Genomic DNA, 91830 nt, shown 5'->3' with positions numbered 1-91830 from the left:
TTATAGACCCCCATCCTCACAGACGTCAACAGACAATTTCAAAAAACCGACAAGATCGAACAACACCTTGAAAATAAACAACAAATTCAAACGGAAGTTATCAACAGGGCGGAATGCACAAAAGTACCCGCGCCAAAGTGCCCGGTTTCCGGGATTCTCGCAGCAATCGAAGCGAAATCGCCACCCGATGAAACCGAACCAGCATTTTCAAAACCGATGACGCACGATTTCTCGCCGGGCTGCGGGCTCGCCGGTGACCTCCCGTCCAGCCTCAACGCCACGCGAAATGCGGTTGCGTCTGCAATCGAGGACGATACTGTTCGGTGGCGGCAATCTCGATCTCCCGCCTCATGCAATCATCGGGCTAACGATCAAGAGCACAATGCATTGCCTCACGAACGATACGCACCGCCACGCTCGCTGAAAGGGTTCGCAAGATGATGAAGGGTTCCGACGTTCTGGTCGCGGCATTGGAGAACGAGGGGGTCGATTGCATCTTCGGCGTGCCCGGAGAAGAGAACCTGCATGTCGTGGAGTCGCTGCGCAAATCCCGCATCAAGCTCGTTTTGACCCGGCACGAACAGGCCGCCGCCTTCACGGCCGCGACGCATGGGCGCCTCACCGGCAAGCCGGGCGTCTGCATCGCCACACTCGGCCCCGGCGCCCTCAATTTTTCGACCGGCGCCGCCTATGCCAATCTCGGTGCCATGCCGATGATCCTGATCACGGGGCAGAAGCCGATCAAGACGGCGCGTCAGGCGCGCTTCCAGATCGTCGATGTCGTTGCCTCCATGCGGCCATTGACCAAGATGACGCGCCAGATCGTCAGCGTCGGCAGCATTCCCGCCGCCGTTCGCGATGCCTTTCGCGTGGCGATGGAAGAGCGGCCGGGCGCCGTGCATCTGGAACTGCCGGAGGACGTCGCCGGCGAGACCATCGAACAGGCGCCGATCATTCCCGTTCATCCGCTCGACCGGCCGGTGGCGCCGGCCGCAGCCATCGACCGGGCCGTCGAGATCATCCTTGCCGCCAGGCGGCCGCTGATCATGATCGGTGCGGCCGGCAGCCGCCCCCGGCTTGTCGACGCGCTATCGTCCTTCGTTCGTCGCATGCGCATCCCCTTCTTCAACACCCAGATGGGCAAGGGCGCGGTTAACGGCGGCTCCAACCTCTATGTCGGCACGGCCGCCCTTTCCGAGCGCGACTATGTGCATGACGCCATCGATCAGGCGGACCTGATCATTTCCGTCGGTCACGACACGGTCGAAAAGCCGCCCTTCCTGATGCGCAGCGAAGGCGGGCCGAAGGTCCTGCATATCGGCTACAGTTCGGCCAATGTCGAACAGGTCTACCACCCCGACGCGGAAGTGATCGGCGACATCGGCACGACGGTGACCGCACTTGCCGACCGGCTCGGCGGCAAGCTCGACCCCGAACCGCTGCTGCTCGGCCTGCGCCAGACCATCCTCGACAAGCTCAACGAAGGCGCCGAGGAGAACCGGTTTCCGATCACGCCGCAGCGCATCGTCCATGACGTGCGCAAGGTGATGCCGGAAGACAGCGTCGTCTGCCTCGATAACGGCATGTACAAGATCTGGTTTGCCCGGCACTACCGCACCCATGTCGCCAACACGCTGTTGCTCGACAATGCGCTGGCCACCATGGGCGCCGGCCTGCCCTCCGCCATGATGGCGGCGATGCTCTATCCCGAGCGCCGCGTCATGGCCGTCTGCGGAGACGGCGGCTTCATGATGAACTCCCAGGAGATGGAAACCGCCGTTCGCCTCGGGCTCAACCTCGTCGTCGTCATCCTGAACGACAGTGCCTATGGCATGATCCGCTGGAAGCAGGCCGTCGATGATTTCCCGGATTTCGGCCTGACATTCGGCAATCCGGATTTCGTGCGATACGCGCAAGCTTATGGCGCGAAGGGCTCGCGAGTCACGAGCGCGGACGCGCTGGTGCCGACCCTGGAAGCCGCCTTTACCGGCGGCGGCGTGCATCTTGTCGATGTGCCGGTCGACTATTCCGAAAACACGCGCGTGCTGGTCGACGAACTGCGGACGCGCTCGTAAGTCCGTTTTCGCCAGTTGAGCAAGAAGGGTCGCAGCCGTCACCTTCCATATCGGCGATCGGCTTGTGCGAAACGTCTAACAGGACGGCGTGACCACCATCTCACCATGGACCCATGTGTTGCCAATCGAGACGGCCCCACGACCGCGATTGCCAACAAGCCTTGCGCTGCCATCTTTTGGACTTATATTGCACTGCACTCGGCCCCGTTTTCTGGCCGGGTTTTTCACGGCTGCAAGCCGCCTTCACGCGATAAGCCTCGCTTTTTGCGCACAACCGAAGGATCACTTCATGACTGTTTCAATAAACAATCTTGATGCCTCCACCACCGCCGCTTCGGCCCATTTCGATATCGGCGACGCCGTCAGGCGCTCCCGCCAGGCCGTCGGCTACAGCGTCGACGAACTTGCGCTCACCTGCGGGCTGACCGACGCCGAAATCACCAACATCGAGCTTGGCGCCGACGCCGATCCCGGCAAACTCCAGCGGATTGCCGCCGCACTTCAGTTGCCCGTCACCACCTTCCTGCTCAGCTAGGCGCAGCGGTCGTCGCACTCGTACGAGATGCAATTCCGACACGGCGCCTTGCCTACAGCGCTGCGCGTCTATTTAGACGCGCAAAGGTCGCTGTAACACTTTGAGTTGCTGCCGTTCGGCCCCTCCCGGCACCGGGCGGGGATCCCGCAAACGCGACAATTCTCTTGGGGCCGGCGCCACTCAGCCGGTAAACTCCTGCGATAGAATCTCTTTCAATAGCGCAAGCGGCGTCGGCCGACTTGGCACGCTCTGGTGCAGGAAGACGATCCGGCGTTCATAGGCAGCAGCGTCAGGCACCTCGGTCAAGTGAAACCCTTCGCGTCGCAGGCCCTGCCAGGCCGGCACGACCGAGTTTCCCATGCCATTGGCAACGAGCATGGCGATAGTCTCCAGCGCATCCATGTCGCAACGAATGTCCGGATCAAGCCCGGCATCGGCGAGATACTGCTGGGAAAGCCGCCCACCCCACGATCCCGGATCGTAGCGGATGAACGGCGCCTGCCGGATCCGCTCGGGGATGCGGCCAGGACCCGTCGCATCCCTGCTGATGAAAACAAGCGGTTCGCGGCGAATGACATGTGCCGTCAATCCCTTCGGCAACGCGAATGGCGGCTCGACCAACACGGCCGCATCGAGCTCGCCTGAGAACAACTGTTCGTAGAGCTGCAACGACGAGCCGGGACAGAGCACCAGCTTCAGGCTCGGCGCCCGACGGGAGAGTTCGTCCAGAACCTCCGGGAAAATGCCCGTCAATGCTGTCGAGATCGCCCCGATTTTCAACTCAGCGGCAAGCCCGCCACCGGCAACGTCATATCTCAGGTTTTCGGCTTCCCGGATCAGCAGGCGCGCCCGCGGCAACAGCGAGAGGCAAGCCTCTGTCGGCTGGACCGAATGCGCGCCGCGGGCGAGCAGAACGCATCCAAGAGCGCGTTCGAGCGATTGAACGCGCTGGCTGATGGCGGCGGGCGTCAACTTCTCCCGTCGCGCAGCCGCCGCGATAGACCCCGTTTCCACTGTGGCAACCAGGCTTTGCAGGAAACGAATATCCAATATGAATCCTTATTCTCAGCGAAAGAATTACATAGTTTTTCTTAGCCTCTCAAGACGATATCCCTGTGTCAATCAAAGACATGGGGGTTACACATGAAGTCGCTTTTCCATCTCGCCTATCACGTTAGGGATCTCGACGACGCCCGCAGGTTTTACGGCGACGTGCTTGGCTGTGAGGAAGGACGCAGCACGGACACTTGGGTCGATTTCGATTTCTTCGGCCATCAGCTGTCGCTGCATCTCGGCGAGCCTTTCGAAGTCACGCGCACCGGCAAGGTCGGCAACCACCTCGTGCTGATGCCGCATCTGGGCGTGGTGCTGCGCCTTGCCGATTGGTTCGCGCTGGCCAAACGTCTCGAACAGAAAGGCGTGCGCTTCGATATCCCGCCGGTCGTGCGTTTCGAGGGCGAACCCGGCGAGCAGCGCACGATGTTCTTCCTCGATCCGAGCGGCAATCCCATCGAGGTCAAGGGGTTTGCCGATTTCGACAGCCTGTTTGCACGCTGACACAGGAGCCGGACGTCAGGAAGCCGATCGCTTTGGTGGTGAGATAGACAACCGGATAGGAGCGGTTCCCGGCGTCGTACTTCGGCGGCAGATAGACGGTATGTTCGACATCCTTGCCGAGAATTCTGCTGGGCATCTTTTGCCCTTCGAGCACCATACCCGCATCCGCCGCCCAGGAACTGACCAAGGAAACAACCACGAGCAAGCCGGCAAGAATGGTCGTTTTGAACGTCGAATTCCTCCTGTCTGCTTGCCTGGCAAATAGGAGGAGGGTCGTTGTCAAATACGCAGCCTCGCCTGAGAGCGAGGGGCATTTACCGCGCGCCACGAAAATGCCGATGCGAACCGCACTATCTTGCGTCGTGAAAGATGATGCCGACCGTGTGACGCAGGCCTGATCGAACACGGCTGACCCCGTGGCGAAGGTTGACACGATAATTGCCCTTCGTCCCCTGGACCGGCCGGTTGTGAACGGCAAAGGCCACGGCGTCGCCCTGGCGAAGGGGAACGACTTCGGCCCGGCTTTGCATGCGCGGACGCTGCTCCGTCAGCACGAATTCTCCGCCCGTGAAATCCTGTCCCGGTTCGGAAAGAAGGATCGCAACCTGGATCGGAAAGGCAAGATCGCCATAGAGATCCTGATGCAGGCAATTGAAATCTCCGGGCACATATTGCAGCAGCAACGGTGTCGGCCGGGTCTGGCCCGCATCGTGGCATTGCCGCAGGAACTCCGCGTGCTCGGTCGGGTACCATCCCTCGATTCCCATCCGGCCGTTCCATTCATTGGCAATTTCGGCAAGGCGGTGATAGAGCGCGGTGCGAAGACCGCCAAGCAGGCGCGGCAGCGGATATTTGAAGTACCGATATTCCCCCCTTCCAAAACCATGCCGGGCCATGTGGATATGGCTGCGGAAATGCTCTTCCTCCTGATAGAGCGCCGAAATCTGTCGGCACTCCTCCTCCGACAGAAGCTTTTCCATGACCGCGCAGCCGTAGCCGTTCAAATCGTCGAAAATCGCCGGCCAATCGTAAGCTGCGACACGCGTCGCTCCGGCTTGTCCCACGGGGTCTGGAAGTCCGATTGAAACACGTGGATCCATAGAATTGCCTCCTTGGCGATGAGTGTAGGCTTGCGATCAATGGTCCCTTAAAGGGCACCCCGGAAGGTGAGGTTGATGCGCATCCGGCCAAGGGTCTCGTGTTCGCCGTCCTTCAACTCGGTTACCCCGTGATAAAAGAAGCGCGAGGGCCCACCCCAGACCGCGACATCGCCGTGACGCAGCGCGTATTTGCGAACCGGGTCGGTGCGGTTCAGTCCGCCAAACTGGAATGTGGCGGGAAGGCCGAGCGAAACCGAGACGATGGGGTGCGAAAAATCGCGCTCGTCCTTGTCCTGGTGAAGCGAAAGCCGCGCGCCGGGTTCATACCGGTTGATCAGGCAGGCATCGGGTCTGAAATCCGGATAGCCTGCCTCCGTTGCCGCGGTGATCGCAAGATCGAGGAAGGACGACGGCAGCGCGGGCCATGGCTTGCCGGTCTCCGGGTCGAGCCTGTCATAGCGATACCCGTTCCGGTCCGTGACCCATCCGGCGGTCCCGCAATTGGTCATCGCGACGGACATCGTGTAGCCGCCCGGCGTCACCATATGCCGGAACGGCGCCTCAGCGATGATCGATCCCAGCGCCGGCAGGATCTGACCCTCGAGCGGCTGCGCGAAGCCGCGAAGCAGTATCGCCCCTTCGGCCATGCTCTCGCGCGACGGTTCGATGGCAAGCTTGGCGAAAAGGTCGCTCATAATGTCGATCCGGTGAGAAAACTGGCGATGTCGGGATGAATGACCGGACGGTAGCCCGCCCGAAGGGCATTGACGGTCGAGGGCGGCGTCAGCATCCCGTCGGCGGTGACGCCCGCTTCCGGCCCGAGGTAGCCCGCCTCGGTCCAGCGAAAACAGCGTCCGGATGCAATCGTGTAGGCCGAGTCGGATGCCACCACCATCGTTCCATCAGGCAGTTCGGCGAGCGGCGACGACAGCGGATGAATTCGCTTTCGTCCGCCCGAAAGTCTCTCGCTGTGGAGCACCGCATCAAGCTCGCGGGCCGAAGGCGACGCTCTGGCGCCGTCGGTCCAGGCGGCCCTGAAAGAAAGCGCGGCCTCCCGCCGGCAGAAGAAGCAGGGGCGGTGCCCCGCCGCCAGCGCCACGGCCTCGTCGAGAAAGAAAAGCTCGGTCCAGCTTCGGCCGGCCATGACGTCGCGTCGGCGATCGCCGTAATCGCAGGTGCAGATCAGCCACGCCTTGGACGTCCACCGCCTTCTCGACAGGGTTTTCGTCTCGGGGTCGTGGATGATGCCGCGGTTGCCGGTGAACAGACCGCGCTGCGCGATGGCGACAATGTCACCGAAGGGAGTGACGCGATTCTGAAGGGGGCGGCGGTCGATGTTCATGTCGGAAGAGTTCCCCGGATCGCGTTGCATCCGAAAACGAAGCCATTGAGCAACCGGACCACGCCGGAGCGCAACGCACCACGTGATCGTAGTGACGACTACCGCGCTAACGAGTGGCAGCATCAGACAAGCTTCGCCGAGAAGGCGGAGCTCCGCCACCCGTTTCCTGCGTGCGATGTGGCGCGCGGCCGAGCAGGCCTCGGTCACACGAATAGCCTCGGGACCATAAGCTCTCCGTCGAAGCCGGTCTCCACAGCAATCTTCGTCGACGACCTTCTCGACGGTCGTCCCGGTGAAGTGCATTTGCGGCCCATCGCCGCCGGCAGGGGGAACACGGTCAGCCCGGCGGAGTAACCTTCACCTCGAAAACCGGCTCAGCCGCGCGCGATCAGACGGACGCTGTGATCGTCCCTCAGCCCAACCAATTGCGAGGAGGGCGGCAGACTGTAGACATCGTGCTTTCCGAATTCCCTGGGATAGTAGTCGTAGCCCGGCGGCGGTTCCGGTGTTTCGCGCGTATCCACCGGGCTTTGGCCGGTCAGTTCGGTGACGGGGTCGAGGATGGCCCCGATCAGGCGCCGCGTATAGGGATGCTGCGGTTCGGTGAAAACGCGATCCCAGCTGCCGGTCTCGACGATCTGGCCGAAATACATCACCGCCACACGGTCGCTCATGTGTTCGACCACGCTCAGGTCATGGCTGATCATGATGTAGGACAGATCCAGCTGTCCCTTGAGCTCCAGCAGAAGGTTGATGATCTGGGCGCGGATGGAGACATCGAGCGCCGACACCGGCTCGTCCAGCACCACGACCTTTGGGTTGAGGATGAGTGCGCGGGCAATGCCGATGCGCTGGCGCTGGCCGCCGGAAAACTCATGCGGGAAGCGCTTGGCTTGCTCCGGCTTCAATCCGACCATCTGCATCATGTTTTCGATGCGGCGCGCGATCTCCTTGCGGTCGGAGACTCCATGCAGCCGGAGCGGCGCTGCCAGCGATGTATAGATCGTCTGGCGGGGATTGAGCGACGCGTAGGGGTCCTGGAACACCATCTGCGCCATGCCGGCGCGCTCGAGCCGGGACGGCCGCGCCTTGCCGGTGATCGATCGTCCCTCGAAAAAGATCTCGCCCTCGGTCGGCTCCTGAAGGCCGAGGATCGAAAGCGCAAGCGTCGACTTGCCGCAACCGGATTCGCCGACGATCGACAGGCACTCTCCCCGGTTCAGCGTCAGGCTCAGATCGTTCACCGCACGCAAAGTGCGCCTCGAGCGACCGAAGATGCCGTTGCGCACCGGGAAGTGCACGCTCAGATTATCGACCCTGACCAATGGTTCGTTCTTATCGCTCATGGTTGAAACACTTCACGAAGCCGTCATGGCTGAGGCCGGTTGGCGGTGGAATTTCGGCGGTACAGATGGACGTTGCCTTGTGGCAACGCGGCTGAAAGCGACAGCCCGGCGAAAAGCTGGCGATGGAGGGAACCGTGCCCTCGATTTCCTGCAGGCGCTTTCGCCCCTCCTGCCGGCGCGAACCCAGGTGCGGCAGCGATCTGAGCAGACCGTCGGTGTAGGGATGGGCCGGATCGAGGAACAGGTCGGCGACCGGCCGCTCCTCGACCAGGCGCCCGGCATACATGATGCCCACCCTGTTGCACATGTTGGCAATCACGCCCAGATCGTGACTGATCATCAGGACGGACGTGCCACGCGCGGCGCAAAGCTCCTTGACGAGTTTGAGGATCTCGGCCTGCACCGTGACATCGAGCGCCGTGGTCGGCTCGTCGGCGATCAGCAGGTCCGGATTGCAGGCGAGCGCGATGGCGATCATCACCCGCTGCCGCATGCCGCCGGACATTTGGTGCGGATAGTTCCTCACCCGCTCTTCCGGCGCCGGAACCTGCACGTTGCCAAGTGCCTCGATCGCCAGCTTTTCGGCTTCCTTCCAGGTCGCGCCCTTGTGCAGGACAAACATCTCGGCGATCTGGCGGCCGACCGGAGACAAGGGGTTGAGCGCGGTCATCGGCTCCTGGAAGATCATGGCGATGCGCTCGCCCCGAAGCCGACGCAGGTCGCGCTTCGAAAGTTCTCGCAGGTCCCGGCCGTCGAACTGCAACGAACCGCCGGTAACGGCGAGCGGTTTACGCAACAGGCCGATGACCGAAAGCGCGGTAATGCTCTTGCCGCAGCCCGATTCACCCACCAGACCATAGGCTTCGCCGCGCCTGATCGAGAAGGACACGTTGTCGACGACGTTGTGGCTCGCCTTGCCCGATACGATATCGAGGCGGAGGTCCCTGACATCCAGCAAATTGTCCGTCATAGCTGCCGTGCCCTCATATGCGGGTCCAACCAGTCGCGCAGGCCGTCGCCGAAAAGATTAAGCCCGAGAACCGTGACGAAGATCGCCAGGCCCGGAAAGATCGCCGCCCACGGGGCAATGACGATGAGCTCACGCGCATCCGTCAGCATGTTTCCCCAGCTCGGGAATGGCGGCTTGATGCCGAGGCCAAGATAGGAAAGTGCTGCCTCCGCAAGGATCGCATCGCCCATGCCCAGCGTTCCGATCACCAGGATCGGGCCGATCATGTTGGGCAGGATCTGCGTGATCATGATGCGGATATCGCCATAGCCGAGCGTCTTGGCCGCCTGCACATAGCCTTGCTTCTTCAAGGACAGCGCCGAGCTTCGGGCGATGCGACAGGTCCATGACCAGTTGGTGAGCCCGAGCGCGATCAAGAGGCTGACGAGGCCGGGGCCGAGGATCGCCATGATGGCGAGCGCGAAGATCAGGCTCGGGATCGCCAACATCAGGTTGGTGAGCCCGGTGACGAAATCGTCCCACCAGCCGCCGAAATAGCCGGCCGAAATGCCGAGTGCCAGGCCGATCAGCGTATTGATCACCTGCGAGCCGATACCGACGGCAAGCGAGATGCGAGCGCCATAGAGAATGCGGCTGAGGACGTCGCGCCCTTGCGCATCGGTTCCGAACCAGAACTGCGCGTCCGGCGGCAGTTCCGCATTCATCAGGTCGGCGTCGAGCACCGGATCGGTCGGCGCTATCAAGGGTGCCAGCAGCGCCGCGGCGATGATGACGATACAGATGACGCCACCGATGAGGAGATTGAGCCGTATTCTCATGGATCTATCCGTGGCTGATGCGCGGATCGATGACCGCGTAAAGAATATCGACGATGGTGTTGATGAGCAGGAACCAGAGAACGATGACGAGGATCGCACCCTGAACCACGGGAATGTCGCGCAGACTGACGCTGTCGACCAGCAGAGACCCCAGGCCCGGCCACGAGAACAGCTTCTCGACGACGACCGCCTGCCCCATCATCGAGCCGAACTGCAGGCCGATGGTGGTGATGATCAGCACCAGCACGTTGCGCACGACATGCCATGTGACGAGGCGAAAGCCGTTCATGCCCTTGGCGCGGGCGGTCCGGATGAAATCGGCGTTCATCACGTCGAGCACCGCGGCGCGCGTCGTGCGCGCCAACAGCGCCATCGGCGCAATGCCGAGCGTCAAGGCCGGCAGGATGAGGTTGATCGGTCCGCCTTCACCGTAGCCGAAGCTCGGCAGCCAGCCGAGTGTCAGCGCAAACAGATACATGCCAAGTAGTCCGAGCCAGAACTGCGGCAGCGACAGGCCCGAGATCGCGCCGATCATGGTCAGCGTGTCGATGACGCTGCCCGGCTTCAACGCGGCGATGAAGCCGAGTGGCACCCCGACGAACATCGCGATCGCCATCGCCGCGAACGCCAGCTTCAAGGTCGGCCACATGCGCTCGCCGATCAGATGGACCACCGGCTGGCGGCTGCGGAACGAGGTTCCGAGATCGAACCTGGCGAGATCGGACAGATACGCGCCGAACCGCACGTAAAGCGGTTGGTCGAGGCCGAACTCCCGCGTCATCTTCTCGACGATCTTCGGGTCGCCGCCGCCCTTGCCATTGGCCGTCAGGCTGGTGGCGATGCTGCCCGGCACGACGCTGAAGATCACAAAGATCAACAGCGATATCGCGATGACAGTCGGGATCACCTGCAAAATGCGGCGCACGACGAACTGAAGCATTCATTTCCCCCTCGTCGCCCATCAACGGATGCGCCGGCGATAGCCCCCCGCACCCGCCAATGACCGATAACACCAGTCTGGCCCGATCATTCCGGCGGACCGTCACATCGTAAGTCTTGCCTTACGTTGGCGACAGCAATGCACGCCAGATACCAACGGAAAAGCCCCGACATCGCACGGGCGACGCCGGGGCGCTTTCATCAACGTCCGGCTGGAACCGTTTCGTCCACCCAGAGCTTCTCATAGGACTGGATCGCCAGTTCGGCAGAGTTCGGCTGCAACCCGTGCAGCCAGGGCTGGTAGGCCATCACCGCCTTGTTGTAGTTGAAGAACCAGACCGGTGCTTCTTCCTGAACAAGGTTGTTTGCCTTGCGCAGCAAGTCGTTCTTTTCCTCGTCGGTCTTGGCGACCTTGGCCGCTTCGAACAGCTTGTCGAAATCGGCATTGGCGAACTTCTGGTAGTTGCACGCCGCCTGGGACGTCTTGGAGTAGAAGCACTGCATCGCCGTCAATGCATCAGGGCCGCTTTCCGAGGACCACATGAACGACTGGAAATCGCCAGCCGGCACGACTTCCGAGAGCACCGAAGCCTCGACCGGCTTTGCCTTTACGCGGATGCCGACCTTTTCCAGCATCGGGATGATCGCCTCGACGATCGTCAGGCCCCAGCTCTCATTCTGCGTCGCCGTCAGTTCGACATCGAAGCCGTCGGCATAGCCGGCCTCGATGAGCAGTGCCTTCGCCTTTTCCGGATCGTAGGCATAGGGCTGGGCGTCCTGGTCATAGGCCGGCGACGACGTCGGCAGCCAGCCGCTCGCCCGGTAGGCCTTGTCCTTCGCCAGCCGCTTGATGATCAGGTCGGCGTTGATCGCATAGTTGAACGCCTGGCGAACGCGCTTGTCCTTGAACGGCTCGAAATCGAGATTGAAGCCGACATAGCGCGTATAGACTTCGGCGACCTCGAGCAGCCCCTTGGACAGCTCCGGATCGGCCTGATAGGCGACGTACTGCGACGGCCCGAGGACGGAGACGTCGACCTCCTTGTTGCGGAACGCAACGTCACGCGCCGAGGCATCGCCCATGATCAGGATGTTGATCTTGTCGGCGTAGGGCTTGTCCTTCTCGTAGTACTTCTCCCATTTCTCGACCGTCAGGCGCGAGCCGGGCACATACTCGGCAAACTTGTAGGGCCCGAGGCCGATCGGATGGCTCTGGAAGCTTTCCTTGTCGGCTTCGCCGGCGGGATAGATCGCCGTGTTGTTGCGCATGAACAGGAAGGCCGGATCAACTGGATCCGTCAGCGTCACTTCCAGCGTGAAATCGTCGACCTTCTTCAGGCCCGAAATCGCCTCGGCCTTGCCGGCCATGTAGTCGGCGCCGCCCTTGATGTTGGCGATGTAGCGCGAGGGTGGATAGGCCTTGGCCGGATCGGCCATGCGGGTGAAGCTCGAGACGATGTCGTCGGCCGTCATCTGCTTGCCGTTGTGGAAATAGGCGTCCTGGCGCAGCTTATAGGTATAGACCAGCTTGTCGGCGGAGATGCCGACATCGGTCGCAAGCGCCAGCACCGGCACGTTCTTGTCCGCGTCCCAGTCATAAAGGGTGCGGTGGATCGCCTTGGCGTAGAATTCGTCCTGCGTCTGCGGCGACGCCTGGATGTCGAGCGTCGAGAAGCTGTCGCCATAGGGCGCCACGAAGTTGACCGTTCCGCCCGCCCGCGGCGTATCGGCCGCCTGGACAGACGCTACGCCCGCCAGCAGCGCTGCCGTCAATGTCGAAAGCAATGCTATTTTCTTCATCATTCCGGTATTCCTCCCCACTTGTTGTTCTGCGTATGGATGAACAAGATCGCGATCTCATCCGACCTCCCGGATCGGCTGAGATGCATGAAGCCGCCCTTGCTGCTCCCTTTCGCCTTCGTCAGGCGTTCTGTCGCTCGAAGACCACCTCGCCGCCCCGGATTGCCAGGGTGCAGCGCGTACCGTTGAGGATGTCTTCGGGGCTGGCCGTCAGCATGTTCCTGGAGAACACGGCGATGTCGGCAAGCTGCCCAGGGACCAGCCGTCCCTTGACCATTTCGAGCTTCTGCGAGAACGCGCCGTATTCGGTGTAGACCTGCAGAGCCTCCTCGATGGAGACCCGCTCGCGAGCATCCATCACGGTGCCCTTGGCTGTCTTGCGCGTCAGCATGCTGTAGATGTTGGGGAACGGATTGGGATGACAGACCGGCGCATCGCTGCCGGTCGCGGGCCTCAGCCCCAGATCCTTCCAGGTCTTCAAGGGATAGCTCGACAGCGCCCGCTCTTCGCCAAGCACCGAGACATAGGCATCGCCGAAATCGTAGATGAACACCTGTTGCGGACACGGATATATGCCCGCCTTCACCATGCGCCGGTGCTGCGCGTCACTGGAAAAACCGCAATGCTCGATCCGATGGCGGCGGTCCGCGTCCGGGATCGCCTCGAGCGCCTTCTCGTAGGCCGTGATCAACTGGTCGATCGCTGCGTCGCCGATGGCATGGCAGGCCAGTTGATAGCCCTTGGCATGCGCGTCGAGCACGAGAGATTCGAGTTCCGAATCCGAGAGAATCTGAACGCCGGTGTTGTCGCCGCCGAGATAGGGGCTGCTCATCCAGGCGGTGCGGCCGCCGGCCGATCCGTCGAGGAAGATCTTGACGGCGCCGACTTTCAGCATGTCGTCGCCGACACCGGAAACAAGGCCCGCCTCGTAGCTCTGCGGCACGATCGAAACCTTGGGGTCGCCGAGAAGAACCAGCCAGGTGCGCACCGGCAGCCTGTTGCTGAGCTTCGCCAGATTGTAGGCCTTGATCTCGTCAAAGCCTGCGACCTGACCGACTGCCGCATCCATGATGCTGGTGATACCGTAGGACAGGAGAAGATTGCCGGCGCTCTCGATCGCATCGATCATGTCGTCGGTCGAAGCTTTCGGGATTGCCGCGCGGACCAGGCCTTGCGCATTTTCTGCGACCAGACCCGTCAGGGCGCCGGAGGCCTGTTCGATCAGACCGCCTTCCGGCACGGCCGTGTTCTCGTCGACGCCGGCAAGACGGAATGCCTCTGAATTGAAGATCGATACATGCCCGCAGGCGCGCACCACCATGACGGGGTGGTGCGGCGCGACCGCATCGAGTTCGGCGCGAAGCGGATGGCGGCCGGTATCGAGCTTGGTCTGGTCGTAACCGCGCGCCCGGATCCAGGTGCCGGGGGGCGTGCTTTCGGCCTGATGCTTGATTGCAGCCAGCAGGCTTTCGAGGGTCGGTGCTGCCTGCGGCGTCGCGTCGACCCAATTCAACGTCAGGCCGACCGAAATCAGGTGGAGATGTGCGTCGTTGAGACCAGGCGTGGCGAACTGCCCTTGAAGGTCGAGAAGCTCAGTGCCGTCGCCGCGATAGGCCTCCATTTCCTGTCTCGTGCCTGTCGCCAGGATTTTGCCCTGCCAGATCGCCAGGGCCTCGACGACGCCCTCGGCTAGACCGCACCAGATCACGCCGTTGTGCACGATCATGTCGGCGTGAAAACACTGTCCCGCTGGCATCTAAGGCTCCTCCCCTTCGGCCGTCACTGCAATACAGAGCCACGCTTGGTTGCACGCGCGGCCCTCCGCACAGCCCGTGTCTCCCGCCCCCCAGTAGCGCGCCGAAACTGGATCGTTATCCGTCCCGGTGCAGCGCTCTCATGGGCCACAAGTTGTGCAGTTGGGGATGCTAGAGAAAAGGAAAGCGGCTCGCCAATGCATAGAATTTCAAGCGCTATGAAATTATTGCATAACAGCTCTGGGTAGATCGGTCGCCAGACTTGCAGGACCTGCACGACTGCGCCGCACCGGCGATACACTTCCCTATCGAGAACTTAAGAACGGCGCGTGGCGCGCGGACAGCGGCGCTACTGCATAATTCCTTAAATCGGAATCGATTTAAGGAGAAAATTATGCAGCAAGTTAAGAGCGTTACAGCGTCCTTTGCGCGTCATATTTGACGCACGGCGCTGTAGGGCGGGAAGCGTCCAGAGTGTCAGGCTGCCCGCCAATGCGACACCACGCCTATGCCGAACGACAGCGGCGCGCGTCAAAGATGACGCGCGCCGCGGTAACCCACTTCAGTGGCGATTACGAGCGCTTTTGCAACGTCGCATAGACAACGTTACGGTTCGCTCCGAACGTCACGTGCGATTCGAAATTGGAGCCGTCGACACTTTCGTTGACGATGCTCCACATGTCCGACTGCGAGCGCAGCAGCAGCGCCCAGTTCATGAAGGTCTCCATATAGCCGTCGACGCCGATGTCCGTTGCGAAATTGGCGAAGAGGAAGACGCCGTTGGGCTTCAGCATCTGCAGGCAGCGGCGTGTGAGCTTCACCGCCACGTTGTGGGGCAGGTAGTCGTAAAGCCCTGCCGCGTAGACGAAGTCGAACTTGCCGAGCTTGTGCGCCCGGGTGAGAATCCCACGGACGGAGCCGTCGATCGCCTCGACCCTGGTTCCCCGAAAATCCCTGGTGATGGATCCGACACTGAGCGGGTCCTGGTCGAGCGCGACCCAGCGCTTTATGCGCCCTTCCTGCAGAGCAACCGAACGGTTTGCCTCGCGCAGATGCCCGGCGGCAATCGTCAGGATTTCCGCCTCCCCACCGCGCGTGGCCGCGATCTCATCGACATGCTGCGTCAGCAGATCCCGGCGCTCCCGCACGGCAACCGACGACGAGGCGTCCTTGGTATAGTCATAGAGAGCCTTGCCCATTGGCGACGCCTTGGCGATCTCACCGGCAACGCTGGGGTGGCCGTAGATGAAGTCGAGCAATTGGGCGTCGCCGGAGTAACCCCGCGGTTTTTCGAAGGACCAGCGGGTAAAAGGGTCCTGGAGGAAGAATTCCGACACCGGATGCTTTTGTGCAATCGGAATCAGTTCCTGCCAAACGCTCGGATGAAACTTTGCGCGCGTCTCGTGAAGTGCTGCCGCCAATCGATGTATTATCTTCCTGGGGTCCAGTTGCTGGGCAAATTGCTGCTGTGCAATTTGGAGAATCAGCGCGAGTTCGGCTTTTCCTGTTGCAAACTGCTCGTCATAAAACTCACTTCTTGACGAAGCGAACTCGGTTGCGATTGATTGGGGAGTAATAAGACTTTCGCCATCGAACACGATTTGAAGCTGGCTCACGCAAAACCCATCCGTTAATGCTCTGTTAACAATATGGGTAAGAATGCGCGAACTGCGTCTCGAATTGCAAGTTTTTGTAGAGTATATGGTAAATACTGGCGGACAGTATCCATTTGGATACACCCCTGCACCGGCCGTCAGTCTCGGCTAATTTATCAAAATTTAATAGGCGTCTTCTACGATGTCGTTGACGCCTGCCTGTCCTTGTTGTGGTACCCAGTGAATGGCAAGCGTGGAGCGTCTGAAGCAACGTCCAGAGATGGAAAAACGAGACCAGATTTCCGTTGAGCGCGACGCAACTCCCTGGACCGGTGCATGAAGCAAACCCTGGCCGACGTCGTTGAGATAGATTTGCACAAGCAGCCACTCAGACCGCTGCCGGCGGAGCTGCGCGTACTCTATCGCCAGGAAGGCGAAACGACACGCAGGGAAGCGACGAGAAAAGGGCTGTGGATCGCCGTTGCGGTCTATCTCCTGTTTTCGATTACCGACCTGTTGCTGATCTCCGATGTCGCACGCTACACGATCGCCTCGCGCTTTGTCGTAGGCGCGGTTGCGCTTGCCGTCCTGGAAATCCAGGTCCACTTCAACGTTAAGACGGACTGGCTGGACAGGACCTGTTCCGGCGCGCTTGTTTTCGGCTATCTCGGCTGGCTCATTCCGGCAATGATGACCGCGCACACGCAGAACATGTCCTACTACATGATCTTCGGTGCCATCTTCATGATGGGCGCCAACCTGTTCTTCATCTTCCAGTTCCGCCTTTCGGTGATCTCGTCGAGCATCATCCTTGGCGCCTTTTTCCTCGATCTCTTATATTTCTCGCCGCAGAACCCCTCCTACCAGCTGGCCTTCGGCACCTTTTTCGTCTCCTGTTTCGTCTTCACCTCCTACGTCAACTGGAAGCTCAACCGCGAACGTTACAAGGTCTTCCTCAATGCGTTCGAGGCAAGGGTGCAACAGCGGGAGGCGACCGAGCGCGGCAAGGCGCTGCTCAGGCTCTCCAACACCGATTCCCTGACCGGTCTCGACAATCGCCGAGCCGTGGACCAGAAGCTCAGGGAATACTGGGGCGACTGGCAAAAGTTCGGCGACAGCTTCGCAGCGATCCTGATCGACGTCGACTTCTTCAAGAAATACAACGACTGCTATGGTCACCAGGAAGGCGACCGTTGCCTCATTCTCGTGGCCAACACGCTGAAGGAATCGATCGAGCAACTCGACGCGTCCATCGGCCGCTACGGCGGCGAAGAATTCATCATCCTCGCGCGTATGGACACGCGCGAGGAAGCAGCCGATCTCGCCGACGCCATTTGCCGCACGGTGCAGCGCCTCGAACTGGTGCACGGACAGCGGCGCGACGGCACGTCCATCGTCACGGTCAGTGTCGGCGCCGCCTTCACCAGACATCAGACGGGCTCCAAGCTCGAGCGGATCATCCACGAGGCCGACCGGGCGCTTTACGCTGCGAAGGCGAGCGGCCGCAACTGCGCCAGGGTCTTCGACCCGAACGACCCGCAGACCAGCGACGAGAGCGAGAACATCGCCGCGCTCTTGAAGATCGCGACCGATCAGGATCTCGTCTCCCTCGTCTACCAGCCGATCAAGAATGTCGCGACGGGCCGCGTCGAGGCCGTCGAAGCGCTGATGCGGCTGAAAATGCTGGATGGGACCGCGGTTCCCCCGAGCCTTTTCATCCCCATTGCCGAGCGCACCGGCGCCATCATCGACCTGGGGCGCTGGGCAATCCGCACGGTCTGCCGCGAGCTTCTCGCAAACGATCATGTGCCTGTCGTCAGCGTCAATGTCTCGCCTATCCAGCTGAAGACGCCGGGCTTTGCCACATCCGTTGCCGCTATCCTTGGCGAGACGGGAGTGGCCGGCGGCCGGCTCGCCTTCGAAATTACCGAGGGCCTCGAGATGGAGATGCACTCGGACGTGCTGCGCTGCATCAGCGACCTCGAAACGCTGGGCATTCGGATTTGGCTCGACGATTTCGGGACGGGCTTTGCCGGCCTTTCCTGGCTCCGTCTGATCGATTTCGATACGGTCAAGATCGACCGCTCGTTCCTTCACGATTGCGGCACGCCAAAGGGCAAGGCAATGCTGAAGGATATCATCGGGCTGGTCAGGAACCGCGGCCACAAGATCCTGGTGGAAGGTGTCGAAACCGAGGAACAAATGGCGCTGATGCGGGCGTTCCGCATCGACCATGTTCAAGGCTTCCATGTCGGCCGCCCCGCTTCCGCTGCGAACTATCGCAAAAGCGCGGATACTGAACTGCGCCCGACCAACCTCGTCAGACCGGCATAAAAACGCAAGCGCCAGTCCTCACCAACGAACGCCCGTCTTGCGCGTCCTCATTGGCGCAAGTGCTCTACCGCTAGCCCCGGGGCCCTTCTCCCAGCCGCCGCAGTGTCATAGGTCACCTGCTACCGAGCCCGGCGCTATGGCCAGGCGGCGTAACTGGTGTTGAGATCGCTTCTTTTCGCCACCGCGCCAGCCCGGTGCGCCCGCGGCGATATTCCGGTCAGCCGTTTGAAGAAGCGGCTGAAATAGGCCGCATCGCTGAAGCCGAGGCTTTCGGCGACTTCTGCGACCTGCAGGCCGGAATTGTCGAGCAGTATCACCGCCTCGGTCATCAGCCTTGCATGGATGAGTTCCATCGGCGTGCGGCCGGTGGCCCGACGGACGGCGGTGTTGAGCCGATCTGCGGTCACCCCGAGCAGATGCGCATATTCCGCGAGCGCCCAATGGTCGCGCAGGTGGAGTTCCACCAGATGAACAAAACCGCGCACGATCGCCCGCGGCGAGGGCTGCGGCCGATTGTGGCCGGTACCCGCCAGCCGCCAGATGGCAATCAGGGTCAAGGCCAGGTGATGGCGGATTACCTCCTGCGCCCCCGCTTCGTTGGCCCTCAGTTCCTGTTCGATTGCCTGCAGACCCGCCGCAAGCTGCCTGGCCGCGACCAGCGGAATGCGCGCACCGAGGATCGGCCTGGCGATCGCTTCACGAACCTGCGCAAAAACTGCCCCCATCGGCATCGCCGAACCCAGCACGACATCGGGAATGGCGAGCGATGCCCCTTCCGCTCCTGCATCAAAGATGACGGCACCGGTCTCGCCTGCGGGTGCCCAGACGATCGCCGGCCCCTGCAGCGGCACGTCGTAGCGACCCAGGCGGATATGGCCGCCGCCGGAAAGGAGCAGGAAGATACGGTTGCGCGTGCCGCGAAAGGTCCATTCCGACGGCGAGAGCGCGGCGCGAAAGAACCGCGCCTCCGTGGGCCCGGGCGGACGTGCGGAACCGCCTGTTGTGGCGGTCGTCGCGTTGTTGGTCGAACCCGGCAATGTGTCGCTCCCGTTTCCGTGAAAAGTACAAGTATCTCTTGTAAAAGTCTATTCCGTCTAGGACGGGCGACAGCTAGCGTGATGATGTCGAAATCGGCGAGCCTGGAAGTGGAGGAGAACAAGCCTTCAGGCGCGGCGCGACGCAACGGCCCGCAGCTTAAGGGCCACATGGGAGGAAAATCATGAAAACCTTTCGACGCAGGCAGGTCCTGCGAACGACGGCGCTTGCCGCGATCATGCTGGCTGCCGGTATCGCAAACCCTGCCAGTGCGCAGGACAGGAAATCCGTAAAGATCGGCTACGCAATCTCCAAGACCGGCCCCAATGCCGGCGGTGCGGGCATCACCACATTGCCGAACTACCAGCTCTGGATCAAAGACGTGAACGACGCCGGCGGCCTCGAACTGCCCGACGGCAGCAAGCTGCCGATCGAAGTCGTCGAATATGACGATCGTTCTTCCTCGGAAGAAGTGGTGCGCGCCGTCGAGCGCCTGGCGACGCAGGACGAGGTGGATTTCATGCTGGTGCCGTGGGGAACCGGCTTCAACCTGGCGGTCGCACCGCTGTTTGACCGTTACGGCTATCCGCAGCTCGCCGTGTCTGCCGTTACCGACAAAGCGCCGCAGTTCGTCCAACGCTGGAAGAAGAGCTTCTGGATGCTCGGCGGCGGTCACGACTATGCCAAGGCGCTGGCGGCAATCCTGGCCGAAGCCGGCAAAACCGGCGCGATCAACAACAGGGTCGCCATGGTTTCCGTTGCCGACGGCTTTGGCATCGATCTGGTAACGGCAGCGCGTCCGGCTTTCGAGGAGACGGGCATCGAGGTGGTCTACGACAAGACCTATCCGGTCGGGACCTCGGATTTCTCGCCAATGATCAACGAAGCGAAGGCAAGTGGCGCCGACACTTTCGTTGCCTTCTCCTACCCCCCGGACACGTTTGCCTTGACCCAGCAGGCCCAGGTCGCAAGCTTCAATCCCAAGGTTCTCTATCTCGGCGTCGGCACCGGTTTTCCCGCCTACGGCAAGAACAACGGCGAAAACGCCACGGGGATCATGAGCCTTGGTGGCATCGACCCGAACAACCAGGCGAATACCGACTACCGCAAGCGCCACGAAGCCGTCACCGGCACCGCTCCCGATTACTGGGGCAGCGTCATCACCTATGCCAGCCTGCAGATGCTGCAGGAGGCAATCAAGCGCAAGGGTCTCGATCGCGAAGCCGTTTCGGCCGAACTCGCAAGCGGCACCTTCCAGACGGTGGTCGGCGAAACCAGGTTCGAGGACAACCAGTTGCGGACGCTTTGGTGGACCGGCCAATGGCAGAACGGCACGTTCGTCGGCGTTGCGCCGGGTGATCGGGCCGGCGTCAGCAAGGTCGTCCTGCCGCGGCCGGAGTGGAAGCAGAACTGACCCAGGCGAACGTCTCGCGCACCCGTCCCTCTCCCTGTCTCAACGGAGAGAGGGACGAAGCCGCCGCGCCGAGAGTTCGCCAACAGTGGTCACGAAGCGGAAAAATTGAAGTGCAGCCCTTCATCGCAGGAGAAGGGCGGCAGGAAGGCGTGGCGCCCAAGGCGCGCATGCCCCTGATAACGCATGAAGGAGGAGGCCGATGCTCGTCACGGCCCTGTTGTCCGGGCTTGTGCTCGGAGGAACTTACGCGCTGGTCGCCATGGGACTGACATTGCAGTACGGCATCGCGCGCATCATGAATCTGGCCTATGGCGAAGTGGTGATCGCCGCGGCCTTTCTGGCCTATACGCTGTTCACCGCCTGGGGCATCAGCCCGGTTGCCGGCCTGTTGATCGCAGCCCCCGCCGGCTTCGCGCTCGGCTATGTCATCTACGGCGTGATGATGCGTCCGCTGGTTGCCCGCGCTTGGGACAAGGCGAGCCTTGAGATCGATTCCATCCTTGCAACCTTCGGCCTCCTCTTCGTCATCCAAGGCGTTCTGCTGGTGGTTTTCGGTGCCAATTTCACCAGCTACAGCTATCTCAATGTCGCAGTGAACGTCCTCGGCACCACGCTTGCCGCCAACCGATTGCTTGCCTTCGTCCTGGCCGCAGTCTTTGCCGGCGGGCTGTATCTGCTCCTGACCCGCACCCTGTGGGGCACGGCACTTCGTGCGGTTTCGGTCGCACCCGGCTCGGCGCCGCTGGTCGGCATCGATGTCGATCGCGCGGCGCGCATGGCCTTTGCGCTCGGCGGCGCGCTGGCGGCGGCCGGTGGGGTGGTCATCTCGATGTACCAAACCTTCACCGCGACATCCGGCGTCGTCTTCACCATGAAGGCGCTGATCGTCGTCATCATGGGCGGCGTCGGCAATATCCTCGGCGCCTTGTCGGCAGGCCTGATCCTGGGCGTGGTCGAGACCTTCGTCGCCACCTACCTCGACCCTGGCCTCACACTCGCTGCAACCTATGCCATCTTTCTCGTCGTGCTGCTCTGGCGGCCGTCCGGACTGTTCGGGAGGATTGCCCGATGAACCGCGACATCGTTTTTGCCACCGCCGGCTTCGTCGCGGTCGTAGCAGCGCTCGCCAGCGTGCCCGTTTTTGCCGGGCCCTACGGTGTGACGCTGATGATCGGCCTGCTCGGCTATGTCACGCTCGCCTCCGCCTGGTCGCTGTTTTCCGGCCCGACGCGATATGTGTCGCTGGCAACCGTCGCCTTCTTCGGCCTCGGCGCCTATACCGTTGCCGTCTTCGGCGAGAGCCTGAGCTATCCCTTGCTGCTCGTCGTCGCCGGACTGATCGGCCTCGGGCTGGCAGTCGTCGTCGGCCTTGCGACGTTGCGGCTTGCCGGCGTCTACTTCGTGATCTTCACCTTCGGCCTTGCCGAGCTCGTACGCCAGCTCGTCACCTGGTACGAGGTCAACATGACCGGGACGCTCGGCCGCTACATTTTCCTGCCGGTCACGCCGGAAGGCATCTACTGGCAGCTGCTGGCGCTTGCGGCCCTCACCTTCGTGATCGCCTGGGCGATCGGCCGCAGCCGCATCGGCCTGGCTTTGAAGGTGATCGGCGACGACGAGGTGGTGGCGAGCCATTGCGGCATCGACATCGCCAGGGTCAAGCTCGCGCTCTTTGCCGTCAGTTCGGTGATCATCACCCTTGTCGGCGCGATCCAGGCGCCGCGCTGGACCTATGTCGAACCGTCGATCGCCTTCAACCCGACCATTTCCTTCCTGACGCTGATCATGGCGCTGCTCGGCGGAGCAAACCGGCTCTATGGGCCGATGCTCGGTGCCGTGCCGCTGTTCCTGCTGTTCGAATGGCTGTCGGCGAATTTCCCGAACCACTATTCGATCATCCTCGGCCTCTTGTTCATCGCCATCGTCTTCGTTCTGCCCCGCGGCGTGCTCGCCTTTGTCGAGGAACATTGGACGCGCCTGCGCGGCAACGACACGCGAGCCGGGAAAGGAGCTGCCGAATGAGCGAACTGCTGACGGTCTCCAATCTCACCAAACGCTTCGGCGGCCTGACCGCCGTCAACGACGTATCGTTCTCGCTGGCGCCGGGAGAAATTGTCGGGCTGCTCGGACCGAACGGGTCGGGCAAGACCACTGTGCTCAATATGGTTTCGGGCTATCTGGCCCCAAGCGGCGGCACGATCGCTCTGCGGAGGCAGGTCGTTTCCGGGCTGGCGCCCAACCGCATCGCGCTCAAGGGTGTCGCCAGAACCTTCCAGCTGGTGCGCGGCCTGCCGTCTCTCACCGTTGCTGAAAACGTCATCGCCGCGCTTGCCTTTGGCAAACGCCCGCTTTGGGGATCGGCCGCGGCCACCGAGGCGCTCGCCTGCCTCGCACAGGTCGGGCTTGCGCACAAGGCGCAGCAGAGCGCCAAGGACCTGACCTACATCGATCAGAAGCGAATGGAGCTAGCCCGGGCGCTTGCCGCGGAACCGGAACTGCTGCTGCTCGACGAGTGGCTGGCGGGTCTCAACCCAACTGAGCTTTTGACGGGAATAGACCTGATCCGTAGCCTTCGCAGCCGCGGCATCACCATTCTTCTGGTCGAACACGTGATGGATGCCATCCGCGCGCTCTGCGACCGCTGCATCGTCATGAACGCCGGACGCAAGATCGCCGACGCACCAACGGCGGAGGCACTTTGCGACCCGGAGGTGGTCAGGGCCTATCTGGGAGATGGTCATGCTTGAAGTCAGCAATCTCTCGCTCCACTACGGCCGTCACATCGCCCTGCACCAGCTTTCGCTCAAGGTCGGCAAGGGTGAGACCGTCGTTATTCTCGGCGCCAACGGTGCCGGCAAATCCTCGCTGCTGAAATCGATCGCCGGCCTGACCAAGCCGGACGCCGGCGCACTGATATCCTTCGACAAGCGCGTCATCACCGGGACACCCGCGCATGACGTTCTGGAAGCGGGCATCGCGCTGGTGCCAGAGGGCCGCGGCGTTTTCGGCGATCTGACGGTGGAAGAAAACCTTGCCCTCGGCGCCTATGCCAAGCGCGCCCGACAGGGCGCCAGGGACCGGCAGGATTTCGTCTACAGCCTGTTTTCGAAGCTGCGCGATCGGCGAAGCCAATATGTCAACACCATGTCCGGCGGCGAGCAGCAGATGGTTGCGATCGGTCGGGCGCTGATGTCGAAGCCCGATCTTCTCATGCTGGACGAACCGAGCCTCGGTCTTGCACCGGTCGTCGTCGGTGAGCTGTTCGCCAGTCTTGCCCGCATCAAGGCGGCCGGCCTGGCGCTGCTGATCGTCGAGCAGAACGTGAAAATGACGCTTTCGATTGCTGATCGCGGCTATCTCGCAGAAGCCGGCCGCATTACCGGTGAAGGCACCGCACAGGCATTGATGAGCGACGCTGCCGTGCAGCGCGCCTTCCTCGGCGCCGCCAACTGAACAGACAAGGAGAAATCATGAGCATGCTTGGATTGAAGATCAACAATGCCGAGGTCGAAGCGGCGGATGGCCGCGTCTTCGAACGGCTGAACCCGATTTCCGGCGAGGTGGCGTCGACCGTGGCGGCCGCGACCGTCGATGACGCGCGACAGGCTGTCAATGCTGCGGCAAGGGCCTTCCCGGCCTGGGCGGCGACCGGCCCCGGCCAGCGGCGCAAGCTGCTGCTGGCGGCCGCCGACCGCCTACAGGCAAAGGCGCCCGAGTTCGTCGCCGCGATGGCTTCCGAAACCGGAGCGACCGCCGGCTGGGCGATGTTCAATGTCGCGCTTGCCGCCGACATGCTGCGCGAGGCGGCATCGCTGACCACCCAGATCGCCGGCGAAGTGATCCCGTCGAACCGGCCGGGGAGCCTCGCGATGGCGATCCGGCAACCGGCAGGCGTCGTACTGTCGATCGCCCCCTGGAACGCGCCCGTCATTCTCGGCGTGCGCTCGCTGGCAACCCCGCTTGCCTGCGGCAACACCGTCGTCATGAAGACCTCTGAAATCTGCCCGCGTACCCACCGTTTGATTGTTGACGCGCTGCACGAGGCGGGCCTGCCGGAAGGCGTGCTCAATGCCGTGTCGAACGCGCCGGAAGACGCCGGCGAGATCGTCGAGGCCTTGATCGCCCATCCGGCCGTGCGGCGCGTCAACTTCACCGGTTCGACCCGTGTCGGCCGGATCATCGCCGAAAGTGCCGGCCGCCACCTCAAGCCCGCCTTGCTCGAGCTCGGCGGCAAGGCACCCTTCGTCGTGCTCGACGATGCCGATCTCGAACAGGCTGTCGCCGCCGCCGCCTTCGGCGCGTACATGAACCAGGGCCAGATCTGCATGTCGACCGAGCGCATCGTCGTCGACGAGACGATCGCCGACCGCTTCGTCGAGGCGCTGGCCGCCAAGGTGAAGACGTTGAAGGCCGGTGACCCGCGCAAGGGCGACACGCCGCTCGGCTCGGTCGTCGATGCCCATGCCGCCCAGCGGATCGACGCGCTGGTGCGCGATGCCGTTGCCAAGGGCGCGACACTGGCAGCCGGCGGCGGCATCGACGGCACGATCGTCGACGCCACGCTGCTCGACCGGGTGACGTCAGCGATGCGGATCTACGGCGAGGAAAGCTTCGGACCGGTCGTTTCGGTCGTTCGGGTCGGCTCCATCGACGAAGCGGTGCGCGTCGCCAACGACACGGAGTATGGTCTTTCCTCCGCCGTCTTCGGCAAGGACATCAATCGGGCGATGGCCGTTGCCCGTCGGATCGAATCCGGCATTTGCCACATCAACGGCCCGACGGTTCACGACGAGGCGCAGATGCCCTTCGGTGGCGTCAAGGAGTCCGGCTATGGCCGCTTCGGCGGCAAGGCCGGCATCGCCGAGTTCACTGAACTTCGCTGGATCACCATTCAGGACGGCCCGATCCATTATCCGATCTAGTAACCGTCGATCGAAACGGCAATCAGGGCGGCGGGGAGCCGGCTTGATCACCGTGACCGAAAGATTGGCCGACATCGAGGAGCAAGCAAGCTTGGCGGCACTGGAAAACAAGACCTGCATCATCACAGGCGGCGGCGGCAGTCTAGGATTGGCGGCGGCGAAGCTGTTTCTTGACGAAGGCGCCAATGTGGCACTTGTCGATCTCGCCATGCCGGCGCTGGAGAAAGCCGCCGAGACCCTGCCGAGCGATCGCGTGCTGCTCATCGAAGCCGACGTTTCGCGGGCGGCCGATGCCAAACGCTATGTCGAACGGACAGCGGAGCGCTTCGGTCCGATCGACGTGCTGTTTTCCAATGCCGGCAATTTCGGCATCGTCGCACCGATCGATATCTATCCCGAGGATGTCTTTGACACGGTACAGGCTGTGCATGTCAAAGGCGCCTTTCTCGCCGCCAAACATGTGGTTCCCCGCATGCGCGATGGCGGCTCCATCATCATCACCTCGTCGGTCGCCGGCCTGCGCGGCGACCCCGGTGTCTATGCCTATATCACCGCCAAACACGCGCAGATCGGGCTGATGCGGTGCCTTGCCAAGGAACTGGCCCTGCGCCGGATCCGTGTCAACACTGTCCATCCCGGGCCGATCGACAACGGCTTTCAGCTGGCCGTCGAACAGGGCCTCGGTGCAGCCATCGGCACTGACGGCACGGATTTCTTCAACCGGATGATCCCACTCGGTCGGCACGGCACGCCTGATGAGATCGCCCGCTCCGTCCTTTACCTCGCCAGCGACCAGTCGAGCTTCGTGACCGGCACGACGCTGATGGTCGATGGCGGCATGAGCGCCTGAAGCGAGGAAGCGAAAATGAACCATCGCAACGAAGCGCCCCAGCTGAGCGAAACGATGACCGCTGGCGGCGCGCTGCTGGCGCGTCTGAAGGCCGTCGGTGTCGACTATATCTTTGCCAATTCCGGCACCGACTTCCCGCCTGTTATCGAGGGCCTTGCCGAGGCGGAGGCAAAAGGCATCCCGCTTCCGCAAGCGATCGTCATTCCGCACGAGAGCGCAGCCATGGCAATGGCTCACGGCTACTATCTTGCGACCGGCCGCCCGCAGGCCGTCATGGCGCACACCAATGTCGGTCTTGCCAATTGCGCCATCGGCGCAATCAACGCCGCAACCGAGCATATCCCGGTGCTGCTTTTTTCCGGCAAGACCCCGGTCAGCGAACGCGGCCATCTTGGCTCGCGCACCGTGCCGATCGGCTGGGGCCAGGAGATGCGCGACCAGGCGGCACTGGTGCGCGAAGCGGTGAAATGGGACGACGAACTGCGCTTTGCCGAACACGTGCCGCAGATGGTCGACCGGGCGCATGCGATCGCCACCTCCACGCCGCGCGGTCCTGTCTATATGAGCCTGCCGCGCGAGGTGCTGTGCGGGCCCTGCCCAACCGAAGGTCTGGCCGATCCGCCGTCGATGCGGCCGGCCGTGCATAGCCCGGAACCGGCAACGATCGCGCAAGCCGCCTTGCTGCTTGCCCGGGCGCGCAATCCGGTGATTTTCGCGCAACGCGGCGCCGGCTCTCAGGTCGGCTTCGAGGCGCTCTCCAGACTTGCCTCCGAATGGGCGATCCCGGTCTGCCAATATTGGGCGGTTCAGCTCGCCATCGCCACCGACCATCCGATGGCGGCACCCGCCGATCCGCGGCCTCTGCTCGAGAATGCGGACGTCATCCTCGTCATCGACGCCCTGGCTCCCTGGTCGCCGGACATTCACGAGTTGAAACCCGGATGCAAGGTCATCCAGCTCGGGCAGGATCCGCTCTTCCAGCGGTTTCCGGTGCGCTATTTCCGCTCCGACGTGACCATCGCCTGCGATATCGAGGCCGGTCTGCTGGCGCTCGCAGACGCTCTCGCCGCGCAGGAGAAACCAGCCGGGCTTGAGGCGCGACGAGCCGCAATCGCGGCAGCAAGCGTGGCGTCAAGAACCGCCATTGAGGCAAAGGCCGCGGCCGGCGCCGGAGACGCTATGACCAAGGAGTGGGTCAGCCTCACCTTGTCCCGGGCGCTTTTTGGCCGCAAGGCGACAGTGCTGTCCGAGCTCGGTTGCCCGCTTGTCCCCATGCGTCTTAACAATGCCCGGGCCTGGTATCAGGAACCGCATTCGGGCGGCCTCGGCTGGTCATTTCCCGCCGCCCTCGGCATGCAGCTTGCCGAGCCGGATCGGCTGGTGGTCGCTACGATGGGCGACGGCTCCTACATCTTCTCGAACCCGGCCGCCTGCCACCAGATCGCCGAGGCGCTCGGCCTGCCGATCCTGATCGTCATCGTCAACAACGCCGAGTGGGGTGCGGTCAGGCAGTCGGTTCTCGGCGTCTATCCCGACGGCTATGCCGCAAAGGCCAACCGCATGCCGCTGACCTCGCTTGTCCCTGTTCCCGACTTTGCCAAGATCGCCGCGGCGAGCAACGCCTACGCCGAAACGGTCTGGCGTGGCGAGGAACTGCAGGCCGCGCTTGAGCGCGCCATCCACCACATCGAGACCAACCGCGGCGCTGCGCTCCTGAACGTGCACGTGCGCGCCTGACCCTGGCCCAAGAACGGAGGAAACGATGCCTGAGCTTGCAACGACCGAATTCTGGAAGGACCTGAAGCCGATCACCAAGGTGTTCCAGCCGGACGCGCTGCCCGAGGTCTATCTCAAGAACGCCGCAACCGATGACGAGCGCTTCTATGTGCCCTTCACCGAAACGGTCTCCTCACGTCCACTGTGGATTTCCCCGACACAGAACAAATGGTGCGACATTCTGATGGCGAAGAAGGCCGGGCTGGTGAACCGGCATTATCACCCGCATGAGGTCTTCGCCTACACCATCTCGGGAAAATGGGGTTATCTGGAACACGACTGGACCGCGACCGCCGGCGATTTCGTCTACGAGACGCCCGGCGAGGGGCATACGCTGGTTGCCTATGAACACGAGCAGCCGATGAAGGTGTTCTTCCAGGTCAAAGGGCCATTGATCTGGCTGGACGAACAGGGCGAGCCGGACGGCTTCTTCGACGTGCACAACTATATCGCGCTCTGTCGCGATCACTACGAGAGGATCGGCCTCGGCCGCGATTACGTCGACCGGCTGTTTCGCTGAAACCGACGGCAGACGCCGCCGTGCTCAAAACAGCGATTGCTGGGCGGGTTCCGGCGGTCCGAGACGCACGCCTTCGAGTTCCAGCATGCGGATCTTCGATGTCGAGCCGCCTGGAGCCGAAAAGCCGCCGACCTTGCCGCCGGCGGCCAGCACCCGGTGGCAGGGAATGATCAGCGCCACCGGGTTCTTCGCCATGGCCTGACCGACATCCCGCGCGGCCTCGGGGCCGACGCCGAGTTCCTTTGCCAAGGCGCCATAGGTGGTGGTTTGCCCCCATCCGAGCCTGCGGGCAGCGGCATAGATCTGTCTGAAGAACGGATCCTGCCCTTCGAGATCAAGCTTGATATCGGAGAAATCGACCTGTTCACCGCTGAAGTAGCGTTGAACCGCGGCAACCGCATCGGCAATCTCCGGCGTCGGCGTGCCCGGTTCGCCGGCAACAAGCCGACGCAGCAGCAGCCGTTCGGTGTCCTGCGCCTTTTTGGTCGGCAGTTGAAAGCGCGTGATGCCGACGGCGTTCCAGGCGATGCCGCAGAAGCCGGCAGCGGTCTCGAAGATAAGATAGTTTTGAACTGTCTGCGCCATCGCACCGCCCTCGCATTTTCACATGATCATGAAAATCGTGCGGAACGCGGGCGAATTCAACCCGTTTCCTGCGCCCAAGCGCTGCCACCAAGAGATTGTCTGCCCGCCGGATCGGCCCAGCGTCGGCCTCCGCCAGCGGGCGAAGAGACTGTTTCGCTGTGAGCAGTGCAGGGTTGGCGCTACTGGCCTTCTATCGTCTTCGCCCAGTTTGCGGCGCGCTCAGCGGACTCGATCAGCACCGCCTTCGGCGCTTTGTACCATTCGTTCTCCGGCAGGCCACGACGGTTGCGCACGAAAGCGATCGCTGTGTCCAGCGTCGGGAACTCGGCTGGCAAGGTCAGGTGCAAAAACAGCGACACGACGATGACCGAACGCGAGCGGCCGCCGCGGCAGTTGATGAGAATGTTGCCCATCTCCCGGCGCGGATAGGACGGCTTTTCCGGCAGTACCTGTTCCAATGCCGCGCGCAGGATATAGTGCGCCGCCAGCATCTGCGTGTCGGGATTGCCGCCGCCATCGATTAGCCCAATCTTGTAATAGCGGATCTCGCCCGGACCATAGACGCTGCCCTCGTGATCGGACACCAGTTGCGCCTGCCGTACGAAATTGAAGTCGAGATTGACGGCGCAGTTGACGACAGTGGTGATGCCATTCTGTCGGAGAAGATCGAGGTCGCTCGTCCCCTCCTTGCCGGCGATATAGATATCGACGCCATAGAGCGGGTGCTGTTCGTAAACGAGGCTGAGCTTGGCAAGTTCGGCCGATGCTTGGCCCTTCGTCTCGGTTTCCTGGCTTATGTCCAACATTTTCTCCCCGCTGTCGTTTCAGCTTGCCGACACGGCAATGCGTGTGGCCGAGATCGCCCGCACCACGCGCTGCAATGTCGGATAGTTTCCGCCCGCGCCGGTGGCGATATAGCCGGGGCACATGAAATCGGGCGCGTCTGCGGGCACCTTGCCGAGCGTCAGGGGACCGTAACGGCCGTCGGCATTCTTCAGGATCAAGGTCGCGGCCGCCACATCCATTTCGACGATCTTGCCGGTACTGTCATAGACGTTGATCGGCTTTTCCTTCTTTGCCGCCGCAATCAGCGCATCAAGATCGAAGTCGTCGGCCGCATGGGCAGGCGCAGAAAACAGGCCGGCCGCAAGCGCGACCGCCGTCATCGTCATTCCATGCCGTATGTTGGTTGCTGCCTTCATCTCTTCCCCTCCCAAGGAAGCCGTGTTCGGCTTTCCGAACTTCGATCGTTCTAATTTACGTGGGCGCAACGGCAGGCTGCCTGCGACCGCCCAGACAATGGGGCGGTCGCGCAATGCACTGCGTTCCATGTCGGCATCCGCCGGACCGAGCCATCACTTCTGGTAGTTCACACGCCAGAAGTCCTGCCAGGTTTCCCGCGCGTCCCAATCGTCGAGGCTCGTTTCCATCTGGTAGGGCAGAACCTGATCGAGAACCTTGCCGATGCCGGAGGGTTCGTCGGCCGGAAGCGCGACGTCGCTATTGGTCGACATCTTGCCGTCGGCCGCCTGCGGCGCGATGCCTTCGGCCGTCATGACGTAATGGATGAAGAGTTTTGCCGCGTTCGGGCTGTTGGTGCCCTTGGTGATCAGGCCGACGCCTGGATACATCCAGCCGAGCCATGGCTTCAGGTCCTTGCAGAGCCCGAGCTTCATGCCCTTCTCCGCATTGTCGCGGAATTTTGCCGAGCTCATCAGCCCCATGAATGGCTGCGACTGGCCGGGCGCACCGACGGCGTCGGCCGCGGCTGCATCGGCATCGGTCAAGAGCGGTGCGTTGGCTGCAAGCACCTTCACCCAGGCCGCCGTCGCGCTGCCGTCGTCCAGTTCCAGTTCCTTGCCGTGGAGCTCCTTGTAGGCGGCAGCGACCTTGTCATCGCCGTGTTTTGCCATCTGGTTGAACCAGTCGACATAGGACGCCTTACCGAGCGGGTCCTGCATGGCGATCTTGCCCTTCCACTCAGGACCGGTCAGCTGCCAGATATTGCTGACCGGGCACTTGTCGAAAATCTCGGTGTTGTAGGCCCAGACGTTGGCGCTGGTCACGACGGTCAGAGGATTCTGGTACTGCTCCGGGATTTTCGCGGCAAGATCCGGCGGCAGCCAGCTCTCGGCAAAACCCTGCGGAATGAGCTGGGCCATGGCCGCCGGCGCATCGCTGATGATCGAAACGTCGCCCTGGACGTTGTTGGCGCGCGCCTCGCGGATGATCATTTCCAGCTGCGCCGTCGCCTTGACCTTCGACCCCTCGGCGGCGACGCCATATTTCGCCGAAAACGCCTTGGCCATCTCGACGATCTTGCCGGTGCTGTCATAGACGGTGATCGGCGGCTCCTTCTTGGCCGCCTCGACCAGGGCGTTCAGGTCGAAGGCGTCCCCAGCCATGGCCTGCCCGGCCAAGAGGCCGGCAAAGGCCGTGGTCCACAATAGGCAGCGCCTTTTATTGTCTGCCGTTCCATTCTTCCGAAAATGCATCGACTGCTCCTCCTCAGTAAGCGGTGTTCGTCTTTCGGTTGATGTGATCAGTATTGTCGTCAGTTCAGCTTCGTGCTGCGCAGCAGCTTGTCGGCCTCGGCAATGCGCTGGCCGTCCTTGTCGAAGACATGCAGCGCCTCCGGCGGTGCGCAGAAACGGACCTTTTCTCCGAGCTCCAGACGGGGCAGCGCGTGCGTCGTCAGGAACAGCGTGTGGTTGTCACTCTTCAACTCCAGGATCCAGCTGCCGCCGGTCGGCAGGATGCCGGTGACGACCATCTTGCCGCTGAAGCTGCCCGGCGGAACGTCCTCCTTCCGCGTGGCGTAGCTGAGCGCCTCCGGGCGGATACCGACGGAGCCGATACCGAGCAGGCCAGGGTAGCGGTTCGAGAGGTAAGCTTCCGCCTCCTTGGCAACATCCGATTTGGCCTTCTTGTCGAAGGACAGGATGTTGATCGGCGGGCTGCCGACGAATTCGGCGACGAAGCGGTTGGCCGGACGATCATAGATGTCGTTCGGCGTGCCCATCTGCTGCAGCGTGCCTTCGTTCATCACCGCAATGGTGGTCGCCAGCGTCATGGCCTCCCACTGGTCGTGGGTGACGAAGACGATCGTCGTCTTGAATTCCTTGTGCAGCCGTTTGAGTTCGGCACGCATTTCCAGACGCAGCCGGGCGTCGAGGTTCGACAGCGGCTCGTCGAGCAGCAGCACGCCCGGATTGACCGCAAGCATGCGGGCGAGTGCGACGCGTTGCTGCTGGCCGCCGGAAAGCTGCGACGGATAGCGGTCGCGGTATTTGGCGATGTCGAGCGCCTGCATGACCTTTTCGACGCGGGCCTCGCGCTCGGCCTTCGGCAGCTTGCGCAGCCGCAGGCCGAAGTCGGTGTTGCGCTCGATGGTCAGATGCGGCCAGAGCGCGTAGCTCTGGAACACGAGACCCATTTCGCGCTTCTCCGGCGGCACGAAGACCCCGTCGAAGATCGAATCGACCACCCGGTCGCCGATGCGGATTTCGCCGGCCGACAGGTTTTCCAGGCCCGCGATCATGCGCAATGTCGTCGTCTTGCCGCAGCCCGAGGGCCCGAGCAGGCACATGAACTCGCCGTCGCGAATTTCCAGATCAAGGTTGGAGACGGCATTGGCGGAGTTGACGCCGTAATTCTTCTGGGCGCCGCGCAGATTGATAGTGGGCATCAGCTTCCGAGTCCTTCTGCAAGATTGGTCTTGGTCAGCTTCTGGGCTGCCAGTGTTCCGAGATAGGCGATCGCCGCGATGATCAGCACGACCGCGTTTGCCGCCTGGGTGTAGTGGTAGTCGACGAGCCGCAGCGAATAGGTCGTGAGCACGTCGGTGCTGGGCACGGCGAGGATGACAAACAGGCTGAGGCCCTTGATGCCCGAGATGAACGGCAGCAGCACACCGGTGACGAGCGAGCCTTTCTGGATCGGGATGACGATCGACATCATGCGGCGGAACCAGCCGGCACCGGCGATCTGGGCCGCCTCTTCCGGATCCTTGCCAAGCTGGGTCATCGCCGAGATCCCGGCCCGCGAGGCATAAGGCATCTGGTCCGCCATCAGCGCCAGCGCCAGGATGGTGACGGTGCCGTAGAGCGCCGGCATCGGGCCTCTGGGAACCGCAAAGAGCGAGAGATAGGCAGCCGCAAAGGCGATCCCCGGCACCAGATAGGGCAGGAACGTCACCTGGCGCAGATAGACCGACAGGACCCGGACCGGCGTGCGGATGACGACATAACCGACAAGCAGGCCGAGAATGCCCGAGGCCAGCGAAGCGAGGCCGACGATCATCAGCGTATTCTTCGCCGCAGCCCAGAGATCGGGGCTCAGGAGCACGCCGGTCTGCAGCGCCACGGTATGAAGGTCCTGGCCGATCCAGTAGTCGAGCGTGAAGTTGTCGAGCGTGAACTGTGCCGGCAGCTTCATGACCGTCGACAGGAACAGGGTCAAAAGCGGCAGGCCGACGCTGAGCATGAAGATGGTCGCGGCAAAACCCGTGGCCGGAAGCCTCAGCTTGCCGAGCCGGCTTTGCCGGTTCATCGAGCCCTTGGAGCCGATGGTGACGAAGCGGCGCGCTTCGCGCACCAGACGCGCATCGATCATCAGGGTGATGATGCCGATCAGCATGATGGAGGCGGCAACGACGCCGGCGACGCCGGTCTGCCGGGAGGCGATACTGCGGAAGAGCGAGGTCGAAAGCACCTCGAACTTGACCGGCAGGCCGAGAACATACGGCACACCGAACTCGCCCAAGCATTTTGCGAAGATCAGGATCATCGAAGACATCAGCGCCGGACGCATCAAGGGCAGGATGATCTGCATTGCCACCTGGTAGCGCTTGGCGCCAAGGATGCGGGCGGAATCTTCCAGCTGGGAATCGAAGCGTCGGAGCGCCGAGCCGAACAGCAGGATGACGAAAGGCGCGTAGTGGAGGGCGAGAATGATGGTGATCGGAAAGCGGCCATAGGCAACCCAGTCCGGTGGCGCCCAGCCCAGAGCCTCGAACCAGCCGGGCTGGCCGCCGACCGTGCGGTTCTTGGACAGCGTGGTCCAGGCGAGCGCAAAGGTCCAGGCGGGCAGCATGTAAGGCACGATCAGGGCGGTCGCGAACCAGCGCCGCCCGAACATGTCGGTGCGGCTGATCAGCCAGGCGAGAATGGTTCCGATCAAAAGCGACAACAGGATCGCACCGACGGCAACCGACAGCGTGTTGAACAGTGGCCGCCAGAAGAGATCGACGGAGACGGGGGACATGAACGTCCGGTCGAGATAGTACAGCGTCAGGTCACCGAAATCCTTGCCGAGCCGGCGCTCATGTCCAAATTGCACGCGCACGGAATCGAGCACGATGGAGATGATCGGCACGACGATCAGATAGGTGAAGAGCAGCGCGGTGAGCACCCCGATCAATGTCGTCGGCTCCCGGGAGGCGACCTTCAACCGATACCGCCAAACCTGCCAGGACGAAGGCACAGCGGCCCCACCGCTCGCCGCCCGCGGCGCCTTCGCTGAATCACTTAGAAAAGCCATGCTCTGTCCCCTTGAGATCTCGCCTCGCAATACGATCCGGCGATGCGCCGGGCGCCTCGCGGCCGAGCCAACATGCGAACGGGGAGGTCAGGGAAAGCCGCGCGGGCAGCCGCCCCTGCTCCATGTCGAGCAAGGCAACCTGCCGCGAGAACGCGATACGCCGTCATCGATCCAATCCTCCCTGTTCGCGACTGACCCCGATCAACGATCCTGTCCGGATCGGATCGGGTCCGACAGCAGCCAGCCACTCCTCAGAGGCCGGCGCCATCATCACGAACATAGGCGGAACAAAAATTCCATTTCTGAGCCGCCCATGGAACGCATGATCCATTGAGAGGGCAGACTTGTCAATAAAAAAATGCACACGTGCGCAGTGATATATCTTATTGATTTCACGTTATATTTTTTCGTCACAGCGAGACTTGTTTCGAACACGTGATCATAGCCACGCGACTGGTCGACGAAGACGCGCCAGCCGCATACGGAACGGCGAACCAAACAGCCGAATTTCCGGCGGCCGCGCAGCGCTCACGCGACACCGCCAGCCGAGGCAAACGACACTTTTTCGTTGGAATGAACCGGCTTTTGTGGCCCAGATAGCCGCGAGCTGATTCTTGAGGGAAACCATGGCACGAGGGTTCGTCACGGCCGAGGAAGTCGCAAAGCGCGCGGGTGTTTCGCGCTCGGCCGTCTCGCGGACGTTCACGCCGGGCGCCAGCGTCTCGCAGTCGGTCCGGCGCAAGGTGCTGAAGGCTGCGCGCGAGCTCGGGTACCGGGTCAACCGGCTGGCTCAGGGATTGAACAACGACCGTTCGAACCTGATCGGCGTCGTCGGTACCAACCTCAGTGCACCGTTCATTTCCAAGCAGCTTGATCTGCTCAGCATCGGCCTGCTCCGGCGCGGGCTTCAGTGCCTGCTGTTGAACGCCGCGGATGCCCGCAAGGATATCGCGCCGCTGATCGAGTTGCTGTTCGAGTTCCGCGCCCAGGCGATCGTCGTGCTTTCCGGCGAGCCGCCGTCCTCGATCGTCGACGAATGTATCGCCAACGGCGTGCGGCTGATCCTGGTCAATCAACGGCTCGACCGCACCGATACCAACATGGTGCTGAGCGACGATTCACGCGGTGCCGATCTGGCCGCGCTCCGGTTGATCGCCGCCAAGTGCAGCAAGGTTGCGGTCGTCTCCAGCGGCAGCCAGACGCCGGCCCAGGTTCGGCGAGCGACGGCGTTCACGCAAAGGATGCAGACCGCCGGCATCGAGGTGGTCGCCTGGTCGGACGGGCCGACGAGCTACGAAAGCGGCTATCAGGCCGGGTGCGATCTCTTGAGGGACAAGAGGATTGACGGTGCCTTCTGCGTCACCGACCTGTTGGCGCTCGGCTTTCTCGACGCCGCCCGCATCGAGATGCAACGCCGCGTGCCGCAGGACGTGTCCATCGTCGGTTTCGACGATATTCCGCAGGCGGGTTGGAAGAGCTACGAGCTCACCACCATCGAGCAATCCTTGTCGGCGCTGACCGCCAACGTCCTGGCGGCGCTCGAAACCGACGAGCCCGCGACCCGGCTGCAAGTGGTGCCCGTGTCGATGATCGAGCGCAAGACGGTGCGTTAACCCTTCCTCCGGGCGGCGCTCTCGAAATCAGCCGACCTGCCGGATGTGACTTTCGATCAGCAGACCGCCGTCGTCGAGGATCGGGTGCGCAACCGACGCGATATGGGCGTTCATGCGCTTGAGGTCACGCAGCATATCGAGGTGCAGCGAACTCGTTTCGATGCTTTCCGCCCGGCCATCGCGCAGCCGCTGCAGGTGCCGTTCGGCCAATTGCCGTTCGAGGCGGCGCACGTCTTCCTTCACCTCCACCAGCCGCCGGGCCAAAGCCGCATCGCGGGTCGCAAACACCGTCTGCGCCATGCGCAGATTGTCGAGCGTGATCGCAAACAGCCGCGTCAGTTCCTCGTGGCCATCCCTCGAAAACGTCAGACCCAGCGCGATCTTCTTTGCCAGTTCGGCAAGCAGGTCCTTCTCGATGATGTCGCCGATATGTTCGAGATTGATGGCGTCCCGAGCGATACGATCCAGGCGGTCATCGCGGTTCCGACATTCGCATCCAAAAGCACGATCTGCGCCATGCCCGGCGCAACGAGATTGCGCTCCGTGAAGGATGCGATCATCAGCGCCGTCGCGGTCGAGCTCTGCAGCGCGATAGTTGCGACCAGACCGGCGAGAAAGGATCGCACACCATCGCGCGTGCCGGCGGCCAACCCCGTCTTCAGCCTGGCGCCAAAGGCACGCTGCACGCCGTTCTTGACCTCCGTCAGCCCGAACAGCAGCAGCGCCACGGCGCCGAAGAGGTTGATGCTGACGATGGTCGATTCCATGGACTCAACTCCGCTCGGACGATCCGTTTTGGCCTAATGCGGCTGACGGCAGCGCTTTACTGCCTACCGCGCCGCAGCTCCTCGCGGAAGAGTTGCTGGAACGCAGCGTATTTCTCGAAGCCCAGGTCGTTGATCAGCCGCATGACCGTGGTGGTCGAAACACCGGCCCGCTCAGCCACTTCCCGTGCGCTGGCGAAGGCGACGTCGTAGGGATGCGACAGGGTGAACTTGGCGACTTCGAGCCGCCCGCCTTTCAGCCCGCGGGCCCGAAGGCGAAACGCCTCCTTCAACTCCGGAACGCTCGATGGCGGCTTCGCCCCCCGACCGGATACGACAAACGACTGCTGATCCATGGTCAAACAACCTCCTTCGCTTCTGGCTGCAAGGTGATCTCGATCTGCCGCGCACCGTTTTCAGCTCGATCGAGGAAAGCGGCAAACGCGCCAAGGAAGATCGACAGAAAACTGGCGACAGAGCCGTTCCATCCCTCCTCCGGTTCCCGGCCGAACCGGTCGGAAAGGGCGCGGTAAAGCCGCAGCCGCTCTTGCGATATGGCCGGCAACGCCAGGAAGCCGGCCTGGCGCAGGCAGTACCAGTCGGCGATGACATCGATCATGCCGCAAGCCGCGACCTGTTCCGCTGTCATTCCAGAAGATTTTGCAAGCGCGTGCAACGCCGGCGTTACTGCCGCAGCGCCAAGGAACTCCACGCAGACATCGGCAAGCGTGGCGGCTGAGACGCGGCTCACGACATCCTGCGGCCACTCCTTTGGAAAATAGCGATGGTAAACCAAAGCCAGCTTATGAGCCCGCAGGAAGGCGCCATAATCCACAGCATCAAAGGCGACGTCGCCTGCTTCACCGAGCCGTTCCGTCTCGCGGCGATAGGCCTGCGGCAGGCGCGGATCCACCGCCGTCGCCGACAGCTCCACGGTATTGACGACTATGCCGCCGGTCGCCGGCTGGATGACCTTGAAGGCCGGTGGATAGGCGACCAGCGACGGCACTGCGACATTGGTGAGCTGGCGCTCGCCGCGACCCCGCCGCGTCACGCCCTCGACATGAAGGTGGCCGCTGAAGTGCACGCTCAGCCCGGCGCCAAGCAAGGCGTCGGTCACGGCTTGGCGGGGCGTGCGCCGGGCGACATTGGTTTCGCCGAAAAGCACGCGCTCGGCCCCGGTCGCGCCGTCGAACGGATCGAGCGCCGGGTAATGGGAGAAGGCGAGCACAGTCTTGCCCAGCGCTTTTGCCCGGGCGCAGACGTCCGTGATCCAGGAAACGATGAAGGGTTTCAGACGCAGCATGGCATTCCAGCCGGCGGCGGTGCTGTCGACGAAGGCCGCTTCTTCGCCGTTTATGAATGTGCCGTCCCGCGGCTCGAACACGTTGGCGTCGATCATCAGCAGCCAGATGCCCGGCTCCGGCTCCACCAGATAGGAGGCATCCATCAACGAGTACCGGTTGCTTCCATCCGGCGAGTCGACCTCGTAGCGCCGGCTTTCGATATCGTCGGACAGGCCGAACGGCGTCTCCCAATGGAGATATTCGGGCTTGCGAAAATAGCCATAGGCGGCCATCGAGTCGAGGCCGGCCGGATATCCCTCGCAATACATGCGTGGGGTGACGATTGCGCCCTCAGCAGTCGATGCCGGATCGCTCGTTACCCAGACGCCGGCGCCATCCTGATCCAGGAATTCCTTGGTGTGGTGGCGTCCCCTCGGGCCGAAAATATCGTGATTGCCAGGCAGGGCGTAAAACGCGGTTCCGTGTTGGTTCGCGTGCCGGTCAAGGATGCGGCGCAGGCTTGCGGTCGTCTGTCGCTGGCCGTCATCCGTGTAATCACCGAGCAGGACGACGTGCCGGATGCCGCGATCTCTGACCTCGTCCAATGCCACTGAAAGTGCCCTGGCGCTTTCGTTGAAAACGCGGGTCGACTGACGTGTTTCCGCCCAGCTGCGAACCATCATCCGCGGACCGTCAATGGTCATGCCAGGGAAATCGAAGTCGCCTTCAAGATCGTGGAAATGCGCATCGGCGATGACGGCGATGCTGGGTTGGCTGCGCTTCAACATCAGCCCTGCCCGGATGTCTTGCCGGCGATCATGTCGATCCATCCCGACGCCCGGCGCGCCGCCTCGTAAAGCATCGGCTTGGGCGTTTCGAACCATTCGTCCGGACGCAATTCGCGATACTCGCGGATATGGGTAACGGCAGCATCGAGCGTCGGGAACAGCTCCGGCTGCTGCTTGTGCAGGAACAGCGCCACCAGCGAGACCGATCGGCTGCGTCCGCCGCGGCAGTTGACCAGCACATTGCCGCCATCGGCAAAGGGATAGGTTTCGCGCTTCGGCATTGCTTGGCGCAACGCGCCGTCGAGGATGTAATAGGCGCCGAGCATCATCGTGTCCGGGCTGCCTTCGCCGTCGATCAACCCGAGCTTGTAGTAGCGGATATCGGCGTAGCCGCTCGGCCGCAGGTCGCCGGGATCGTCGTCGGCGGTCCCACGCACCCAGTTGATGTCAAGATTGATCGCGCAGTTGACGACGATCGAGATGCCGTGTCGCTTGAGCAAATCAAGATCGCATGCGCCGTCGCTGCCGCCGATATAGAGATTGGATTTGTGCGGACCCAGGCCCTTGGCGATCAGACTGATCGCCGGGCGCGCATATACCGGTGCGTCCATGCCGTTTCCCTTTCCAGATCGGGCGGCGCCGAAAGGCATGCCCATGATTCTCAGTCTCCGCGTCTTTTGGCGCAACCGTTCAGGCGAGCCGCAGTTCGGCAACTGGCCCATCTGCCGACGCGATCGGTATCAGCGATGCCCGGCTTACTCCACCGGCGATGCCTGGTGCGGACGCCAGAACCGGTCCACCACCGCGAAGGCTACCGATCTCCATAAAGGGACAAACGTCGCCGCCGGCCTCGGCAACGAGCAGCAATCCGGCCACGCAGTCCCAGGAGTTCATATGCAGTTCGACATAGGCATCCGAACGGCCGTCGGCGACATAGGCAAGCGCCAGCGCGCCCGAGCCCGCCCTGCGAACATTGGTGCCGAGCGCCAGCAGATCGCGGATGGTTTCGAGATAAATCTCGTTCGACACGCGACCGGACCAGCCCATTTCCACCGACGCCGTTTCGAACGCGGTGGTGGCGGAAACGGCGATCGGTTGACCATTGCGGGTCGCGCCCGCGCCGCGCTCAGCGAAATAGAGCTCGTCCAGCGCGGGGTTGTAGATGGCGCCGATCTCCGTCCGACCGTTCTCGATATAGGCGATCGAGATGCAGAAGTGCGGAATGCTGCGGGCGAAATTGGCCGTACCGTCTACGGGATCGACCACCCAGAGACGATTGCTGATCGAGCCGCCGCCCTCCTCGCCAAAGAAGGCGTCGTCAGGAAAGTGGTCGGCGATCGCCTTGCGGATATGCGCCTCGGAGGCGGCATCCGTTTCGGTCAGAAAGTCCTGCGGACCCTTCATCGAATAGCCGCGCGTCGCGCTGTTTTCAAAGCCGCGGAGCACAAGCGCTCCGGCCGACAGGATGACGTCCCGGCAGAGCTTTGCCCGACCCTCAAGATCGTTCGAATAGAGTGGTCGTTCGAGGTTCATTCGGGCATGACTCCTTTGCACACGCGAGCATATTTGCACGCGCGTTCATTGGTGACAAGTCCCCGTTTTGCGCTGGGCCGAGCAACGAACGCCTCGCTCGCGGCCAATGACCAGCGTTGGGCGCACACACCTCATGCTGGCGATATCGCCCCCGCCTTACATCACCTTGCTCGTGCGTCAGGGCGCAGGCCGGGCTGAACGTCGAAGCATCTTCCGGTACCCCCTGGGCACTTGTCTTCAAACGTGAGTTTACAAAAGTATTATTATATGATTTTTTGAGCCCGCTGCGAGGAGAGCAGCTTTCTTTGGGAGGAAATCATGAAATTCGCCAAAGCACTCGCGAGTGCAACGATCCTTGCTGCCTGCACGTTTGGCAGCGCATCTGCCGCAGATCTCGTTGTCGGTTTTTCGCAGATCGGCTCGGAGTCCGGCTGGCGGGCTGCGGAGACGACGCTGACGAAGCAGCAGGCCGAGGAGCGCGGCATCGATCTGAAATTCGCCGATGCCCAGCAGAAGCAGGAAAACCAGATCAAGGCACTGCGCTCGTTCATTGCCCAGGGCGTGAACGCCATCCTGCTTGCCCCCGTCGTCGCCACCGGTTGGGACGAGGTCCTACAGGAAGCCAAGGACGCCGAGATCCCCGTCATCCTGCTCGACCGGACCGTCGATGCTTCCGACGACCTTTACATGACTGCTGTCACTTCGGACCTCGTGCATGAGGGCAGCGTCGCCGGCAAGTGGCTTGCCGACACGGTTGCCGGTAAGCCGTGCAACGTCGTCGAACTCCAGGGCACAACAGGTTCTTCGCCGGCCATCGACCGCAAGAAGGGCTTCGAACAGGCCCTTTCCGGCCACGACAACCTCAAGATCGTCCGCAGCCAGACCGGCGACTTCACCCGCACCAAGGGCAAGGAAGTCATGGAAAGCTTCCTCAAGGCAGAGGACGGCGGCAAGAACATCTGCGCGCTCTACGCCCACAACGACGACATGGCCGTCGGCGCCATCCAGGCGATCAAGGAAGCCGGCCTGAAGCCGGGCAGTGACATCCTCGTTGTTTCGATCGATGCCGTCCCGGATATCTTCGAGGCGATGGCCGCAGGCGAAGCCAACGCGACCGTCGAACTGACGCCGAACATGGCCGGCCCCGCCTTCGACGCGCTTGCCGCGTTCCAGAAAGACGGAACCAAGCCGCCGAAGTGGATCCAGACGGAATCGAAGCTCTACACCCAGGCCGACGATCCGAAGAAGGTCTACGAAGCGAAAAAGGGCCTGGGCTACTGATCCCAAACATGACCGGCGCCTGTGCAGGACGCTTGCCCCGCATGTCTGCCTGAACCGAGTGAAGTCCAGGGAGAAAATCATGCGGCAGCTTTCAAGCACTGTGGCGCCGGTTGCCCGCCGACTTGCCGCATTCGGCCGCTGGGCCGAGTGCGAGGCACGTGTTGCGGCACACTGAAGCAATGTGGCGCGCCCGACCGGGCGCCCCACGTTCCACTCAGGGAGGGATCATGCAGACCGTTGGCGACAACCTGCTTTCAGCGACCCGGATCGACAAGGTCTTTCCCGGCGCAAAGGCGCTGGACAAGGTCGACTTTCATTTGCGCCGGGGTGAAGTCCATGCGCTTCTCGGCGAAAACGGCGCTGGCAAGTCGACGCTGGTCAAATGCCTCACCGGCGCCTACCGGCGCGACGGCGGCATGATCCTGCTCGACGGCGTCGAGGTCGATCCGCGCGACACGTTCAATGCGCAGAAGCTCGGCATCGGCACCGTCTATCAGGAGGTCAACCTGCTGCCCAACCTGACGGTGGCGGAAAACCTCTTTCTCGGACGCCAGCCACGCCGGTTCGGTTTCGTCGATGTCCGCGCCATGAACCATCAGGCGCGCGCGCTACTTGAAAACTACGAGCTCGATCTCGACGTCACCCGCGCACTCGACAGCTACTCCGTCGCCATCCACCAGGTCGTGGCGATCGCCCGTGCGGTCGATCTCTCCGGCAAGGTTCTGATCCTCGATGAGCCGACCGCAAGTCTCGACGCCCATGAGGTCGAGATGCTGTTTCGCATCGTCCGGCGGCTGAAGGCCCGCGGCCTCGGCATTGTCTTCATCACCCACTTCCTCGAACAGGTGTACGAGATTTCCGACCGCATCACCGTGCTTCGCAATGGTCAACTGGTCGGCACCCGCGACACGGCGACGCTCGAACGGCGCGATCTGATCTCGATGATGATCGGCCGCGAGCTTGCGGCGGAGATCCACTCTGCGCGCAAGGAGCCGGATGTCACCGGGCCGGTTCGTTATCGCTTCAAAGATTATGGCCGCAAGGGCCACATCTCTCCCTTCGACCTCGACGTCAGGGCCGGAGAGGTTGTCGGCATTGCCGGTCTTCTCGGCTCCGGCCGCACGGAGACGGCCGAGATCCTCTTCGGTGCGCATCGCGCCGACAGCGGCACGGCCGAATTGGGCGGCAAGGCCGTCCAGCTATCGTCGCCGCGCCGGGCGATCGTACACCGGTTCGGCTTCTGCCCCGAGGACCGCAAGACCGCGGGCATCGTCGGCGATCTCTCGGTGCGCGAAAACATCGTGTTGGCACTCCAGGCTCGACGCGGCTGGACCCGTCCGATCTCCCGCACCGAGCAGAACCGCCTGGCGGACCACTATATCCGGGCGCTCGACATTCGCACGGTCGATCGCGAAAAGCCGATCAGGCTGCTTTCCGGCGGCAACCAGCAGAAGGCCATTCTCGCCCGCTGGCTGGCGACGGAGCCCGAATTCCTGATCCTCGACGAGCCGACACGCGGCATCGATGTCGGCGCGCATGCCGAGATCGTCCGGCTGATCGAGGGCCTGCGCGAGAAGGGCATGTCGCTGATGGTCATATCGTCGGAAATTGAAGAGCTTGTCGCCTACAGCACGCGCATCGTCGTGCTTCGCGACCGACAGCATGTGGCCTCACTCGAAGGCGAGCGGATCACGGCGGACCAGATCATCGAAGCCATCGCATCGGCGAACGAACGGGGAGCGGCATGACAGCAATATTAAGGAGCTATGCGCTCAGGCTCCTGCCGCAGCTCATCGCGCTGGCAGCAATTCTCCTGATGGTATCCTTCGTGTTCCCGGGTTTCTTCCGCCTCGAAATCCAGAACGGCCGCCTCTATGGCAGCCTCATCGATATCTTCAACCGCGGCGCCCCGGTGGTTCTTCTCGCCATCGGCATGACTGTCGTCATCGCCACCAAGGGCATCGACCTTTCCGTCGGCGCCGTGATGGCGATCTGCGGCGCAGTCGCCGCCTCGTCGATCACGTCGGGCCACTCGCTGGCGATGACGCTTCTGATCACGCTCGGCACCGGCATTCTCTGCGGTCTTTGGAACGGCTTCCTGGTTGCCGTGCTCGATATCCAGCCGATCATCGCGACGCTGGTGCTAATGGTTGCCGGGCGCGGCATCGCCCAACTCGTCACCGAAGGCGCGATCCTCACCTTCAACGATCCCGGATTGATCTTCCTTGGCAGCGGCTCGTTTGCATGGTTGCCCCTGCCCGTGCTCATCTGGCTGGCCTTCGGCATCCTGGTGGCGCTGATCGTGCGCAAGACCGCGCTCGGCATGCTGATCGAGGCGATCGGCGTCAACCGCCAGGCAAGCACGCTATCCGGCGTATTGACCCCGGTGCTGCTGATCGCGGCCTATATGCTGTCGGGCCTTTGTGCCGCGATTGCCGGCATCATCGCAGCCGCCGACATCAAGGGCGCCGACGCCAACAATGCCGGGCTCTGGCTCGAACTCGACGCCATCCTCGCCGTGGTCATCGGCGGCACCTCGCTTCTCGGCGGCCGCTTCAGCATCGCCGCCTCCGTCCTCGGCGCGATCATCATCCAGTCGATCAATACCGGCATCCTGCTTTCCGGCTTCCCGCCGGAATTTAACCTGATCATCAAGGCGGCGATCATCGTCTTCATTCTCGTGCTGCAGTCACCGCCGGCGCGCAACGCCTTGACCTTTGTCGCGCTCCTGCGCGCCAGCAGAAAACCGACGGAGCGGCAAGCGCGATGAAACCCAAATACCTGCCGCTGACCGCCACCATCGTCATCTTCGTGCTGAGCTATGCGCTTTGCGTGGCGCAATATCCCAACATCCTGTCGACGCGGGTGATCGGCAACCTGCTGACCGACAACGCCTTCCTCGGCATCGCCGCCGTCGGCATGACCTTCGTGATCCTCTCCGGTGGCATCGACCTGTCGATCGGCTCGGTCATCGCCTTCACCGGCGTGTTCCTGGCCGTCGTGCTGGAGAATGCTGCCATTCATCCGCTCGTCGCCTTTGCGGTGGCCCTTCTCATCGCGACGCTTTTCGGTGCGGTGATGGGCGCCATCATCCACTACCTGGAGATGCCAGCCTTCATCGTCACGCTCGCCGGCATGTTTCTGGCGCGCGGCATGGCCTTCGTGCTGTCGATCGATTCCATCGCGATCAAGCATCCGTTCTACGGCACATTGAAGGGGCTCTACTACAAGCTTCCCGGCGGTGGCCGGATCACGCTCATCGGAGGGCTGATGCTGCTCGTCTTTGGCATCGGCATCCTCATTGCCCATCGCACCCGCTTCGGCACCGACGTCTATGCCCTTGGCGGCGGCACTGCCACCGCCAAGCTGATGGGTGTCCCGGTCGGCCGCACCACCATCATGATCTACGCGTTGTCGGGCCTGCTCGCCGGGCTTTCCGGTATCGTATTCTCGCTCTACACCTCGGCCGGATATTCGCTTGCGGCCGTCGGCGTCGAGCTCGATGCGATAACGGCAGTGGTGATCGGGGGCACGCTTCTGACCGGCGGCTCCGGCTTTGTGGCCGGAACCTTCATCGGCATCCTCATCCAGGGATTGATCCAGACCTACATCACTTTCGATGGCTCGCTCTCCAGCTGGTGGACGAAAATCCTGATCGGCCTGCTACTGTTCGCCTTCATCCTGATGCAGAAGGGCATCGTCTACGTGTCGCGCAGCGAACGGCGACATGCGTAGAGCATTTCCAGGAAAAGTGCGAAGCGGCTTTCCGTCAGGAAATGCGGTAAAAACAAAGAGATAGAGCGTTTTTGCGATCCCGTTTAAGCCGGAAGCGCTCAAGGAAAAGGCCCAGTTGCACCTCATGCTGCCAGGAACCTTCGCAAAGCAACCGGTGAAACGCTCGAGCCATGGCCATGTTGTGGACGAGCTCGGGCGCGCCGTGATCGGCGGCGAGTTCGCAGCCGGCGATATTCTGCCTGGTGACGTCGAGCTGGCGGCACGTTTCAAGGTGTCGCGCACCGTGCTGCGGGAGGCGATGAAGACGCTCGCGGCCAAGGGCCTGGTCTTCCCGCGTGCACGCATCGGGACGCGGGTGATGCCGCGGGCGTATTGGAACCTGTTCGACAGCGACGTGCTCTCCTGGCATTTCAGCGTCGGCGTCGACGAGGACTTTCTGAACCATCTGAGCGAGATCAGGCTGGCGCTCGAACCCTCTGCGGCAGCACTGGCCGCCGAGCGCGCCACTGATGCCGACATTGCCCAGATGATGCGGCTCGCCGTTGCCATGGGCCATGAAGACCACAGCGCCGAAACACTGGCCCATGCCGACCTCGAATTCCACCTGCACCTGCTCGAGGCGTCGCTGAACCCGTTCATGCGCACGGTCGGCAGTCTGATCGAAGCGGCGCTCATCGGCGTCTTCAAGCTCACCAACCCGACCGCCGACCGGAGCGAAATCGACCGCGTCGCCGTGACCCATATCCGCATCGTCGAGGAAATTCGCCGCGGTGACGCCGACGGCGCGCGGCATGCGATGCAAGACGTGATCCGGGCCGGCCAGCAGCGGCTGATGTCGGACCTGACGATGCGAAGAGCCAGGCCGTCATAGCGGATTGGAAATTTCCTGCAGCCGATGTGGGACGCGCGTCGAAACACCGGCTCGGCGCCCATGCCCCCACTGCTAATCGTCGCAACCGCCATTTGCGAAACCTTTAAGATTCTGGCGCATAACGTGCTGCAGAATCCAGGAGTTGACGGTGGAAGCGCTACATACCCCGACGATCATGATCAGCTCATTCGCGACGCTGGTGGTTTTCGCAGTTTACTTCGCGCTCGCCTCACGCCAGGAGCGCAACAGCCTGGAACTGCGGCTGTGGTCCTGTGCATTTCTGGTTGCGGCCCTCGGATTTACCCTGCTGGCACTCAGAGGTCCTGGCTATTCCTTCATCCCGGTGTCGCTCGGCAACGCTTTAGCGGTCCTGGGCTTGGCGCTCATCTGGCTTGGCTTGCGTGCCTTCGACAATCAGCCGCTCAAGATCGCGTCCGCACTGGCCGGACCCGTGTTGTGGCTGTTGGTCACCGGCTTTTCCGACACTGTCCAGAACAGTGTCACCAGCAGGATCGTGCTGTTTTCGGCGCTGATCTTCGTCTATTCGGCGATGATCGCGGTCGAGATTTTCCGGTCCGACAATTTCCGCAAGCTTCCAAGCTCCTACATCGTCGCCTTTCTCTTCGCGACGCATGGGCTGTTCTACCTCGCGCGCATTCCGTTGATCTTCGTCTGGCCGCTTTTCGGCAACACGGCTTCGGGCGCGGAGCAGCCGCTGTGGTATCAGGTCCTGACCTTCGAACTGTTCATTCACAGCCTTGCGGGCGGGTTCTCGTTCTTCGCGCTGATCAAGGAAAGAACGCAATACAGATACAAGCTGGCGTCGGAAACCGACGCTCTCACCGGTGTGCAGAACCGGCGCGCCTTCATGTCGAAGCTCGACGACTACATGGCGACGGCGCCGGGCGAAGGCGCTTTGATGTACATGGACATCGACCACTTCAAGGCGATCAACGATCGCCATGGCCACGCCGTCGGCGACAGGGTGCTCATCGAGTTCGCCGCTGTCGTCTCGCAGGCGATAGATGGCCAGGCCTTCCTGGCGCGCATGGGCGGCGAAGAATTCGCTGCCTGCTTCCCCGGGGTTGGCCGGTCGCAGGCTGCCGCAATTGCCGAGGATATCCGCAGCGCCTTCGAGCAGGCGCTGGTCAGGGCCGGCAATGCCACGCTTTCGGCGACTGTCAGCATCGGCGTGGCCTTTATCGGCAGGCAACAGGAGGCAAGCGAGCTCCTGTCTTGCGCCGACCGAGCGCTCTACGCGGCAAAGGCCGCAGGGCGAAACGCGGTCTGGATCGCCGGCAAGGACGGCGCTCCCCAGTTCGCATCGGGGCTGGCGACCCAATCAAACGAGAGAGCGCCTTCCCCGGGGAGGACCGAGAGAAGTCCGATGGCGAACTGCGCCTAAGCCTTCTGCATCAAGGCAATGGTGCGATCGAGGGCGGCTCCGCCTGTCATCAAGGCGTTCGGCATCGACCCCGTGCATTTCGGCGTGGTGGTGATCCTCAACGCAGGCATCGGCCTCAACACGCCACCGGTCGGCACCGTACTCTTTGTCGGCTGCGCCGTCGGCGGGATCTCGATCCGCGAGGCGATGCGCACCATCTGGCCGTTCTTCGGCGCAAGCATCGCCGTGTTGATGCTCGTCACTTACATCCCCGGCCTATCCCTCTGGCTGCCGAGCCTGTTCCGGTAGCCGGCGGCTCTCACACGGACAAAGTCACGGATAAGCCCGAGCCGTCGAGCTCGCGCTGATCCACAATTCGACCGTATTGCCCCGGCATCGCACCAGCGGCACTGGCAGGGAGGCGATTCGCGTGGCTCGGCGATCGGACGATAGACGTTTCACATCGCTCGAAGCGCGCATCGACGCCGCCGCGCACCGGCTGCTCGACCGGCTTCCCGACGGCGGCTTGCCTGGCGGCCTGACGGAGTTGCTGGTCTTCGGCATCAAGCAGGCCTTCGCATGCCTTTTCGGCGGCGCCATGCTGGCGCTCATGATCGCCACCAAACTGTTCTGGCCGGACGAGATCGGCCTTGCCCGTTACGATTTCCTTTTCCTGGCTGCACTCGGCATCCAGCTTCTTATGCTGATCTGCAAGCTCGAGACCATTGCCGAAGCCAAGGTTATCCTGATCTTCCATATCGCCGGCACTTTGATGGAGATCTTCAAGACGTCCGTCGGCTCGTGGATCTACCCGGAGCCCTCCTTCTTTCGCATCGGCGGCGTGCCGCTTTTTTCAGGGTTCATGTATGCGGCCGTCGGTTCCTATCTGGCGCGCGTGACCCGCATTCTCGAGTTGCATTACACCCACTATCCGCCGCGCTCTGCGACGGTGCTACTGGCTCTCGCCATCTATGCCAATTTCTTTACGCACCACTTCGTCTTCGACCTGCGCTATCTGCTGTTTGCCATCATCGCCGTCCTGTTCTGGCGCACGACCGTGCACTATCGCGTCTTCCGGTTCCGCCACCGCATGCCGCTGCTGGTCGGTTTCCTGCTCATCGCCCTGTTCATCTGGTTTGCCGAAAACATCGGAACCTGGTCCCGCGCCTGGATCTATCCCTCGCAGCACGCCGGCTGGACACCGGTATCGCTGCATAAACTGGGCGCCTGGTATCTGTTGATGATCCTGTCCTTCGTGCTGGTCACGCTCGTCCACCGACCGCGACCGCTGTCGGCGGTGCATCAGCCGGTGATATCAGCGCAAAAATCCGTAGAGGAAGCTGCGGCGGTCGTCATTTCAGCACCGCCCTGAGCCGAGGCACGGCGAAATCGACGAAGGCCCTGAGTTTCATCGGCACGTGGCCCTGCGGCAGATAGACCAATTGGACCGGCAGCGCTGGATGCTCGAAAGGTTCCAGCAGCGGCACGAGCAGGCCGTCTTTAACCGCGCGCGCCGCCTGGTAAGACAGGACACGCGTCAGGCCGAGGCCAGCTACCGCCGCGTCGACGGCAGCCTCGGCAGTATTGACGGCAAGGCGTGAGCGGATCGGCGCGGCGATCTCGCCCTTCCCGTCGGCAAAGCTCCAGCTACGGTTCGACATCAAGCCTTCGAAGGTGATGCAATCATGGTCGGCAAGGTCGTGCGGATGGCCGGGCTCGCCATGGCGGGCGACATAGCCCGGGCTCGCATAGACGACGCGCCGTATCGTGCCAAGCTTGGTGGCGATCAGATTGCTGTCGGGCAGGTTGCCGATCCTGAGCGCGACGTCGATGTGATCGTCGATGAGGTTGACGAGCCGATCGCCAAGCGACAGGCGCATGTTGACCTCAGGGTTGGCTTTCAGAAAATCGACGACGATGGGCAGGACGTGCAACCGCCCGAAGACGATCGGCGCCGTCATCGTCAGATCACCCTTTACCGTGCTGTATTCGCCGGCCGCCACCCGCTCCGCCTCGTCGACCCGAGCGAGAATTTCCCGCGCCGCCTCGACATAGGATCGCCCCGCCTCCGTCAGCTGGATCCTGCGGTTCGTCCGGGTGAGCAATTGCGCGCCGAGGTGGGCTTCAAGCTCCGATACCTTGCGGCTGACCGTTGCCAGCGGCATGCGCAGCCGCCGCGACGCAGCAGACAGGCTTCCGCCCTCCACGACACCGAGCAGCACCGTCATTGCATCCAGCCGATCCATCTGCCTTCCAATATTCGAGAGTCCATATATCAGGAATACACTCTACAGCCAAAATCTGGAAGGGCATAGATTGCTGGCCAAGGCAGTTCATTCAGAACCGTCCGAAACCGCGCCACGTACTGCGATGATCCGGTTTCGCTACCAAGAGGAAAATTGCAATGAAACTCTACCGCCATCCGCTTTCAGGTCACTCGCACCGCGCACAACTCTTCCTGGCTCTGCTTGGCGTGCCGCACGAACTGGTCGATGTCGACCTCATGGCAAGGGCGCACAAGGCGCCCGATTTCCTCAAGCTCAATTCCTTCGGGCAGGTTCCGGTTCTCGACGACGACGGTACGATTGTCACCGATTCCAACGCCATCCTCGTCTATCTCGCCAAGAAGCTGGGCCGCACCGACTGGCTGCCGGAAGACGCCGTCGGCGCGGCGAAGGCGCAGAAATGGCTTTCGGTCGCCGCCGGCGAAATCGCCTATGGCCCGGCCGCCGCACGGCTCGTGACCGTCTTCGGCGCAGGTCTTCGACCCGATGAGGTGATCGCGAGAGCGCATCGGATCCTGGAGCTGATCGAGGCCGAGCTTGCCGACCGCGACTTCCTGCTGGGCAGTCGGCCGACCGTCGCCGACATCGCCCTCTACAGCTATGTCTCCAGTGCGCCCGAAGGCAATGTCGACCTCAGCGGCTACGCCAACGTCAGGGGCTGGCTCGGGCGCATCGAGGCCTTACCGGGATTCGTCGGCTTCCAGAAAACGGCTGCAGGCCTTGCTGCCTGATTGCCCTTGCCAGGGCGAATTGCTTCGCCCTGGCCTTTCCCGTCAAAAAGGAGGCAACCGATGCCGGACACGATCGAACCGACCCGCGCCGCGTCACCATGGCATGAGGGCGAACTCGCCATTCAACACAGCCTCGGCGTCGTCGACCGCATGGACGCGCCCGGCCGCAATTTCGTTCGCACCTTCATGCCCGAACAACATCAACAGTTCTATCCGCTGCTGCCCTTCATCGTGCTTGGAACCGTCGATCCCGCCGGCGATGTCTGGGCCAGCCTGCGGGCGGGCGAACCGGGTTTCATGCAGGCACCCGACGCCCATGCTCTCGATGTTCAATTGCCACGCGACCGGCACGATCCCGCCGATATCGGCATGGAGGACGGCGCCGCCATCGCCATGCTCGGCATCCAGCTGGAAACCCGGCGGCGGAACCGATTGAACGGCACGATCCGACGGATGGGCGACGATCGCTTTGCCGTCACCGTCGGCCAGAGCTTCGGCAACTGTCCGCAATATATTCAGCTCCGGGATTTTTCATTCGTGCGCCAACCGAACGCTCCGCCGGAAACGCGCCCCATTCACCTCAACGGTCTCGATGCGCGCGCGAAGGAGATCATAGCCAACGCCGACACCTTCTTCGTCGCCTCCTATGTCGACCGCGACAACGGCGAGCGGCAGGTGGACGTCTCGCATCGCGGCGGCAGGACCGGCTTCGTTCGCATCGGTGAGGATGGCGTGCTGACGATCCCAGATTTCGCCGGCAACCTGTTTTTCAACACGCTTGGCAATTTCATGCTCAACCCCAAGGCGGGCCTGCTCTTCGTCGATTTTACGACCGGAGACATGCTGCAAATGACGGGCGAGGCCGAAGTCGTGCTCGCCTCGCCGGAAATCGACGCCTTCCAGGGCGCCGAACGCCTCTGGCGCTTTCGGCCTCGGCAGGTGGTCTACCGGCCGGACGGCTCGCCACTTCGCTGGTCGTTCGGCGAGGCTGGCCGGTCACCCAATTCGCTGATGACGGGCGATTGGCAGCAGACGGAGGATCGCCTGCGCGCCGCAGCGCGCGCCGGAGAATGGCGGCCGTTTCGGGTCATACGCACGCAGGCGGAAAGCACGACCATCCGCTCGCTCCACCTTGAGCCGGCGGACGATGCGGGATTGGTACCATTTCGCGCCGGCCAGCATCTGTCGCTCCGCATCAATTCGGAAGGCAAGCCGGTCGTTCGCAGCTACACGCTTTCGGCCGCCCCCTCCGACGGTGCCTACCGGATCAGCGTCAAGCGTGACGGCGCCGGCTCGTCGTTCCTCCACGGCCTCGTGCCCGGCGATGTCATCGAGGCTCGCGCACCCGCCGGCAGCTTCGTCATCGACGCGACGGAGCGGCGACCCGCAGTGCTGCTTGCCGCCGGCGTCGGCATCACTCCGATGATCGCGATGGTGCGCGACATCCTCTATGAGGGGCTGCGCAAACGGCGAATCCGCCCGACATGGCTGTTCCAATCGGCCCGTAGTCTCGATGAGCGCGCCTTCGACCAGGAGATCGCCTCCCTCGTCGATACCGGCCAAGGCAAAATCCACCTGACGCGCGTGCTCAGCCAGACGGATGGAGCCCGCATTGGCGAGGACTACGACGCCGCCGGCCGCATCGACATCCCGCTGCTGCAATCCATCCTGCCCTTCGGCGACTACGATTTCTATCTCTGTGGCCCGCGGGCTTTCATGCAGTCGCTCTATGACGGGCTGCGTGCGCTGAACGTCGCCGACGCCCGCATCCACGCGGAGACATTCGGCCTGTCTTCGTTGACCCGCAGCCTCGATGCCGGATTGCAGGTATCGTCGAAGCCACAGGCCAGCACGCCGGTCCGCGTCATTTTTGCCGCCTCCGGGAAGGAAGCCCGTTGGCAACCGGGCCAAGGCACATTGCTCGACCTGGCCGAGGCCCGTGGTCTTTCGCCGGAATATGGCTGCCGCAACGGCAGTTGCGGCAGTTGCAGCACGCGGGTTCTCGAAGGCGAAGTCGTCTATCCCCAGCAGCCGTCCTTCGAGGTCAGGCAAGGCGAGGCCCTGATCTGCTGCGCCGTGCCGGCCGAGGATGATGGGCGAAGGCTGCAGTTGGCCGTCTAGGCCCGCTGCATCAATCGCCCGACGACGCGTCAGGACCCTCGCGGCAAGGTGGTGACGGCGCTGAGCCCGCTGCAATATCAAAAGCAACTCCGGCTGCAGGAGGCGCGTCGGCTGATCCTTGGCCAGGCAATCGACGCGGCCACCGCGGGACATCACGTCGGCTACGACAGTCCTTCGCAGTTTTCGCGCGAATACGCCCGCCTTTTCGGTGCGCCGCCGCTGCGCGACATTGCCCGGCTGCGGGCTGCACCATCCTATCTGCTCGAGACCTGAACCGTGGCAGGCCCTGGAACCGCACAGAGCCTTGAGGGATTGCTTGTTCTCATGCCGGACTCGGCTATTGATAATGCGTGAGGCTAAGCCAGCCGCAAAACCACCGGCAGCTCCAGCGCGGGACAAGCAATGAACGACCAACAGATCCGCGACATCATCCTGTGGCTGTCCGAAGAAGGCCTGAAGGGCCTGGGGGAGTCCGAGATGCTCGCCGGCTTTTGCGAGCGTTGCCTGGCGGCGGGCATGGACATTGCCCGGGCGCAAGGACTGATCGACACGCTGCATCCGGAATTCGAGGGACGGGCGTTCCAATGGAACAGCGAAGGTGATGTGACGCCGGAGGTCGTGCAGTATTCCTCGACCACGGGAGGAGAAGCGCAGGCGAACTGGCATCGCTCGATCTTCTACCACATGCTGACGGCGCGCGAACCGGAGCGGCGCGTGCGCCTGGCCGATGAACCTTCGGTGCCATACCAGGTGCTCGACCGCCTCAAGGAAGAAGGCCATACCGACTGCCTCAACATGATCCACCATTTCACCGACCGGGGCCGCGTCGGCGAAATGGACTGTTTCTATTCCTATTGGACCACACGTCGGCAAAGCGGCTTTGCCGACGAGGATATCGCCGCGCTTCGCATTCTTCTGCCGACCCTTGCCCTTGCGGTGAAGACCACGTCCTGCGTCCGGATCATCGGCACGCTTGCCGACGTCTATCTCGGCGCCGATGCCGGCCGTCGTGTGGTCGAAGGCAGTATCGTGCGCGGAGAGGCCGAGCGGATCGAAACCGTGATGTGGTTTTCGGACCTGCGCAACTACACCCGGATCTCCGACACGGCCGCCCCGGAGGACATCATCCCCTTCCTCAACGACTATTCGGGGACGGTGATTTCGGCCATTCACGATCACGGCGGCAGCGTCCTCAAACTGATCGGCGACGGCGTGCTTGCGATCTTCAACGCCGACGAGCCGATGACCGCCTGCGCCAACGCGATCGCCGCCGAGCGGCAATTGCGGCGCATGCTGGTAGTGCTGAATGCTCGTCGCGAAGAAGAGGGAAAGCCGACCACCGATGTTTATCTCGGCCTGCATATCGGCGAGGTCTTCTACGGCAATATCGGCAGCCAGAACCGCCTCGATTTCACCGTCGTCGGCCCGGCGGTCAACGAGGTCAGCCGCATCGCCTCGATGTGCCGCTCGGTCGAACGGCAGGTGATCATGTCGGCGGATTTCGTTGAGGCCTGCCCGCCTCAGCTTCAGGCAGACGCTGTGTCGCTGGGGCGCTTTGCCCTGCGCGGGATCGCCCGGGCCAAGGAACTGTTCACCTGGGATCCCGAACTGCCGGCGGATTGAAGATCCGCTAGCGAATGTTGCCCGAAGCGAACACGCCGGCCAGCCAGTCGATGAAGACGCGGACGCGCGGTGAAAGCTGGCGGTTGCGCGGATAGAGCAGAAAAACCGGCGTCGGCGTCGGACGGCAGCTTTCAAGCACTTCGACCAGCGTACCCGCATGCAGGTCCCTCTCGACATGGTATCGCGGCACCTGAATGAGCCCGAGCCCCAGCCTTGCGGCGGCAACGAAGCTTTCGGCGGCGTTGACCGCGACCGTCACCGGCAGCGCGACATGTTCGACCTTGTCCCCGACCTGGAATTCGAGCGGCATCGGAACGCCGGTCGTCGACGAGCGGAAGCCGACCATGCGGTGTCCTTCCAGGCTGTCGAAGCTTTTGGGCCTGCCGTGGCAGGCGATGTAGGCGGGCGACGCGCAGGTAACCTCGTCCAGCATCGTCATGCGTCGCCCGACCATGTCGCTGTCCTGCGGTTCGCCGACCCGAAGCACACAATCGATGCCTTCCCGGACGAGATCGACCAGACGGTCGCCCTCGCTCATGTAGAGCTCGATCTCCGGGTAGGCTGCAAGAAAGGCGGGCACGCTCGGCAGCACGAAGTGCCGCGCCAGCGTTCCATGCACGTCGATGCGCAGCAGGCCCTTGGGCCTGGCGCCGGCAAAGGCGCCCTCGGCATCCTCGATGTCGTCGAGAATGGAGATGCAGCGCTGGTGGTAGGCAGCACCGTCCAGCGTCGGGCTGACATGGCGCGTCGTGCGCTGCAGCAGGCGAACGCCCAGCCGCGCCTCCAGTTGCTTGACGGCGTCGGTCACCGTCGAGCGCGGCAGGCCGAGATCCTCCGCGGCCTGAGTGAAACTGCGCCTTTCGACAACGCGCGAGAACACGCGCATGGCATCGAACCTGTCCATTTGTTCGCACTATCCGGATTATGTTGCCGAATTATGCATGATTATCCGGAATGTGAAAGGCGTCATCTTCTCCTCGCCAACGAAGCCGAGCCGCTTCACAACGAAGGAGAAAGACCATGCAACAACACACCGACAGGGTCGCGATCGTTACTGGCGCCTCGCGCGGTATCGGCGCGGCGATTGCCGAACGCCTGGCGGCCGACGGCTTCACCGTCGTCATCAACTATGCCGGCGACGCCGCTTCCGCCGAAAAACTGGCACGCAGGATCGAGGAAAAGGGCGCCCGCGCCCTGACCGCCAGGGCCGACGTTGCTAATCCGGATGCGGTCAAGCACATGTTCGACGCCACCGAGGCGGCCCTCGGCGGCATCGACGTGCTCATCAACAATGCCGGCATCCTGAAGACGGTGGCGCTCGCCGAAACCAGCGACGAAGAGTTCGACCGTCACTTCGCCATCAACGCCAAGGGCACCTTCAACACCCTGCGCGAAGCCGCAAAGCGCATGCGCAGTGGCGGCCGGATCGTCAACTTCTCCTCAACAACACTCGCTCTCAACCTGCCGGGCTACGCCGTCTACAACGCCACAAAAGCCGCTGTCGAAGCTCTGACGCATGTTCTTGCCAAGGAGCTGCGCGGCCGCGACATCACCGTCAACGCCGTGGCGCCGGGCCCGATCGCGACCGATCTGTTCCTGTCGGGCAAGAGCGAGGAGCTTGTCGCCCAGTTTGCCAAGATGCCGCCGCTTGAGCGGCTCGGTCAGCCGGACGACATTGCCGGTGTCGTGGCCTTCCTTGCCGGCCCCGATGCCGGCTGGATCAACGGCCAGGTCCTGCGCGCCAACGGCGGCGTTGCCTGACATTCCCGCCCATCCCATCACCGAATGATGTGGGGGCGAGTTGCCGAATTACTGGCTTACCGCGCCAGCGGAAAGCCGGGACTGGTGGCGCTGCCAAAGCTCGGCCTGGACCTCGGCCTGGAACGCCATGACCTGCTCCCGCATTTCGGCTTCGGAGCAGCCGATCGCAAGCAATTCGTCGGCAAGCAGCCGGCATTCGCGCCGCCAGTATTGCACGGCGTCATCGCCATGAAGATCTTCGAGTTCGGCGGCGCAGAAGCGAACGGTGCTCAGTCTTCTTGCCATCGGAAACGGGACGACGTCACGTCCGCCAAACACCGTTGCTTCATCTGATCGATCGCCTGCCATTGCTTCATTCGCTCCCCTGGTGATTCCCTCTTCTACGGAGCTTATGGTTAACGTTTTCTTCCTTCCGCCCCGCGTCATGCCTCATCCGGGAACCACACGCCCGGGTTGGTGCGCCTGGTGGCAGCATCGATGCGCTTTTTCGGTCGCATATCTGTTGGCTTCCGGGTAGAAACATGACATTTGAACTCAAATTTTACGGCCGTACTCAAGCGGCTGCCCATGTGAGTGCGGTTGTCATGTTGAAGCGCTTCTTCGCGTTCTACCGGCCCTATCGCGGCCTCTTCATTCTCGATTTCACCTGCGCGGTGCTGTCCGGGCTGCTGGAACTCGGCTTCCCGGTCGCGGTCAAGCTGTTCGTCGACCAGTTGCTTCCGAGCCAGGAATGGACGCTGATCCTGCTGGCCTCCGTCGGTCTTCTCGTCGTCTATCTCGTCAATACCGGCCTGATGGCGACGGTCACCTATTGGGGACACATGCTCGGCATCAACATCGAGACCGACATGCGGCGCATGGCTTTCGACCATTTGCAGAAGCTTTCCTTCAGCTTCTTCGACAACCAGAAGACCGGCCATCTCGTCGGCCGCCTGACGAAGGACCTGGAAGAGATCGGCGAAGTCGCGCATCACGGCCCCGAGGATCTGTTCATCGCGATCATGACCTTCATCGGCGCCTTGCTGCTGATGCTGACGGTGCATTGGCAGTTGGCGCTGATCACGGCGGCCGTGGTGCCGGTCACCGCCTGGGTCACCAGCCGCTATGGCGGCCGGATGGCCAACAACTTCCGCAACCTTTATGGCCGCGTCGGCGACTTCAATGCCCGCATTGAGGAGAACGTCGGCGGCATCCGCGTGGTCCAGGCCTTCGCCAACGAAGAACATGAGCGCAGCCTGTTCGAGACCGACAACCAGAATTACCGCCAAACGAAGCTCGAGGCCTACCGCATCATGGCCGCCAGCACATCGCTCAGCTACATGAGCATGCGGCTGACGCAATTGATCGTGATGATCACCGGCAGCTATTTCGTATTGACGGGACAACTGAGCAATGGCGGCTTCATCGGCTTCCTGCTGCTGGTCGGCGTTTTCTTCCGTCCGGTCGAGAAGATCAACTCGGTCATCGAGACCTATCCCAAGGGCATCGCCGGCTTCAAACGCTTCATCGAACTGATGGAAACCGAACCTGATATCGAGGATCGTCCGGGCGCGATCGACGTGAAAGGCCTGCGCGGCGACATCAGCTATCGCAACGTCTCCTTCGGCTACAGCTCGGACAAGCCGACCATCGCCAACATCGACCTGACGATCAAGGCCGGAGAGACGGTGGCCTTCGTCGGTCCTTCGGGCGCCGGCAAGACGACGATCTGCTCGCTGCTGCCGCGCTTCTATGAGGTCGCGGAAGGCAGCATCACGGTCGACGGCATCGACATCCGCGACATCAAGCTTGCCTCGCTTCGCGGACAGATCGGCATCGTGCAGCAGGATGTCTTCCTGTTTGCGGGCACGATCCGCGACAACATCGCCTATGGACGCTTAGGCGCAAGCGAAGCCGACATTCTCGATGCTGCCCGGCGGGCCAAGCTCGAAGGCATGATCGCGACGCTTCCCGACGGCATGGACACGATCATCGGCGAGCGCGGCGTCAAGCTTTCCGGCGGCCAGAAACAGCGGCTGGCGATCGCCCGGATGTTCCTGAAGAACCCCTCGGTCCTGATCCTCGACGAAGCCACATCGGCGCTCGACACGGAGACCGAAAAGGCGATCCAGCAATCGCTTGCCGAGCTTTCGGAGGGTCGAACCACATTGGTCATCGCCCATCGCCTGGCGACGATCCGCGATGCAGACCGCATCATCGTCGTCGACACCAACGGCATCAGCGAACAAGGGCCGCACGACACACTGCTGGCCGCCAAGGGCACCTATAGCCGGCTTTATCACGCCCAGGCCGGATTGCGTTGAGGCAAAGCGGAGCGCGGTTGCAACTGCCGGGACGGAGCGGTACGTACGAAACCGATCCGCCCGCCCGGGCGGCTGGTTTCCTCCCGACCGACTGGCATTGCACGATATGAACACTCTGGATCTCCCCGCCCTCGAACGAGCCGTCCTCGCCTTGCCGCAGCACTACAAGGGGCCGGGCGGCGTCGTGGGTGTCGTCAGGGATGGCGAGGTCATCCTCAGGCACGTCTGGGGCTATGCCGATCTCGCCGCACGCAAGCCGATGACAACAGGCACGCTGCTGCCGATCTGCTCGATCAGCAAACACTTCACCTGCGCGGTGCTGCTCGACACGGTTGGCGATCCGGCCAGGCTCGATAGCGCGCTCGATGCCTACCTGCCGCTCATCGAAGGCAAGCGCCCTGGAGTTGCGCATCTCTGCCACAACCAGTCGGGCCTGCGCGACTACTGGGCCTTGACCGTGCTGCAGGGGGCCATGGCCGATGGCGTCTTTCGCCGCGAGGACGCCCGGCCGCTGCTTTCGCGCGCACGCTCGACCCATTTCGAGCCTGGCACGCGCTATTCCTATTCGAACGGCAACTTCCGTATCCTGGCCGACCTCGTCGAAGACCATACCGGCAGGTCGCTTGCCGAACTCTACGATCGCTGCGCTTTCGATCCGGCCGGCATGACAACGGCCGCCCTCACTCCCGATACCAGCGTCTCGCCGAACGGCGTGGTCGGATACGAGGGTAACGAGACGACGGGTTATTTCGAGGCGGCGAACCGGATCTATTGGGCGGGTGACGCCGGTATTTCGGCAACGCTCGACGACATGCTGGCTTGGGAATGCTTCATCGATCGGACGCGCGACGACGAAGGCGGCCTCTACCGCAGGCTCTCCGCACCGCAGTCCTATACGGATGGGCGGGCAGCACCTTACGGCTTCGGCCTTGCCCACGAAAAGATCGGCGACGTGGCGATCACCGGCCACGGCGGCGCCTTGCGCGGCTTTCGCAGCCGCCGCCTTCACGCCGCAAGCGAACGCCTCTCGATCGTCGTGATGTTCAACCACGAGGCCGACGCCCATGCCGCCGCAACGGCCCTGATGAAGGGCGCGCTCGGTCACCAGGATGTCGAGAGGGCAGCCGGCGACTGGGATGGCCAGCAATTCGGCACCTATCTCGAACCGGAGACCGGCCTTGCGCTGTCGACCCGCCCCTTGGGAACGGGACGGCTAGAGCTGCGCTTTGCGACCGCAGGAGAACCTCTGCAGATCGCAGCGGACGGTGTCGCGCGTTCCGGCGCGGTCTCGCTGACGGTGAGCGGCACCGGCCTGCAGATGGAACGGGAGCGCGAGAACCTTGTGACGACGGCCGAAAGGGTCGCCGGCAAGGCAAAGCCGGATATTGCCGGGCGCTACCGCTCCGCAGAACTCGACGCTGACATCGAGATCGTTTCGACCAATGGCATCTTCTTTGCCGGCTGCGCCGGCATGCTCGGCAAGGGCGCGATGCATGCGATGCTGCCGTTTGCCGACGATGTCTGGTTGCTCAGCTGCAAGCGCTCGATGGACGCGCCGGCGCCGGGGGACTGGACCGTGCGGATCCACCGCGACGACAGAGGCACGATCTCCGGCCTGACGATCGGCTGCTGGCTTGCTCGGCAAATCGACTATATCAAAATCGGCTGAACCACGGTTCCGAGACGCCGCACGACGCGCGCCGGCAGCCGGAGATAGACGGAGACGACCCGAAGTGAGGCAGACGCGGCCGACAGCAGGACGAGGCGAAGGCTCTGGCCGCATGACCGGCGAGGTCGGCAAACGCGTGACCATTGCCCGCGCACTTTCCAAACTCGGTTACTGCTCGCGAACGCAGGCGGAAAAGCTTGTGCTCGCGGGCCGGGTCAGCATCGGCGGCCGCAAGACCACCGATCTCGCCCAATGGGTCGATATCGAAAAGGACCGCATCGCCGTCGACGGCAAGGCCGTTCAGGCGGAGGACAAGATCTACCTGATGCTCAACAAGCCGCGTGGCCTGGTGACGACAAGGCGCGATCCGGAGGGGCGCCCGACCGTCTTTGATTGCCTGGGCGACAGCGACGCGCAATTCCTCTCCCCAGTCGGCCGGCTGGACAAGGCGAGCGAGGGCCTGCTGCTCTTTACCAACGACACGGTGCTTGCCCAGCGGCTGCTCGATCCCGAAACCCATCTCGGCAAGGTCTACCACGTGCAGGTCGCGGGCGAGATCGGCGACAGCCAGCTTGCTGCAATGGTCGAGGGTGTCGACGAGGGCGGCGAGCACTTGCGCGCCGCGCGTGCCGAACAGCTAAGAGGCGGCGGGAAAAACAGCTGGATCGAGGTCGAGTTGCATGAAGGGCGCAATCGCCAGATCCGCCGGATGCTCGATGTCCTCGGCTTCGAGGTCTTGCGGCTCGTGCGCGTCTCGATCGGCGACATCGCGCTTGGCAAGCTTGCGAAAGGCGCAACGCGCCCGCTGACAGTGGACGAAGTGCAGTATCTTCGGCAGCGTACGGGACAATCGTAGCCACTGAGCATCCAGTCGGAGGCCGCGCCGCCGAAGCCAGTCTGAAGCGCAGCGCTTGCAATGGGTGGAAATCCACCCATCAGGCGAGCCCCTTGTTTCCAAATCCACCCAAATTCAGACAATCGGCAGCAGAAATGCGCGGCGGTGCGCAGCTAACCCGTTGTCTGTGCTAAGATTGCGTTTGCAAATGGGTCAACCAGAATCGGCGTGGGAGGAGCCTTGCCGGCTGGTCGATATTTCATCCGGGAGGAAAAGATGAAAACCCTGAATGCGCTTCTTGGCGCCGTTGCCGCGCTGTCCCTGTTTGCCGCTTCCGCCAATGCGCAGACCTATCCCGAGCGTTCGATCACCATGGTCGTTCCGTTCTCGGCCGGCGGCCCGACGGATACCGTCGCGCGCCTCGTCGCCGAATCCATGTCGAAGGACCTCGGCCAGCAGATCATCGTCGAAAACGTTGGCGGCGCCGGCGGCACGTTGGGTGCCGGCCGCGTCGCCCAGGCCGATCCGGACGGCTATACCGTCTTGCTCCACCACATCGGCATGGCGACCAGCGCCACGCTCTACCGCAAGCTCGCCTACGACACGCTGAACGCCTTCGAATATGTCGGCCTCGTCACCGAGGTGCCGATGACGATCGTCGCGCGAAAGGATCTCGAGCCGACCGATCTCAAGGGCCTCGTCGAGTACGCCAAGGCGAACAAGGACACGGTCACGGTCGCCAATGCCGGTATCGGCGCTGCGTCGCACCTCTGCGGCATGATGTTCATGAGCGCCATCGAAACGCCGCTGACCACTGTTCCCTACAAGGGTACCGGCCCGGCGATGACCGACCTGCTCGGCGGCCAGGTCGACATCATGTGCGACCAGACCACCAACACCGCCAAGCAGATCCAGGGCGGCACCATCAAGGCCTATGCCGTTACCTCGCCCGAGCGTCTCAAGGTCTTCCCGGATCTGCCGACGACGGCGGAAGCCGGGCTTCCCAATCTGCAGGTTGGCATCTGGCACGGCGTATACGCGCCGAAGGGCACGCCGACCGAAGTGACCGAACGCCTGTCGAAGTCGCTGCAGGTGGCGCTGAAGGACCCGAACGTCGTCGCCCGCTTCGGCGAACTCGGCACCGAGCCGTCGAGCGAAGCCGATGCCACCCCGGCAGCGCTGAAGGCGAAGCTTGAGGGCGAAATCACCCGCTGGAAGCCGGTGATCGAAGCTGCCGGCCAGTACGCCGACTAACACGAGACACCCGCCCGCCACGATCCTTCACCCCAAGGGACCTGGATCGTGGCGGGTTTGTCGCCTGAGACATCGCATCCGGGAGGGCCGGAGGGCATTCGCGCCGGCAGTCGGCTTCGGTCACACTTCAAGGTGTCATGCCGTCGTCCGCCGCCGCACTACGTCACTGGCAACTGGCAGTCCGAGCTTGAGTTTGGCCTTTCGCGGCTGGTGCTCAGCGCAAAAACCAAATGGGGACACGATGAAATCAATCTCCTTCGACACCACCAATGCGCTCTGTGGCGGCATCCTGACAGCCGTCGGGCTGTTTTTTGCCTGGCAGGCTTTCAGTCTCGAGCTCGGCACCGCGTTCCGCATGGGTCCGGGCTACTTCCCGCTGGTGCTAGCGACCATCCTGACGCTTCTCGGTATCGTGATCCTCGTTCAGTCGACACGGGTTAAGGGAGAGCCGATGGGAGCGATCGCGGTGCGCGGCATGCTGTTCATCCTGCCGGCGCCGATCTTTTTCGGCCTGACGGTGCGCGGTCTTGGCTTCGTCCCATCGTTGTTCTTCACCGCGCTAATTGCCTGCTTTGCTTCCGGCCGCATGAAACCGCTGACCGCCATCGCGCTGTCGCTGGCGCTCACTGCTTTTTCCGTCGCGGTCTTCAGCTACGGCCTCGGCTTGCCCTTCCAGCGCTTCGGCCCCTGGACCCAGTTCTAGGAGACGGATGATGGATCTTTTCAGCAATCTTGCACTCGGCTTCACCACGGCCGCATCGCCCGAAAACCTGCTCTTCTGCCTGATCGGTGTTCTGCTCGGCACGCTGATCGGCGTTCTTCCCGGCATCGGCGCGACGGCGACCATCGCCATGCTGCTGCCGATCACCTTTCAGCTCGAGCCGGTATCCTCGCTGATCATGCTCGCCGGCATCTATTACGGCGCGCAATACGGTGGCTCGACCACGGCGATCCTCATCAATATGCCGGGCGAATCTTCGTCCGCCGTGACGGCGATCGACGGCTACCAGATGGCGCGCAAGGGCCGCGCCGGTGCGGCGCTGGCAATCGCGGCCCTCGGCTCGTTCTTCGCCGGCACGGTCTCGACCTTCCTCGTTGCGGTCTTCGCCCCGCCCCTGACCGAGATCGCGCTGAAGTTCGGTGCGGCGGAATATTTCTCGCTGATGATCGTCGGCCTGGTGTCGTCGATCGCGCTGGCGCACGGATCGATCGTCAAGGCCTTGGCGATGGTGGCGCTCGGGCTGCTACTCGGCCTCGTCGGTACCGACATCTACACCGGCACGCCGCGCTTCACGCTGGGGATACGTGAGTACGCCGACGGTCTGAATTTCGTCGCTCTGGCGGTCGGCGTCTTCGGCATCGCCGAAATTCTCCGCAACCTCGAAAACGAACGCACACGCGAGGTTCTGATGGCCAGGGTAACCGACCTGATGCCGACGCGCGACGACTTCAAGCGCATGGTCGGGCCGGTTCTGCGCGGCACGGCGATCGGCTCGGCCCTCGGCATTCTGCCCGGCGGCGGTGCGATCCTTGCGGCATTTGCCTCCTATACCGTCGAAAAGCGCGTCTCCGACCGGCCCGAAGAATTCGGCCATGGCGCCATCGCTGGTGTCGCCGGCCCGGAAAGCGCCAACAATGCCGGCGCCCAGACCTCGTTCATCCCGCTGTTGACGCTCGGCATTCCGGCAAACCCTGTCATGGCGCTGATGATCGGCGCGATGATCATCCAGGGCATCGTGCCCGGGCCCAACGTTGCGGCAGAACAACCGGCTCTCTTCTGGGGCATCATCGCCTCGATGTGGATCGGCAACCTGATGCTGGTGGTGCTGAACCTGCCTCTGATCGGGCTGTGGGTGCGGCTGTTGAAGATCCCCTACTACGTGCTCTTCCCGATCATCATGGCGTTCTGCTCGATCGGCGTCTACAGCGTCAACTCCAACGTCTACGACCTCTATGCCGTCGCCTTCTTCGGCCTCGTCGGCTACCTCTTGTTGAAGCTGCGCTGCGAGCCCGCCCCGCTCCTGCTCGGCTTCGTGCTCGGTCCGTTGCTGGAAGAAAACCTGCGGCGGGCGATGATCCTGTCGCGCGGCGATCCGACCACCTTCGTCACCCGCCCGATCAGCGCGATCCTGCTGTTGATCGCAGCCATGGTGCTGGTGGTGGTTTTCCTGCCGAGCGTCAAGGCCAAGCGCGAGCAGGTCTTCGTCGAGGAAGACTGATCGACAGGATGCGGCATTCTGCCCCTGCGCGGTTTGCCACATTGAGGTTTGTCAATAACGTCGCCTATCCCTGAGCCAGCAGATTGGCATAGGGATAGGCAAACCGGATGAAGCCTCGCGCGAGGATCAGAATGCATAAGGTCATGCGTTTGTTTTGCGCTTTGGCCGTGCTGCTTCTCGGCTTTGCGCACCAGGCGCCTGCAGCGGCAGCAGCCCTGTCGGCGACAGAACGCGCGCAGTTCGCACTGCCTGATGGTTCCTTGCCCGATCTCTGCCTGCCCGGGGCCGGTGGCGACGACAGCAGCGGCAAACCACTCTCGCACAGCCATTTCTGCGGCGCCTGCCGCATCTTCTGGGTCGTCCTGCCGACGCCGACCGATGCGGCGCACACGATCGTCCGCAAGACCAAAATGGTGCTGCCGCCGGGGCAGCCGATTGCATCCGCTCGATCGCAGCTCCCGCCCAATGCCAGCCCGCGCGGTCCGCCAGAGCCAAGGTTCCAAGCCTGAGCCCCTCGTCACATCCGATCGTGACTGAACGCTGATGCCTGATCTCCGGCGCGTCGCTGCGCGACCATCCCGACGAGATCGCAATACGGATCGCCCATTATGCCCGATACGATCACCTTCGCGGAAACAACGCTTCCGCCCCCGCCGCCGGCCGTTTTTTCGACTGCAAAACTCGCCCCCAACCGGCAGCGTCTCGTTGGAGAGCATGCCACTTTGCTCTTCCAGGGAGGGCGAAATCGCCATCTCTACCGCGTCGTCGACGGCTGTGTCGCGCTGTCGCAATTGCTCGACGACGGGCGCCGACAGATCACCGACGTGCTCGGCCCCGGGCGCCTCTTTGGTTTCACCCATGACGGCCGCAATATCGCCACCGCCGAAACACTGACATTCGCCCGGATAGAGACCCTCGCCGGCAGCCAAGTCGAAGACGGTGGCCACGAACCGAGCGTCGCCGCCGAACTCAAGGCAACGCTGCACCGGATGCAGGCGCACGCAACGCTGCTCGGCCGCAAGACTGCGACGGAGAAGGTTGCAACGGCACTCATCGATCTTGCCGACCAGTTCGCCTGGCGCGGTCGCGCCACCAGCACGACCAGGTTCAGCTTCAACCTCTATCTCTCGCGCGCCGATCTTGCGGATTGGCTGGGCCTGACGGTCGAGACCGTCAGCCGCTGTCTCAATCGTTTCAAGCGCGACGGCCTGATCGACTTCAACCACCCGAAGACGGTGCGCATTCTCGACGAACATCAATTGCGGGCATTGGCAGGGTTGATGCGCAGAGACTGACCCTCACCCAAGGCGGTTACTCCCAACAGATCACGGCGGGCTTCGCGCCCGGCCCGAAGAAAGGCTTGAAAACAATGATTGCGAAAATGGTCTATCACGTGCCGGTGTTCGGCTGGATGCTCAAGGAAGCGGCTGAGGGCTCGGGCACCGCCAAGGTGCTGTTCCTCATCAACTGCATGCTGATCTGGCTGCTGGCGATCATTGCCTTCGGCTATCCCGCCATCATCATCCCGGCGCTTGCCCTGGTGCCGACGGTCTTCGTTCTCCTGATCCTGATCACCACGGGCTAGCCGCTTTCGATCGCACCGGTCGCTCAGAAATCGAGAGCGGCATTGTCGACGACTTCCTTCATGACGAAGAACGTTCTGGTCTGACGGACGCCCGGCAGCGCGATCAGCTGCGTGCCGTGGATGCGGTTGAAGTCGGCCATGTCGCCAACGCGAATTTTCAGGAAGTAGTCGAAGTCACCGGCGACGAGATGGCAGTCGAGGATGAACTTCAGCTTCTCTACCGCTTTTTCGAAGTCGCGAAAACTCTCCGGAGTCGATCGGTCGAGAACGACGCCGACCATGACCAGGGCGCCGCGATCGACCTTCTGCGGCGCAACGAGCGCGCGGACGTTGGTGATATAGCCTTCCTCGAACAGCCTCTGCGTCCGGCGGTGGCAGGTCGCGGCGCTGACATCCACCATTTGCGCCAATTCCGCATTGGTCAGCCGGCCGTTCTTCTGCAGCAGACGCAGCATCTTGAGATCGATACGATCCAGTTCGCCATGCATGAAAGGATCTTCCTTATTTGTCGATAAATCTGCACGTAATCTACTATCGGATAAGACTTGTACGGAGAAACACAAAATCCCGACGCAACATTAGAGAGCACCTTTCACATGATGGGTGGTAGCGTTTCCTGACTTTCAAGACGGAAGGAGGCAACAACATGCTGGAAAAATTCGAACGCTACCCGCTGACCTTCGGGCCGACGCATATCGAGAAACTCAACCGGCTCTCGGGCCATCTGGGCGGTAAGGTCGAGATCTACGCCAAGAGGGACGATTGCAATTCCGGCCTCGCCTTCGGCGGCAACAAGCTGCGCAAGCTGGAGTATATCATTCCGGACGCGCTCCGCTCCGGCGCCGACACGCTGGTGTCCATCGGCGGCGTTCAATCGAACCATACGCGCATGATCGCCGCCGTTGCCGCCAAGATCGGCTTCAAGTGCCGGCTCGTGCAGGAGAGCTGGGTCCCGCACGAGGATGCCGTCTACGACCGCGTCGGCAACATCATGCTCAGCCGCATCATGGGGGCCGACGTCCAGATGGTCGATGAGGGCTTCGACATCGGCATCCGCCACAGCTGGGAAGCGGCGATCGAAGACGTCAAGGCGCATGGCGGCAAGCCCTACGCCATCCCCGCCGGCGCCTCCTCGGCTATGTCGGCTTTGCCGAGGAGGTGCGGGCGCAGGAGGAAGAGCTCGGCTTCAAGTTCGATTATATCGTCGTCTGCACGGTCACCGGTTCGACCCATGCCGGCATGCTGGTCGGCTTTGCCAGGGATGGACGCCAGCGGCAGGTCATCGGCATCGACGCCTCGTTCACACCGGCGCAAACGAAAGCACAGGTTCTCGACATCGCCCGCAGAACGGCCGAGCTCGTCGAACTCGGCACCGAGCTTACCGATGAGGACGTGGTGCTGCTCGAAGATTATGCCTATCCCGTCTATGGCGTGCCCTCCGACGAGACCAAGGCGGCGATCCGCCTTTGCGCCCGCCTCGAGGGCATGATCACCGACCCCGTCTATGAGGGCAAGTCGATGCAGGGCCTGATCGACCTCGTTCGCAAGGGCTATTTCCCCGAGGGATCAAAGGTTCTCTACGCCCATCTTGGCGGTGCCCCGGCGCTCAACGGCTACGGCTACACCTTCCGCAACGGCTGATATTGCCTGCCGCCGTGCGTCGAAAGGGGCCACGACCGAATGTCCGGCCGTGGCCAAAACCTTGTATGCGCCCGCGACGCGACGGCGCCTGCAGTTTGCTTGCGGTCTCAACCGAGAGCGAGATCGACAGCAGCAAGCGCATGCAGCTCAGTGGTATCGAAAACCGGAACCGGGCTGTCGGCCTGGGAAATCAGCAGCATGATCTCGGTGCAGCCCATGATGATCGCCTGCGCGCCCCGCTCCACCAGCCGCTGAATGACCTGCCGATAGGCGTCGCGCGACGCAGCCTCGACACGGCCGACCACCAGCTCCTTGTAGATGATGTCGTGAACGGTTTTCCGGTCCTCGTCGCCGGGCACCAGAACGTCCAGCCCGTGCCGTTCGATCAGCCGCCCCTTGTAGAAATCCTGTTCCATGGTGAAGGCCGTGCCCAGCAGGCCGACACGGCTGAGGCCGAGCGCCTTGATCTTCTCCGCCGTCGGGTCGGCGATATGCAAGAGCGGAATGGCAACCGCCGCCGATACCGCGTCGGCCATCCGGTGCATGGTGTTGGTGCAGATCACCAGGAAATCTGCGCCGCCGGCTTCAAGGCGCCGGGCCGCGGCGGTCATTTCGCATGTCAGCGCCGACCAGTCGCCAATATGCTGCAGCCGCTCGATCTCGCCGAAATCCATCGACCACATCAGGCTCTTGGCCGAGTGCACGCCGCCCAGGCGCGCCCGGACTTCCTGATTGACGATACGGTAATACTGGGCAGAGCTTTCCCAGCTCATGCCGCCGATAAGTCCCATGACCTTCAATGCGTTTGTCCCTCCCGATTGCGTGCACCCTCTACGTGGCGTGCTCAAATCTCTGCCACATTCCCAGGCATGCACCAAGCGGCAGCGACGGGATTTCAGCGCGGATCGTGTGACAGAGCGGACGCTCGCAGCATCATCGTATTCCCCAACTTTTTGCGGCAATGAATGAACCAAAGCCGACACGAGGCGTTTGCCTATCAGTGCAACCACAACGTCAGGAGCACTCGCGGATGGAGCGACGCCGCCATAAAAGCACGCAAACGTTGTTCTTGACGCCGTGTTTCGAAGATCAAGAAATTCCTGCAAGGAGAAAAAATGCGGCTCTTCCAGTGCGGCGCCTGTGGCCAGACAATTCACTTTGAAAACCGGAGTTGCATGCGTTGCGGGGCCACCCTGGGGTTCGATCCCGGCGATCTGTCGATGCGAGCCCTAGTGCCGCTCGACAACGGGCTCTGGCAGATCCATGGCGACGGAACACGGACCTTTCGTTTCTGCGACAACGCCGCCATCGATGTCTGCCATTGGCTGGTGCCGGCCAATCAGCCCGATCGATACTGCGCCGCCTGCCGCCACAACACCATCGTGCCGACGACCGACGCCGTCGGCCTTGCACGCTGGCGCAGAATAGGCCTGGCGCAGCGCCACCTGTTCTATTCGCTGCTACGTTGGCGATTGCCGCATCCCACCCGAAAGCAGGATCAGGAAGGCGGGCTGGCGTTCGAATTCCTCGCCGACGCCGTCGACGGCTACGGCAACATCATTCCCGCCCGAACCGGTCACGAGAATGGATTGATCAGCCTGCGTGCTTCCGAGGCGGAGGACGTGGTGCGCGAAAGCGTGCGTGTTTCGATGAACGAACCCTACCGCTCCTTGCTCGGGCATTTTCGCCATGAGGTCGGTCACTTCTATTGGGAGAGGCTCGTCGACGACGAAGCAACACGGGCCGAGGCGCGCACGCTGTTCGGCGATGAAACGCAGGACTATGCGGCGGCACTGGAGCGCCACTACCAACAGGGCCCTCCCGACGACTGGCAGGAGCGATTCATCAGCCCCTATGCGAGTGCCCATCCGTCAGAAGATTTCGCCGAGTGTTGGGCCCATCTCTTCCACATCGTCGACGCGCTGGAGACCGGGCGCGCCTTCGGCATGAATCTCGACCCGATCGGGCATGGTTCGCTCGAAGCCGAGATCGCCTTCGATCCCTACCGTGCAGCGAGCGCAGAAGTAATCGTCGCGGCGTGGGTGCCGCTCAGCGTCGCTCTCAACGCCATCCAGCGGTCGATGGGCCAGCCCGACAGTTATCCCTTCGTCCTATCGCAGCCGGTTGTCGAAAAGCTCGACTTCATCAATCGGCTGATCCTCGGTGCAGCAACCTCAAGCCGTTGAGAACAACGGGGTCTGGGGTCAGGACGCAAGCGGAACAAAATCGCATTGTGCCGCGTTGCCCTGCGTTAGCAAGCGCTAGCGGAGGGAATTATGAGCCGCGCAGAAGCATTGGCGGCAGCGCTGGCGGGAGCAGCAGGGTCGCAGACGATTGAATCCAGGGCGATTCTCGACAGCCTTCCCATCGCGATCTACACCACGGATGCAGCCGGGGTCGTCACCTATTTCAATCGCGCCGCGGCGGAATTGGCGGGGCGCGAGCCGCGGCTCAATGCCGACCGCTGGTGCGTCTGCTGGCGCCTGCATCGTCCGGACGGAACGCGGTTGCCGTCCGGACGATGCCCGATGGCCGATGCGCTGAGAGAAAAGCGCGCCATCCGCGGCGAGGAACTGATCGTCGCGCGACCCGATGGCACTATGGTGCCGGTGCTTCCCTACCCGACGCCGATCTTCGATGCCGAAGGCGAGATGATCGGCGCCGTCAACGTCCTCATCGACATCGGCAAGCGCAAGGCAGCGGAACAGGAACTGCGCGCCAAGACCAACCGTATTCAGGCGCTCGATCGCATCGCCAGGCTTCTGTCCAGCGACCTCAATGTCGAGCATATCGTGCAAACTGTGACCGACAGCGCCACCGAACTCACTGGCGCGAAATTCGGGGCGTTTTTCTACAACGTCCTCGACGAGACCGGAGAGCATTTCCAGCTCTTCACCCTGTCCGGGGCTCCGCGGGAAGCCTTCGAGATATTCGGCCTGCCCCGCAACACGGCCGTGTTCGCGCCGACCTTCAAGGGTGAACGGGTCGTGCGCAGCGACGATATCCGCAAGGACCCGCTTTACGGGCTGAGCGAGCCGCATTTCGGCATGCCACAAGGGCATTTGCCCGTTGTCAGCTACCTCGCCGTTCCGGTGATCGCCCGCTCCGGGGCGGTGCTCGGCGGCCTGTTCTTCGGCCATGACGCACCGAGTGTCTTTACCCGCGATTCCGAGGACACCGCAGTTGCCATTGCCGCTCATGCGGCAATGGCGATCGACAACGCCCGACTGCTGGCCGACAGCCAAAGACAATCCGAGTGCCGTCGCATTGCCGAGCTGTCGGCACGTCACCTCGCATCAATCGTCGAATCCTCCGACGACGCGATCGTCAGCAAGGATCTGAACGGCATTGTCACCAGTTGGAACAGGGGCGCCGAGGCGCTGTTCGGCTATAGCGTGCAGGAGATGGTGGGAACGCCGATCATGCGCCTGATCCCGAAAGGGCATGAGGATGAGGAGAGGCAAATCTTCGACCGGGTCCGCAGGGGCGAACGCGTCGATCACTATGAAACCAGGCGGCAACGCAAGGACGGCACATTCGTCGACATATCGCTGACGATATCGCCGATCATGGATGACGATGGGCGCATCGTCGGCGCGTCGAAGATTGCCCGCGATATCAGCGAACGCAAGGCATCCGAAGTGGCACTCGCCGAGCGCTTGCGCGAGCAGGCTTCGCTTTATCAATTTACCGAACGAGTACACCGCGCACGGTCGATCGCCGCCGTCTATGAAGCTGCGCTCGACGCCATTCAATCGGCGCTGCGCTGCAGCCGGGCATCGATCCTGCTCATCGACGAGACCGGTACCATGCATTTTGTCGCCTCCCGCGGGCTTTCGGAAAGCTACCGTCTCGCCGTCGATGGACATTCGCCATGGGGCGCTGAGGCACAGGACCCCAATCCGATTTTCATCGAAGATCTCGAGCTGGCCGACATCCCGGACAACCTGCGCGCAGCCGTTCGAACCGAAGGCATCGGCGCCCTCGGTTTCATTCCGCTGGTTGCGGTCGGCCGACTGATCGGCAAGTTCATGACGTACTATGACACGGCGCACCACTTCGCCGATTCCGAAATCGATCTCGCCCTGACCATCGCACGCCAGTTGAGCTTCAGCGTGCAGCGCATCCGGTCAGAAGAGGCAAGACGGCGAGCCGAAGATCTGCTGCGGCACAACGCGGCAAAGGAGCGCGCCAGGGCGACGGAGGTGCTTGCGCTCATGGAAGCGGTGCCTGCGCCCATATGGATTGCCAGGACCGCGGATTGCCGGGTCATCAGCGGCAATAGAAGTTCTTTCGAACTGCTGCGGCTTCCGCCCGACAGCAATCCGTCGCTCTCGGCACCGGCAAGCGAAAGGCCTGTGCACTTCAAGGTCTATTCGCAGGGCAGTTTGCTGTCGCCGGACGAATTGCCGGTCCAGCGCGCTGCCCGCGGTGAAGAGGTCCGAAACTTCGAACAGGAGATCCGCTTTGATGACGGCACGTCCCGGCATCTCCTCGGCAATGCCACCCCGCTGATCGATGCTTTGGGGATTCCGCAAGGCGCTGTCGCCGCATTCGTCGACATCACCGAGCGCAAGGAGACCGAACAGGCAATGCGCGACGGCGAACAGCGGCTGCAGATGGCGCTCGAAGCCGGCCGGATGGGGGCATGGGAATGGAACTTCGACACCGGCAAGGTGACCTGGTCGCCGGGCCTGGAAGCCCTTCACGGACTGGAACCGGGTACCTTCGGCGGCACGCTGCATGACTTCAAGGCCGACATCCATCCGGATGACCTCGCCATGGTCGAGCTAGAAATCCAGACCGCCGTCGACACGCAGGAGGACTACCACACATCCTATCGCATCTGCCACCCCGACGGTTCCATTCGCTGGCTGGAAGCGTTCGGGCGTTTTCTGCCGAGAGCAGGTTCGTCGTCGCAGCGTCTGGCCGGTGTCTGCATGGACATCACCGAACGAAAGGACGCCGAGGCTCAACGCAATCTGCTGGTCGCCGAACTCAGCCACCGCGTCAAGAACACGCTGGCGACGGTCACCTCAATTGCCCGCCAGTCCTTCGCCATGACCCCCGACCGCAAGGAGGCCGAGCAATCTTTCCATGCCCGTATCCAGGCACTGGCGCAGACGCATACCCGGCTTGCGGAGGCGACCTGGGCCGGGGTTTCCTTGGAAACGATCCTTTGCGACGAGCTGGCACCCTACAAGAACGAGAATGCCGGCAATGTCTCCTTCGGCGGCCCAGCGATCATGCTGTCGCCAAGGCACGCGCTTGCCCTTGGCATGGCCGCCCACGAGCTTGCAACCAACGCGGCGAAACATGGCGCGCTTTCGGTGGAGGGCGGGCATGTGGACGTCAGCTGGAGCCTGGACCCCGCCAACAAGGCGCTTCATATCGATTGGTGCGAAACCGGGGGACCCGCCGTCGCGTCGCCTTCGAGAAACGGGTTTGGCCGGCTGCTGCTCGAACGCGTCGTCGGCTCGGACCTCGGCGGCGAAGTCGAACTGGATTTTGCCAAGAGCGGTTTGAGGTACACGATCAACATGCCCTACTCCGCAGGTGCTGAACGATGAATGGCGGACAACGCAGCGTCTTTGTTGTCGAGGACGAGTATCTGCTGGCGATCCAGATCCAGGATGATCTGTTGGCCGCCGGCTTCGCGGTCATCGGTCCATTCACCAGCCTGCGCAGTTCGATCGCGGCGGCAAAACGGGAGACCCCTCAGGCGGCGACACTCGATGTCAATCTCAACGGAGAGTTCGTCTACCCCGTAGCGGACGAGTTCCTCGCCCGAGGCGTTCCGGTACTGTTGCTGACCGGTTACGCCGCGTCCGACCTTCCCGAGCAGTATCGCAGCCTTCCCCGCCTCGCCAAGCCGTTCAACAGTCGAGACCTCATCCGCACCGTCGAGGCCCTGCTGACCGGCAAGTGACGATGGTGCGGCTCAGGCCCCCGGGGGCCTGCCGTTCATTCAGGCGCTGCACAAGATCGATTTTGCCGAAGATATCGTGATCGCTCTCGAAAATAAGCTCGCGATTCGCGAAGCGAATGGCGGAGACCGGTCGAACCGAGCGATACTGCATAATTCCTTAAATCGGAATCGATTTAAGGAATTATGCAGTAAGTTCAAAGTGCTACAGCGTCCTTTGCGCGTCATGTTTGACGCGCGGCGCTGTAGCGACCCTCTGACGGAGCCACCATCGCTGGCCGACGGGGGTTAGGCGTATCCGCAGCGGCAGGCGCTTCACTCCTTGCGCGATGCCAGGATCTTGTCGATGCGCATGCCGTCCATGTCTATGATTTCAAAGCGCCAGTCCTGGAAGTCGAAGGTTTCGCCAACGTGCGGAAGATGGCCGAGGATCTGCAGCGCGAAGCCGGCAATGGTGTGGAAGTCGCCCTCCGGCCTGTGATAAATGCCGAGCCGCTCGAAGGCGTCGTGCGCCGACATCAGCCCTTCGATCAGCAAAGAGCCGTCCGAACGGGTGACGATATCCGGCTCGTTCGCCTCCGTATCCGGCAAGTCGCCGGCGATCGCCTCGAGGAGATCGGTCTGGGTGATGATGCCTTCGAGGCTGCCATATTCATCGACGATGATCGCCAGGCGAACGGGCGCGGTCTTGAACGTTTCGAGGACGCGGAAGACGCGCGCCGATTCATGCAGCACAAGCGGCTCGCGCATCGCCTTCATCGGATCGAGCGTATGGCCGTCGAGCAACTGATCGAGCAGATCCTTCTTCAGCACCATGCCCAAGGGATAGTCGATGCCGCCGCGGCCGATCAGGAGCTGCTCGTGGTGGCAATCCCTAATGGTGCGCAGGATTTCCTCCCGCGTGTCGTCGGCATCGATCCAGTCGATTTCCATGCGCGGCGTCATGAAGTCGGAAATCCGCCGGTCGCCGATGTTGAAGATCCGCTCGACCAGTTCCTGCTGTGCAACATCGAGTAGACCCGCCTCCTGGCTTTCGGCGACAAGCAGCTTCAGTTCGGTGGGCGAATGCAACGACGCCTCGCCGGTACCTGGACGCAGGCCGACCAGTCGAAGAACGAGATTGCCGAGGCCGTTGAGCGCCAGAATGGCCGGACGCAACAGAAACAGGAAAAATGCGAGCGGGCGCACGACAGCAAGGGCCGTGCCCTCGCTGCGTTGGAGCGCCAGGCTCTTCGGTGCCAGTTCTCCGAGCACGATGTGGAGCGCGGTGATGATGATGAAGGAAATCGCGACTGCAATCGCATGCGAGCCGAACGACGCCCATGCCATCGGCAGGCCGCTCAAGAGCGGCTCGATCAGATGCGCCAGAGCCGGCTCACCCACCCAGCCGAGCGCCAACGACGATATGGTGATGCCGAGCTGAGTGGCAGCCAGGTTGGCATCGAGATTGTCGACGGCATGCTGGAGCGCGCTGGCGTTCGTTCGCCCCCGCGCCACTAACTCGGTCACGCGGCTGCGCCGAACGGAAACCAGGGAGAATTCAGCCGCAACAAAAAAGCCGTTGGCGGCAACAAGCAGAAATACAGCCAGTATCCCGAGATAGTCGAAAATACTGCCATCCGAACCGGACATGATCTCCCTTCGGGCGCGTCGCGCCTCGCGCTGTTGCTATTGCGATCAGCCTAACATGCTCTGGCCGCGCAAGTCAGACGGGATGCAGCCGATCTTCGTAACTCCGCCTGCATCCCGCAATGCGCCCGGACGACCCTGTCGACCGGGCCGTCACTTGGTGCTAGTTGCCGCCTTCGATGTTCTTGAGCGCCTCCAGATCGGCATGCGACACGAACTCGCATGCAAGCAAGGTCTTGCCCGGTATGGCCTCGCTTTCGCGCGCAACGATCGACACGATCCCCATTTCCGTCGCAGGCTGTTCGGCGTCCGGCAATACGCGCGCATAGCCCTTGGTGGACGTGCCGAGAATGCTGCTTTTTTCCCGCTCCAACTGGTAGCGGGCCGCGAGTTCGTCCGCCCGCGTGCCTTCGATCAGGACGCCGACGGAGCTGCCGGCAAAGATAACCTCGTTGGTCTTAAAGCCATCGCGCCCTATGTCGGAGGGCAGCTTGTAGACATAGGCCGTCAGCAACGACGTGTCGGGTTTCGTAAGCTTCTCGGCAGCGTCATAGAGCTCGGTTGCCGATTGCATCGTGTAGGGCGGGTTGCAGAGAGCACCATCATAAAATGCCGCTACGTCGTCGGATGCAAGGGCCGCAGCTGGGCTTGAAACGGCCAGGACGGCAAGGGCACGCAGAAAAACTCTTGAGAACAAAATCATGACTCCAATTGACCGTTACCAGGGCCGTTCCCTGTCCGGCTTATCGCCGATCGGCAGTTGCAGGCATGATCCAATACAGGCAAGGATTCAACGTCCTGTCATCCAAGATCACAACATTCCCGAACTTTGCAGGCTTCGATCCCACGGGTCAAACCGTCGCAGCAAATGAAGACGCTGCCACCGAAGCCTCCGGGTCGAGGCTCAGCCCTGACTGGCGCCTTGCCGATAACGCGACAAGCCCGCCCGCCGGACAGACATATCGCACAGAACCGATGACGCGACCTTGCTCCCGCGCGACATCGTTCTAACTTGCCAAGGATCGTCTACCCGCGCCTCCGCGATCAGCGGTCTCTGCCCGGCGGCCGGCGAACGTGTAGGATTGAGCGAGCAAAGTGTTTTACGCGGGAGGACACATGACATCTCTTGAACCCCGTCTGACGGAACTTGCCCATGGGGGTGGGTGCGGCTGCAAGCTCGCGCCCTCGGTTCTGCAGCGGCTTCTCGCCAGTCAACCGGCCATGACGCCCTTCTCCCAACTGCTCGTCGGCAACGACACGGCCGACGACGCGGCCGTCTGGCAGGTTGACGACAATACCTGCATCATCGCCACTACCGATTTTTTCATGCCCGTGGTGGATGACCCGCACGATTTCGGGCGCATCGCCGCCACGAACGCGATTTCGGACATCTACGCCATGGGCGGTACCCCTATCCTGGCGCTTGCGATCCTCGGCATGCCGATCAGCAAGCTTTCCCCCGAGACCATCGGCAAGATCCTCGAAGGGGGCGCGTCGATCTGCGCGCAGGCCGGCATCCCCGTCGCCGGCGGGCATTCGATCGATTCGGTCGAACCCATCTACGGCCTTGCCGTCATCGGCATCTGTCGCCCGGAACAGGTGCGGCGCAATGGCGGCGCGAAGCCGGGGGACGCCTTGATCCTCACCAAGGGTATTGGGGTCGGCATCTATTCCTCCGCCTTCAAGAAGAAGGCCCTGCCGCAGGCGTGCTATGAGGAGATGATCGCCTCGACGACCCTTCTCAACCGGATCGGCTCCGAGCTTGCCGCCGATCCGCATGTGCATGCGCTGACGGATGTCACCGGCTTCGGCATCCTCGGTCATGGGCTCGAAATGGCCCGCGCGTCCGATTTGACAGTGTCTCTTTCCCTCGCAGGCATTCCTTTCCTGTCGCAGGCAGAGGCGCTTGCCCGTCAAGGCTTCATCACCGGCGCCTCAGAGCGCAACTGGGCGAGCTACGGAGGCGAAGTCAGGTTGCCCGACGGTCCGCCGGATTGGCAGCGTCTTCTGCTTGCGGACCCGCAAACATCAGGGGGACTTCTGGTTGCCTGCGACGCCGCCAGCGCAGACAGCCTGGTCAAGACGATCCAAGGCGCAGGCTATCCGCTCGCCGCCATCGTCGGCCACACGCGGTCCGGCCCTGTGCAAGTGGAGGTTCGCGCCTGAGAGAAAAGCGAGGGATGGAACAACGGGCCGCAGCATCCCGTTGGTAGAGCAACCTTGAAGGAGAATACCAGCGCAATCGCACGGTGGTGTCAGCGCAAGTGGCACCGGAGCGGTCGATCAGGACAGCAGTCAAGACGGGAGATCAGTGCGGCTTGATCTCCTCGATCGACAGCCGCAATCCGTCGGCATTGAAGAACTCCCCCTCACGGATCAGCGATCGATCCTCGTTGAGATTGCGAACAAGGGAAGCCAGCCGGCCCTTGGCGACATGGTCTTCGACGAGCCCTTCCGGGCCGGCGCGGTAAAACACGACACCGGACCAGTGCACGCCGGCGCCGGCGAGAAGCGCGATCATGTCCTGCCATCGGGTATCGTCGCCGACGACATGAAGATAGGCGGAGCGCAGAAGGTCGACCCGGGTCTCGCCGACCGCCAGCAGGACGAACAGCATGGTGAAGGCGCCCGCCTCGCCATAGGCGGAAACGATCCAGTCATCGAAGTCGGTATTGCATGGCGCATGTGCCATCAACGATCTCCCGATGGCGGAAGAGAATGGGAGTCGAACCCACCCAAGACAGCCTCGCTGCCCCACCCGGATTTGAAGTCCGGACGCCCCACCGGGGACGAATCTCTTCCTTGCTTCACCTCGGGCGTGGCTCCGCCATAAAGGTCGAGCCTATGGGGATTGACGCGCCTGATATCACCGCGCCGGAGCGTCACTCCCTGGCGATCGAAGAACTCCAGGATCCCGATCGCCACCTTTCTACCGCTGTTCACGCGATCCCGAAAGAGACCGGCTGCAAATTCGCCCCGTTCGGTCTTCGCTGCGATATCTCTTATGATTTCAACCATTTCCGCGGTGGAGGAACGAATGAAGAAATGATCGCGCCTGATCTCGTCGACACGCCCGAGCCTTGCGCACAGCTTCAGCACGCGCCGGATCTCCTGCTCGTCGACGCCAAGCACGTCGGCAAGGTCGCGCACGCGCGGCGGGCGAAAGCGCTCCTCGCTTTCGAGATGCTGCAAGATACATACAAACAACGCCTCTTCACCCTCGCTCAGACGAACCTCATGACCCGGCAGGCGAACGAAGGCTCCCTCGAGCACAAGGCGCCCGGCGGCCTGTTCCTGCCTGAGCACGACAAGAAAAGCGGACATCGGCAATCGCGACGTGACCTGCAGGCGCAGGCGCTCACGTCCGATCCCCTGCAGGTCAGGATTTTCGACATGGAAGTCGGCGAGAAACCGCCCGACGTCCTTCGTCAAGTCGTCCCATCGCGCCCTGGACAGGGCATGGCGCACATGCCCCCCCTCGATCACGACGGCGCGGCAAAGGTCGATTGCCTCGCGCAGTTCTTCCTCCGATACCGACCGGTCGCGCGCGAAGGCGTCAAGATCGACGACATGGGGCGGCGTATGCAGATGCGCAGAAAGCGCCGGACTCGTTTCCGCGGCGCCTGCCGCATCGAGATAGGCAATCCGCTCGGGTGCCCGACGCTTGCGCAGCGGCGCACGCAGATCGAGAAGCCGCCCGCCGCCGATGGTGCGCCGGGCCGAAACGTCGCGCAGGATGTATCGATCACCGACCGCGGCAGCGAGCGGCCGATCGAGGACGAGCTGGACCTTCGCCCGCTCTCCGGGACCTACGGGGTTTTGGAGCGGCACGATGCGGACCCCGACTTCGGCACTACCATGGTGCAGGCGTGCGGAAAACCATTCCCCGACCGGCTTCGGCTCGCCCTTGAGCACAAACAGCTCCGCATCGATGCGGGCGGTCGGCGCATGCAGATAGGGGTCGAGCACCACGTCGCCGCGGCCGACCTTGTCCTTGGAGATGCCGTCGCCTGCGAGATTGAGCGCGCAGCGCTGACCGGCGACCCCGCGCTCCGACCGCTGGTCCTGGGCATGGATCGAGCGCACGCGGGCTTCCTGCCCGGATGGCGAAATCATCACGTTGTCGCCAACCGCAACCGAACCGGAAAGAACCGTTCCGGTGACCACCGTTCCAGCGCCCGAAAGAATGAAACTGCGATCGACCGTGAGCCGGAACCGGCCCGCCGCTCTCTCTTTCACCGTGGCGCGTTCGGCCTCGGCCAGGCGGTCTCTCAACTCGGCGATACCAAGGCCCGTGGCGGCGGACACGGGAAGGATCTCGGCGGTGCGAAGGCTCGTTGCGGAAAGCATATCGCCGATCTCCGCACCGAGGCTTTGCAACCGCTCCGCATCAGCAAGATCGGCCTTAGTGATCGCGACCAATCCCCTTTCGACGCCGAGCAGATCGAGGATGGCCAGATGCTCGAGGGTTTGCGGCTTGATGCCGTCATCCGCCGCGACGACGAGAAGGGCGTAGTCGATGCCGCCGGCACCGGCGAGCATCGTATGGATAAAGCGCTCATGGCCCGGGACATCGACGAATCCGGTAACCGCTTCGGCAAATTTCGCATAGGCAAAGCCGAGATCGATGGTGATGCCGCGCGCCTTCTCCTCCTTGAGGCGATCGGTGTCGATGCCGGTCAGGGCTTTCACCAGGCTGGTCTTGCCGTGGTCGATATGGCCGGCGGTTCCGACGATCATGGCCGCTCCTCCCCAAGAGGCTGGAGGGCGCGTCCCTCGGCCAGGCTTATCTCGACGGGCGACAGGTTTTCGCGAACCGGCCCGATGAAAGGTTGCGCCAGGGCACTGCCTCCAGTGGTCGCGCGGATCAGCCAGGCGAGCGCTGCGACACCGTCGCGGGCCGTGCCGGCCCCCAGATGACAGGCGGCGCCAAGCATCGCCTGCGCATCGGCATCGCCCGCCATGGCACCCCTGCGCCACCAGTGGACGGCCTTTTCAGGGTTGCGCTCGACGCCCGAAGCGTTGTGATAGAGCATGCCGAGCCGGGTCATCGAGGAAGCGATGCCGGCCTCAGCGGCACGCTCGGCCCAGCGGCGCGCCTCGGCCGGATCGGGCGTCATGATTTCGCCTTCCAGCAGCATCCAGCTCAGCATGTCCTGCGCCGGCGCGTCGCCCTTTTCGGCAGCGCGGCGATAGTAGTCGGCGGCAATACCATAGTCGCCGTCCGCGCCATCGACGCCCCGCATGTGAAAGGCCGCATAGTTGCGTTCGCCAACGGGATCGCCCGCGTCCGCTGCCAGTCGCAGCCACGTCCGCGCCAGCTCCCGGTCCTGCGGTACGCCGAGCCCCTCGGCAAAACAGGCGCCGATATTGTTCTGTGCCCGCGCGACACCCGATCGCGCCAACGGCTCCCATAGGCGCAGCGCCGTCTCGTAGTCCCCGTTCCGGGCTGCAGCCAGGGCTTGCGCCATCTCGTCCGTTGCCGAGGTCGGGTCTGGGCTGTGCCCTGTCAGACGATCAAGCCAGTGCATGTCCGACGCCCTCGGACAGGCTTTTCAGGAGCTGCGCCTCGTCGGAAAGGCAGCGAAGGTCGAGGATGAGAGCCCCGTCCTGCAAGCGGCCAAGGATCGGGCGCGGCAGGGAGCGGAAAAGCGCCGCGAGCGCTTCGAGCGCGCTGCCGCTCGCAGCCTCGATCCTGAGGCCTGCGCTGGCGATCGTGTCGACTGGCAACGCACCCGATCCGATCTGGCTCGTACAATGACAAATCTCCACCCGATAGCCCATCGAGGCAAGAAGCCTGGCCACCCCGGGCGCGAGCCGTTCCGCCTGGGCACGGATTTCGCCTTGCGGTCGCGCCAGCATGCGCAGCGTGGGAAGGCGGGAGGCGAGCCGGTCGGGATCGCGGTAAAGCTTCAATGTCGCCGCCGTCGCCGCAATGCGGATCTTGTCGACCCGCAAGGCCCGTTTGAACGGATTCCGGTTGATCTCGGCGATCAGATCGCGACGGCCGACGATAAAACCCGCCTGCGGTCCGCCCAGCAGCTTGTCGCCCGAGAAGGTGACGAGATCCGCGCCCTCGGCCACGGCTTCGCGCACCGTCGGCTCCTTGCCAAGACCATACCTCGAGAGGTCGACGAGCGTCCCGGAGCCGAGATCGTTGAGGAGGACCAGGCCGGCTTGGTGCGCAATCGCCGCGAGTTCGGCTCCGGAGACTTCGGCCGTAAACCCTTCGATGCGGTAGTTCGACGTATGAACCTTGAGGATCAGCGCCGTGTCGGGCCCGATCGCCCGGCGATAGTCCCTGGCATGGGTGCGGTTCGTGGTGCCGACCTCAACCAGCGCAACGCCGGCGCGCTCCATGATATCGGGCATGCGGAACGCGCCGCCGATCTCGATCAGTTCGCCGCGCGAGACGATCGCCTGCCGTCCGCCGCCAACCGTGCCCAGTGCGATCAGCACGGCGGCAGCATTGTTGTTGACGATCGTCGCATCCTCGGCGCCCGTCAGCTCGCAAAGCAAGTCGCGCAGGTGGCTGTCGCGCTCGCCGCGCCGACCCGTATCTAGGTCGAACTCCAGTGCCGCCGCCTCGCGCATGGCATCGACGGCAGCGGCAATCGCCTCCTCGGCCAGGAGGGCACGGCCGAGATTGGTGTGCAACACGGTGCCGGTGAGATTGAAGAGCGGGCGCAGATTGGAGCGATCCCGGTATTCGAGCCGGCTCACAAGCGAGGCCATGACGCCGTCCGCATCGGGGATCAAGCCGCCGCCGCGAACCATCTCGCGGATTTCGCCGAGCACGAGGCGCAGCTCCTCGGTCACCACCACCCGGCCATGCCGCTCGACAAGCGGCGCGACGGCGGGAGCCTTCAACATCTGGTCGACGGACGGCAGGGTGCGGAGTTCGGCAAGCCCACCCATTCCGTCAGTACCCCACCAGGAACGGATTGAAGCCCGCGCGTTTGTATCCGGTATCCTTCATCAGCGCGTCGAGGCCGAGACTGCCGACATCGTCGGCGACGGCATCGAGCGCCGGGTTCCTGTTCTGGTACATGATCTTCGTCCAGCCGTGGCAGCTGTCGCAAACCTCCGCCTTGACCGTGGCCTCCTCGTCACCGGTTTCGACGGCGCGGTACCCGATGCCCTTGGTCGAGCCGCAGGAGAGACATTTGACCCGGACTTCGTTCCATTTGGTGGAGCAGCAGGCGCACACGGCATAGCGGGTTCCTTCCGCGCCGTGGAAACCGACCACCAGCGAAGCGACGGGCTTGCCGCCGCAGGCGGGACAGACGCCGATGCTCACCGGCACGAGGTGACCAGGATCGAGTCCCGCGGCAAGGCGCACCGCATGGATCTGCACTGCCGCGGCAACGAAGAGATGATGTGCAAGGCTCTCCGCCGGCAGATTGTCGGCGGAGATATTGTCGATCATCCACCCCAGCGTCTCGTTGTCGGTGGCAATGATCTGGGCAAGCGCTTCGACCGCCGCTTTGGGCATTTCCAGTTGCTCCGCCCGCGCAAGGAATTGCCTGACCGTGTCCCGGCAATCGGCGGAGGCGCCCATGGTCGAGCGATCGATCGGCGGCATCGCATTGTCGCGCGCCCGCTCGCGCTGCTCCCCGGAAATCGGCTCCAACGGCGGCAAGCTGGACAGGAGGTCGTCCTGGATCGCTGCGATGTCTGCAAGGAAACGCAAATAGGGCGCAAGGCGGCTGCTTTCCGCCAGCACTTTGAGACGCGCGGCGCGATCCCTGAAAAGACGCGTCGGGTTGTGCATCAACACGAAAGGAGCCTTGGGAATTCCACCGATCATCGCGGGATCGGGCTGCACGGACGATATCGACATTGCACCTCGCGAGCCGACCGGCCACCGCTGTTTTGTCGTTATTCTGCCGGATCGATCCGGCCCCGTCCAGCAAGTTCCTTCAGCCACTTGCGATGGTGGCGCCAGGCCCAGCCGCCGGTGACCGAGCCCCGCGTCATCGCCCGCAGCGTACCGCGGGTCCAGATCGCGGCGTAGACATGCAGGATGAAGAGCAGGATGATCAGCACCGCAGAAACGGAATGGGTCAGCACAGCAATGCGCCTGACGTCGATGGGCGTTGCCTCGCCGAAATACTGCTCCCAGATGATGATGCCGCTGACGATCAGCACGATGATGAAGAACGCCATGCCCCAGAAGATGAACTTCTGTCCGGCATTGTACTTGCCGATCTCCGGCAGCCGTTCCTCATGACCGTTGACCACGTCGCCGATCTGCGAGACCCACTGCGCGTCGGTCCTGTTCGGCAGGTTGGCTCGCCAGAGCTGCGCGAAGAAAATGAAAAAACTCAGGAACAGAACGACCCCGATCCAGGGATGCAGCATGCGCGTGTTCTGGCCGCCGCCGAACAGATCCGTCAGGAAGAACAGGGACGGATGGAACATGGAGAGGCCGGACAGCAGAAGCAGGATCAGACAGGAAGCCGTAATCCAATGGTTGAGGCGCTTGCCGGGTCCGTAACGACCGACTGTTACCGGCGGGCCGCGATGGATCGTGTCTTCGGGCTGCACATCGTTCGACCTGGGCATCAGGCGCCCTCCCTGAGATCCTCGGCTTCCTCGACGAGCTTTTCGGCACTGACCTCGTCCTCAGGCTCGACCCGGTTCGCCTTGCCGAACAGGCCGTGCAGGATCGCGCCCGCAGCCGCCAGCCCCATCGCCGCAAGGCCGGTATATTTGGTCACGCCCTTCCACACCTCGATGACAGCGGAAATCTTCGGGTCATCCGGCAGGTCGGCATAGATATGCGGCTTGTCGTTGTGATGCAGGACATACATGACATGGGTCCCGCCGACGCCGGGCGGATCGTAGAGGCCGGCATTGGCGTATCCGCGCGACTTGAGATCGGCGATGCGCTCGTCCGCATGTTTCTTCATGTCGTCCTTCGTGCCGAACACGATCGCTTGCGTCGGACAGGCCTTGGCACAGGCCGGCCCCTGCCCCATCGCGACGCGGTCGGAACAGAGCGTGCATTTGTAGGCGCGGTGATCGACCTTCGAAATGCGGGGAATGTTGAACGGACAGCCCTTCACACAGTAGCCGCAACCGATGCAGTTTTCATGGATGAAGTCGACGATGCCGTTGGAATATTGCACGATCGCGCCCGGTGAGGGGCAGGCCTTGAGACAGCCCGGATCGGCGCAGTGCATGCAGCCGTCCTTGCGGATCAGCCATTCCAGATTGTCCGTCTCCGGGTTCACCCATTCGGTAAACCGCATCAGCGTGAACATGTTTTCGGTCAGGTCATGCGGGTTCGTATAGACCCCGACATTCTCCTCGATATCCGGAAACGTGTCGTTCCACTCGATGCAGGCCGACTGACAGGCCTTGCAGCCGATGCATTTGGAAACGTCGATCAGCTTGGCGACCGGCGTCAGCTGCCGGTCCGGCGGCGGCAGCTCGCTCGTGGCGGAGCGGCGAACGAGATCGCGCTGCGTGAGGTTGCTCTCCATCGGCTGGACCGGCGGGTTGCTGACGGCGGTGCGCGGGCTATCCATCACGCTATGCCCTCCTTGTCCTTTGGCGGCGTCGAAGGCTCGATATTGACGAGGAAAGCCTTGGACTCAGGCGTCTCGATGTTGGCATCGCCGACGAAGGGAACCAGCGAATTGGGGCCGAAACCCTTTTTCGCAGAACCGGTGAACCCCCAATGCAAGGGGATGCCGACCACGTGAACCGGCTTGCCGTCGCAGATGAGCGGCCGGATGCGTTTGGTCACCACTGCCTTGGCCTTGACCTCGCCGCGCTTCGACCAGACCCGGACCCAGCCGCCATTGGTTATGCCCCGCTCCTGCGCCAGTTCCTCGGAAATCTCCACGAAGAACTCCGGCTGCAGCGCCGCGTTGACGCGGTTGTGCTTGGTCCAGAAGTGGAAATGCTCGGTGAGCCGGTAGGATGTGGCCGCATAGGGGAACTCGTCCGAAAGCCCCAGCTGCTTGGCGTCATCTTCGAAAATGCGGCTGACCGGATTGCCGCGCATCTTCAGATTGAAGACGTTGGCAACCGGCGATTCGAACGGCTCCATATGCGCGGGGAACGGGCCATCGCGCATCATTCCGCGGGTGAACAGACGCGCGGTGCCCTCCTGGTTCATGATGAACGGGCCGACATCTCCGGGCTTGGCCGTCGGCGCAATGTCGGGAATGTCATAGCCTGTCCACTTGGCACCGTCCCATTCGAGCAGCTTGCGGCTCGGATCCCAGGGCTTACCCTCCAGGTCCGCCGAGGCGCGGTTGTAGAGCGTGCGGCGGTTGAGCGGCCAGGCAAAGGTCCAGCCGAGATAGGTTCCGGTGTCGTCGGGGTCGTGATTGTCCCGGCGAGCCATGTTGTTGCCCTGCTCGTTAAAACAGCCGGAATAGATCCAGCAGCCGGACATGGTCGAGCCGTCGTCGCGAAGCTGCGAGAAGTTCACCACCTGCTTTCCGGCCGGCACGAGAACCTTGGTGGGATCGGCCGGGTCCATGACATCGCTCAATGCTCGCCCGTTGATCTCCCTGGCGAGTTCTTCGGCCGTCGGCTCGTTCTCGTCGGCATAGTCCCATGACAGGTTGAGGATCGGGTCGGGGAAGGCGCCACCCTCCGTGCGGTAGAGTTCGCGCATCCGCAGGAAAATCTGGGCGATGATATAGGTATCGTGCTTGGCTTCGCCCGGCGGCGTCCCGCCAGCCCAGTGCCACTGCAGCCAGCGGCCGGAATTCGTCAGCGACCCATCCTCCTCGGCAAAACAGGTCGTCGGCAGCTGAATGACTTCGGTCTGGATCGAGGCCGTATCGACCGGGTTGAAATCGCCGTGGTTTTCCCAGAACCGCGCCGTCTCCGTTTCCAGCGGATCCATGGTGACAAGCCACTTCAGGTTCGAGAGAGCCTTGGTGTTCTTGGCACGGTTGGGGAAGGCGAGCAGCGGGTTGAAGCCCTGACAGAGATAACCGTTGACCTTGCCGGCATGCATCAGCTCGAACACGCGCAGCACGTCGTAGGACGGCACATCGAGCTTGGCGAGGTAGTTGAAGGCCCAGTCGTTGTCGGCCCGCGCGGCGTCGCCCCACATGGCCTTCTGGAACGAGACCATGAACTTGCGGTAGTTCTGCCAGTAGCTTGTCTGGCCCGGCCGAAGCGGCTTGAACTGCCGCGTCGACATGTAGGTTTCGAAGTCCTCGTCCTTCTCGGTCGGCGCCGTCAGGTAGCCGGTGAGCAGGTGCGACATGAGGCCGAGATCGGTCAGGCCCTGGATGTTGGAGTGGCCGCGAAGGGCGTTCATACCGCCGCCGCGCACGCCGATATTGCCGAGGATCAGTTGCAGCATCGCCATGGCGCGGATGTTCTGCGAGCCGTGCGAATGCTGGGTCCAGCCCAGGGCATACATCGACGTCATCGTCTTTGTCGGCGTCGAACACTCCGAGATCATCTCGGCAACCCTCAGAAATTTCTCCTTCGGCGTGCCGCAGATGCGCTCGACCATTTCAGGCGTGTAGGGCGCCAGATGCTCCTTGAGCAGGTTCCACACACAGCGGGGGTGCTGCAGCGTCGGGTCGGTCACGACGAAGCCGTCGTCGCCGATCACATAGTCCCAGGTCGAACGGTCGTAGTCGCGCTTCTCCGCATCGTAGCCGGTGAAGAGGCCGTCCTTGTAGCCGAAGCCATCCTTCACCAGGTAGGCTGCGTTGGTGAAGGCCTTCGTGTACTCCCACTGCACCCTGTCGTTGTCGATGCAATACTTCATGACGCCGTTCAGGAACGCGATGTCGGTTCCCTGGCGAATGGGCGCGTAGTAGTCCGAGACCGATGCGGTACGGGTGTAGCGCGGATCGACGACGATCAGCTTCGCGCCGCGATGAGCCTTGGCTTCCGTGACCCATTTAAAGCCACAGGGATGGGCTTCGGCCGCATTGCCGCCCATGACGACGACGAGGTCGGTGTTCTTGATGTCGGTCCAGGAGTTGGTCATTGCTCCACGGCCAAATGTTGGGGCGAGACTCGCCACCGTAGGGCCGTGTCAGACGCGTGCCTGATTATCGAAACCGACTATTCCCAGGCTCTTGGCGAACTTGAAGGTCGCCCAGGCCGTTTCATTGGTTGTTGCAGATGCCGCCAGCATGCCGACGGTCGTCCAGCGGTTGACCGGTATGCCCTTGGCGTTGGCCGCAAGCAGGTTCGCATCGCGATCGTCCTTCATCAGGCGGGCAATCCGATCGAGAGCATCGTCCCAGGAGATCCGCTCGAAGGTGTCGGAACCGGGCTTGCGCAGCATCGGATGTTGGAGGCGGGTCGGCGATTTGACGAAGTCCTTGAGCGCCGCCCCCTTGGGACAAAGCGTCCCGCGGTTCGTGGGGTGATCAGCGTCGCCTTCGATATGGACGATGTCCGCCGTCTCGCCTTTTCGAGAATCGCCCTTCGAATAGATGATGACGCCGCAGGCAACGGAACAGTACGGGCAGGTGTTGCGGGTCTCGGTCGTGGTCTTCAGCTTGAAAGCACGCACATGCGCGATTTCCGCCGCCTCGGATTCGCCGAAGCCCATTGCTCCGACGGAAGTTGCCACGACACCCGCTCCGGCCAGCTTCAGAAAGCTGCGCCGCGAGAGGTCTATGTTCATAGATGGCCTCCCTTTCCCGATACTTCGTGTGCTGGAGTCTATTGCTCGGCGCCAGCAAGTCAAGGTGCGCCGCCTGCGCAACTGTTGACGCGCCGACAGCGCTTCTTCGCGCGAAACGGCCAATTGGCGGCGCGATTCCGGCAACAGACATGGAAGCGGCGTTCCGCCTCCTTCGGGTGCCTGTCGGTATCAGGTCCCATGCCTCCCCTGTCGTCTCGCTGTTACATCGGGGTGCTAGGCGCCGCCTGTAAATTCATCCCGCCTCTGCCGGATGAGACCCAAATTCAGGAGCGTGCCACCATGGTACAAAATAAACCGGCGACAACGAGACATTCCTTCCACATGAAGCGGCGAACAGTTCTGAGCGGCGCACTTGCCTCGCTGGTGTGCGCGCCGTTCGTCGCGCGCAGTGCCTCGGCCCAAGCAAGTTCCGGTGAACTGCGGATCAGCGCATGGGCCGGCTATATTTCGCCGGAAATGCTCGCGGCATTTGAGAAGGCGACCGGCATCAAGGCAAGCTACACGCCTTACGGCACCAACGATGAAATCCTCAGCCTGATGAAGGTCAATCAGGGCGAGGGGTTCGATGTGATCTGGCCAGCGCTCGACCGTGTTCCGAACTATGTCGAAGCCTCGCTCGTTCAGCCGATCGACGAAAAGCGGGTCGAATGGGACCGTTGCATCGAAAGCGCGGTGAAGAGTTCGGAGACACTCGGCGCAGTGGTCGACGGAAAGCGCTATCAGGTGCCGACCGATTGGGGCACGGAGGCCATCGCGTTCGACACGGAAAAGGCGCCGCTGCAATACGGCACCGCCTCCTATAGCGATCTGTGGAAGCCGGAGATGGCCGGCAAGGTCACGGTCCGCGGGCATTCGGCCCTTGTCGGCCTGGCGCTGTGGCTCGAACAGGAAGGCAAGCTCCCAAAGCCTTTCCTGGACAGCTTCAAAGATCCGGAAGCGATGCGTGCCAACTACGATGTGGTTCTTGAAGAAGCACTCGCCCGCAAGGCGAATGTTGCACAGTTCTGGTCGAGCCAGAACGAGGCGCAAGGTGCCTTCCGCACCAACGGCTGCATCCTCGGGCAGACGTGGGATTCGACGGCGGCCGGCCTGAAGCAGGAAGGCATGCCCATCGGCTATATCGCACCGAAGGAAGGCGCGCTTGCGTGGATGGAGGGCATCTCCCTTCCGGTCGGCGCAAAAAACATCGATCAGGCCTACGCGTTCATCAACTGGATGCTGACGCCCGAAGCGGGCGCCATGTACGCCAGCCATGCCAAGGTCAACACGACCGCCAAGGGTGCAGAAGCGCTGCTGCCTGCCGACGCCAAGGCCTTCTTCGAAACGGCCTATCCGGGCGACGCGCTCGAAAAGTTGTGGTGGTGGCCAGTGCAGGAAAGCTGGTTCGTGGAACTGCGCACCGAATACCAGGACCGTTTCCTCAGCGCCTGACGCTTTTCCGTCAGGCAGCGCGCGCGAGCGCGACGCACATACGATTGGCGGCGCAAGCCTTGAAGGCGAGCGTCGCCCATCCCCTCATTCCCAGGAATATTTGATGCCATGACCAATACCGTCAGCCTGCTTGATGTCGAAATGCGCTTTGCCGCCAGCCTGGCGATCCGGCGCATGTCCCTCGAAGTAAGGTCGGGGGAGTTCTTTTCGATCCTCGGCCCGTCGGGCTGCGGCAAGACCACGCTCTTGCGGATGATATCGGGCTTCCTCCAGCCGACCTCGGGCAAGATCCTGATCGACGGCCAGGACATGCGCGATGTTCCGGCCAACCGCCGCTCGACGGCGATGATCTTCCAGTCCCTGGCGCTCTTCCCGCTCATGCCGGTGTGGGAAAACATCGCGTTCGGCCTGGAAGTGCGCGGCATGAGCAAGGCCCGCCGACGCCAGGAAGCCGAACGCTTGCTGGAGCTTATCGCGCTGCCTGGCTACGGCGAGCGCATGCCGCACGAACTGTCAGGCGGACAAAGACAGCGTGTTGCTATCGCCCGCGCACTGGCGATCGAGCCCAAGGTGCTGCTTCTCGATGAGCCGCTATCTGCGCTGGACCTCAAGCTACGGCAGCGGATGCGCGCCGAACTTCGCGAACTCCAGAAGCGCACCGGCGTCACCTTCATCTACATCACCCACGATCAATCGGAGGCGCTGGCGATGTCCGACCGCGTTGCGGTGATGAGTGCCGGCGAATTGCAGCAAGTGGGCGAGCCGCTTGAACTCTATACCAACCCCGCGACCGCATTCGTCGCCGAATTCGTCGGCGAGAACAACATCATGTCCGGGACCGTCATCGACACCTTCGGCGACTACGCGGTTCTTGAAGGCGCACATGGGCGCTTTGTCGGACGGCGCAGCGCGACCCTTCGGCCGCAGATGAAAGCACGACTGTATGTTCGCCCGGAATCGCTTTCGGTCGATCGGCAGGAAACCGAAAACCGTCTGGTCGCCATATCCAAGCGCTTCGACTTCGAAGGCGCCTTCGCCACGGCGCATGCGGTCGTTCCGCATGACAGCGATCCGCTCAGCGTCCAGCTGGCAATCCCGCATCAGCACCTCGGCCAGGCACCCGACATCGGCAAGTCCTTTGTGGCCGGCTTTTCTCGGCAAGACGCGGTCGTTCTCGCCCATGAATGAGATCACCCAGCGCTTCGGTAGGCCTCTCGGAGCCTGCTTCATTTTGCTCGTACTGCTTTGGCTGGCCGGCCTCGTCCTCGTTCCCAACCTGACCATGCTCGACTTCGCCCTTCGACCGAACCTGCCTGCAACGCAACTCGGCGGGCCGAAGGATGGCTATTCGTTCGATAACTTCCTCTACCTGTGGAACCACCCGTCGCATGGCTGGATCTTCCTGAAGACGATCTGGTCGAGCGCGCTCGTGACCGTGCTGACGTTCCTGATCTGCTATCCCCTCGCCTATTGGCTGGGACAGGTTTCCACACCAAGGCAGACGTCCGCTCTGCTTGTGCTTTTGACCGTACCCTACCTGATGAACGAGGTCCTGCGCGGGCTTGCATGGTACATCATCCTGGCCTTCGACGGCCCGCTGAATGCGGCGCTTGTCCATCTCGGACTGCTCAGCGAACCCGTCCGGTGGTATGGCGACGGCGGCGTCCTGGCCGGCATGGCCTACGCTTATCTGCTGTTCATGCTCTTGCCGATCTACAACTCCGTCAGCACGCTCGATCACGCGCAAATCGACGCGGCCCGCGACCTTGGCGCCGGGACATTGCGCATCCATCGCCGGGTCGTTCTTCCCCATGCCAAGGTGGGCATCGCGACGGGTTGCGTCTTCACATTCATGCTGGCCGCCGGAAGCTACATGGCGCCGGCGCTGCTCGGCGCGCCGGGCAGCCGATGGTTCACGCAGCTGATCTACGATTGGTTCTTCGAAAGCGGAAACTGGAACCGCGGCGCCGCCTATGGCGTCACGCTGCTCGTGCTTTGCCTTGTCGCGGTGCTCGGGATGCTGCGGTTGTTCCAAGTCAATCTTACGAGTGCGGTCAAATGACTGATATGCCCATAGCGACCGCCAATTCACACAAGCCTGC

The 91830-nt window shown here is 62.7% G+C and carries 77 protein-coding genes, 1 tRNA gene and 6 pseudogenes; 44 read left to right on the top strand and 40 right to left on the bottom strand.

The annotated features are described in order from the left end of the window. The first annotated feature begins 437 nt into the window (after nucleotides 1–437). Together BC360_RS20705 and BC360_RS20700 are read left to right on the top strand one after the other, a co-directional pair. Nucleotides 438–2075: an acetolactate synthase large subunit gene (locus BC360_RS20705; RefSeq protein ID WP_065796730.1), complete on the top strand. Its 1638-nt coding sequence runs from the start codon at nucleotides 438–440 to the stop codon at nucleotides 2073–2075. A gap of 289 nt (nucleotides 2076–2364) precedes the next feature. Further along, on the top strand, nucleotides 2365–2610 hold the full coding sequence (locus tag BC360_RS20700; RefSeq protein WP_065796729.1) for a helix-turn-helix domain-containing protein: 246 nt from the start codon (nucleotides 2365–2367) through the stop codon (nucleotides 2608–2610). A 180-nt stretch (nucleotides 2611–2790) separates the two neighbouring features. On the opposite strand, the gene BC360_RS20695 is transcribed toward BC360_RS20700, so the two are convergent. Further along, on the bottom strand, nucleotides 2791–3660 hold the full coding sequence (locus BC360_RS20695) for a LysR family transcriptional regulator (RefSeq protein ID WP_065796728.1): 870 nt from the start codon (nucleotides 3658–3660) through the stop codon (nucleotides 2791–2793). Between the two features lie 93 nt (nucleotides 3661–3753). Between BC360_RS20695 and BC360_RS20690 the strand changes: the two genes are divergently transcribed. Beyond that, complete coding sequence (locus BC360_RS20690) at nucleotides 3754–4167, top strand: VOC family protein (protein ID WP_065785270.1); 414 nt, start codon at nucleotides 3754–3756, stop codon at nucleotides 4165–4167. On the opposite strand, the gene BC360_RS20685 is transcribed toward BC360_RS20690, so the two are convergent. The 11 genes from BC360_RS20685 to BC360_RS20630 form a co-directional block, all read right to left on the bottom strand. Then, the gene (locus tag BC360_RS20685; protein WP_139110124.1) at nucleotides 4127–4450 is read right to left on the bottom strand and encodes a hypothetical protein; all 324 of its coding nucleotides are present in this window, start codon (nucleotides 4448–4450) and stop codon (nucleotides 4127–4129) included. The two genes, BC360_RS20690 and BC360_RS20685, sit on opposite strands and share 41 nt — an antisense overlap. Nucleotides 4451–4517: 67 nt before the next feature. After that, nucleotides 4518–5267: a 2OG-Fe(II) oxygenase gene (locus tag BC360_RS20680; RefSeq protein WP_065796726.1), complete on the bottom strand. Its 750-nt coding sequence runs from the start codon at nucleotides 5265–5267 to the stop codon at nucleotides 4518–4520. A 47-nt stretch (nucleotides 5268–5314) separates the two neighbouring features. Next, a complete protein-coding gene (gene alkB, locus BC360_RS20675; RefSeq protein WP_065796725.1) occupies nucleotides 5315–5962 on the bottom strand; it encodes a DNA oxidative demethylase AlkB in 648 nt (215 codons plus the stop codon). Then, complete coding sequence (locus tag BC360_RS20670) at nucleotides 5959–6609, bottom strand: hypothetical protein (RefSeq protein ID WP_065796724.1); 651 nt, start codon at nucleotides 6607–6609, stop codon at nucleotides 5959–5961. The genes alkB and BC360_RS20670 overlap by 4 nt, the downstream gene beginning before the upstream one ends. Before the next feature lie 374 nt (nucleotides 6610–6983). Further along, nucleotides 6984–7955 (bottom strand): ABC transporter ATP-binding protein, encoded by a 972-nt coding sequence (locus tag BC360_RS20660; RefSeq protein WP_065796722.1) that lies wholly within the window; start codon nucleotides 7953–7955, stop codon nucleotides 6984–6986. Further along, nucleotides 7945–8925, bottom strand: coding sequence for an ABC transporter ATP-binding protein (locus BC360_RS20655; RefSeq protein WP_065796721.1), 981 nt, complete (start codon nucleotides 8923–8925; stop codon nucleotides 7945–7947). Before BC360_RS20655 ends, BC360_RS20660 begins: the two co-directional genes overlap by 11 nt. Further along, nucleotides 8922–9743: an ABC transporter permease gene (locus BC360_RS20650; protein WP_065796720.1), complete on the bottom strand. Its 822-nt coding sequence runs from the start codon at nucleotides 9741–9743 to the stop codon at nucleotides 8922–8924. The genes BC360_RS20655 and BC360_RS20650 overlap by 4 nt, the downstream gene beginning before the upstream one ends. A gap of 4 nt (nucleotides 9744–9747) precedes the next feature. Further along, nucleotides 9748–10683 (bottom strand): ABC transporter permease, encoded by a 936-nt coding sequence (locus BC360_RS20645; protein WP_065785262.1) that lies wholly within the window; start codon nucleotides 10681–10683, stop codon nucleotides 9748–9750. 200 nt (nucleotides 10684–10883) lie between these two features. Next, on the bottom strand, nucleotides 10884–12482 hold the full coding sequence (locus tag BC360_RS20640) for an ABC transporter substrate-binding protein (RefSeq protein ID WP_083222662.1): 1599 nt from the start codon (nucleotides 12480–12482) through the stop codon (nucleotides 10884–10886). Between the two features lie 121 nt (nucleotides 12483–12603). Beyond that, nucleotides 12604–14238, bottom strand: coding sequence for an amidohydrolase (locus tag BC360_RS20635; protein ID WP_065796718.1), 1635 nt, complete (start codon nucleotides 14236–14238; stop codon nucleotides 12604–12606). Nucleotides 14239–14808: 570 nt separating this feature from the next. Beyond that, nucleotides 14809–15852, bottom strand: a complete 1044-nt coding sequence (locus tag BC360_RS20630; RefSeq protein ID WP_065785259.1) for a class I SAM-dependent methyltransferase — start codon at nucleotides 15850–15852, stop codon at nucleotides 14809–14811. A gap of 315 nt (nucleotides 15853–16167) precedes the next feature. On the opposite strand from BC360_RS20630, the gene BC360_RS20625 reads away from it, so the two are divergent. Beyond that, complete coding sequence (locus tag BC360_RS20625) at nucleotides 16168–18165, top strand: putative bifunctional diguanylate cyclase/phosphodiesterase (protein ID WP_065785258.1); 1998 nt, start codon at nucleotides 16168–16170, stop codon at nucleotides 18163–18165. A gap of 134 nt (nucleotides 18166–18299) precedes the next feature. On the opposite strand, the gene BC360_RS20620 is transcribed toward BC360_RS20625, so the two are convergent. After that, entirely contained in the window at nucleotides 18300–19202 is a 903-nt protein-coding gene (locus BC360_RS20620) for a helix-turn-helix domain-containing protein (RefSeq protein WP_083222651.1), read from the bottom strand. A 182-nt stretch (nucleotides 19203–19384) separates the two neighbouring features. Between BC360_RS20620 and BC360_RS20615 the strand changes: the two genes are divergently transcribed. The 9 genes from BC360_RS20615 (at nucleotide 19385) to BC360_RS20575 (ending at nucleotide 28682) form a co-directional block, all read left to right on the top strand. Continuing rightward, nucleotides 19385–20614 carry an amino acid ABC transporter substrate-binding protein gene (locus BC360_RS20615; RefSeq protein WP_065796717.1) on the top strand — a complete coding sequence of 410 codons (1230 nt, stop codon included), beginning with the start codon at nucleotides 19385–19387 and terminating at the stop codon, nucleotides 20612–20614. Between the two features lie 199 nt (nucleotides 20615–20813). After that, nucleotides 20814–21686 carry a branched-chain amino acid ABC transporter permease gene (locus tag BC360_RS20610; RefSeq protein WP_065796716.1) on the top strand — a complete coding sequence of 291 codons (873 nt, stop codon included), beginning with the start codon at nucleotides 20814–20816 and terminating at the stop codon, nucleotides 21684–21686. Continuing rightward, the gene (locus BC360_RS20605) at nucleotides 21683–22636 is read left to right on the top strand and encodes a branched-chain amino acid ABC transporter permease (RefSeq protein ID WP_065796715.1); all 954 of its coding nucleotides are present in this window, start codon (nucleotides 21683–21685) and stop codon (nucleotides 22634–22636) included. The genes BC360_RS20610 and BC360_RS20605 overlap by 4 nt, the downstream gene beginning before the upstream one ends. Beyond that, entirely contained in the window at nucleotides 22633–23361 is a 729-nt protein-coding gene (locus BC360_RS20600) for an ABC transporter ATP-binding protein (RefSeq protein WP_065796714.1), read from the top strand. The genes BC360_RS20605 and BC360_RS20600 overlap by 4 nt, the downstream gene beginning before the upstream one ends. Further along, a complete protein-coding gene (locus BC360_RS20595; protein ID WP_065796713.1) occupies nucleotides 23354–24067 on the top strand; it encodes an ABC transporter ATP-binding protein in 714 nt (237 codons plus the stop codon). Before BC360_RS20600 ends, BC360_RS20595 begins: the two co-directional genes overlap by 8 nt. A gap of 17 nt (nucleotides 24068–24084) precedes the next feature. Next, entirely contained in the window at nucleotides 24085–25536 is a 1452-nt protein-coding gene (locus BC360_RS20590) for an aldehyde dehydrogenase (RefSeq protein ID WP_065796712.1), read from the top strand. A gap of 52 nt (nucleotides 25537–25588) precedes the next feature. Beyond that, nucleotides 25589–26386 carry an SDR family NAD(P)-dependent oxidoreductase gene (locus tag BC360_RS20585; protein WP_244512813.1) on the top strand — a complete coding sequence of 266 codons (798 nt, stop codon included), beginning with the start codon at nucleotides 25589–25591 and terminating at the stop codon, nucleotides 26384–26386. 15 nt (nucleotides 26387–26401) lie between these two features. Next, nucleotides 26402–28123, top strand: a complete 1722-nt coding sequence (locus tag BC360_RS20580) for a thiamine pyrophosphate-requiring protein (protein WP_065796711.1) — start codon at nucleotides 26402–26404, stop codon at nucleotides 28121–28123. Nucleotides 28124–28148: 25 nt separating this feature from the next. Further along, nucleotides 28149–28682 carry a 2,4'-dihydroxyacetophenone dioxygenase family protein gene (locus BC360_RS20575; RefSeq protein WP_065796710.1) on the top strand — a complete coding sequence of 178 codons (534 nt, stop codon included), beginning with the start codon at nucleotides 28149–28151 and terminating at the stop codon, nucleotides 28680–28682. Between the two features lie 24 nt (nucleotides 28683–28706). Here the strand turns inward: BC360_RS20575 and BC360_RS20570 are convergent, their stop codons facing one another. From BC360_RS20570 to BC360_RS20545, 6 genes and pseudogenes are all read right to left on the bottom strand, one after another. Next, complete coding sequence (locus tag BC360_RS20570; RefSeq protein ID WP_065796709.1) at nucleotides 28707–29267, bottom strand: methylated-DNA--[protein]-cysteine S-methyltransferase; 561 nt, start codon at nucleotides 29265–29267, stop codon at nucleotides 28707–28709. Nucleotides 29268–29446: 179 nt separating this feature from the next. Next, on the bottom strand, nucleotides 29447–30073 hold the full coding sequence (locus BC360_RS20565; protein WP_065796708.1) for a dual specificity protein phosphatase family protein: 627 nt from the start codon (nucleotides 30071–30073) through the stop codon (nucleotides 29447–29449). A gap of 18 nt (nucleotides 30074–30091) precedes the next feature. Next, a pseudogene (locus BC360_RS30955) lies at nucleotides 30092–30289 on the bottom strand (inositol monophosphatase); the annotation flags it as partial. A gap of 333 nt (nucleotides 30290–30622) precedes the next feature. Then, entirely contained in the window at nucleotides 30623–31762 is a 1140-nt protein-coding gene (locus tag BC360_RS20555) for an ABC transporter substrate-binding protein (RefSeq protein WP_065796706.1), read from the bottom strand. 59 nt (nucleotides 31763–31821) lie between these two features. After that, on the bottom strand, nucleotides 31822–32955 hold the full coding sequence (locus BC360_RS20550) for an ABC transporter ATP-binding protein (protein ID WP_065796705.1): 1134 nt from the start codon (nucleotides 32953–32955) through the stop codon (nucleotides 31822–31824). Next, complete coding sequence (locus BC360_RS20545; RefSeq protein ID WP_065796704.1) at nucleotides 32955–34808, bottom strand: ABC transporter permease; 1854 nt, start codon at nucleotides 34806–34808, stop codon at nucleotides 32955–32957. Before BC360_RS20545 ends, BC360_RS20550 begins: the two co-directional genes overlap by 1 nt. Nucleotides 34809–35434: 626 nt before the next feature. Between BC360_RS20545 and BC360_RS20540 the strand changes: the two genes are divergently transcribed. Further along, complete coding sequence (locus tag BC360_RS20540) at nucleotides 35435–36421, top strand: LacI family DNA-binding transcriptional regulator (protein WP_065796703.1); 987 nt, start codon at nucleotides 35435–35437, stop codon at nucleotides 36419–36421. 27 nt (nucleotides 36422–36448) lie between these two features. On the opposite strand, the pseudogene BC360_RS30950 reads toward BC360_RS20540, so the two are convergent. The 5 genes and pseudogenes from BC360_RS30950 to BC360_RS20510 form a co-directional block, all read right to left on the bottom strand. After that, nucleotides 36449–37188 (bottom strand): annotated as a pseudogene (locus BC360_RS30950) (PhoU domain-containing protein). A gap of 56 nt (nucleotides 37189–37244) precedes the next feature. Continuing rightward, nucleotides 37245–37541 (bottom strand): MurR/RpiR family transcriptional regulator, encoded by a 297-nt coding sequence (locus BC360_RS20525; protein ID WP_065785240.1) that lies wholly within the window; start codon nucleotides 37539–37541, stop codon nucleotides 37245–37247. A gap of 2 nt (nucleotides 37542–37543) precedes the next feature. Beyond that, on the bottom strand, nucleotides 37544–39259 hold the full coding sequence (locus BC360_RS20520; protein WP_065796700.1) for a metallophosphoesterase family protein: 1716 nt from the start codon (nucleotides 39257–39259) through the stop codon (nucleotides 37544–37546). Further along, a complete protein-coding gene (locus BC360_RS20515) occupies nucleotides 39259–39870 on the bottom strand; it encodes a dual specificity protein phosphatase family protein (protein WP_065785297.1) in 612 nt (203 codons plus the stop codon). Before BC360_RS20515 ends, BC360_RS20520 begins: the two co-directional genes overlap by 1 nt. A gap of 79 nt (nucleotides 39871–39949) precedes the next feature. Then, nucleotides 39950–40792, bottom strand: a complete 843-nt coding sequence (locus BC360_RS20510; protein ID WP_065796699.1) for an inositol monophosphatase family protein — start codon at nucleotides 40790–40792, stop codon at nucleotides 39950–39952. Nucleotides 40793–41110: 318 nt separating this feature from the next. On the opposite strand from BC360_RS20510, the gene ytfQ reads away from it, so the two are divergent. The 8 genes and pseudogenes from ytfQ to BC360_RS20470 all read left to right on the top strand — a co-directional run bounded on the left by ytfQ (nucleotide 41111) and on the right by BC360_RS20470 (nucleotide 49435). After that, nucleotides 41111–42073, top strand: coding sequence for a galactofuranose ABC transporter, galactofuranose-binding protein YtfQ (gene ytfQ, locus BC360_RS20505; protein ID WP_053247959.1), 963 nt, complete (start codon nucleotides 41111–41113; stop codon nucleotides 42071–42073). 227 nt (nucleotides 42074–42300) lie between these two features. Beyond that, nucleotides 42301–43821, top strand: coding sequence for a galactofuranose ABC transporter, ATP-binding protein YtfR (gene ytfR / locus BC360_RS20500; RefSeq protein ID WP_065785237.1), 1521 nt, complete (start codon nucleotides 42301–42303; stop codon nucleotides 43819–43821). After that, a complete protein-coding gene (locus BC360_RS20495; RefSeq protein WP_065785236.1) occupies nucleotides 43818–44843 on the top strand; it encodes an ABC transporter permease in 1026 nt (341 codons plus the stop codon). The genes ytfR and BC360_RS20495 overlap by 4 nt, the downstream gene beginning before the upstream one ends. After that, entirely contained in the window at nucleotides 44840–45808 is a 969-nt protein-coding gene (yjfF, locus tag BC360_RS20490) for a galactofuranose ABC transporter, permease protein YjfF (protein WP_065796698.1), read from the top strand. The genes BC360_RS20495 and yjfF overlap by 4 nt, the downstream gene beginning before the upstream one ends. A 124-nt stretch (nucleotides 45809–45932) precedes the next feature. Continuing rightward, nucleotides 45933–46679 carry a FadR/GntR family transcriptional regulator gene (locus BC360_RS20485; protein WP_065796697.1) on the top strand — a complete coding sequence of 249 codons (747 nt, stop codon included), beginning with the start codon at nucleotides 45933–45935 and terminating at the stop codon, nucleotides 46677–46679. A gap of 148 nt (nucleotides 46680–46827) precedes the next feature. After that, nucleotides 46828–48084 (top strand): GGDEF domain-containing protein, encoded by a 1257-nt coding sequence (locus BC360_RS20480; RefSeq protein ID WP_139110123.1) that lies wholly within the window; start codon nucleotides 46828–46830, stop codon nucleotides 48082–48084. 42 nt (nucleotides 48085–48126) lie between these two features. Continuing rightward, a pseudogene (locus tag BC360_RS20475) lies at nucleotides 48127–48372 on the top strand (TRAP transporter large permease subunit); the annotation flags it as partial. Nucleotides 48373–48493: 121 nt separating this feature from the next. Next, the gene (locus tag BC360_RS20470; protein ID WP_208858201.1) at nucleotides 48494–49435 is read left to right on the top strand and encodes a DUF817 domain-containing protein; all 942 of its coding nucleotides are present in this window, start codon (nucleotides 48494–48496) and stop codon (nucleotides 49433–49435) included. On the opposite strand, the gene BC360_RS20465 is transcribed toward BC360_RS20470, so the two are convergent. Next, nucleotides 49416–50309, bottom strand: a complete 894-nt coding sequence (locus BC360_RS20465) for a LysR family transcriptional regulator (protein WP_065785231.1) — start codon at nucleotides 50307–50309, stop codon at nucleotides 49416–49418. The two genes, BC360_RS20470 and BC360_RS20465, sit on opposite strands and share 20 nt — an antisense overlap. Before the next feature lie 158 nt (nucleotides 50310–50467). Between BC360_RS20465 and BC360_RS20460 the strand changes: the two genes are divergently transcribed. From BC360_RS20460 to BC360_RS20445, 4 genes and pseudogenes are all read left to right on the top strand, one after another. Then, the gene (locus tag BC360_RS20460; protein WP_065785230.1) at nucleotides 50468–51079 is read left to right on the top strand and encodes a glutathione S-transferase family protein; all 612 of its coding nucleotides are present in this window, start codon (nucleotides 50468–50470) and stop codon (nucleotides 51077–51079) included. 60 nt (nucleotides 51080–51139) lie between these two features. Next, nucleotides 51140–53200 carry a pyridoxamine 5'-phosphate oxidase family protein gene (locus BC360_RS20455; RefSeq protein WP_065785229.1) on the top strand — a complete coding sequence of 687 codons (2061 nt, stop codon included), beginning with the start codon at nucleotides 51140–51142 and terminating at the stop codon, nucleotides 53198–53200. Between the two features lie 45 nt (nucleotides 53201–53245). Continuing rightward, nucleotides 53246–53473, top strand: a pseudogene (locus BC360_RS20450) (helix-turn-helix domain-containing protein); the annotation flags it as partial. Between the two features lie 129 nt (nucleotides 53474–53602). Beyond that, the gene (locus tag BC360_RS20445; RefSeq protein WP_065785228.1) at nucleotides 53603–54823 is read left to right on the top strand and encodes an adenylate/guanylate cyclase domain-containing protein; all 1221 of its coding nucleotides are present in this window, start codon (nucleotides 53603–53605) and stop codon (nucleotides 54821–54823) included. A gap of 7 nt (nucleotides 54824–54830) precedes the next feature. Here the strand turns inward: BC360_RS20445 and BC360_RS20440 are convergent, their stop codons facing one another. Continuing rightward, a complete protein-coding gene (locus BC360_RS20440; protein ID WP_065796694.1) occupies nucleotides 54831–55727 on the bottom strand; it encodes a LysR family transcriptional regulator in 897 nt (298 codons plus the stop codon). Between the two features lie 116 nt (nucleotides 55728–55843). On the opposite strand from BC360_RS20440, the gene BC360_RS20435 reads away from it, so the two are divergent. After that, nucleotides 55844–56584, top strand: a complete 741-nt coding sequence (locus BC360_RS20435; RefSeq protein WP_065796693.1) for an SDR family oxidoreductase — start codon at nucleotides 55844–55846, stop codon at nucleotides 56582–56584. Nucleotides 56585–56632: 48 nt separating this feature from the next. On the opposite strand, the gene BC360_RS20430 is transcribed toward BC360_RS20435, so the two are convergent. Continuing rightward, on the bottom strand, nucleotides 56633–56932 hold the full coding sequence (locus BC360_RS20430; protein WP_065785225.1) for a DUF6074 family protein: 300 nt from the start codon (nucleotides 56930–56932) through the stop codon (nucleotides 56633–56635). Between the two features lie 236 nt (nucleotides 56933–57168). Between BC360_RS20430 and BC360_RS20425 the strand changes: the two genes are divergently transcribed. From BC360_RS20425 to BC360_RS20385, 9 genes are all read left to right on the top strand, one after another. After that, on the top strand, nucleotides 57169–58887 hold the full coding sequence (locus BC360_RS20425; RefSeq protein WP_065796692.1) for an ABC transporter ATP-binding protein: 1719 nt from the start codon (nucleotides 57169–57171) through the stop codon (nucleotides 58885–58887). 106 nt (nucleotides 58888–58993) lie between these two features. Continuing rightward, nucleotides 58994–60556, top strand: coding sequence for a D-aminopeptidase (locus BC360_RS20420; protein ID WP_065796691.1), 1563 nt, complete (start codon nucleotides 58994–58996; stop codon nucleotides 60554–60556). Nucleotides 60557–60620: 64 nt separating this feature from the next. After that, complete coding sequence (locus BC360_RS20415) at nucleotides 60621–61412, top strand: pseudouridine synthase (protein ID WP_065796690.1); 792 nt, start codon at nucleotides 60621–60623, stop codon at nucleotides 61410–61412. 255 nt (nucleotides 61413–61667) lie between these two features. Then, the gene (locus tag BC360_RS20410) at nucleotides 61668–62645 is read left to right on the top strand and encodes a tripartite tricarboxylate transporter substrate-binding protein (RefSeq protein WP_065785221.1); all 978 of its coding nucleotides are present in this window, start codon (nucleotides 61668–61670) and stop codon (nucleotides 62643–62645) included. Nucleotides 62646–62886: 241 nt separating this feature from the next. Then, nucleotides 62887–63348 carry a tripartite tricarboxylate transporter TctB family protein gene (locus BC360_RS20405; RefSeq protein WP_065796689.1) on the top strand — a complete coding sequence of 154 codons (462 nt, stop codon included), beginning with the start codon at nucleotides 62887–62889 and terminating at the stop codon, nucleotides 63346–63348. Nucleotides 63349–63358: 10 nt separating this feature from the next. Then, entirely contained in the window at nucleotides 63359–64864 is a 1506-nt protein-coding gene (locus BC360_RS20400) for a tripartite tricarboxylate transporter permease (protein WP_065796688.1), read from the top strand. 143 nt (nucleotides 64865–65007) lie between these two features. Beyond that, a complete protein-coding gene (locus BC360_RS20395; RefSeq protein ID WP_139110122.1) occupies nucleotides 65008–65373 on the top strand; it encodes a hypothetical protein in 366 nt (121 codons plus the stop codon). 99 nt (nucleotides 65374–65472) lie between these two features. Beyond that, the gene (locus BC360_RS20390) at nucleotides 65473–66159 is read left to right on the top strand and encodes a Crp/Fnr family transcriptional regulator (RefSeq protein WP_083222648.1); all 687 of its coding nucleotides are present in this window, start codon (nucleotides 65473–65475) and stop codon (nucleotides 66157–66159) included. Nucleotides 66160–66233: 74 nt separating this feature from the next. Next, nucleotides 66234–66449 (top strand): hypothetical protein, encoded by a 216-nt coding sequence (locus BC360_RS20385; RefSeq protein WP_053247924.1) that lies wholly within the window; start codon nucleotides 66234–66236, stop codon nucleotides 66447–66449. 23 nt (nucleotides 66450–66472) lie between these two features. On the opposite strand, the gene BC360_RS20380 is transcribed toward BC360_RS20385, so the two are convergent. Continuing rightward, nucleotides 66473–66937 (bottom strand): Lrp/AsnC family transcriptional regulator, encoded by a 465-nt coding sequence (locus BC360_RS20380; RefSeq protein ID WP_065796686.1) that lies wholly within the window; start codon nucleotides 66935–66937, stop codon nucleotides 66473–66475. 158 nt (nucleotides 66938–67095) lie between these two features. Between BC360_RS20380 and BC360_RS20375 the strand changes: the two are divergent. Beyond that, nucleotides 67096–68090 (top strand): annotated as a pseudogene (locus BC360_RS20375) (1-aminocyclopropane-1-carboxylate deaminase). 107 nt (nucleotides 68091–68197) lie between these two features. Here the strand turns inward: BC360_RS20375 and BC360_RS20370 are convergent. Then, nucleotides 68198–68890, bottom strand: coding sequence for an aspartate/glutamate racemase family protein (locus BC360_RS20370; RefSeq protein ID WP_208858200.1), 693 nt, complete (start codon nucleotides 68888–68890; stop codon nucleotides 68198–68200). Nucleotides 68891–69205: 315 nt separating this feature from the next. Between BC360_RS20370 and BC360_RS20365 the strand changes: the two genes are divergently transcribed. The 3 genes from BC360_RS20365 (at nucleotide 69206) to BC360_RS20355 (ending at nucleotide 74019) form a co-directional block, all read left to right on the top strand. Further along, on the top strand, nucleotides 69206–70276 hold the full coding sequence (locus BC360_RS20365) for a putative zinc-binding metallopeptidase (RefSeq protein ID WP_065796684.1): 1071 nt from the start codon (nucleotides 69206–69208) through the stop codon (nucleotides 70274–70276). 90 nt (nucleotides 70277–70366) lie between these two features. Continuing rightward, nucleotides 70367–73660 (top strand): PAS domain S-box protein, encoded by a 3294-nt coding sequence (locus BC360_RS20360; protein WP_065796683.1) that lies wholly within the window; start codon nucleotides 70367–70369, stop codon nucleotides 73658–73660. After that, nucleotides 73657–74019, top strand: coding sequence for a response regulator (locus BC360_RS20355; protein ID WP_065785211.1), 363 nt, complete (start codon nucleotides 73657–73659; stop codon nucleotides 74017–74019). The genes BC360_RS20360 and BC360_RS20355 overlap by 4 nt, the downstream gene beginning before the upstream one ends. A gap of 312 nt (nucleotides 74020–74331) precedes the next feature. Here BC360_RS20355 and BC360_RS20350 read toward each other — a convergent pair whose 3' ends face one another. Together BC360_RS20350 and BC360_RS20345 are read right to left on the bottom strand one after the other, a co-directional pair. Continuing rightward, nucleotides 74332–75648 carry a hemolysin family protein gene (locus BC360_RS20350; RefSeq protein ID WP_065785210.1) on the bottom strand — a complete coding sequence of 439 codons (1317 nt, stop codon included), beginning with the start codon at nucleotides 75646–75648 and terminating at the stop codon, nucleotides 74332–74334. Between the two features lie 160 nt (nucleotides 75649–75808). Further along, on the bottom strand, nucleotides 75809–76342 hold the full coding sequence (locus BC360_RS20345; protein WP_413813754.1) for a hypothetical protein: 534 nt from the start codon (nucleotides 76340–76342) through the stop codon (nucleotides 75809–75811). Nucleotides 76343–76761: 419 nt separating this feature from the next. Here BC360_RS20345 and selD point away from each other — a divergent pair, with 419 nt between their 5' ends. Then, entirely contained in the window at nucleotides 76762–77811 is a 1050-nt protein-coding gene (gene selD / locus BC360_RS20340) for a selenide, water dikinase SelD (protein ID WP_065796681.1), read from the top strand. Between the two features lie 142 nt (nucleotides 77812–77953). Here the strand turns inward: selD and BC360_RS20335 are convergent, their stop codons facing one another. From BC360_RS20335 to fdnG, 9 genes and pseudogenes are all read right to left on the bottom strand, one after another. After that, on the bottom strand, nucleotides 77954–78337 hold the full coding sequence (locus BC360_RS20335) for a hypothetical protein (protein WP_065785207.1): 384 nt from the start codon (nucleotides 78335–78337) through the stop codon (nucleotides 77954–77956). A 14-nt stretch (nucleotides 78338–78351) separates the two neighbouring features. Further along, a tRNA-Sec gene (locus BC360_RS32040) sits at nucleotides 78352–78447 on the bottom strand. A 114-nt stretch (nucleotides 78448–78561) separates the two neighbouring features. Beyond that, nucleotides 78562–80385, bottom strand: a pseudogene (gene selB, locus BC360_RS20330) (selenocysteine-specific translation elongation factor); the annotation flags it as partial. Beyond that, a complete protein-coding gene (locus BC360_RS20325) occupies nucleotides 80382–81176 on the bottom strand; it encodes a tetratricopeptide repeat protein (RefSeq protein ID WP_065796679.1) in 795 nt (264 codons plus the stop codon). The gene BC360_RS20325 and the pseudogene selB, both read right to left, overlap by 4 nt. Beyond that, nucleotides 81163–82563, bottom strand: a complete 1401-nt coding sequence (gene selA, locus BC360_RS20320) for an L-seryl-tRNA(Sec) selenium transferase (protein WP_065796678.1) — start codon at nucleotides 82561–82563, stop codon at nucleotides 81163–81165. The genes BC360_RS20325 and selA overlap by 14 nt, the downstream gene beginning before the upstream one ends. Before the next feature lie 4 nt (nucleotides 82564–82567). Continuing rightward, nucleotides 82568–83488: a formate dehydrogenase accessory protein FdhE gene (fdhE, locus tag BC360_RS20315; protein WP_065796677.1), complete on the bottom strand. Its 921-nt coding sequence runs from the start codon at nucleotides 83486–83488 to the stop codon at nucleotides 82568–82570. A 38-nt stretch (nucleotides 83489–83526) separates the two neighbouring features. After that, a complete protein-coding gene (locus BC360_RS20310; protein ID WP_065796676.1) occupies nucleotides 83527–84213 on the bottom strand; it encodes a formate dehydrogenase subunit gamma in 687 nt (228 codons plus the stop codon). Next, nucleotides 84213–85181 (bottom strand): formate dehydrogenase subunit beta, encoded by a 969-nt coding sequence (fdxH, locus tag BC360_RS20305; RefSeq protein ID WP_413813757.1) that lies wholly within the window; start codon nucleotides 85179–85181, stop codon nucleotides 84213–84215. Before fdxH ends, BC360_RS20310 begins: the two co-directional genes overlap by 1 nt. Then, the gene (fdnG, locus tag BC360_RS20300) at nucleotides 85181–88276 is read right to left on the bottom strand and encodes a formate dehydrogenase-N subunit alpha (RefSeq protein ID WP_139110121.1); all 3096 of its coding nucleotides are present in this window, start codon (nucleotides 88274–88276) and stop codon (nucleotides 85181–85183) included. Before fdnG ends, fdxH begins: the two co-directional genes overlap by 1 nt. 300 nt (nucleotides 88277–88576) lie before the next feature. On the opposite strand from fdnG, the gene BC360_RS20290 reads away from it, so the two are divergent. The 3 genes from BC360_RS20290 (at nucleotide 88577) to BC360_RS20280 (ending at nucleotide 91790) form a co-directional block, all read left to right on the top strand. Next, entirely contained in the window at nucleotides 88577–89728 is a 1152-nt protein-coding gene (locus BC360_RS20290) for an extracellular solute-binding protein (protein ID WP_065796673.1), read from the top strand. A 108-nt stretch (nucleotides 89729–89836) separates the two neighbouring features. Continuing rightward, entirely contained in the window at nucleotides 89837–90916 is a 1080-nt protein-coding gene (locus tag BC360_RS20285) for an ABC transporter ATP-binding protein (protein WP_065785198.1), read from the top strand. A 43-nt stretch (nucleotides 90917–90959) separates the two neighbouring features. Beyond that, entirely contained in the window at nucleotides 90960–91790 is an 831-nt protein-coding gene (locus BC360_RS20280; RefSeq protein WP_244512799.1) for an ABC transporter permease, read from the top strand. The last annotated feature ends 40 nt before the right edge of the window (nucleotides 91791–91830 follow it).

Origin of the sequence: Ensifer sp. LC163, assembly GCF_001695855.1 — a bacterium.
GTDB lineage: Bacteria > Pseudomonadota > Alphaproteobacteria > Rhizobiales > Rhizobiaceae > Ensifer.
This window is presented reverse-complemented; position numbering and strand designations above follow the sequence as displayed.

Bases quoted from the DNA above. Each gene is read 5' to 3' on its own strand.
- BC360_RS20700 (WP_065796729.1), top strand. From the start codon at position 2,365: ATGACTGTTTCAATAAACAATCTTGATGCCTCCACCACCGCCGCTTCG.
- BC360_RS20555 (WP_065796706.1), bottom strand. From the start codon at position 31,762: ATGCATTTTCGGAAGAATGGAACGGCAGACAATAAAAGGCGCTGCCTA.
- BC360_RS20400 (WP_065796688.1), top strand. From the start codon at position 63,359: ATGGATCTTTTCAGCAATCTTGCACTCGGCTTCACCACGGCCGCATCG.
- BC360_RS20335 (WP_065785207.1), bottom strand. From the start codon at position 78,337: ATGGCACATGCGCCATGCAATACCGACTTCGATGACTGGATCGTTTCC.
- BC360_RS20435 (WP_065796693.1), top strand. From the start codon at position 55,844: ATGCAACAACACACCGACAGGGTCGCGATCGTTACTGGCGCCTCGCGC.
- BC360_RS20645 (WP_065785262.1), bottom strand. From the start codon at position 10,683: ATGCTTCAGTTCGTCGTGCGCCGCATTTTGCAGGTGATCCCGACTGTC.
- BC360_RS20615 (WP_065796717.1), top strand. From the start codon at position 19,385: ATGAAAACCTTTCGACGCAGGCAGGTCCTGCGAACGACGGCGCTTGCC.
- BC360_RS20595 (WP_065796713.1), top strand. From the start codon at position 23,354: ATGCTTGAAGTCAGCAATCTCTCGCTCCACTACGGCCGTCACATCGCC.
- BC360_RS20495 (WP_065785236.1), top strand. From the start codon at position 43,818: ATGACAGCAATATTAAGGAGCTATGCGCTCAGGCTCCTGCCGCAGCTC.
- BC360_RS20460 (WP_065785230.1), top strand. From the start codon at position 50,468: ATGAAACTCTACCGCCATCCGCTTTCAGGTCACTCGCACCGCGCACAA.
- BC360_RS20540 (WP_065796703.1), top strand. From the start codon at position 35,435: ATGGCACGAGGGTTCGTCACGGCCGAGGAAGTCGCAAAGCGCGCGGGT.
- BC360_RS20660 (WP_065796722.1), bottom strand. From the start codon at position 7,955: ATGAGCGATAAGAACGAACCATTGGTCAGGGTCGATAATCTGAGCGTG.
- BC360_RS20485 (WP_065796697.1), top strand. From the start codon at position 45,933: ATGCTGCCAGGAACCTTCGCAAAGCAACCGGTGAAACGCTCGAGCCAT.
- yjfF (WP_065796698.1), top strand. From the start codon at position 44,840: ATGAAACCCAAATACCTGCCGCTGACCGCCACCATCGTCATCTTCGTG.
- BC360_RS20390 (WP_083222648.1), top strand. From the start codon at position 65,473: ATGCCCGATACGATCACCTTCGCGGAAACAACGCTTCCGCCCCCGCCG.
- BC360_RS20365 (WP_065796684.1), top strand. From the start codon at position 69,206: ATGCGGCTCTTCCAGTGCGGCGCCTGTGGCCAGACAATTCACTTTGAA.
- fdxH (WP_413813757.1), bottom strand. From the start codon at position 85,181: ATGGATAGCCCGCGCACCGCCGTCAGCAACCCGCCGGTCCAGCCGATG.
- BC360_RS20325 (WP_065796679.1), bottom strand. From the start codon at position 81,176: ATGCACTGGCTTGATCGTCTGACAGGGCACAGCCCAGACCCGACCTCG.
- BC360_RS20650 (WP_065796720.1), bottom strand. From the start codon at position 9,743: ATGAGAATACGGCTCAATCTCCTCATCGGTGGCGTCATCTGTATCGTC.
- BC360_RS20510 (WP_065796699.1), bottom strand. From the start codon at position 40,792: ATGAACCTCGAACGACCACTCTATTCGAACGATCTTGAGGGTCGGGCA.
- BC360_RS20310 (WP_065796676.1), bottom strand. From the start codon at position 84,213: ATGCCCAGGTCGAACGATGTGCAGCCCGAAGACACGATCCATCGCGGC.
- BC360_RS20690 (WP_065785270.1), top strand. From the start codon at position 3,754: ATGAAGTCGCTTTTCCATCTCGCCTATCACGTTAGGGATCTCGACGAC.
- BC360_RS20455 (WP_065785229.1), top strand. From the start codon at position 51,140: ATGCCGGACACGATCGAACCGACCCGCGCCGCGTCACCATGGCATGAG.
- BC360_RS20565 (WP_065796708.1), bottom strand. From the start codon at position 30,073: ATGTTGGACATAAGCCAGGAAACCGAGACGAAGGGCCAAGCATCGGCC.
- BC360_RS20575 (WP_065796710.1), top strand. From the start codon at position 28,149: ATGCCTGAGCTTGCAACGACCGAATTCTGGAAGGACCTGAAGCCGATC.
- BC360_RS20285 (WP_065785198.1), top strand. From the start codon at position 89,837: ATGACCAATACCGTCAGCCTGCTTGATGTCGAAATGCGCTTTGCCGCC.
- selD (WP_065796681.1), top strand. From the start codon at position 76,762: ATGACATCTCTTGAACCCCGTCTGACGGAACTTGCCCATGGGGGTGGG.
- BC360_RS20570 (WP_065796709.1), bottom strand. From the start codon at position 29,267: ATGGCGCAGACAGTTCAAAACTATCTTATCTTCGAGACCGCTGCCGGC.
- BC360_RS20430 (WP_065785225.1), bottom strand. From the start codon at position 56,932: ATGGCAGGCGATCGATCAGATGAAGCAACGGTGTTTGGCGGACGTGAC.
- BC360_RS20525 (WP_065785240.1), bottom strand. From the start codon at position 37,541: ATGGATCAGCAGTCGTTTGTCGTATCCGGTCGGGGGGCGAAGCCGCCA.
- BC360_RS20625 (WP_065785258.1), top strand. From the start codon at position 16,168: ATGAAGCAAACCCTGGCCGACGTCGTTGAGATAGATTTGCACAAGCAG.
- BC360_RS20605 (WP_065796715.1), top strand. From the start codon at position 21,683: ATGAACCGCGACATCGTTTTTGCCACCGCCGGCTTCGTCGCGGTCGTA.
- BC360_RS20670 (WP_065796724.1), bottom strand. From the start codon at position 6,609: ATGAACATCGACCGCCGCCCCCTTCAGAATCGCGTCACTCCCTTCGGT.
- BC360_RS20520 (WP_065796700.1), bottom strand. From the start codon at position 39,259: ATGTTGAAGCGCAGCCAACCCAGCATCGCCGTCATCGCCGATGCGCAT.
- BC360_RS20350 (WP_065785210.1), bottom strand. From the start codon at position 75,648: ATGTCCGGTTCGGATGGCAGTATTTTCGACTATCTCGGGATACTGGCT.
- BC360_RS20425 (WP_065796692.1), top strand. From the start codon at position 57,169: ATGTTGAAGCGCTTCTTCGCGTTCTACCGGCCCTATCGCGGCCTCTTC.
- BC360_RS20405 (WP_065796689.1), top strand. From the start codon at position 62,887: ATGAAATCAATCTCCTTCGACACCACCAATGCGCTCTGTGGCGGCATC.
- ytfR (WP_065785237.1), top strand. From the start codon at position 42,301: ATGCAGACCGTTGGCGACAACCTGCTTTCAGCGACCCGGATCGACAAG.
- BC360_RS20395 (WP_139110122.1), top strand. From the start codon at position 65,008: ATGCGTTTGTTTTGCGCTTTGGCCGTGCTGCTTCTCGGCTTTGCGCAC.
- BC360_RS20680 (WP_065796726.1), bottom strand. From the start codon at position 5,267: ATGGATCCACGTGTTTCAATCGGACTTCCAGACCCCGTGGGACAAGCC.
- BC360_RS20610 (WP_065796716.1), top strand. From the start codon at position 20,814: ATGCTCGTCACGGCCCTGTTGTCCGGGCTTGTGCTCGGAGGAACTTAC.
- BC360_RS20465 (WP_065785231.1), bottom strand. From the start codon at position 50,309: ATGGATCGGCTGGATGCAATGACGGTGCTGCTCGGTGTCGTGGAGGGC.
- BC360_RS20380 (WP_065796686.1), bottom strand. From the start codon at position 66,937: ATGCATGGCGAACTGGATCGTATCGATCTCAAGATGCTGCGTCTGCTG.
- BC360_RS20445 (WP_065785228.1), top strand. From the start codon at position 53,603: ATGAACGACCAACAGATCCGCGACATCATCCTGTGGCTGTCCGAAGAA.
- BC360_RS20655 (WP_065796721.1), bottom strand. From the start codon at position 8,925: ATGACGGACAATTTGCTGGATGTCAGGGACCTCCGCCTCGATATCGTA.
- BC360_RS20635 (WP_065796718.1), bottom strand. From the start codon at position 14,238: ATGCCAGCGGGACAGTGTTTTCACGCCGACATGATCGTGCACAACGGC.
- selA (WP_065796678.1), bottom strand. From the start codon at position 82,563: ATGGGTGGGCTTGCCGAACTCCGCACCCTGCCGTCCGTCGACCAGATG.
- BC360_RS20705 (WP_065796730.1), top strand. From the start codon at position 438: ATGATGAAGGGTTCCGACGTTCTGGTCGCGGCATTGGAGAACGAGGGG.
- BC360_RS20580 (WP_065796711.1), top strand. From the start codon at position 26,402: ATGAACCATCGCAACGAAGCGCCCCAGCTGAGCGAAACGATGACCGCT.
- BC360_RS20410 (WP_065785221.1), top strand. From the start codon at position 61,668: ATGAAAACCCTGAATGCGCTTCTTGGCGCCGTTGCCGCGCTGTCCCTG.
- BC360_RS20600 (WP_065796714.1), top strand. From the start codon at position 22,633: ATGAGCGAACTGCTGACGGTCTCCAATCTCACCAAACGCTTCGGCGGC.
- BC360_RS20550 (WP_065796705.1), bottom strand. From the start codon at position 32,955: ATGCCCACTATCAATCTGCGCGGCGCCCAGAAGAATTACGGCGTCAAC.
- BC360_RS20545 (WP_065796704.1), bottom strand. From the start codon at position 34,808: ATGGCTTTTCTAAGTGATTCAGCGAAGGCGCCGCGGGCGGCGAGCGGT.
- BC360_RS20515 (WP_065785297.1), bottom strand. From the start codon at position 39,870: ATGGACGCACCGGTATATGCGCGCCCGGCGATCAGTCTGATCGCCAAG.
- fdhE (WP_065796677.1), bottom strand. From the start codon at position 83,488: ATGTCGATATCGTCCGTGCAGCCCGATCCCGCGATGATCGGTGGAATT.
- BC360_RS20355 (WP_065785211.1), top strand. From the start codon at position 73,657: ATGAATGGCGGACAACGCAGCGTCTTTGTTGTCGAGGACGAGTATCTG.
- ytfQ (WP_053247959.1), top strand. From the start codon at position 41,111: ATGAAATTCGCCAAAGCACTCGCGAGTGCAACGATCCTTGCTGCCTGC.
- BC360_RS20420 (WP_065796691.1), top strand. From the start codon at position 58,994: ATGAACACTCTGGATCTCCCCGCCCTCGAACGAGCCGTCCTCGCCTTG.
- BC360_RS20440 (WP_065796694.1), bottom strand. From the start codon at position 55,727: ATGGACAGGTTCGATGCCATGCGCGTGTTCTCGCGCGTTGTCGAAAGG.
- alkB (WP_065796725.1), bottom strand. From the start codon at position 5,962: ATGAGCGACCTTTTCGCCAAGCTTGCCATCGAACCGTCGCGCGAGAGC.
- BC360_RS20360 (WP_065796683.1), top strand. From the start codon at position 70,367: ATGAGCCGCGCAGAAGCATTGGCGGCAGCGCTGGCGGGAGCAGCAGGG.
- BC360_RS20385 (WP_053247924.1), top strand. From the start codon at position 66,234: ATGATTGCGAAAATGGTCTATCACGTGCCGGTGTTCGGCTGGATGCTC.
- BC360_RS20290 (WP_065796673.1), top strand. From the start codon at position 88,577: ATGGTACAAAATAAACCGGCGACAACGAGACATTCCTTCCACATGAAG.
- BC360_RS20640 (WP_083222662.1), bottom strand. From the start codon at position 12,482: ATGAAGAAAATAGCATTGCTTTCGACATTGACGGCAGCGCTGCTGGCG.
- BC360_RS20590 (WP_065796712.1), top strand. From the start codon at position 24,085: ATGAGCATGCTTGGATTGAAGATCAACAATGCCGAGGTCGAAGCGGCG.